This window comes from Azospirillum sp. TSH64 (genome assembly GCF_003116035.1).
Lineage (GTDB): Bacteria > Pseudomonadota > Alphaproteobacteria > Azospirillales > Azospirillaceae > Azospirillum.
Genome location: NZ_LGQW01000015.1, coordinates 6,357,887 through 6,453,132 on the forward strand (window position 1 = coordinate 6,357,887; position 95,246 = coordinate 6,453,132).

A 95,246-nucleotide genomic window follows, 5' to 3' on the forward strand; every position below is an offset into this window, starting at 1 on the left:
TTTAACGGTCGTGACCATGATCGGGCGTCTCCCGTCGGGTGTCGCCAAAGAGCCGGTTTGCCGGCCCGGAACCCCCGAATCTCTCGGTTCCATGCGATATGTAGGAAACCTACATCCTGCCCGAGGGCGACGCAAGAGTGGTCCTACCACTTGCCGCGAGATTTGATCTGGATCAAGTCATGCTAAGCGAATAAGGAGGCGTCTTGTCGTAACAGACTCAATTTCCCCACATATTCCGGTATAAAACCACCATATTAGAAATGTAGTTTCACTACATATCGGCGGTGTGCCGGAACCGTCTCAATCATGTGCAGAAAAGGCCCATGAAAAGGCGGGGTTCATGCCCCCGCCTTGCTTTCGTACCACGGCTTGGTTGCCTTGACGATGCGCACCACGGACAGCATCACCGGGACTTCGACCAGCACCCCGACCACGGTGGCGAGTGCCGCCCCGGAGCCGAGCCCGAACAGGCTGATGGCTGCCGCCACCGCCAGTTCAAAGAAGTTGGAGGCGCCGATCAGCGCGGCCGGCGCCGCCACGCACCATGCCACCCCGAACCGGCGCGACAGCCAATAGGCCAGCCCGGCGTTGACATAGACCTGGATCAGGATCGGCACCGCCAGCAGCAGGATGACCATAGGCTGCGCCAGGATCTGCTTGCCCTGGAAGCCGAACAGCAGGACCAGCGTGCTCAGCAGAGCCAGCAGCGACACCGGCTGGATGCGGCCGAGCACGCGCGTCAGCGCCGGCTCGCCGCCAGCCGCCAGCAGGCTGCGCCGCCAGATCTGCGCGGCCACCACCGGGATGACGATGTAGAGCAGCACCGACAGCAGCAGCGTGCCCCACGGCACGGTGATCGACGCCACCCCCAGCAGCAGCCCGACCAGCGGCGCGAAGGCGAACACCATGATCAGGTCGTTCAGCGCCACTTGGCTCAGCGTGTAGTGCGGTTCGCCGTCGCACAGGTTCGACCACACGAACACCATGGCGGTGCAGGGGGCGGCGGCCAGCAGGATCAGCCCGGCGATGTAGGAGGAGATCTGCTCCTGCGGCAGCAGCGGGGCGAACAGATGGCCGATGAACAGCGTGCCGAGCAGCGCCATCGAGAAGGGCTTGACCGCCCAGTTGATGAACAGCGTCACGCCGATGCCGCGCCAATGTTCCTTGACCTGCCCCAGCGCGCCGAGGTCGATCTTCAGCAGCATCGGCACGATCATCAGCCAGATCAGCAGGGCGACAGGCAGATTGACACGGGCGATCTCGGCCGCGGCAATCGCCCGGAACAGGCCGGGCACCAGATGGCCGAGCGCGATGCCGGCGACGATGCACAGCCCCACCCAGAGGCTGAGATAGCGCTCGAAAGTCCCCATGGCGGGACGGGCGGCCGGGGCGGACTGGATGTCAGCGGTCATGGATTTGCTCCCCGCGTCACGATTTTTCCGGCGCCATCTCGTCCATCCGCCGCTTCAGCGCCATGCGGTCGAGCGACGCGATGGGCAGGCTGGCGAAAGCCTGGATGCGGCGCTCGATCTGCCCGAACACCGTGGCGGTGAAGGCTGCCTTCTCCGCATCGGTCCCTTCGGCGCTGGAGGGGTCGGCAAAGCCCCAATGGGCGCTGATCGGCTGTCCCGGCCACACCGGGCAGACCTCGCCCGCGGCGTTGTCGCAGACGGTGACGATGAAATCCATGTGGGGCGCGCCGGGTGCTGCGAACTCGTCCCAGCTCTTCGACCGGAGGTCCGCCGTCGGAAAGCCCAGCCGCTCCAGCAGGTCGCGGACGGCGGGGTTGATACGCCCGGACGGCTGGCTGCCGGCGCTGAAGCCGCGGAAGCGGCCCTGGCCCTCCCGGTTCATCAGGCATTCCGCCATGACGCTGCGGGCGCTGTTGTGCGTGCAGAGGAACAGCACGTTGTAGACGCGGCTCTCGGCCATTTTCCGCTCCGTTTTCGGTTCTCAGCAGCCGCAGCGCGGGCTTGCGGTCTTCTCGCCATTGGCAGCTTCCGGCGTCGGCGCGCAGACCGGGATGCAGGCGCCCGCATTGGCCGACCGGCCACAGCAGTTTTCCGACAGAAAGCCGACGATGCCGGTCATCCGCCCGAAATCGGCCGAATAGATCAGCGACCGGCTCTCGCGCCGCTGCAGGATCAGCCCGGCATTGGTCAGCGCCGACAGGTGGAAGGACAGGGTGGCCGGCGCGACCCCCAGAGCCTCCGCAATCGATCCGGCGGAGCGGCCTTCCGGCCCGGCTTCCACCAGCAGGCGGAAAATGTCCAACCGCGTTTCCTGCGCCAGGGCCGCCAGCCCGGCCAGGACATCCTTCTTTTCCATCGTCTTTTCCAAGCCAACCACCCATCGCCTGAAGCCGTGCCACTGGCCGGGCGCCGATTCGATTATTCGATAAATATAGAAATAATACGTGGTGGTGTCTGTGGTCAACATCATTTCGATGAAAATCGAAATGACAGGGCGGATCGTCCTATTTCACGGAAAGGTTTGAAAGAGCAGAGGCAAGATCGCCCTTAAGGATAATTGTATATTAACTAATGTATATCTGGTCATATGGCGCAATATTTTGATGATATGATTTTGAGTTTTTGTAGACAAACGAGTTCACGATAAATACCTCTATGGATAACGGCAGCGACGATGAAAAACCAAGCCGCCGAACTCTTCTTTGAAATCATCCTTCATGCGACGGATCGCCTCCAGGAGGCGTCGTAACCTGCCCGCTGTGCCGTCGGCGCAGCGCCCATCGTCCTGGACACGGAGATTTTTCCATCATGACCGCGACCATGCAGCTCGTCGAATTCGGCACGGCCGACATCGAGAACACCCTTGGCAAGATGAGTGCGGCGGACATCGACCGTCTCGCCTTCGGCGCCGTGCAGCTCGATGCCGCCGGCCGCATCCTTCAGTACAATTCCGCTGAAGGCGCCATCACCGGGCGCGATCCGAAGACCGTCGTCGGCAAGAATTTCTTCACCGAGATCGCCCCCTGCACCAACACCCCGGCCTTCAAGGGCGTGTTCGACAAGGGCGTCCAGTCGAAGGACCTGAACACGATGATCGAATACACCTTCAATTACCAGATGAAGCCGACCAAGGTGAAGGTGCACATGAAGAAGGCCCTGATCGGCGACAGCTACTGGGTTTTCGTCAAGCGCCTGTGAGCCGATTGCCATGAAGACCGATCGCTGGTGGCAGGATCGCGACGCTCTGGGCAGGGTCGTCCGCGATCTGCTGGCGGGGGAATTCGCCCGGCTCCGGCCGGGTGTCCCGCCGTCCGCCGCAGGCTCTCCCTGGCCCGAAACCGTCCCGCTCGGTCCCGGCGGGGTGGGGGCGGATTCCCTCGACCTGCTGCAACTCGCTTCGGCACTCAACGAGGCCCTGCACCTCCACCGCAGCGGCATCGAGGACTATCTGCTGGTGCGGCGGACGGTCGGCGACTGGCTCGATGTCTGCGAAACGGCGCTCGGCCGCTTCGACGGCGCCCTGGGTTTCCGCACCTCGGGCAGCACCGGCGAAGGGAAGCGCTGCGAACATCCGCTGGCCGCGCTGGAGGAGGAAGCCGACGCGCTTGCCGCCCTGCTGTCCGCCGGTTCGGTCGCTCCGCGGCGCATCGTCAGCGTCGTCCCGGCCCATCACATCTACGGCTTTCTCTTCACCGTGCTGCTGCCGAACCGTCTGGCGGTTCCGGTGGTGGATGGGCGCGCCGCGTCGCCCGGCGGGCTGGCGGCCCGGCTCGAACCCGGCGACCTCGTCGTCGCCCATCCCGACTGGTGGGGCGCCCTGCTGCGGTCCGGCGCGGGGCTGCCTGACGGCGTGATGGGCACCAGCTCCACCGCGCCCTGTCCCGCCGACACGGCGCATGGCGTGCGCCGGCTCGGACTGGCGCGGCTGATGGAGGTGTTCGGCTCGTCGGAAACCGCCGGACTGGGCTGGCGCGACAACCCCGACGCTCCCTTCCGGCCTTTCCCCTGGTGGCGGTTCGGCAAGGAGGGCAGGGTGAGCCGCCGGCTTGCCGATGGAACGATCCTGTCCGCAACGCTTCAGGACCGGCTGACCCACAGCGACGGCGGTTTCCGTCCGGGCGGCCGTCTCGACACGGTGGTGCAGGTCGGCGGCGTCAATGTCTCGCTGGCGGCGGTGCAGGCGCATCTGGCCGGCCATCCCGACGTCGAAGCCGTCGTGGTGAGGCTGATGCGGCCGGAGGAGGGCACGCGGCTGAAAGCTTTCGTCGTCCCGGCATGCAACGCGCCGCCACAGGAGGACCTGTGCCGGCGGCTGACGGATTGGATCGAGGCGACGCTTCCGGCTCCGCAACGCCCGCGCGCGCTGGCCATCGGGCCGGCATTGCCGGTGAATGACATGGGAAAACCCTGCGACTGGCCTGTGGCATCGCAGGGGTGATCGGCATAAGGGGAAAGTGACGGGCGATCCGGTCCGGGGCTGCCGTGTTCGGCGGCTCCGGTCCGGTCGCGGAGACCCTGAGGCGGGAGGTCAGAAGCCGATGATGCCCGTCATCCACAGCAGGATCACGATAATTCCGGGAACGCCCAGAAGCCAAAGCAGGATAGGCATGCGTTTCCTCCATATTCAGGTGTTCAGTCTGCAAGAGCGCTGCTCTTCGATGCTGCTGAATGAACGGAGTAACTTGCCGGTCTGTTCCCTCGTTTCTCCCGCCGAGGCCGTGCTTCGCGTAAAAATTTTGTCGGTACCGCCGATGGTGCCGCCCGTGATTGCGTCGCAACGACGACGATAATGCCTTCAATCCTCCAGCAGCGATCGCTCTGCGGCGATGATCGACACCAGGGCGTCCATCACCGCCCGCACCCGTGCCGACCGCCGGAGATCGTTGTGCACCAGCAGCCACAGCTCGCGCGGCTGCGGCGGCGAAAGGCCCGCGGCCGGAACCGCCGGAACCAGGGCGGGAACTGGAACCGCGTCCGCCCGACCCAGGAAATGCGGAATCGCGGCGATGCCGATGCCGGCCGCCGCCGCCGCGCGCAGGCTCATCAGATCGTTGGCGCGGAAGACGAAGGGGCGGCGGCCGGCCACCTGCCGCAGCCAGCGCTGCTGCGGCACATGGTCCATGCTGTCGTCATAGCCGATGAACTCCCAGTCGGCCTCGTCGCGGCCGTCGAGATAATCCGGCGTCGCATAGAGCCCATAGCCCATGGCGCCAATCCGGCGGGCGACCAGCCCGTCATCCTCCGGCCGTTGCAGGCGCAGCGCGAGATCGGCCTCCCGCCGGGTCAGGCTGACCGCACGGACGTCGCCGACCAGTTCCACCACCAGCCTGGGCAGCGTCCGCCGCAAGCCGGCCAGCCGCGGCGCCAGGAAACTGCTGGAGAAGGCCGGCGGGGCCGACAGGCGCACCACACCGGCCGGCTCGCCCGGCTGGCCGCGGGCATGGCGTTCCACCGCCAGCACCCCATCCTCCACCCGGCGGGCCAGGGCCGCGAATTCCTCCGCTTCCGCGGTCGGGGCATAGCCGCGCGGCAGCCGGTCGAACAGGCGCACGCCAAGGTCGGCTTCCAGTGCCGCCACCCGGCGGGCGACGGTGGAGTGGTCCACCCCCAGCTTCCGGGCCGTCGCCGACAGGCTGCCGCTGTCCGCCAGCGCCAGGAAGACGCGCAGGTCATCCCAGTTCATCGGCCCATTCCAACCGGTCTCCACATCTCTGTGCAAAAACACCCAGGACTTGGGCGAGTTTGCCGAATTTCAGCGTATTGCACCACAGATTAACCTCCGCTCCACCGCAACGATCGATGGAGACAACCGATATGATCCGCTCAATCCAGATGACGGGGCCAGGCGGCGCCGAGGTGATGCGGCCTGCCCTCATCGACCTGCCGGCCCCGCGCGAGGGCGAGATCCGCCTGCGCCATGCCGCCGCCGGGGTCAATTTCGTCGACATCTACCACCGCACCGGTCTCTATCCGCTGCCGGCCTATCCCGCGACGCTCGGCGTCGAGGGCGCCGGCGTGGTGGAGGCGGTCGGGCCGGGGGTGAACGGGCTTGCGGTCGGCGACCGCGTCGCCTGGGCCGGGCTGCCGGCCGGCGGCTATGCAGAGGCGCGCCTGCTGGCCGCCGACCGCGCGATGCGCCTGCCGGATGGTGTCGAGCCGGTGGCCGCCGCGTCGCTGCTGCTGCGCGGCATCACCGTCCACATGCTGCTCAACCGGGTCTGCCCGGTCGGTCCGGGCAGCACGATCCTGGTGCATGCCGCCGCCGGCGGGCTTGGCCTTCTGCTGACCCAATGGGCGAAGAGCCTGGGCGCTACCGTCATCGGCACGGTCGGCAGCGCCGCCAAGGCGGAGACCGCCCGCGCCCACGGGCTTGACCACGCGATCCTGTATCGGGACGAGGACTTCGTCGCCGCCGTCCGCGACCTGACCGGCGGGCACGGCGCCGATGTCGCGGTGGACGGCATCGGCGGCGACACGCTGCGCCGGACCTTCGACGCGGTGCGGCTGTTCGGCACGGTGGCCAGCGTCGGTCAGGCCGGCGGGCCGGTCGCCCCGGTCGAACTGTCCGAACTGGGGCCGCGCCGTTCGCTCTGCCTCGCCCGGCCCAGCGTGTTCGCCTACATGGCCGATCCCGCCACCTACCGTGCCGCCGCCGGGGAGGTGCTGGCCCGCGTCGCCGCAGGCCTGAGCGCCGGTCCGGTAACCTGCCTGCCGCTCGATGCCGCGGCGGACGCCCATCGCGCGCTGGAGGGGCGGGACACCAGCGGCGCCCTGGTCCTCACGCCCGGTTGAGGCGCGCCGCCGGGACCAGCCACTTCTCCATGGCGTAGTTGTGGATCGGCACATCGCCGATTTTGAGATCCCGGCGAGCCAGCAGGGTGAAGCCGCGGCGCAGCAGGAAGGGGCGGGCGGCCTCGCTCGCCTCCACATGCAGGCGGGGGTGGCCGAGCACCAGGGCGCGCGCCTCCAGCACGTCGACCAGAGCCGACATCACGCCGCGGCCGGCGGCCTCGGGCGCGCAATAGAGGAAGTTGATGTGGCCGTCGGTCTCGACGTCGCTGAAGGCCACCGCCCGGTCGTCGCCATCCACTGCGACCAGGGCGACGCGGCCGTCGCCATAGGCCTCCAGCACCCGCTCCACCGTCGGCGCCCGGGCGGCCCAGGCCTCCACCTGCTCGGCGCTGTAGAAGCGGGGGCCGATGCCGCGGACGGAGCGGGCGTAAAGCTGCGCCAGGACGGGCGCGTCCGACGGCCGGTAATCCCTGATCCTCATCTGTCCCACTTCCTGTCCCGTCTTCCGGCCCGCTCTTCAGGCGGTCATTTCGCCGGCGCCAGCCGCAAGACCGCGCCGTCGGCGCCATCGGTGATGACATAGAGGGCGTCGTCGGGACCCTGTGCCACATCGCGGATGCGCGCGTCGAGCGGAATGCGCTCCACCTCTTTCGCCCCGGTGCCATCGATGGCGACGCGCACCAGCCCCTTGGCGCTGAGGCCGCCGATCAGGGCGCTGCCCTGCCAGTCGCGGAACAGCCCGCCGGTGTAGAAGGCCATGCCCGACGGCGAGATCACCGGCGTCCAGTGGATGACAGCGTCGGTGAACTCCTTGCGGGTCGGCGGGTCGGGGATGTCGCGGCCGTCGTAATGCTTGCCCCAGCTGACCAGCGGCCAGCCGTAATTCTTCCCCGCTTCCGGCCGGTTCAGCTCGTCGCCGCCCATCGGGCCCATCTCGGCGATCCACAGCGCTCCGCTGCGCGGGTCGATGGCCGCCGCCTCGATGTTGCGGTGGCCGTAGGACCAGACGGCGCCGGCCGTCGCCCCCTCACCGGCGAACGGATTGTCCTTCGGAGCCGAGCCGTCGCGGTTCAGCCGGACCACCTTGCCCAGCGTGTTGTCGCGGCTCTGCGCCGGATCGAACTTGTAGCGCTCGCCCAGCGTCAGGAAGATGTGGCCGTCGGGCGCGAAGGCGATGCGGGTGCCGAAATGGTTGCCGCCGTCCACCTTGGGCGTCTGGCGGAAAATCACCTTGAAGTCCTCGATGCCGCGCTCGCCCAGCGTGCCGCGCGCGAGCGCCGTGCCTGCGGTGCCGCCATCCCCCGGTTCGGCATAGGCGAGGTAGATCATCCGGTTGCGGGCGAAATCGGGATCGACGGCCACGTCCATCAGTCCGCCCTGGCCCTGGTTGAAGATTTTCGGCGTGCCGGCCAACGGGGAGGAGAGCGAGCCGTCGCGCGCCATGATGCGCAGCCGCCCCGGCTTTTCCGTCACCAGCGCCCGGCCGTCGGGGAGGAAATCGATGCCCCAGGGCCGCTCCAGCCCGGCGGCGACGCGGCTGACCGCCACCGGCCCGGCGCTGGTGCGGACGGTCTTCACCGTCTGGGCATTGCCCGCCTGCGCCTGACTTTGCCCCTGTTGTGCCTGTGCCGGGGCAAGCGGGATGGCGAGGGCGGCAATGAGAGCGGCGATCGGGGCGGTGGCCGACAGGGTCAGGGTGCTGCGCATCACGATCCTCCGGTTTTTCGGGATTGACCTTGCAGATGGGGGTGCGGGGCCGGCGGCCAAGGCCGGCTCCCCCGAAAGACTCGCCCGGCGAGATGGCCGACCGGAGCCTGGACGCAATTCGTCACATGTTTGTGTGCATACCCGGGTCATCCGATTTCACACGCCGATTGTTACCGTTCCGTTGCGGTGTTCGGAGCAGGGAACGGGGTATGGAAGACTTTTTTCGCCGGCTGTCGTCCAGCCTCCCACGCGCCGTCTGGGCACAGTACGGGATCACGCTGCTGCTGGTCGGGCTGACGGCGCTGGTGCGCCATGCGCTCGATCCGCTGCTGTTCAAATACCCGTTCCTGCTCTTCATCCCGACCATCTTCGTCATCGCCCTGCTGTTCGACCGCGGGTCGGGCTATCTGGCGGTTGCGCTGTCGGGTTTGTTTTCGGCCTGGTTCTTCATGAAGCCGGAGGGGATGCTGTGGGTCGCCGAGCCGGGCGACCGTCTGGCCTTCCTCATCTATATGGCCCTCGGTTTCGGCATCGCCGGCGGCGCCCATGCCCTGCGCCGGGCGAACGAGCGGCTGCGCGACTATTCGGACCGGCTTGCCGCCGCCAATGAGGAAAAGGATCTGATGCTGCACGAGATCCATCACCGGATCCGCAACGACCTGCAACAGATCTGCGCCCAGCTGACGCTCGCCGCCCACAAGGCCGGGGCGGGGGCGGAACAGGACATCGTCAGCGGCACCATCGAGCGGATCGGCGTGCTGGCCCGCGTCTATGTCCGGCTGCGCCGGGTGGAAGGCGTCAACATCGTCAGTTCGAAGGATTTCCTGGAAAGCCTGGTGGAGGATATCCAGCTCGGCGTCGTCGGGGTCAGGCCGGTGGCGGTCATCGCCGAGGTGGACGATGCCGATCTCGACATGAGCGTCGCGGTGGCGGTCGGCACCATCGCCAACGAACTGATCACCAACGCGCTGAAATACGCCTTTCCCGACGGCCGGGCCGGCCGCATCGAGCTGAGCTTCCGCAAGGAGGAAACCGGGTGCGTGCTGCGCGTCTGCGACGACGGCGTGGGCATGCTGTCCGAGCGGCCGCAGGGGACCGGGCTGGGCGGCCGGATCATGCGGCTGCTTGCCCTGCAACTGCGCGGCAGCCTCGACATCGAGCCGAGGCCGGAGCGTGGGTTGAAGGCGACCCTGCGCTTTCCCTGCTGCCAGGCGGCGTCGTCCGCGGGCGACGGTCCCGCCATCTGCTGAAAAACAGGCCATGCTGGAGCGGGGGAGGGCGATTTCCCGCGACCGGCCAATCTGCGTCAATGCGAACGTCCTCCCCGCCGCGTAGACTGGCCGGCGTGAAGCACAGCGCCGGCCGCGGGCCGTTTGCGAAGGTCACGCCAAACAGCCCCCCGACCGGCGACCACCATACTGGGAGGACGCCATGGTCATGATGAAAGCGGCGGTGTTCGTCGAACCGGGCCGCATCGTGCTGGACGACAAGCCGATCCCCGACGTCGGGCCGCTCGACGCGCTGATCCGCATCACGACGACGACGATCTGCGGCACCGACATCCACATCCTGAAGGGCGAATATCCGGTCGCCCGCGGCCTGACCATCGGCCATGAGCCGGTCGGCATCGTCGAGAAGCTGGGCTCCGCCGTCACCGGCTACCGCGAGGGGCAGCGGGTGATCGCCGGGGCCATCACCCCCAGCGGCCACAGCAACGCCTGCCTGTGCGGCTGCCATTCCCAGGACGGCGCCGGCACCAGGCATGGCTGGAAGCCGCTGGGCGGCTGGCGCTTCGGCAACAGCATCGACGGCTCCCAGGCCGAATACCTGCTGGTCCCCGACGCGATGGTCAACCTCGCCCCGGTGCCCGACGGGCTGACGGACGAGGAGGTGCTGATGTGCCCCGACATCATGTCCACCGGCTTCGCCGGGGCGGAGCGCGGCAACATCCGCATCGGCGACACGGTGGCGGTGTTCGCGCAAGGTCCCATCGGCCTGTGCGCCACCGCAGGCGCCAGGCTGAAGGGCGCCACCACCATCATCGCCGTCGACACCGTGCCGGTGCGGCTGGAGATGGCGCGGCGGATGGGGGCCGACCATGCGGTCGATTTCCGTCAAACCGATCCGGTGGAGGAAATCCTGCGGCTGACCGACGGCCGCGGCGTCGATGTCGCCATCGAGGCGCTGGGCACCCAGGCGACCTTCGAGGCGGCGCTGCGCGTGCTGCGGCCGGGCGGCACGCTGTCCAGCCTCGGCGTCTATTCCGGCGACCTGCGCCTGCCGCTGGGGCCGTTCGCCGCCGGTCTCGGCGACCACACCATCGTCACCTCGCTCTGCCCCGGCGGCAAGGAGCGGATGCGCCGGCTGATGGGCGTCGTCGCCTCCGGCCGTGTCGACCTCAAGCCGCTGGTCACCCACCGCTTCCCGCTGGAGCGGATCGAGGAGGCCTACGACCTGTTCGGCCACCAGCGCGACGGCGTGCTGAAGGTGGCGATCACGCCCTGAGTCCTGCTCAGGCACGCAAACGAAAAGAAGCCCCCCTCCCAGGCGGGAGAGGGGCTTTTCAAGGTCACACGCAACACCAGAGGAGAGAGGATAAACAAGGAAAACCGAGGCTTATTTCGCCAGATCGACGGCTTCGGCCAGACGCTTCACCGCCTCCTGCGAGGTCATGGTGGAGTTGAAGTGGGCGGTGACGACATCCAGGAAGGCGCCGCGGACCGCACCGGGGACCGCCATCTCGTGGGCCATCGACGGAACCGCGCTGTTGGTGTCGATGGCGGTCTTCAGATCGTCCATCGACTTGACGGCGCATTCGTCGAAGCTGTCGCGCGCCATGTCCTGGCGGGCGGGGATCGAGCCCTTCAGCACGTTGAAGGTCTCCTGGAACTTCTTGCCCAGGATCAGCTTGGCCAGCAGCTTCTGGCCGGCGGCGCGGTCGGCGTTGGCCGAGCTGAACATGACGAAGCTGTCGGAGTTCACGATATAGCCGAACTGGCCCGGCACATGGGCGCAGACGAAATCCTTGCCCGGCACCTTGCCGGCGGCGGTCAGCTCGCCCTTTTCCCAGTCGCCCATGATCTGCATGGCGGCCTGGCCGTTCATCAGCAGGCCGGCGGCGAGGTTCCATTCGCGGCCGGGGAAGCCGTCATCGACATAGCCGCGCAGCTTGCGCATCTGGTCGAACACCTTGACCATCGTGTCGCTGGTCAGCGCCTTGGCGTCCAGCTCCACCAGGGCCTTGCGGTAGAAGTCGGGACCGCCGAGGCCGAGGGTGACGTCCTCGAACAGCGCGCCTTCCTGCCAGGGCTGGCCGCCATGGGCCAGCGGGATGATGCCGGCGGCTTTCAGCTTGTCGGCGGCGGCGTTGAACTCGTCCCAGGTCTTCGGGATGGCGACGCCGGCCTTCTCCATGACCTTCGGGTTGACCCACATCCAGTTGACGCGGTGGATGTTCACCGGCACCGCGTAGTAATGGCCCTTGTAGGTCACCACGTCGCGGATCTGCGGCGGCAGGATGGCGTCCCAGTTCTCCGCCTTGGCGACCTCGTCCAGCGTCGCCAGCTTGCCCTGCGCCGCCCAGTCCTTGATGTTCGGGCCCTTCAGCTGCACGGCGTTCGGCGGGTCGCCGGCCAGCACGCGGGAACGCAGCACGGTGCTGGCCGCGTCGCCGCCGCCGCCCGCGACCGGCGCATCGATCCACTTGCCGCCCGCCGCCTCGAAATCCTGGCGCAGCGCGCCCGCTGCCTTCGATTCGCCGCCGGAGGTCCAGTAGTGCAGAACCTCCACCGCCGGCTCGGCCTTGGCGGGCACGGCCATCAACGCGCCGGCCATGACGGTGGCCAGGGCAACCATGCTGGTCGCTGTCATGCCGGGGATGGATTTGCTGAGAGACGGCATTTTGGACATTTCCCCCTGTTCCCTGTCTTCGTTCGATCTTCGAGTTGGCCTTGGGCTGTCAGCCGTCCGGCCGTTGGAGGAACTCTATCCCGCGTGCAATTCGGCGCCCGGATTATTTGGTAACAACGCCTTATCACGGCCGCGCCGCTGTTACGCAACCGTTACAAAGCGGCCCGCGCGGCGCACTGTACCCGGACCGGCGCGGGAGGCTACACTCGGGCCCAACGAACAAGAAAGCCCCTCTCCGCGGGGCAGGGAACGGAAGAGGGAAGGGACGCCATGGAGCGCGCGCGCCATCTCCTGGTCGTGGACGACGATCCCGAGATCCGGGACATGCTGCATGATTTCCTGGTGAAGAGCGGCTTCCGCGTCTCCACCGCCGGCGACGGGCGCGAGATGGCGCGGGTGCTGGCGCAATGGCCGGTCGATCTCATCGTGCTCGACGTCATGCTGCCGGGGGAGGACGGGACCAGCCTGTGCCGCGGCCTGCGTGCCAAGTCGGAGACCCCCGTCATCATGCTGACCGCGATGGGCAGCGAGGTCGACCGCATCGTCGGGCTGGAGGTCGGTGCCGACGATTATCTGGTCAAGCCCTTCAGCGCGCGCGAACTGCTGGCCCGCATCCGTGCCATCCTGCGCCGCTGCGGCGGGCCGGAGCCGGTGCGCGAGCGGCCGCGCGTGCTGGGCTTCGCCGGCTGGTCGCTCGACCAGGGGCGGCGGGAACTGCGCACGCCGGACCGGGTGGTGGTCCATCTCAGCCAGGGTGAATACGCCCTGCTCGGCACGCTGCTGGAGCGCGCCCCCCAGGTGGTGGAGCGCACCGAGCTGCTGGAGAAGCACCGCGGCGACACCTCGATCCCCTTCGACCGCAGCATCGACATCCAGATCAGCCGCCTGCGCCGCAAGCTGGAGGAGGGGCCGGGCGGCTCCGGCCTGATCAAGACGGTGCGCGGCATCGGCTACCAGTTCACCGCGACGGTGGTGGACCAGGGCGAAGCCGCCTCTTCCGGGATAAGCCGTGGCGTTTGAACGCCTGCTGCCGGCCCAGATGCGCGCCGCCCGGCTGCGCCACCGCATCCTGGCGGCGATGGTGGCGCTGCTGGTGCTGACCCATGGCGGGGCACTGGTCGGCATGCAGCTGGTCGACGACCGCGCACGGGAGCTGCTGACCGCCCACCGGCTGGGACCGGCGATGGCGGCGGCGGTGGAGGCGGCCGACCGCGCGCTGCTGGACGGGATCGCTGCCGGGCCGGCGCTGGCGTTGAGCGGGCTGCCCGACCTGTCGGTGTCCTGGCAGGGGCCCGGCATGCCGACGGTGCCCGCCGGCTGGATGCTGGAGGGGGTGCTGGACGCACCCCGCCCGGTGTTCGTCGCCGTCCAGCGCGCCCTGCTGTCCGTCCATTCCGCCCGTGCCCAGACGCTGGCGGAATCCCTCTCCCTGGTGGCGGAGGACACGGCGGCCCAGCTGCGCGACGCCCGCGTCTATGTCCAGCTTGCCGGCGGCGGCTGGCTGGAGTTCGCCAGCCCGCGCTTCTGGCGGCCGCGCACCACGCCGTTCGAGATGGTGCTGGCCGGTCTGGCCGCCTTCGGTCTGGCGCTGGGGCTGCTGCTCTGGCTGCCCGGCCGGCTGGTCCGCCCGCTGGAATCGCTGGCCGAACAGGCGACCCGCCCGCACGACCGCCTGCACCCCCGTCCCCTGCCGGAGGATGGGCCGGAGGAGGTCGCCTCGCTCGCCCGCGCCTTCAACCAGGCGCGCAACGCGCTCCGCGACCTGATGGAGGGGCGGACCCATCTGCTGGCGGCGATCAGCCACGATTTGCGCACCCCGGCGACGCGGCTGCGTCTGCGTGCCGAATATGTCGATGACGATGCGCTGCGCGCCAAGATGATGGCCGACATCGACGAGATGGCGGCGATGGTCACCGCGACGCTGGAGTTTCTCGGCGACGACGTGCTGCGCGAGGAGGTCGAGGTGGTCGCCTTCGCCAGCCTGCTGCAGAGCCTGTGCGACGACTATGCCGACACCGGCTCGCCTGTGACCTACCAGGAACCGCCGCCGCTCCAGTTCGCCGCCGTCCGCACCATCTTCGGCGGCGGGGTGGAGCGCAGCGACCGTTTCGAGCAGGCACGCCAGCTCCGCCTCGCCGGCCGCCCGTCCAGCCTGCGCCGCGCCTTCGCCAACCTGATCGACAACGCCATCAAGTACGGCGAGCGCGCCACCATCTCCGTCGATGCCGACGCCGCCGAGATCGTCGTCGATGTCTGCGACGAGGGGCCGGGCATCCCGGAGGCGGAGATCGCCAACGTCTTCAAGCCCTTCGTCCGGCTGGAGGGCTCGCGCAACCGCAAGACCGGCGGCAGCGGGCTCGGCCTGTCCATCGTGAAATCCATAGTCGAGGCGCACCAGGGCCGCATCGAGCTGAGCAACCGCGCCAGCGGCGGCTTGCGGGTCAGGGTGACGCTGCCGCGGATGTTGTGAATGTCTATGCGTGTATCTCGGGGTTGTGGCTTGATTTGTGCGTTGTTCATGCGCATCATTCATGCGCATTGTCATGGAGGGTTCGATGGCTGGCGAGCGCTATACGTTCGATATGTCCGCACCCAGGCGGGCAACCAACATCAGCCTGAACAGTGATTTGCTGGAGCAGGCCAAGGCGCTCGGCATCAATGTTTCGCGCGCCTGTGAACGCGGACTGGCGCAGCAGATCGCCGAGTTGCGCGACAGGCAATGGCTGGAGGAGAATCGGGAAGCCATTCAGTCGTCCAATGCCTATGTCGAAGCACATGGCCTTCCGCTGGCGAAGAACCGGCCTTACTGATGGCGCGTTTCGATATTCATCGCCGGTTGGATGGGCCGGGTTATCTGCTCGACCTTCAGGCCGACATCCTGCGCGACTTGAACACTCGTTTTGTCGCTCCGCTGCTGCCACCGGACAAGGCTCCGCGTCCGGCAGCGCGTCTCAATCCCGTGTTTTCCGTCGAGGGTCGCCCACATGTCATGGTGACGCAGTTCGCCGGTGCTGTGATGCTTTCGGAACTCGGCCCTCATGTCGGCAACTTGCTGGCGGAGGACACCGTCATCGTCGCAGCTTTGGACATGCTGATCGGCGCGTGAGCCGATAAGCTCACGCGCCCCATCCATCAATCCCGCTGCATTCTCACTTGTCCCAAGTCGGCGCCAGACCCGCCGGGCTCACGATCCGCCCGTTCGGTTGCGCCAGCTTCGCAATCGCCGCCATGTCGCTGTCATCCGGCGCGAAGTCGAACAGCGCGAAATTCTCCGGCACCCGTTCCGGCTTGGCGGTCTTCGACAGCACGATGTGGCCCAACTGGATCAGCCAGCGCAGCGTCACCTGCGCCGCCGTCTTGCCGTACTTGGCGCCGATCCGCTGCAATTCCGCATCGCGCGGCACCTTGCCGTCGGCCATGGCGTAATAGGCGGTGATCGCCACGCCCAGCTCGCTCGCCGCCGCCGCCATCGCGCTCTGGTCGAGATAGGGATGGACCTCGATCTGGTTGGTGACGATGGGGGCCTGGCTGCGCTCGACCGACTCCCGCAGCTGGGCGATGTTCTGGTTGCTGACGCCGATGAAGCGGGTCTTGCCGGCGGCCTGTACCGCGTTCAGCATCTCGATCTGGTCGGCGATGGCGACCTGATCGGCCGGCCAGTGCAGCAGCAGCAGATCGACCCGGTCGACCTTCAGCTTCTCCAGGCTCTCATCCACCGACGCGGCGAACGGGCCGGGGCTGTACTTGTCGACCCACACCTTGGTGGTCAGGAACAGCTCGTCGCGCCGGGCGCCTGCGGCTTGCAGGGCACGGCCTAGGGCGGCCTCGTTGCGGTAGATCTGCGCGGTGTCGAAATGGCGGAAGCCGGCTTCCAGCGCCGCCGGCACCACCCGCTCGACCTCCTCGTCCGACATGCGGAAAACGCCGAAGCCCAGCGCGGGGATTTCGGCGCCATTCGCTTTCACGGTCTGCATCCTGCTCTCTCTCCTAACCAGCGCCGCAGCGCATCTTTTCGCTTGGGAAGGAGACTTAGGACGGGAGAGGCACTCTGCAAACCGCCTCTCCCGCCATATCACCTGTGAACCGAATTCCCAAATCGAAGCCTTTGAAGCGTCACATCAGCTTGTCGAGCGTGATCGGCAGGTCGCGGATGCGCTTGCCGGTGGCGTTGTAGACGGCGTTGGCGACCGCGGCGCCGACGCCGGTGATGCCGATCTCGCCGATGCCGCGGGCGCCCATCGGCGCTTGCGGGTCGGGGATGTCGGTGTAGAGGATTTCGATGGCGGGAACGTCCATCTGCACCGGCACGTGGTAATCGGCGAGCGAGGCGTTGACGATGCGGCCGGTGCGCGGATCGAAGTTGGTCTCCTCGGTCAGCGCCAGCCCGATCCCCATGATGATGCCGCCCTTGAACTGGCTGGTCGCCGTCTTGGCGTTCAGGATGCGGCCGGCGTCGAAGGAGCCGAGGAAGCGCGAGACGCGGACCTCGCCGGTGACTTCGCTGACCCGGACCTCGCAGAACTGCGCGCCGTAGGAATGCATCGAGAAGGCTTCCATTTCCGCCGGTGGCGGGGCTTCGGCCTCGCAGACCAGCTCGCCGCGTCCCGCCCGGCGCAGGATCGACTCATAGCTCTCGAAGCGCGCGGCATCGTCGCGGTGGCCGATGCCGCCGTCCCGCGTCTCGACCTCGGCCAGCGACAGGCCGGCCAGCGGCGAATCGTTGCCGGCGAGCTTCAGCAGCTCCTCTACGAAGACCTCCGTCGCCGCGATGACGGCGCCGCCGATGGAGGCGGTCTGGGTCGAGCCGCCGGCGATCACCCCGCGCGGCAGGCTGGTGTCGCCATACTCGAAGCTGACCTTGTCGAGCGGCACGCCGAGCCGGGCGGCGATGTGCTGGACCTGTGCCGTCGCCGTGCCCATCCCCATGTCGTGCACCGCGGTCGAGACGGTGACCTGCCCGCCGGCCGTCAGCCTGATCCGCGCCGCCCCGCCGGGGAAGCGGTGATAGGGGTAGGTCGCCGTGGCGCATCCCATGCCGATCAGCCACTCGCCGTCCCGCCGCTGGCGCGGCGTCGGGCTGCGGCGCTCCCAGCCGAACCGTTCGGCACCCTTCTGATAGGCGTCGATCAGGTGGCGGGCGGAGAAGGGCTTGCCGCTGGTCGGGTCTTTCTCCGGCTCGATGCGCCGCCGCAGTTCGATGGGGTCGAGGCCCAGCTTTTCGGCCAGCTCGTCGATGGCGCATTCCAGCGCGAAGGTGCCGACGGACTCGCCGGGCGCCCGCATGAAGGTGTTCGCCAGCATGTCCATGTCGGCGACCTCCTGGGCCAGCCGGACCGACTTGGCGGCATAGAGGTGGCGGGTCGGGAAGGTGAATTGCTCGGGGCAGGAGTTGTGTTCGGTCATCGCCGCGATGCCGGTGTGGATCAGCGCGTCGAGCCTGCCGTCGGTGCTGGCGCCCAGCGCCACCCGCTGCTCGGTCAGCGTCCGGCCGCCGACGATGCGGAACACCCCCTCGCGCGACAGCATGATGCGCACCGGCCGGCCGGCGAGCTTCGCGGCGGCGCAGGCGAGGATCTGGTGGTCCCACAGGCATTTGCCGCCGAAGCCGCCGCCGACATAGGGGGAGGAGACCCGGACCTTGCCCGCCTCCAGCCCGAAGATGTCGGCCAGCTGCCCGGCGGTCAGGTCGAGAAGCTGGCTGGCGTCATGCACCCGCAGCTCGTCGCCGGTCCAGGCGACGGTCGCGGCGTGCAGTTCGATGGCGTTGTGGTTGTGCCGCGGCGTCCGGTAGATCTGGTCGACCTGCACCGCCGCACCCTTCAGCGCCGCCTCGGCGTCGCCGATCTCGACCACCGGCGGCTGGCCCAGGATGTTGTCGAGCTGGCGCGGCGTCTTCCTGGCCTCGTCGAAGGACGTCACCGCCGGCAGCGGCGCATAGCCGGCCGTCACCAGCGAGGCGGCATGGTCGGCCTGCTCCTGCGTCTCGGCGAGCACGACGGCGATGGGCTGGCCGTTCCAATGGATCTCGTCATTTTGCATGACCGGCAGGTCGCTTGCCCCGGCGGCGGTCGGCGACGACATCATCAGCGACGGCGCCTTCATCCGCGGCGCGTTGCGGTGGGTCATCACCAGCACGACGCCGGGCGCCGCCTCCGCCGCCGCGGTGTCGAGCGCGGTGATCCGCCCGCGCGCGATGGTGCTGAAGGCGAGTGCGGCGTAGCAGAGACCCTCATAGGGAAACTCGGCGGCGAAACGCGCCTTGCCCTGGACCTTCAGCGGTCCTTCGATGCGCGAAACCGGCTGGCCCAATGCCCCATGCTTTTGCAGCAGAGGATCCTGCGTGACCGCCGGCTGCCAGCGGCCGGGCCGGGAAGCGGCGGCGTCGGAGTGCGCGCTCATGCTTCGTCTCCTGTCAGGTCGCCGAGGACGGCGACGATGGTCCGTTTCGCCAGCTCGATCTTGAACGTGTTGTCGCGAAGCCCGGCCGCGGCGGCCAATTCCGCCTCCGCCGCGGCGCGGAAGCTCTCCGGATCGGCCGGCCGGCCCTTCAGCGCCGCTTCCGCCGCCGAGGCCCGCCACGGCTTGTGGGCGACGCCGCCGAGCGCCAGCCGCACGTCGCGCACCGTCCCGTCCTCGGCGAGATCGAGGGCGGCGGCGACCGACACCAGCGCGAAGGCATAGCTGGCGCGGTCGCGCACCTTGCGGTAGGTCGAGCGGCGGGCGAAGGGCAGGGGCGGGAGTTCGACCGCGGCGATCAGCTCGCCCGGCTTCAGCTCCGTCTCGATGTCCGGCCGGTCGCCCGGCAGCCGGTGCAGGTCGGCAAGTGCCATGCTGCGCGGCCCGTCCGGCCCGTCCAGATGCACCGTCGCGTCGAGGGCGGCGAGCGCCACGCACATGTCGGACGGATGGGTGGCGACGCAGGCCGGCGACGCGCCGAGGATGGCGTGGTAGCGGTTGAAGCCGTCGCGCGCGTCGCAGCCGGCCCCCGGCTCCCGTTTGTTGCAGGCCGCAGCCGTATCGTAGAAATAGCGGCAGCGCGTGCGTTGCAGGATGTTGCCGCCGACCGTCGCCATGTTGCGGATCTGGGCGCTGGCCCCGGCGAGGATCGCGCGGGAGAGAAGCGGGTACTGCGTGCGGACATGCGCATCTGCGGCCAGCGCGGTGTTGGTCGCCGCCGCCCCGATCAGCAGGCCGCCGTCTGAGCGCGGCTCGATCTTGTGTGACAGGCCGGTGACGTCGACCAGCATCTCCGGCCGTTCGACCGTCTCGCGCATCAGATCGACCAGATTGGTGCCGCCGCCAAGATAGCGCGCCGCGGTATTGCCTTTCGCCAATCCAATGGCGGCGGCCGCGTCGGCGGCCCGTTCATAGCTGAAGGGGTTCATGCCCGTGCCCCTTCCTGCATCTTGCCCAGCGTTTCGGAGATGGCCTCGACGATGCCGTTGTAGGCGCCGCAACGGCAGAGATTGCCGCTCATGCGTTCGCGCAGTTCGGTCTCGTCGATGGCGACGCTGCCCGCCGACAGGTCGGCGGTGACGACGCTCGGGATGTTGCGCTCGATCTCGCGCGCCATGCCGACGGCGGAACAGAGCTGGCCGGGCGTGCAGTAGCCGCACTGGAAGCCGTCATGCTCGACGAAGGCCTGCTGCAACGGATGCAGGGCGCCGTCGCTGCCCAGCCCTTCGACGGTGGTGATGCTGCGGCCCTGATACTGGACCGCCAGCGCCAGACAGGAATTGATGCGTTCGCCGTCGACCAGAACGGTGCAGGCGCCGCAGGCGCCCTGGTCGCACCCTTTCTTGGTCCCGGTGAAACCCAGACTGTTGCGGAGGAGGTCGAGCAGCGAACTGCGGATGTCCGCCTCGACCTCGACGCTTTGCCCATTGATGGTGAAGTTCATCAGCGCATTCCCCATGACGGAACGGGTCCTGCCCGATGGCAGACCCTGGCCCGCCCCCGCCTTGCGGGCGGATTGAGCCGGCCTGTTAACCGTCAACGGCGCTGGAAATCACGCTGGGTCGGAAAAAATCCCCCTCTCCCCGGGGGGGAGAGGGGATTATCGCCGGGGCTCCGGACGCTTAAATCCGCTGTTCGGTCTTCGGGTCGAACAGGTTGGCCCGCGCCATGTCGATCATGAAGTCGGCGGTTTCGCCCTCCGCCACCCGGTCGCTCGGCTTGATGCGGGCGACCACCTCATGGCCGTTCAGCTCGACATAGGTGATGGTGTCGGCGCCGGTCGGCTCCAGCACATTGACGCCGCAGGCCACCTTCACCAGCGCCGGGTTGCCGGCGGCGATCGCCGGGTCGTAGCAGGTGATGGCCTCCGGACGGATGCCCAGGATCACCTCCTGGCCCAGCCAGCTTCCGGCCTGCTCCGGCGCCTGGAACAGCGGCAGGAAGCCGCTGCGCTCGCGCCCGATGCTGACGCCCAGCCGGTCGCCCTCCGCCGACAGCGTGCCGCGCACGAAATTCATGGTGGGGGAGCCGATGAAGCTCGCCACATACATGTTGGCCGGCCGCTCATAGACCTCCTGCGGCGGAGCGAACTGTTGGACGACGCCCTCCTTCATGATGGCGATGCGGCTGGCCAGCGTCATCGCCTCGATCTGGTCGTGGGTGACGTAGACCACGGTGGTGCCGAGCCGCTGGTGCAGCTTCTTGATCTCGGTGCGCATGTCGACGCGCAGCTTGGCGTCCAGGTTGGACAGCGGCTCGTCGAACAGGAACACCTTGGGATCGCGGACCAGGGCGCGGCCCATGGCGACGCGCTGGCGCTGGCCGCCCGACAGCTGCGCCGGCTTGCGGTCGAGCAGATGCTCGATCTGCAACAGCTTGGCGACGCGGCGGACGGCGCCCTCGCGCTCCGGCTTGGCCTGCCCGCGCATTTCCAGCGAGAAGCCGATGTTCCGCGCCACCGTCATGTTGGGATAGAGCGCGTAGGACTGGAACACCATGGCGATGTCGCGGTCCTTGGGATGGACCTCGTTGACCACGCGCTGGTCGATGCGGATCTCGCCGGCGCTGATCGTCTCCAGGCCGGCGATCATGTTGAGCAGGGTGGATTTCCCGCAGCCCGACGGACCGAGCAGGACAAGGAATTCGCCGTCCGTCAGGTCCAGGTCGATGCCCTTCAGGACCTCGACGCTGCCATACTGCTTGCGGACATTGTTGATGCTGAGAGTCGCCATCGGAAGATCACCCCTTGACGGAGCCGGCGGTCAGACCGCGGATGAAGTATTTCCCGGCGAGCACATAGACGACGAGGGTGGGCAGGCCGGCGATCATCGCCGCCGCCATGTCGACGTTGTACTGCTTCACGCCGGTGGTGGTGTTGACGAGGTTGTTCAGCGCGACCGTCACCGGCTGCGCGCCGCCCGCCGCGAAGGACGCCCCGAACAGGAAGTCGTTCCAGATCTGGGTGAACTGCCAGATGATCGTCACCACCAGGATCGGCAGCGACAGCGGCAGCATGATCTTGGTGAAGATCTGGAAGAAGCCGGCGCCGTCGATGGTCGCGGCCTTCACCAGATCGTCGGGGATGCTGACGTAATAGTTGCGGAAGAACAAAGTGGTGAAGGCTAGGCCGTACACCACATGGACCAGGATCAGCCCGCCGGCGCTGCCGGCCAGCCCGAGGAAGCCAAGCGTCTGCGCCATCGGCAGCAGGATCACCTGCGAGGGCAGGAAGCTGCCGAACAGGATCATGCCGAAGACGATGTTGGCGCCGCGGAACCGCCACTTGGTCAGGGCATAGCCGTTCAGCGCCCCGAACAGGGTGGAGATGATCACCGCCGGCCCGACGATGACGAGGGAGTTGAGGAAATAGGGCGCCATGCCGCGGCAGTCGGCGCCGATGCAGGCGCGGTTCCAGGCATAGCTCCAGGCATCCAGGCTGAAATCGCGCGGCAGCGACAGCAGCGACCCGGTGCGGATTTCCTCCGGACTCTTGAATGAGGTGGCGATCATCAGCAGCAGCGGCAGCAGGTAATAGGCCGCGAACAGCAGGAGGATCAGGTACAGGCCCCAGCGGGCGATGCGGGCGCCGGTGCCCTGCGCCGGCGGCAGGGCGGAGGTCAGGCTAGACACGCTTGCCTCCCTTCAGTTCGGAATAGAGATAGGGCACGATGATCGCCACCACGGTCGCCAGCATCATCAGCGCGCTGGCCGAGCCGATGGCGATCTGGTTGCGGCGGAAGGTCATCTCGTACATGAAGGTCGCCGGCAGGTCGGACGCATAGCCCGGACCGCCGCCGGTCAGCGCCACCACGAGGTCGTAGCTCTTGACCGCGAGGTGGGCGAGGATGACGAAGGCGCTCATGAACACCGGCCGGATCGACGGCAGGACGATGCCCCAATAGATGCGCGGCAGGCTGGCGCCGTCGAGATAGGCCGCCTTGATGATCTCCTGATCGACACCGCGGAGAGCGGCCAGGAAAAGCGCCATGACGAAGCCGGAGCTTTGCCAGACCGCGGCGATCACCAGCGTGTAGACGGCGGTGTCCTGCTGGACGATCCAGTCGAAGGTGAAGCCGGGAAAGCCCAGGTCGCGCACGAATTGCTGGATGCCGATGCCGGGATTGAGGATCCATTTCCAGGCGGTGCCGGTGACGATGAAGCTGAGCGCCATCGGGTAGAGATAGATGGTGCGCAACGCCCCTTCGCCGCGGATGCGCTGGTCGAGCAGCACCGCCAGCAGGATGCCGACGATCAGGCTGATGCCGATGAACAGCCCGCCGAAGATCAGCAGATTCTCGATGGCGACGTACCAGCGCTCGATCCGCCACAGCTTGGAGAAGGCATCGGCGCCGACCAGCTCGTAGGACGGCAGCATCTTGGAGTTGGTGAAGCTGATATAGACCGTCCAGACGATGAAGCCGTAGACGAACAGCAGGATCGCCGCGAAGGACGGGGCGACCACCAGCTTGGACAGGTGCCGCTGCGCCAGCGCGCGCAGCCCGCCCGACTTGGGCGGGGCGGCGCTGCCGGGGGCGGCCTCTTCTCCGGCTGCCGGGCGGTAGGATGGGGTCTGCAAGGTCATGGTGCGAGCCTCATCGGCCTTCGGGCCGGCTTTCGGGCCGGCGTCGCACACGGATGCAGGTCGCGCATGTCGGTTCCCTCCCGTGACGCGTTGCTGTTGGACCGCTGCGGCAAAAGGCTTGTCCGGCGGTCGTTCGCTTGGCGGTCACTGTACGCTGCCGATGATGGGCGGGGCGGACAATTTGGTAACGCGGCGCTTTCCCGGCGCCCGCCTTGTTACGCAACCGTTACACAGACCTCCGCCCGCCCGGCCGGGACGATGCTATGCCGGTGCGGGCGCTGTTGCGCCGGGGCCGGGCGGGGGCCATGGTCTGTCGGGCAAGCCTTTTGCGAAGAGGACACTGGACGATGAAGAGCCTGTCGGTCGGTCTGCTGGGGTTCGGCCTTGCCGGGTCGGTGTTCCACGCGCCGCTGATCCTGAGCGAACCGCGCCTGCGCCTGACGGCGGTCGCCAGTTCGCGCATCGACGACATCCGCCGCGCTGCACCGGGGGCGGAGGCGACGACGGCGGAGGCGGTGATCGCCGACCCCGCCATCGACCTCGTGGTGATCGCCACCCCCAACACCAGCCACGCCCCGCTTGCCCGCGAGGCTCTGCTGGCCGGCAAGCATGTGGTGATCGACAAGCCGATGGCGACCAGCGCGGCGGAGGCCGGTGAGCTGATCGAGCTGGCCCGGCGGCAGGGCCGGCTGCTGACCGTCTTCCACAACCGGCGCTGGGACAACGACTTCCTGACCCTGCGCGCCTGCCTGGAGGCGGGCGAGGTCGGCCGCCCCTATCATTACGAGGCGCATTACGACCGCTTCCGCCCGCAGATCAAGCAGGGCTGGCGCGAACGGACGCTGCCCGGCTCAGGCGTGCTGTTCGACCTCGGCGCCCACCTGATCGACCAAGCGGTGACGCTGTTCGGCATGCCCGACCGCATCCTCGCCGACGTCGGCGCCCAGCGGCCGGACGCTGAGGTCGACGACTGGTTCCACATCGTGCTCGGCTATGGGCCGATGCGGGCGATCCTGCATTGCGGGACGGTGGTCTGTCGGCCGGGGCCGCGCTTCCAGCTGCATGGCGACGGCGGCAGCTTCCTCAAGCACGGCATCGACGGGCAGGAGGCGGCGCTCCGCGCCGGCCGCCTGCCGACCGAACCCGGCTGGGGCGCCGACGACCCGGAAAACCATGCCTTGCTGGTCCGTGCCGACGGGACGGAGCGCCGGGTGGAGACGCTGCCCGGCGATTATCCCGCCTTCTACCGCGGCGTGGCCGCCGCCATCCTCGACGGCGCTCCGCCGCCGGTGACCGCCGAACAGGCACGCGACGTGCTGAGCGTGCTGGAGGTGGTACGCAAGGCGGCGGGTCTGGCTTAACTTCGCCAGGGCACCACGCCCGGCGGCAGGCGGCGGCCGAACCTGCCGGCGGCGAGCATCGCCGCCAGCACCACCAGGATGGCGATGACGCCCAGCGCGGCGCCCAGCGTCGGGCTGCCGCCTTCCTCCAGCGCATAGACGACGACGCCCAGCGTCTCGCGCCCCTGCGACCACAGCAAGATGGAGACGGTCAGCTCGTTGAAGGCGGTCAGGAAGACCAGCAGCCCGCCGGCCGCCGCCGCCGGGGCGACCAGCGGCGCCACCACCGTCACCAGCCGCCGCAGCGGTCCGGCGCCCAGCGCGCGGGCGGCTTCTTCCACCGTCGGGTCGAGTGCCGCGCAGGCCGCCTGCACCGGCCGCAGGGCCAGCGGCAGGAAGCGGACCAGATAGGCCGCCAGGATGATCCACAGCGTGCCGTACAGGCTGACGCCCAGCCCCGGCAGCGGTTTCAGGAACAGCAGGATGCAGCCGATGCCCAGCACCACCCCCGGCACGGCATGCGGCAGCTCCACCAGCACGCCGACCGTCCGCGCGATCCGCCCGCGTCCGCCGGCCAGCGTCATCGCATGGGCCAGCGGCACCGCCAGCAGGGCGAGCAGCGTCGCCGCCGATCCCGACAGCAGCAGCGAATTGGCGAAGGCCCGCCCGACCTGATCGAGCGCCAGCACCTCGCGGTAATGGGCCAGCGTCAGCGTACCGAAACCTATGGGCAGGCCATAAACGCTGACGAGGCTGGTCGCCAGCAGCGCCGTCAGCGGTGCGGCGACCAGCAGCGCCAGCACGCCCCAGGCGAGCAGTTCCACCGGCGCGCGGGCCGCCCCGAGCGGCAGCTCGGCCAGCGGCCGGGCGCCGCCGGGCAGGCGGCTGGCGATGCGTGCTTGCAGGATGGTCTGGAGCGCGATGCCCAGGCAGGCGACGAGGCCGATCAGCGCCGCCAGCACCGCCACCTCCGGCAGGGCCGACGGCCCGAAGCCGGCCAGCCGCCGGTAGATCAGTGTCGGCAGCATCGGAATGCCGGCCGGCACGCCGAGCAGCGCCGGCACCCCGAAATTCCCCAGCGCCGCAACGAAGGCCATGGCCAGCCCGGCGACCAGCCCCGGCAGGCAGAGCGGCAGCACCACGCCGCGCACCGCCCGCCACGGCCCGGCGCCCGACGCCCGCGCCGCCTCCAGCACGTCGCCGGGGATGGCGCGCAGCGCCGCGCGCAGGGCGAGGAAGACCAGCGGCGCATGCTCGATCCCCATCACCAGCATCATGCCGGCGGACGACTGCACCGGGTTCGCCGTGCCGACCGGGGGAGCCAGCCCCAGCGGCTTCAGGATCGGGCTGCCGGAGCCTGCGAGATGGGTCCAGGCCATCGCCACGATCTGCGGGGGGATCATCAGCGGCAGGATCAGGGCGAAGCTCATCGCCGTGCGGGCGCGCAGGTTCGTCAGCCCGATCAGCAGGGCGAAGGGCCCGCCGATCAGCGCCGCCGCCAGCGTGGCGCCGGCCGCGATGGCGATGCTGTTGGTCGTGGCCCGCCACGTCGTAGGAGAGTTCAGCACGCGGGTCAGCACCGCGGCGTCGCCGGCCTCCCACAAAAGGCGCAGGACCGGCAGCAGCACCAGCAGGCCGACGAGCAGCGGCCAGCCGGGGAGGGCGGAGAGAATGCGTGTTCCCGCCCTTCGACCACCCGGGGCAATCTCCCTCTCCCCCCCGGGGAGAGGGTCGGGGTGAGGGGGACGCACAGCGTGGATTTTCACAGGAGCAACGGGGTGTGCGATTCTTGGAGATCCCTGCAACGCACCCCCCTCACCCTAACCCTCTCCCCAGGGGGGAGAGGGGACTACCCGTTTTCACAGCCGCACCCTCACCCGCCGAACAGGTCGGCGAAGGCGCGCTTGTTGGCCTCGTCCTCGGCCAATGCCTTGGCCGGATCGTAGGGCAGCAGCGTGATGCCGGCCGGGTCGGGGAAGCCCGGCGGCGGGTTCACCCCCGGCAGCGCCGGCAGGAAGCCCTGGGCCGAGGCCAGCTCCTGCCCCTCGCGGCTCAGCAGGAAGTCGATGAACGCCTTCGCCGCCGCCGGGTTCTTCGCGGTGCTGAGGATCGCCACCGGCTCGCTGACCGCGCTGACGCCCTCCTTGGGGAAGACGAAGGCGACGGGCGCGCCCTTCAGATGCTCGCGGATCGGCAGGTAATCGACGATCATGCCGTAGAGCTTCGCCCCGCCGGCCACATCCTTCAGGATGCCGCCGTTGCCCTTGGCGGCGGTGACGGCATTGCGCTGCAACGCCTCGTAATACGCCATGCCCAGCGCCGGCTGCGCCTTGATCGACGCCATATGGATGGCGGCGGCGCCGGAATAGAGCGGGCTCGGCATCACCGTGGTGCCCTTGGCCTCCGGCTTCAGCAAATCCTGCCATGAGGTCGGCTTCATCGGGGCGGCGGTGTTGTAGACGATGCCGGTGGTGATCAGCTTGGTGCCGAACCAATAGCCCTGCGCATCGTGCGTGCCGGGGCGGTAGCCCGCCACCGGAGCGCCCTCATAGGCTTGCAGCCGCTTTTCCGCCTTCAGCGATTCCATCGTCACCGCGTCGGCGATCAGCAGCAGGTCCGGCTGCGGCGCCCCGGCGGTGAACTCGGCGCGCAGCTTGTTCATCAGCTCGGTGGTGCCGTTGCGGATCCACTCCACCTCGACGCCGGGGTTCTTCGCCTTGAAGGCCTCCACCGTCTGGCGGGCGTCCGGCTCCAGCTGCGAGGTGTAGAGCACCAGCTTGCCGGTGGCGCCGTCGGCCAGTGCCGCCTGTCCGAACGTGAGGGTCAGCACGGTGGCGAGGGTGGCGAGGAACGCCTTCATCTCTGTCGTCTCCGTTGGATCGGGGAGCCTTGTCTTACGCGATACCGATGACAGGCGCGTGACAATGGACGGAAAGGCCCAAATCAATCAATAGAGCCTGGCAATAGGGGCCGGCAATAGGGGCTAGTCGATCAGCTTTCCGTCCTTGAAGAAGGGATAGGGGCCGTCATAGTCGCCGACCATGGCGGTGTGGCTGACCACCCCGGTGTCGGCGCGCCACATGTGGATCTGATAGCCCGGCGGCTCCATCACGAAGGCCGACGGCGCATCGTCGCGCAGGTCGAGCGCCACCTGATGCGCGGTGGACGGCGCGGTCGAAGCGAGGGTGCCGGCCCAGCGCACCTGGATCGGCCGGTGCAGATGCCCACACAGCACCCGCTCCACCTGAGGATGGCGGCGGACCACCGCGGCCATGTCCGCCGCCCCGCTCAGCCCCAGCCGGTCCATGTGGCCGATGCCGGTATCGAAAGGCGGGTGGTGCTGGAAGACGATGGTCGGCCGGTCCGGCTGTTCGGCCAGCCGTGCGTCGAGCCAGCCGAGCCGCTCGGCGCAGACCTCGCCGGCACCGGAGCCGGGCAGGATGGTGTCCATGGCGATCAGCCGTACCGGCCACTCCTCCACCGTATAATGGAAGAACGGGCCGCCGCCGACCCGCGCCGCCAGATCGGGGAAGGCTTGGGCCAGCCCGGCGCGCTCGTCATGGTTGCCCGGCACCGCGAAGAGTGGGATGTCGAGCGGCCGCAGCAGTTCGAGCAGCCGCTCATACTCCTCCACGTCGCCGGCATCGACGAGGTCGCCGGTGGCGAGGATGACGTCGGGCCGGGGCGTCAGCGCCAGGATGGCGGCGACGGCGCGCTCCAGGAAGGGGGCGGTGTCGACGCGCCGGTAGGCGAGGCGGCCGGGCGGCTTGATGTGGGTGTCGGTGATCTGGACGATGATCATGGGATGGGCTCTCGGGGGGCTTGAGTGTTCGTTCGGGAGCGTTACGGAACCGCCAGCACCCGCGCCGGATCGACCCGCAGCCAGACCCGGTCGCCGCGCCCCAGTTCGCTGCGCCCGGCGGCGTCCACAGTCAGCGCCGGCCCGTCTGCCGGCTCCACCACCAGCCGGGTGCGGTCGCCCAGGAACACCGCGGCGGCGACGGTACCGCCCAGATGCCCGTCGGCCTCGCCGGCCAGCGCCAGATCCTCCGGCCGGACCAGCAGTTCCACCGCACCCTCCGGCCCGCTCCAGGGCAGCGTCGCCGATCCGATGGACAGCGTACCGCCGCGCGCCATCCCGCCCAGCCGGTTCATCGTGCCGATGAAGTCGGCGACGAAGCCGTCCGCCGGCTGGTAATAGATCTCGCGCGGCGTGCCGACCTGCGCCACCCGGCCCTTGGCCATCACGACGATGCGGTCGCCCAGCGCCATCGCCTCGCCCTGGTCGTGGGTGACATAGACGGCGGTGATGCCCAGCCCGCGCAGCAGCCGGTCGATCTCCAGCCGCAAACTGTCGCGCAGCTTGGCGTCCAGCGCCGTCAGCGGCTCGTCCAGCAGCAGCACGCGCGGCCGCACCACGAGCGCGCGGGCCAAGGCCACCCGCTGCCGCTGCCCGCCCGACAACTGGTCGATCCGCCGCCCGGCGAACTCGCCCAGATGCATCAGATCCAGCATCTCCTCGACCCGGCGCCCGCGGTCGGCGCGGGCAATTTTGCGAACCTTCAGCCCATAGGCGACATTCTCCGCCACCGTCATGTTGGGGAACAGGGCGTAGCTCTGGAACACCATGCCGACGTTGCGCCGCTCGATGGGGAGCGCCGTGACGTCCTCCTCGCCGAACAGCACACGGCCACCCGGATCGGGGCTTTCCAGCCCGGCGATGATGCGCAGGGTCGTGGTCTTGCCGCAGCCCGACGGGCCGAGGAAGACGATGGTCTCGCCGCCGCGGATGGTCAGGTCCAGCGGCTCCAGCGCGCGGGCGCCGCCGGCGAAGGTCTTGCCGCAGCGCTCCAGGCGGATCGGCACGGCGTCGAGGTGGAAGCTGTTCTGCATCACGCTGTCTGGCATCGTGGAAAGGACCTCAAACGGACGGACGGCCGCGCCTGGACAGACCCTGCATCAGGATCAGGCTCGGCACAATCATCAGGAAGAAGACGAGGGTGTAGGCGCTGCCGATCTCGATCCGCAGCGAGGCATAGCTGTCGGCCAGCCCGACCGGCAAGGTCTTGGTCAGCGGCGTGTGCAGCAGCCAGGTCAGGTTGAATTCCCCCACCGACAGGGTCAGCACCATCAGCGACCCGGCCAGGATGCCGGATCGGCAGTTGGGCAGCACCACCGTGGCGAAGCGGCGCAGGAAGCCGGCGCCCAGGCTGGCCGCCCCCTCCTCCAGCGTCGTCAAATCGATGGAGCCCATCACCGCCAGCACGGCGCGCACCATGAAGGGCAGGGTGAACAGCACATGGCCGATCAGGATGAACAGCCAGCTGCCGCGCAGATCCCCGACGCCGCCATAGGTGACGATCAGCGCCAGCGCGGTGGCGAGGCCGGGGATGGCGACCGGCATCATCAGCAGCTCTTCCACCAGCCGGGCGATCCGGCCGGGACGCCGCGCCAGCGCATAAGCCGCCGGAACGCCCAGGACCAGCGTGCAGGCCAGACAGGCGAAGGCGATCTGCAGGGACAAGAGGATGGTGCCGGAATAGACCCGCAGAACCTCGTCGACCCAGCGCAGGGTCAGGCCGCTCTTCAGGCCCACGAAGTAATTGGCGGTCAGCCCGGCCAGCATCGACATCGCCATCGGCACGGTCAGCAGGGCGCAGACCAGCAGGGTGAAGCCCAGTTGCAGCCAGAACCCCCAGCCGCGTCGGTGGGAAAGGTCACGCATGATCGTCACCCCGCCGCCGCAACCGACGTGCCGGCGACGCTGCGCGCCACCGCCAGCGCCGCCCAGGTGATGAGGCCGAGCAGGACGCTGAGCGCCGCCGCCGCGGCGATGTTCGCCTGGAGCGTGAATTCGGTGTAGATCGTCATCGGCAGCACATTGATCCGGGTGGCGAGCGTGAAGGCGGTGCCGAACGCACCCATCGAGGTGGCGAAGCACAAGGCACCCGCCGAGATCAGCGCCGGTTTCAGCGCCGGCAGGATCACGTCGGCCACCACTCGCCAGGAGGAGGCGCCCAGCGAGCGCGCCGCCTCCTCCAGCCGCGGGTCCAGCTTCTCCGCCGCCGCCATCACCGTCAGGATGACGCGCGGGATCGAGAAATAGACGTAGCCGAGGAACAGACCGGCCATCGAATAGGCGAAGACCAGCTTCCCCGCCCCCAGCGCCTGGGTGATGGTGCCGATCAGCCCCTGACGCCCGGCCAGCATGATGACCATGAAGCCGATGACCACGCCGGGAAAGGCCAGCGGAAAGGTCAGCAGCGCCACCAGCAGGGCATGGCCGGGAAAGCGGTTGCGCACCAGGAACAGCCCGGCGACGGTCGATACCGCCAGCGTCACCAAAGTCACCCCGGCCGACAGCGCCAGCGTGGAGATCAGGCTGTCGAGATGGCCGGGATCGGCCAGCGTGGTCAGATAGGCCGACCATCCCGCCGTCCCGCCGGCGCCGATCAGGATCAGCCGGACCAGCGGCAGCAGGAAGAAGGCGGCGAACACCACCGCCGCCGGAGCCAGCAGGGCCGCCAGCCGCAGCGGCTCGCCCGCCCACCCCGGCCGGACCGGCGGACGGGCCGCCGGCCGGTGGGGAAGGGGGGCGTCCTGCGCGCAGGCGCTCACTTCACCTCCGCCTGATAGCGGTCCATGAAGCCCTTCTGCGCCTCGGCCATACGAACCAGATCGACCGGCTTGGCGCGGGCATAGTCGGCGGCCGGCAGGAACTTGGCCGCGGTCTCCGGCGACATCGCCTCGGCGCGCACCGGGCGCATGAAGGCGTTGGCCCACAGGGTCTGGCCCTTGTCGGACAGCACATAGTCCAGCACCTTCTTCCCGTTCTCCGGGTTCGGGCCGTTCTTGACCAGCGCCATCACATAGGGGACCGACACCGTGCCTTCTGTCGGGATGACGAAGGCGACCGGCGCCTTGTCGGTGTATTTGGCGCGGTAGGCATTGAAGTCGTAGTCGATCAGGATCGGGATCTCGCCCGACAGCACGCGGGCGTAGGAGGTCTGCTTCGGCACGATGGGCTGGTTCTTCTGCAAGTCCCTGAACCAGCCGACCGCCTTGTCGAAGCTGCCGTAATCGCCGCCCAGCGCCAGATTGACCGCCACCGCGCCGACATAGCCGACGGCCGCACTGGTCGGGTCGAGATAGCCGACCATGCCCGAATAATCGGGCTTCAGCAGGTCGGCCCAGCTCTGCGGCACCGGCTTGCCGCCCAGCGCCTCGGTGTTGACGAAGAAGCCCAGCGTGCCGCTGTGGATGGCGAACCAGTTGCCGTCGGCATCCTTCATCCCGTCGGGGATGTCGGCCCACGCCGCCGGCTTGTAGGGGGTGACGATGCCGGCCGCCTTGGCCTGGATGCCGACCGGCCCGCCGAGATAGGCGACGTCGGCCACCGGCTTGTCCTTTTCCGCCAGCATGGCGGCCATTGCCTGGCCCGAGTTCTTGTTGTCGAACGGCACGGCGATGCCGAGATCGGCCTTGATCGCCTTCAGCTGCGACGCCCAGTCCGCCCATTCCGGCGGGCAGTTGTAGCAGATCGCGACCGGTTCCGCGGCTGCGGCGGGTGTCACCACTGTGGTCAGGGCGGCGGCCAGCGCGGCAGCGCCGAGAAGGAGCGGCTTGAACATGATCCGGGGGGTCTCCGTTCGGAAAGCGCTTAGGAGGATTTAGACGGTGCCGGGCCGAGCGATTCGCCCGGACGCAGGGTGAAGGGCAGCATCACGGCGCGGCCCTGCAATTCGCCGGAAAAGCCGGTGCGCAGGCATTCGAAGGCGGTGGCGCCCATGGCGCGGGCCGGCTGCACCAGGGTGGCGAGGCTGGGGGCCATCAGCCGCCCGACCTCGATGCCGTCGAATCCGCAGACCGACAGGTCGTCGGGCACCGACAGGCCGAGGTCGCGCAGCGCCCGGATGGTGGCGAGCGCCAGCATGTCGTTGGAGGCGAAGAAGGCCGTCGGCCGCTCCGGCCCCTCCAGCAGGGGGGCCAGCCGGTGGGCCAGCCGCAGCTCGTTGAAATCGACCTCCACCACCGGCCCCGGCGGCAGCCCGGCATCGGCGAGCGCCGACGACCAGCCGGCATGGCGCCGGCGCGAGCGGTCGGACTGGCGGAAGCGCCCGGCGATCATGCCGATGCGCCGGTGGCCGAGCGCCGTCATCCGCTCCACCACCGCGCGGGAGGCCGCGACATTGTCGACGGACACATGGGCGCGCGGCACCCGTTCCGGCTGGTTGTAGGCCAGCACATAGGGCAGCCGCACCTCGTCCAGCGTGTCGAGCGACCCGCTGCGGTCGGCATCGGCGACGGTCAGCACCAGCCCCTCGACCCGGTTGGACAGCAGCCCTTCGATGGCGCGCACCTCCCGTCCCGGATCGTAGTCGGTGGAGGCGATCAGCACGCTGTAGCCGGCCTCCGCCGCCGCGTCCTGGATGCCGGCGACGCTTTCGGCGAAGACGGGATTGGTCAGCGACGGCACCAGCACGCCGACGGTGCGGGTGCGCGCCGCCTTCAGGTTGCGGCCGATGGTGCTGGGGCGGAAGGACAGGTCGGACGCGGCGGCGCGGACCTTTTCCATGGTTTCCGGCGTGGCGTTGCCGCTGCCGTTCAGCACGCGCGACACGGTGGCGATGGACACCCCGGCGCGCGCCGCCACGTCGCGGATCGTCGCCACGCGGTCCATCGCGCGTCCGTCCGCCATCCGTCCATCGCCCGCCCGCATTCCGCCCCGCACCATCCGCCAACCCTTGTTCCAGGCTGTTGTTTCCGGCGCCGGCCGATCCGGCGCGGGTGCAGAGTGGCGGCGGTGTGTTGCAATCGCATGACGTCGTGAAAACGGTTTCGTGAAGAATGGAAACGTTTCCATGCGCCCGAACCGGTTGAAGCGCTGCCCTCCGAAGGCAGAGGTCGAAGGGCGGACGAGGGTGTCTGCAAGCTGTCGGAAAATCTGTGATTTTTGTGTTTGCGTCCCCGAATGGCTTGGGCTATGTTGCGCCTCCACCAGCGATGGACCCGTAGCTCAGCTGGATAGAGCGCTGCCCTCCGAAGGCAGAGGTCATGAGTTCGAATCTCGTCGGGTCCGCCATCGATTTGCGCTAGAGCGTTGATTTAACAGTTAAATCCGCTCTAGCGCGTATCGCCTCCCCATCAGATTTTTCCTTGGTCTTTCGAGCCTGCCAGTGGACGATCACGGAAGTTGTTCGGCTGTCGGCTCGCGATCCACAATCTGCTGCCCGACAATATCCTAAAATACTGATTGGTTGATTGCATAGGCGCCAAAACTAAACCTTGGGCTGGCATTTGTATACGCCTGAAATCTTTCTCCCAGCTCCCGCGGCGACTTCATCGAGCGCTATGAATCTTACGGATTCCTCCGAAGAACAATAGCCATTGATTCTAATCATATACTCCAATTCTTGAGCGGCGGATTTGCCCTGATCGCCTGTCCCCGTCCAATAGGTAACTGAACTTCCCATGGTTCCGTCCGGCAGCAGAGCCGCATGCGGGCCATCCTTGGCGCCGCATCCCACAACCAACAATATCGCCGGAAGAATTAGCGCCTTCATATTTTCTCTCATAAGTTGGTTTCTGAATTTGCCCTGCCGTGGCCGCCGGGTAAAGGATAGTTTTTGTCATGCACCGCCCGCCGGCAGCGCCTCCTGACCCAGCTGACGGATGCGCCATGGCGCGGCGCTCGGCGCTCCCGCACCGGAACCGCACTCACCGCAAGATTTTGCAGAAGGCGTTGCAGAAAAGGCGTTGCAGTCCGGGGGACCTTATTCGGCCGCGCCCGCCTCCGCCAGCAGCGGCGGAGTGTGGTCCTCGTCGACGAAGCGCCCGCGGATCGCCACCATGACGTCGAGCCTGTCGAGGAACACCGTCACCAGTTCGGGATCAAAATGGAGACCGGCCTGCTCCCGCATGAAGCCGACGACTTTCTCCAGCGGCCAGGGCTCCTTGTAGGGGCGGGCGGACAGCAGGGCGTCGAACACGTCGGCGATGGCGACGATGCGGCCGGACAGCGGGATGTCCGTTCCGGCCAGACCGTTGGGATAGCCGGTGCCGTCCCATTTCTCGTGATGAGTCCCGGCGATCTCGGCGGCGAGGTCGAGCAGGGGCAGCCCGCTGCCGGCCAGCAGCCGCTGCCCGATACTGGCGTGCCGGCGCATGATCACCCATTCCTCAGGCTCGAGCCGTCCGGCCTTCAGCAGCACCTGGTCGGGGACGCCGATCTTGCCGATGTCGTGCAGGGGGGCCGCCTCCAGCACCTGCGCGGCATAGTTGGCGGTGCAGCCGGCGGCGAGCGCCAGCTGGTGGGAGATCTGCGCCATGCGTGCCACATGCTGGCCGGTCTCGTTGTCGCGGAATTCCCCGGCGCTGCACAGGCGGCGGATGATCTCGCGCTGGTTGGCCTCCAACTGCAGGCGGGCCGCCTCAAGTTCCAGATTGGCGATGCGCAGGGCGGCGGCCTCGCGCGCCGACGCGGCGGAAACCTTGCGGTCGGCCATGGCCGAGACCAGCGCCAGCAGCAGAAGGCCGAAGGCCGCCACCGCCACCAGAGCGGCCAGGGGGCCGCTCGACACCCCGTCCCCCAGGCTGCCGTCCGCCGCCATCAGCGTGGGATCGACCTGCACCACCAGGGCCGCCATGCCGGTGTAATGCATGCCGCAGACCGCCACCGCCATCACCAGGGCGGCCAGCGTGCGTTCCAGCAGGCGGTGGATGCGGGTGGCCAGCCACAACCCCGCCGCCGCCGCCGCCGCCGCGATGGCGACCGACAGGCCCCACAGGGTGGGGTCGTAGGCGATGCGGGCCGGCAGCACCATCGCCGCCATGCCGAGATAATGCATCGTCGCCACGCCGAGCCCGACGATGACGCCGGCCGCGGCGATGGTGGCGAGGGAGCGGCGGCGCTGGATGATGCGGAAGCCGACGGCGACGAAGGCGACCGAGGTCACCAGCGACAGCAGCGTCTTCACCGGATCGTAGGCGATCGGCGTGTCGATGGTCAGCGCCAGCATGCCGATGAAATGCATGGCCCAGATGCCGCCGCCCAGCGCCGCCGCGGCGCAGCCCTGCCACATCATGCGGGCGGCGCCGTCCGTCCGGTGCATCCGCTCCGCCATGTCCAGCGCGGAGTAGGAGGCGAAGGCGGCGACGGCATAGGACAGGGCCACCAGCCAATGGTCGTGGGAGAACGGCAGGCCGGACGCCGTTGTGAAGCACAACCCGGCCAGTTGGAACGACATCCACGACACTCCTGAAAACACCCGGCCGCTGCCGGCCGTCCTGCCCGACCGCCTCTTTTCGACCGCCCGGTCAACCGTCAGGGCGTCCAGAAGGAGAAATACCCCGACTCCAACAGTCGGGCATCGAGCGGCACCGGTCAATTGCCGGTAGTTAGCTAAAAAGCTATCTTTCTGCGGCGGGTGTCAAGAGCATTGGAGTCGATAGAACGTCAGGCAGATGCGCTGTGCGTTTGGTACTCCGCCAAGCCTCCGTTTATACGAAACGGAAGCCTGGCGTTCGGCGGAAGGTAAGATGCGGTCAGGCGTCGGCGAAGGCCATCGGCTGGCGGGCACGGGCCTCGCGGTCGCGCTCCGCGCGGCTCGGCGCCTCGACCCAGGCGATTCGTAGGATATTGGTCGATCCCGGCATGCCGAACGGCACACCGGCGGTGATGACCAGCCGCTGCCCCTCCTCGGCCAGCCCATGAACATAGGCCAGCCGCGCCGCCTTGTGCACCATGTCGGCGAAGCTCTGGACATCCTCCGTCAGCACGGCGTGGACGCCATAGGCCAGTACCATCCGGCGGGCGATGGCGGCGCTCTCGGTCAGGCAGAGGATCGGCACCTCCGGCCGTTCGCGCGCCGCCCGCAGGGTGGTGGAGCCGCTGGTGGTGTAGGTGGCGATGGCCGCCGCCTTCACCGTATGGGCGACCTGACGGGCTGCGGCGGTGATGGCGTCCGATTCCGTCTGTTCCGGGTCGGCATGCTGGGCATCCATCAGGCCGCGGTAGAGCGGATCGCCCTCCACCCGCCGGGCGATGCGGTCCATGATCGACACGGCTTCGACCGGATAGTCGCCGGACGCGGTCTCGGCCGACAGCATGACGGCATCGGCGCCGTCGAACACCGCGGTGGCGACGTCGGAGGCCTCGGCCCGGGTCGGGGCGGGGGCGGAGATCATCGATTCCAGCATCTGGGTGGCGACGATCACCGGCTTGCCGGCCGACCGGGCGGCGCGGATGATCCGCTTCTGGATCGACGGCACGTCTTCCGGCGGCATCTCCACGCCCAGGTCGCCACGCGCCACCATGACGCCGTCCGACATCTCGACGATGCGGTCGAGATGCTGGATCGCCTGCGGCTTCTCCAGCTTCGACAGCAGCGCGGCCCGGCCGGCGATCAGCTTGCGCGCCTCCGCCACGTCCTCCGGCCGCTGGACGAAGCTCAGCGCCACCCAATCCACCCCCTGGTCGAGGGCGAAATCCAGGTCGGCGCGGTCCTTGGGCGTCAGCGGCGACAGCGGCAGCACCACGCCCGGCACGTTGACGCCCTTGCGGTCCGACAGCTTGGTGCCGGACACCACCACCGTCTCGGCGAAATCGGCGCCGCAGGCGGTCACCCGCAGCCGCACCTTGCCGTCGTCGAGCAGCAGCTCGGCATCCGGCACCAGGGCGGCGAAGATCTCCGGATGGGGCATGCCGACGCGGCGGGCGTCACCCGGCTCGGCCAGCAGGTCGAGGCAGAAGGGCTGGCCGGCGGTCAGCGTCACCGGCCCGTCGGCGAAGCGGCCCAGCCGCAGCTTCGGTCCCTGGAGGTCGGCCATGATGGCGATGGGGCGGCCGGTCTCCTCCTCCAGCGCGCGGATGGCGCGGACGCGCTCGCCATGGTCCTGGTGGCTGCCATGGCTGAAATTCAGGCGGAAGACATCGACGCCGGCCTCGAACAGGCGGCGGATCATCTCGGGCGAGGAGGAGGACGGACCCAGCGTGGCGACGACTTTCGTCTGCCGGTAACGGCGGATCGGCTTGGCGGTGCTCATGGCGTAACGGACTCCGAGGGAGGAATGTGGGCTGCCGTGCAGGTCGCGGGGGCGGAGACGGGCGGCGCGGCGCCGCCTCAGGCGACCCCGAACCGGTAGACGATGGACCCGGCGGTCCATTGGCCGGGACGCAGCACGGTCGAGGGGAAGGACGGCCAGAGGGAGGGGAGATTGATGGAGTTGGGGAATTTCGACGGTTCGGCGCAGAAGGCGCTGTGCTTGGTGTAGAGCGTGCCGCCCTTGCCGACGTCCCGCGGGGTTTTGCCCTCCAGGGCATTGCCGGTGTAGAGCTGCAGGCCGGGTTCGGTGGACAGCACCTCCAGCGTCCGGCCGCTGGCCGGGTGCAGGAAGCGGGCGTTGAGGACGGGCGTCGGGCCGTTCACCGGCTTGTCGACCACGTAATGCAGGTCGTAGCCCTTGCCGAGCGCCAGCATGCGGTCGTCGGCGTCGATGCGGGCGCCCAGCGCCGCCGGGGTGCGGAAGTCGTGCGGCGTGCCGGCGACCTCCACCATCTCGCCGGTCGGCACCCCGGTATCGCCGAGCGCCAGATAGCGGCCGGCCTGGATGGTGGCGACATGGTCAAGGATCGACGACCCCAGATCGCCCGACAGGTTGAAGAAGGTGTGGTCGGTGAAGTTGGCGATGGTGGTCCTGTCGGCCGCCACCGCGGTCCAGGCGATGGTCAGTGCGTTGTCGTCGCCGAGCGTATAGACCAGCCGCAGCGGCAGGGTGCCGGGAAAGCCCTCCTCGCCGTCCGCGAAGACATGGGTCAGCTCCAGGCTGGACTCGTCGAGCTGCCGGGCGTCGAAGACCCGGAAGCGCGAGCCGCGCTGGCCGCCATGCAGGGTGTTGGGCGGGCTGTTGACCGCGGCCTGATGGGCGACGCCGTCCAGGGTGAAGCGCCCGTCGGGGATGCGCCCGCAATAACGCCCGATGAAGGAGCCCATGGACGCCTGCCCGCCCATCGCACCCTCGATCCCGTCATAGCCCTGGACCACGTCGCCCACCACGCCGTCGCGGTCGGGAACCAGGATCTGTTCGATCTTGGCGCCGTAATTGGTGATGCGCACCACCATGCCGCGCCCGTTGCGCAGGGTGAACAGATCCACCGGCTTGCCGTCGATGGTGGCGGAATAATTCTCTCGCTTGAGGTCGGTCGCCATGCTCAGGCATCCCTGTGGAAGAGGTTAGCAGAAACCGAGAAGCAGCAGCCCCAGGATCACCACCACGCGCAGGAGCAGCGCCGTCTCCAAGGGATCCGCGGTCATGACTCGGCCTCACCGGATAACTCATGGCATTATTATACTAATATATTAGCATAGAAGGCAAACCGCATCGGGAGCTGGACGCTGATGTGGACAGTATGCCGCAGGATTCCGGTTACGGCGCGTGACGGCGCGCCGCTTCAGGCGTGCCGCATCGTCACCACCAGCACGTCCCGGAAAGCCGGGCGCGCCGGATCGGTCGGCTCCACCGGCGTCACGCCGTGGAACACCCGGGCGTCGTCGACCACCGCCGATTCCTGCGGATGGCGCAGGGTGAAGCTGCCGAGCGGCCGGCCGGCGAGGTCATGGATGCTGGTCGTGCCGCTGGAGACGTTCTCGCGCCGGATCAGCATCACCAGCACCCAGTCCACGCCGTCGCGGTGCATCCCTTCCGGGGTGGGCCGTCCGGCCTCGCCGGCACGGGCTTCGATGCGGAACTGATGGACCTCGGTGTGCCAGACCTCCGGCTTGGTGGCGGCGGGGGTGAGCGGGTCGAACAGCGCGAAGCAGGTCTTCAGAATCGCGTCCAGGGCGGGGTGGGTCGCGACCGCCTCGCTGATCGGCTCGAACCAGCGTTCCAGGCCGCCGTTCAGCGGATTGTAGTCCCGGCTCTGGTAGTGGGGCTGGTGCGGCTTGCGCCTGATCTCCCCGGCCGACACCGCGAAGGCGGCGTGGCGGCGGCGGCGGTAGCGCCCGCCGTCCGCCATGTAGGTGTCGAGGCCCAGGTCGTTCCAACTGGCGCTGAACCCCTCCCAGTCCCGCAGCCCGGCGGCGTCGAGCACTCCCTGCATGGCGTCCGCCGCGACGAAGGAGAAGCCGTCCGCCGCCACAGCGTCACGAACCGCAGGAAGATCATCGGTCATCTGGCCTGTCCGCTTTCAATAGCTTTGTGTTTGACGATCGGAGTCACGCTTCAAATCGAGCCCGATTTTCCGCGATCCGATCTCAAGCGATTTCGTGCCCGCACCCTATCACAACAGCCGCGGACCCTTCTCATCCCGCAGCCCCTGCTCCAAGCGCCGCCTTGCATGACGACGACTGAACCCCCTTGTCAGAGCCGGCGCAGCCGCCCCAGCAGCGACGGGTTGTCCCAGCTCGGCTGCCGGTCCTCGATCACCACGCGGTGGGGCAGGGGGGCGTCGCTCTCCACCGCCACCTCGACCCAGCGCGGCACCAGCTCGTTGTTGATGTCGTCGAGAATGGCGACGGCCAGATTCTCCAACCCATCCGGGAAGCCGGCAAACTCCGCCAGATAGGCAACGACAGACGCCGGATCGGGCACCAGCAGGTCGGGCACCAGCCGCAGGGTCAGCCGCACCCCCGGCAGCGGTTCGCCGCGCAGCTCCATCAGGAAATCGTGGCGGGCATCGGGAGAGGGGCGGGTGGACAGCCGCTCCCGCCTCATGCCGACACCCCCAGCCCGGCCTGGCCGGCGCGGGTCAGCTTCACCCAGCTGCGGGCGCCCGACTGGAAGGACAGGCCGCCGGTGTAGCCCACCGCCCGCACGCTGTCGGCGAAGATCTGGATCAGTTCGACCCGCAGTTCCGGCGGCAGGGCGGCATGGCTGCGCAGGATCAGGTCGAAATGGTTGGGCCGCACCAGACCGTCCAGCTGCATCGGCCCGAAGCGGCTGAGGTCGAGGTCGATGACGAAGCGGCTGCCGGGCTTCGACCGTTCGCCGCCGCCGCTTTCCTCATCCTCCTGCAACGGGTGGACATGCAGCCTGATCGGCTTCGGCCCGTTCGCGTCCATCAGCGGGATGGTGTAGCTGCGCCAGTCGCCCGGCAGCGGTTCCGCCGCCTCGCGGCGCAGCCCGTCGAAATCCTTCTCCAGCCGCTCCAGCAGGTCGCGGCGTCCTGCCTTGTCGAGGGCGGAGGCGGCATCGTCGCCCAGCCAGCCCTGCGCGTCGCCGCCGCGCATCGCCGACAGGAAGAAGCCCAGCGCCGCGGTCAGCTTGCGGTTCGGCTGCGGCATCGTCGCCAGCATCGCCTTGGCCGCCGCCGGATCGGCCGCCGCCAGCGTCGCCATCAGTTGCCGCATCGCCGGCCAGTCGCGCCCGTCCAGCGGTCCCGGCGGGCCGGGCAGGGTGGGGGCCGCCGCCTGGGTGGCGCGGGCGAGGTCGGCCAGCGCCGCCGTCACCGTGGCCCCTTGCGGCAGGCTGGCCGGGACGTTCAGCGCCAGCATCCCCTGCTTGGTCGCCAGGATCGGCTGCCCCTGCGGCGTGCTGCCGGCCACCGTGCCGCGCAGGATGGGGGTATCGGGTGGCAGGGCCGCCTCGTCGGCTTGCGGCATCGGCAGAGCGGCGGCCTGTCCGCCCGCTTGCTGGCCGGATTGGCTCCCCGCCTGCTGATTGCGCCCGTTGGCCTCCGGGTTGCCCGCCCCCGGATTACCGGGCGGTTGGGGCTGTTGCGGCGGCGGGGTGACCGTCAGGATCTTCAGCGCCACCGTGGCGCCGCGCGGCAGGTCCGGCGGTTCGGGATTGCCGGCGGCTTCCCCCGGCGGGGGCGAACCCGATGCGTTGGAGCCGGGCGGAGTGGGTGCCGTCGGCGTCTCGGCGCCGGGATGGGCCGCGTTGCCGCCCAGCTGGACCGGCGTGCCGAAGGTGGCGCTACCGCCGCCCATGGTCGGGGCGGGCGTGGAGGGTCCGCCCGTCGCCGCGGCAGGCGTCCCGGCGGCCGGAGCTTCCGGCTTCGCGGTCCCGGCCGGTGCGGCGGGGGCCGGTGCCGTGGGCGTCGGCTGCGCCGGGGGCGCGGCGGCGGTCGGCAGCTTGGCGCCCGACCCGCCGGCCAGCACCAGTGCCGGCACGACGGTGCCCGGCAGCAGCGGCGGCAGATTGGTCGGGACGGTGGTCGGCGTCGGGGTGGGCAGCAGGACGGCGGGCGTGGCGCCGCTGCCGGCCGCTGGGGTCTGGGTCGTGCTGCCGGTCTGCCCGGCGCTCTGTGGCGTGGCCGGGCTTGCCAGCGATTGCAGCAGGATCAGCGCCGTCGGCTTGCCCGGCAGCGCCGTGGCCGGGGCGCCCGGCGAGGCCGTGCTGCCGGGGGTCAGCTGCACGGTGACCGGCTTGTCCGGCGGCAGTTCCGTGGCGCTGTCGAGCAGCAGTTCGCCCGCCGCGGTGCGCACGCGGGTCAGCCCTTCCGGCGTCTGGCCGGCGACGGTGCCGGTCAGCACCACCGGTCGGGTCACCTCCGGCAGCCGTTCGGGAAGTTGGACGACCGTGGCCTCGGCGGTAACGGGGGCGGGCGCGGCGGGGGCTGCCGCGGCGGTGGCGGCGGCCGGCGTGACCGACGGTGGGATCGCCCCGCCCATGCCCGCCCGTCCCGGCCGGTTACCGGGCGCTGGCGAGCAGCCGCTGCACGATCGCCTCGACGTCGCGGGCCGCGTCGCTGGCGGGCGAGCGGGTCAGCAGCGGGGTCTGGTTGCGGATGGCGTCGCGCACCTTCAGGTCGCGGCGGATGATGCCCGCCAGCGCCGGCTTGTATTTCAGGAAATTCTGGCAGGCCTTCAGGATGGTGCCGTAGGTCCGCTCGCCGTCCTTCACGCTCTGCGCCATGTTCACCACGATCCGCAGGTCGGCCGACGGGTTGGTGGCATGGGTCAGCTTGATGAAGGCATAGGCGTCGGTCAGCGAGGTCGGCTCGTCCGTCGTCACCACCAGCGTGATGCCGGCCGGACCCGACAGAGTGCGCACCGTGCGGTCGACGCCGGCCCCCATGTCCATCACCACCCGGTCATAGCTCTTCGCCAGCTCCAGCAGGTCGTTGCGCAGGCCCGACAGGCGCTGGCTCGGCAACTGCGCCAGCGTGCCCGAGCCCGAGCGGCCGGCGATGATGTCGAAGCCGGTGTCGGTGAAGCGCTGCGCCGCCTTGGCCAGCGTCACCTCGCCGTTGATGACGGCGCCCAGGTCGTTCTTGGGCGAGAATCCAAGCTGGATGTCGACGTTGGCGAGCCCGAGATCGCCGTCGAACAGCAGGGTGTTCATGCCCGCCTTGGTCAGGGCGTGGCTGAGCGTGATGGAGAACCACGTCTTGCCGACGCCGCCCTTTCCACTGGCCACGGCGATGACGTTGGCGCCGCGCAGCGGGCGAACGTTCTTGAGGGCGGCCGGGAACACCGGATCGGTCATGGCAGGGTCCTCGACGAGGGGGAACTGGCGGCTTTAGCCTTGGTTGCGGGTTTTGCGGTTGCGGGTTTCGTCGGCTTGGCTGCCGCGGCGGCCCTGCGCGGTGGTGGTGGCGGCGGTGCCGGCTCGATCTCCGGTTCCCCGTCCTCCAGATCCTCTGCCTGATACCCCCGCCCGAAGCTCGGCTTGCGTTCGGGGGTGCGGTCCGGCTCGTGGTCCTGGTGGTCGCCGCCGTGGCCGTCCTCGTCCTCGTCCCAGCCCGCCTTGCGGGCGGAGCGGCGCGGCGCCTGGTCCTTGACGGCGGGCGCCTTCTCTTCGGCAGGGATCATCATGCGGGCGAGCGCCAGCGGGTTCAGCGCGGTCAGCCCCTCCGCCACCTTGGACGAGATGCTGGCGTCGCAGAAGGACAGCCGGGCGCGCGCGGCGATGGCAAGCACGCTGCCCAGCCGGCGCGCCATGTCCAGCCGGGTGACCAGCATGCGCCGCACGCCGACCGCCTTGAAGGCCATCGCCATGTCGGCGGCCTCCAGCGCGTCGAGCCCGGCGGGCAGCACCAGGATCGGCTCCACCTCGCCGGCGGACAGCATGGCGCGGAGGTCCTGCATGTCCTCGGCGTCGAACGGGTTGCGCCCGGCGGTGTCGACCAGGACCAGATCGGTCCGGCGATGCACCTCGAAGGCGCCGGCCAGCGCGTCGGGATCCTCCACCGTCGCCAGCTTCAGCTTCATCAGCCGGGTGAAGGCGGCCAGCTGGTCGACGCCGCCGGCCCGCACCGTGTCGGTGGTGATGACGCCGACCGAGCATTTCCGGAAGACGGCGCGCGCCGCCAGCTTGGCCGCGACCAGCGTCTTGCCGGACCCCGGCGGGCCGACCAGCGCCAGAGGCTTCACCGGCGCGCGGCCGTCCGGCAGCGGGTTGAAGGTGAAATAGGAATCGAGCGCCGACCCCAGGGCCAGCCGCGGATCCTCGGTGTCCAGCCCCGATGCCGCGTCGATCAGCTGTTCGGCCAGCGACGCCGGCACGCCGTGGCGTTGCAGGGCGTCGGCCACCACCTCGCCGACGTCGATCTCGGGTTCGACCGGCTTGGCCGGCGCCCTGCCGCGGCCGTTGCGCGCGGAACCGGAGGACGGGGCCGGCGGCAGGTCGTCCTCTTCCACCGCCGCCGTCACGCGCACGCCGCCGCCTTCCTCCTCGCGCGTGGCGACGATGATGGCGTCGTCGCCCAGCGACTGGCGCACCATCCGCATGGCGTCGGACATGGTCTTGGCGTGGAAGGACTTCAGCCGCATCGGCAGCGCCTTCCGTCAGCTAAGGGGATGGGAATGCCGCGCGCCATCAGATCTGCCCCAGGGTCTTGATGCGGGCCTTCGGGTGGATCTCGTTCTGCGACATGACCACGGTCGCCGGCCGGAACCGCTCGACGATCGAGCGGACGAACGGACGGATCAGCGGGCTGGTCAGCAGAACGGGGCTCTCGCCCATCATGGCATGTCGCTCGAAGGTTTGACGGACGGAGGTGATGAACTGTTGCAGGCGGGACGGGGCCATCGTCAGCTGCCGGTCGTCGCCGTCGCCCACCAGCGATTCCGCGAAGCCCTGCTCCCATTCGGGCGACAGGGTGACGAGAGGGATGAATCCCATCTCGTTGGTGTTCGCGTCGCAGATCTGCCGGGCAAGGCGGGAGCGCACATGCTCGGTGATCTGGGTGATGCTGCGGGTCTGGCTGGTCGCTTCGGATACCCCTTCCAATATCGTGGGAAGATCCCGGATCGAAACCCGTTCGGCAAGGAGATTCTGCAACACCCGTTGCAGGCCGCCCACAGTGATCTGTCCGGGCACCACGTCGGCGATCAGCTTCTGGTGTTCCTTGTCGGTCTCGTCCAGCAGCTTCTGCGTCTCGGTGAAGGACAGCAGCTCCGGCATGTTGTCCTTGATCAGCTCGGTCAGGTGGGTGGTCACCACGGTCGACGGATCGACCACGGTGTAGCCCTTGAACAGGGCCTCCTCGCGGTATCCCGGCTCGATCCAGATGGCGGGCAGGCCGAAGGTCGGCTCCACCGTCTGCTCGCCGGGCAGGCTCATGGCGTCGCCGCGCGGGTCCATCACCAGCAGCATGTTGGGCCGGATGTCGCCGCGCCCGGCCTCGATCTCCTTGACGCGGATGATGTAGGTGTTGGGCGGAAGCTGCAAATTGTCCTGGATGCGCACCGCCGGCATGACGAAGCCGACCTCGCCGGCGATCTGCCGGCGCAGCCCCTTGATCTGGTCGGTCAGCCGGTGGCTGCCGGCCTGGGGCTGGTTGATCAGCGACAAGAGACCGTAGCCCAGCTCCAGCCGGATCAGGTCGATGGCGAGCGCCGTGGCGATCGGTTCGTCCGGCGCCGGCCCGGCTCCGGGCATGCCGCCGGGGCCCGCCCCGGCCGCCGCCGCTTCCTCCGCCGCCGCGGCCTCTTCCGCCTCCTTCTTGGCGCGCAGGCGCGGCATGTACCAGGCGGCGAAGCCGACGGCGCCGATGACCGGGGCCAGCGTCAGGATCGGCATGCCCGGCAGCAGGGCCAGCACGCCGACGGCGCCGGCCGACAGGGCGAGCGCCTGGCTGTGGCCGGTCAGCTGCCCCACCACCGCCTTGTCGGTGGAGCCGCCCATGCCGGCCTTCGACACCAGGAAGCCGGCGGAGATCGAGATCACCAGCGCCGGGATCTGCGACACCAGCCCGTCGCCGATGGTCAGCTTGGTGAAGGTGTCCAGCGCCGTCATCACCGGCATGTCGTGGCGCAGGACCGCGATGGTCACGCCGCCGATGATGTTGATGAACATGATCATCAGGCCGGCGACCGCGTCGCCCTTCACGAACTTCGACGCACCGTCCATCGAGCCGAAGAAGGCGCTCTCGTCCTCCAGCTCCTTGCGGCGGGCGCGCGCCGTGCTCTCCTCGATCATGCCGGCCGACAGGTCGGCGTCGATGGCCATCTGCTTGCCGGGCATGGCGTCCAGGGTGAAGCGCGCCGCCACTTCGGCGATGCGGCCCGAACCGGCGGTGATGACCTTGAAGTTCACGATGGTCAGGATGGCGTAGATGATCACGCCGATGACGAAATCGCCGCCCATGACGAGGCTGGCGAAGGCCTCGATCACATGGCCGGCGGCCGACGTCCCCTCATGTCCCTGCGTCAGGATCAGGCGCGTCGAGGCCATGTTCAGCGACAGGCGCAGCAGCGTGGTGATCAGCAGGATCGTCGGGTATGACGACAGCTGGAGCGGCTTCTCGATGAACAGCACCACCATCAGGATCAGGATGGAGATGGTGACGTTCAGCCCCAGCATCATGTCGAGCATGACGGCGGGCAGCGGCATGATCAGGCCGACCACGACGATCAGGATGCCGATGGCCATCGCCACGTCGCCGCGCTTCAGCGACGCCTTGGTGACGGCCCACATCTCGCCGAAGGCGGCCATGTTGCCGGGACCGCCGCCCCCGCCGCCGCCATTATGCTCCGTCAGCGCCATGGATGCTCCCGCCGCTCAAGATCCCGGTCCCGGACGGGACGTCAGGCCGTCGCCCGTTCGTCGTTGCCCGGGGTGGGCACGCTGCGGCCTTCGTCGCCATACTGCTTCAGCTTGTTGCGCAGCGTGCGGATCGAGATGCCCAGGATGTTGGCGGCGTGGGTGCGGTTGCCCAGGCAGTGGGTCAGCGTCTCCAGGATCAGGTCGCGCTCGACGTCGGCCACCGTGCGGCCGATCAGCGCCGCCAGGCCGGCGCCGCTGGTGCCCGCGTTGGCGGCAGCCGCGGCGCTGCTGTTGGCGGCCATGCCGTAGGGACCGGGCTTGCCGCCCTTGGGCGGGCCGTAGCTGGTCGGCAGGGCACCCTGTGGCGGCACCACCAGGGGGGTGGCCGGCTGGCTTTGGGCGGCGGCGGCCGGAACCGTGCCGCCGGGACCGGCGAACGGGTTGGCGACCGGCGAGTCCGACGGGATCGAGGCCTGGGCGCTGCCTTCCGGGGCCAGCATCTTGCTGGTCAGCATGATGGCTTCCGGCCCGACCTCTTCGCCGCGCGACAGCAGGACGGCACGGTGCATGGTGTTTTCCAGCTCGCGCACGTTGCCGCGCCAGTGATGCGTCTTCAGCATCAGCATGGCGTCCTCGGTCAGGCGCTTGTCGCCCAGGCCGTTGGCCTCCGCATACTTCTTCAGGAAATGCTCGGCGATCATCGGGATGTCAGCCGGGCGTTCACGCAGGGACGGGATCGCCACGCTGAACACGTTCAGGCGGAAATACAGATCCTCGCGGAAGTTGCCGGAGCGGACCTCCGCCTCCAGGTTGCGGTTGGAGGTGGCGATCAGGCGGACATTGACCTTCACCGGCTGGCTGGAGCCGATGCGGTCGATCTCCTTCTCCTGGATGGCGCGCAGCAGCTTGGCCTGGAGCCTCGGGTGCATCTCCGACAGCTCGTCCAGCAGCAGGGTGCCGTTGTTCGCCTCCTCGAACTTGCCGAGCCGCCGGGCGACGGCGCCGGTGAAGGCGCCCTTCTCGTGGCCGAACAGCTCCGATTCCAGCAAATTCTCCGGGATGGCGGCGCAGTTCACCGCGACGAAGGGCTCGCCCGACCGGCGGCTCTTGCGGTGGATGAAGCGGGCCATCAGCTCCTTGCCGGTGCCGCTCTCGCCGGTGATCATCACCGAGGCGTCGCTGGGCGCCACCTGCTCGGCAAGGCGCAGAGTCGCCAGCATCGCCGGGTCGCTGCAGACGATGGAGTGGCTTTCCTCGGCCACCGCCTCCAGCACCGCGGCGATCAGCTCGGCATTGGGCGGCAGCGGCAGATACTCCTTGGCGCCGGCGCGGATGGCGCGCACGGCGGCGGCCGCATCGGTGCCGATGCCGCAGGCGACCACCGGGATGGTGATGCGCTCCGACTTCAGGCTGTCGATGAAGGTCGCGATGTCCAGCTTGACGTCGATCATCACCAGATCGGCACCGGCGGCGGCACGCAAGGCGGTCAGCGCCCCTTCGATGCTGTCGGTGTGCGACACCTTGGCCCCCCGCTTCATGGCGATCTTGCCGGCGGCGGTGATGTAGCCTTCCAACGTTCCAACGATCAGCAGACGCATAGCCTTACGCTCCCACTCTCGGGGCTTCCCGGTCGAAATACTGGATCCGCTTTCCAGGCGGCAGGACGGCGTTCAGGAGCATCTCCAGACGCCGCGGATTCTCCTGGCGCGCGATGGACACGGCGCCGATGGTATAGAGGGTCTTGACCAGCGCGTCCTCCTCAGCCGCCCGCTCCACCTTGGCGGCGAGCGGGGACAGGACGACGTTGCCGAGCACGGCCCCGTAGAAGGTCGTCAGCAGAGCCAAAGCCATCGCCGGCCCGATGGCCGACGGGTCGCTCAGGCTGCCCAGCATCTGCACCAGCCCGACCAGCGTGCCGATCAGCCCCATGGCCGGCGCCACTTCCGAGGCGCGGCGCAGCACGCCGGCGCTCTTGCCGTGGCCGCCGGCGGTCGCCTCGACCTCGCCGGTCAGCATCCGCTCGATGGCGTCGGGCGGCAGCCCCTCGGTGATCAGGGTGACGCTGCGGTGCAGGAAGGGTTCGGCGCGCAGTTCCGGCAGGACGTTGCGCAGGGTCTCCGGCCCGGCCCGGCGGGCGGCCTCGGCCAGCAGCAGGACCTGCCGCGCCACGCCCTTGGGGTCGAGCGTCTGGTGGACCAGCACCGCCGCGGCGTTCTTCCAGGCCACCGCCACGTCGCCCAGCGAGAAGGAGGCGGTGGTGACCGCCAGAGTCCCGCCCAGCACGATCAGCAGCGACGGCGGGTCGAGGAAGGCGCGCGCCGACCCGCCTGTGGTGATGGCGATCAGGATCACCCCGGCCGCCGCCGCCAGCCCGACCAGCGTCGCCACGTCCAGCCCGCCGCGCAGCCGCACGCTCCGTCCCGGCGCGGCAGCACCGGTGGGGGTGCCTGCCGGCTCGCCCTGCGCCGCGGCACGGGTGCCGCCGCCTGGGTTCGCCTTGGCACGGGCCGCGCCGGTGTCGGACGAAACCGCCATCAGCCGCGGTCCGACTTGATGATTTCCGTCATCGTCACGCCCAGCCGGTCTTCCACCACCACCACCTCGCCGCGGGCGACCAGGCGGTTGTTGACGTAGATGTCGATGGCCTCGCCGACCTTGCGGTCCAGCTCCACCACCGCGCCGCGGCCCAGCTTCAGCAGCTGCGCCACCTGCATGGTCGATTTGCCCAGCACCGCGGAGATCTGGACGGGGATGTCGTACACCGCCTCCAGGTCCTTGGTGATTCCGGGGCTGGCGTAGTCGTCGCCATCGCCGCCGTGCAGATCGTTCAGCGAGAAATTGTCGCTCGGCATGTCGGTCTCGGACCTCCTTCATTCCGGTCACCCCTTAGACGGGGGCCGGAGCCTCCAGCATGTGCGCCGCGCGGCGTTCGATTTCGTCCAGCAGCTGGGCGGTGTCCCGCTCCACGCCGCCCTCGGCCCATTCGATGCGGCAGCCGCCGGGAGCGACCGACGGATCGCCGATCACCATCAGCTTCGCGCCGAAGCCGCGCGCCCCCACCGTCTCGTCGAGATGGTCGCGGACCAGCCCCATCGTGTCCTCCGCCACCCGGATGACCAGCCGCGGCTCGTCGATCAGGTCGGTCAGGCAGGCGCGGACCATTCCCTCCACCTCGACCATGCCGCCGCGCCGCGCCCATTCGGGCAGCAGCTTGCGGACGATGGCGAGCGCCAGATGGACCGGCTGTTCGCTGCGCGCGGCGTTGCCCGCCTCGTGCGCCGCCAGCAGATGGGCCACCCCGTCGGCGATCTGGGAGAGCGCGTTGGCGATGCGGGCGTTCACCGTCGCCTCGATCTCCGTCCTGCCGCGCTCGTACCCGGTGTTCTGGCCGGCGGTCATGCCGTCGGTGAATCCCTTGCCGTAGCCCGCCGCGGTCCCTTCGGACCTGCCGGCGGCCATGCCCTCCTCATAGCCCTGGGCGCGGGCGGCGGCCAGCTCCTCCTCGCCGAAGGTCGGGGCCGGCGGCAGTTCCGGCTCCGGCTCGGGCGCCGGCATGGCCGACAGCTCGTCCTCGGGCAGCAGGTCGTCGTCCTCCACATGGGTCATGCGGGGGACGGCGTCCACGTCGAAGGACTCGTCGAAGAGGAATTTGCGCACACTCATCGCCGCGATCCCCCTTCGGACAAGGTGGCCTCAAGCGGTGTGGATTTGGAGACCGGCATCGCTCAGCTCTCCTGATAGAGCCAGTTGCGCAGGATCGAGACCGCCTCTTCCGGATGCTTGTCGACGATCTCGCCGACCTTGCGCAGCGAGGAGGCGCGGACGCGGCCCTCCACCCGGTTGATGTCGATCATCTGCTCCAGCTCCTCGTCGGCCTGCGCCGCTTCCAGCGCCAGATCCTGGGCCAGCGCGCCGGTGGGGGCGGCGAGTGCCGCCGGCATGCCGGCCTGATCGGTCAGCAGGCGGTCCATCTCGTCCTCCTCCTGCATCTCCGCCTTCTCGAAGGCGCGGGAGATCAGCGGGCGGATGACCAGCAGGATGATGAGGACGGCGACGATGCCCAGGACCACCATCTCCGCGATGCGGAACAGGTCGTCCTTGGTCATGCCCATGAACAGCTCTTCCGGCTTCTGGATGTCGTCCTCGGGCGACCAGAAGCGCATGTTGATCACCTCCAACGAGTCGCCGCGCACGGCGTCCAGCCCGACGGCGGAGCGCACCAGCGCCTTGATGCTCTCGATCTCCTGCTCGCTGCGCGGCTGGTAGGCCGGCGGTGCGTCCTTGGAGAGCTGATAGGTGCCGTCCACCAGCACCGCGACCGACAGGCGGCGGACCTGGCCCGCCTCGCGGACATGCGACTTGGTGGTCTTGGTGATCTCGTAGTTGATCGTCTCTTCGGCGCGGTTCGACTTGTTCGAGGACAGCGGGCTGGCGCTGCTGCTCGCCTGGGCCGTGGGCAGGTTCTGGTCAACCGTCACCGGGGCCAGCGGGTCGCGGTCGCTGCTCTCGTTCGATTCGTTGACGGTCTGGGTGGAGCGGACGACCTGGCTTTCCGGATCGAAGATTTCCGATTGGGTGGTGATTCGGTCGAAGTCGAGGTCGGCGGACACCTCCGCCCGGACCTTGCCGTAGCCCAGCGTGCGGCCCAGCAGATCCTCGACGGTGCGGGCCAGCCGGCCCTCATAGGCCTGCTTCTTCTCTTCCGCGTTGGCCGCCATCGCCTCGGCGCTGTCGTTGCCGGTGCCGCGGGCCAGCAGCTTGCCCTTGTCGTCGACGATGGAGATGCGGCCGGGGTCGAGGTTGGGCACCGAGGCGGCGATCAGCTGCTGGATCGCCTGGATGTTCTCGCGGCTCAGCTGGGTGCCGGGGCGCAGCTTCAGGAAGACGCTGGCGGTCGCCGGGTTCTGCTGGCGGGCGAACAGCTCGCGCTTGGGCAGCACCAGATGGACGCGGGCCTGCTGCACGCCGTTCAGCGTCTGCACCGTGCGCGCCATCTCGCCTTCCAGCGCGCGCAGGTGGTTGATGTTCTGCATGAAGCTGGTGGCGCCGAAGCCTTCGCCCTTGTCGAACAGCTCGTAGCCGACCGAACCGCCGGACGGCAGGCCCTGCGCCGCCATGCGCATGCGCATCGGCCCGACCTGATCGGCCGGGACCATGATCTTGGTGCCGGACTTGTCGACGCTGTAGGGGACCTTGGCCTCGTCCAGCTTCTTGGCGATGGCCGCCGCTTCCGTCTGCTGGAGTTCGGAATAGAGAAGTTCCATCTCCGGTGTGGAGAGCCGGGTGGTCAGATAGACGAAGAATCCGATCAGCAAGAGCCCGACGCCGCCGATCGCCGCGAGGCGGGCGGGCCCGAGATTGCGCAAGGTCTGCAGCAGGTTGTTCACGCGCGGTCCCCGATCGGAAGTCTTTCCGGCATGGTCTCCACACAGTCTCCGTTCGCGATTGCGAAACGGTTTGTGCAAGTTCCGCGCCGGTCTTGCCTACGTTGGGGCATGCTGCGGCGTCTTGATGAAGAGAGGGTTAATCGGCGGCAGTTTTTGCCGGGCGCCCGGCAAAATATGCCTAGTGCTCCGCAAATGTTGCAGCCCTGCGACCGCGGCGCCACAGCGGGTTTCGCAACCTTGGGTCACAATGACGCAGCCAAGCCACGGCATGGGCGGCGCGACACCGATTGCGCGACTTTCGGTAAAATCATACCGCGTAATGCGCGAGAAGAGTGCGGTCCTATGACCAACAGGCCGATTCCCGCGAACAGGCGCCTGCCCAAAAGAGGTATCTGGTCCAGCCAAGGTTGACATCGGCAACACCCGATCATAGCTGAGTTGCATTCCATGCCCGAAACCGGCCGATTCGTCTTCCCGGCGAGGTGTTTCCAGGCTCGGCCGCCGGAAGCGGTGCTTCGAGGCGGGTGCCGACCGGCCCACTGGCCGGCGGCGGGAATAATCGGCTGCCGGGACCAGTACAGGATCGAAGGGGAAGAGCGATGAAACGGCGTGGCCGCGAGAAGAAGGAAGGCCTGAACGAGGTCGATGTGTTCGTCGGCCAGCGCCTGCGGGAACTGCGCATGCTCGCGGGGCTCAGCCAGAGCGACGTCGCCTCGGCGCTGGGGCTGACCTTCCAGCAATTGCAGAAATACGAGCGCGGCTTCAACCGCGTGTCCTCCAGCCGCCTGTTCAAGCTGGGCCAGTTCTTCCGTGTCCCCGTCTCCGTCTTCTTCGAAGGGCTGGAGAACCGCCAGCCGGCGGCCGAGGGCGGCGAAGTGCCGGCGGCGGGCGGCGGCGAGGAGCAGGAGAACACCCTGCAATCGCGCGAGGCGCTGATGCTGGCGCGCTATTTCCAGAGCATCCGCGATCCGCAGATCCGGGCCGCCATCCGCGAGCTGGCCGAGCGCTGCGCCGAGCAGCAGGCCGACGGCGGTGCCTCTGCCGGCGGCGGAGCAACCTCCAGCCGGGCATCGGCCTCCAGCCGCGGCCGCGGCCGCCGGGCGGAGCAGGGCGGCCACGCCTGAGGCCGTCTGCCTGGAAGACCTGTGCCTGAAACCGCCCGGAAGCGTTCAGGCCGGCTTCAGCCGCCGGTAATGGTCCAGGAAGTCGGCCAGCGCCTCTTCCGGGCCGAGCGGCAGGATGGCGGCCTCGTCGGGGTCCGGCAGGTCGCGCCAGTTGACGCGGTGCGGCGCGCAGAGGTCGCGCAGCTCGGTCGCCAGCGCCCGCTGGTCGGCCAGCTTGACCGCTTTCGGCTCCGGATGGCGGAAGCCGAAGCGCAGGGCGAGCGCGCTCTTGATCGGCTCCACCGCCTGCCGGATGGCGTCGCGGCCGATCCGCACCTTCCACGGCGTCGGCCAGTCGCCGGTGAAGGCCTCCTCGCAGTCATGCATCAGCGCGTCGTAGGCATAGCCCTCCGGCGCCAGCCGGCTGGCCAGCACGCAATGCTGGGCCACGCTGAAGAAGCGCTGGGTGTTGCCGACGAACCGGCACTGGTAGGCCAGCGGGCGTGCGATGTCCTCGATGTCGAAGGGGCCGAAGTCCGGGTTCTCCAGATCGACGGTGCGCCCCGAATAGGTGATCATGACCGCCGTCGGCTCGGGCACGTCGAGCAGATCGAACTGGTCGGGATGGATGATGCGCGGCGACCCGCCGCGCCGCTTCGGCGTTGCTTTCTTCATGGTCCTGGTCTCTGAAAAATCCCCCTCTCCCCCCCGGGGAGAGGGTCGGGGTGAGGGGGATGCACAGCGAGGATTCTCGGGTCGGGCACGCAGTGCGCCCCCCTCACCCTAACCCTCTCCCCGGGGGGGAGAGGGGATACTGTCCGCCGGATCGCGCACCAGGCTGCTTGTGGCGGCGACGGTGGTTTCCAGCAGGGGCAGCAAGGCTGCGACCTTGTCGGTGTCGGCCGGGCTGTCGTTGATGGCCCGCGCGATGGCGGCCATGCGCGGCGTGCCGAAATTGGCGGCAAGCCCGGCCAGCGTGTGGGCGGCCTGCTTCAGCTCCTTCGGCCTGCCGGCCTGCAGAGCGGAGCGGATCGCCGTCAGCTCGCGCAGTGCCGTCTCCGGCAGCAGCTGCAGCATCCCGTCCAGCGCCTCGCCGCCCAGCGCCAGCCGCAGTTCGGCCAGCTTCACCCGGTCGACCAGCGGCAGGGCCGAGAAATGGCCGCCGGCGGCCGGCGGCCGGCTGGGCACCGGCACCACGCGCCCCTCCTGCGGCCGCGTCGCCAGATCGACCAGCACGGCATTCAGCTGGTCCCAGTCGATCGGCTTGGTCAGATAGGCGTCGAGCCCAGCGGCCAGATGGCCGTCGCGATGCTCCGGCAGGGCGTCGGCCGACAGCCCGACGATGGGGATGCGCGCGACCGGCCCGTCCATCCGCCGGATCGCCCGCGCGGTCGACCGCCCGTCGAGCACCGGCATCTCCATGTCGAGGATCAGCGCGTCGTAGTCGGTCGCCGCCGCCAGCGCGTCCAGCGCCGCGCGCCCGTCGGTCACCGCGTCGATCCGGTGGCCGATGCGGGACATCATGGCGACGACCAGCATGCGGTTGATGTCGTTGTCCTCGGCCAGCAGCAGCCGCAGCGGCACTTGCGTCTGCTCCGGCGTCTCGGCCGCCCCGGGGAGCGCCGGGCGGGCTCCCAGCTCGCCGACCGGCGGCGCCTCCGCCAGCCGGCTGAGGATCGAGAAGCGGAAGGTGGAGCCGCGGCCGGGCGTGCTGGCGACGGTGATCCCGCCGCCCATCGCCTCCACCAGCCGCTTGCAGATCGCCAGCCCCAGGCCGGTGCCGCCATATTTGCGGCTGGTCGACACGTCGGCCTGGACGAAGGCGTCGAACAGGCGGGCGCGCTGCTCCTCCGTCATGCCGATGCCGTTGTCCTCCACCTCGAACCGCAGGGTGACGGGCGCATCGGCCGGTGCCGCACCGGTGAGCGGGTCGGCGGGGGGATCCGGCGACCAGACGGCGATCTCGATGCTGCCGCGGTCGGTGAACTTGATGGCGTTGGACACCAGGTTGAACAGCACCTGCCGCAGCCGGGTCGGGTCGCCGCGGATGTGGCGCGGCGTGTCGTCGGCGATGGAGGCCGACAGGCTCAGCCCCTTGGCCGCCGCCCGCACCAGGAACAGCTGGACCACGTCGTCCACCAGCCGGGGCAGGGAGAAGTCGATCTCCTCCAGCGTCAGCTGCCCAGCCTCGATCTTCGAGAAATCCAGCACGTCGTTCAGGATGGTCATCAGCGTGTCGGCCGACGACCGCAGCGTCCTGACGAAGGCCTTCTGCTGGTCGTTCAGCCCGGTGCCCATCAGCAGGTCGCCCATGCCGATCACCGCGGTCATCGGCGTGCGCAACTCGTGGCTCATCATCGCCAGGAAGCGTGACTTGGCGCTGCTGGCATTCTCCGCCGCGATGCGGGCGGCCTCCGCATCCTCGCGCGCGCCGTCCAGCTTCTCGGCCAGGGCGAAGGTCTCGGCCGCCAGCCGGGTCAGCTGGTCCTCGGCGGCGCGCAGCTCCTCCTGCGACCGGCGGCTCTGGGTCACGTCGGCGCAGGAGCCGGCGATCCAGCGCGCCCGGCCGTCGGACGGCCCCCCTGCTTCCGGCACCGGCCGCAGGGTCAGCGCGTTCCAGAAGGCGCTGCCGTCCTTGCGGTAGTTCAGCACCTCCACCGACAGGGGGCGCGCCTCCGCCAAGGCGGCGCGGATCGCCGCCGCGGTGTCCGGATCGGTGTCGGGCCCTTGCAGGAAATCGCCGTTGCGCCCGATCACCTCGCCGGCCTCGTAGCCGATCATGTCCAGGAAGGCGCGGTTGCAATAGACGATGGGATGGTCGGGCCGGGTGGCGTCGGACACGACGAGGCCGGCCCCGCTGGTCTCGACCACGGCGGCCAGCATCGCGGCATCGGGCGAGCCGCCGAAGAACGTCGTTGGGGAGGAGGGCGGCGCGGTCAAGGGCGGATCCCGGTCGGTTCAAAAAGAGCGCGCGAGGGGACAGGATAAGCGGTCGCGGGGCCGATTGCCATTGCCCGGCTGGAGGGCCCGGCCAGCAGACCCGGCCATGCGGGCCGGACGGGCAGACAAAGCATGCGAAACATTTTCTATCGCCACCTCATGGCGATTCCGTTAACGACTGTGCAACACTGCAATCCGAAAACTGTGCGGACCGGCCATGCCGATGGCGGCCGGAGAACTTTGGCGGAGCGGAGAGCGTCATGGTGGTGGAGGCAGGCAACCGGACCCGCCAGGTTCGGACGATACAGGATCTCGGTGTTCTTCTGGTCGAGGATGACGACTTCACCCGCAAGCTGATCTACCGGCTGCTGCACGACATCGGGCTCCGCACGGTGTTCGAGGCGGCGGACGGCATAAAGGCGCTCGAAATGCTGCGGGTGAACAGCGAGGACATCGACCTGGTGATCTGCGACCTGGAAATGCCGCGCATGGGCGGGCTGGACCTGCTGCACGCGCTGCGCACCGCCACCGGCAACCCGCTGGCCGACCTGCCGGTTCTGGTGCTGACCGGCCACCGCGAGGCCGACGTGGTCAAGCGCGCCATCGCCTACGGCATCTCCGGCTATCTGGTGAAGCCGGTGTCGAAGGCCGACCTGATGAAGCGCCTGACCTTCGCCATGCAGAAGCGCTGACGGCCGGGACCGGCGGCCCGCGGCTCCGCCCGCGGCTTTATTGCGCACCGCAACCCGCTCTGGCGCTTTCGCCGTCCTTGATGTAGAAGGAAGGCTGCTGCCGCCGTGACGCGAAAGGTCCATGGGTTCCTTCCATCCTTCGCCCGGCCCGCTCCGATCCCGTTTCCGGCCTCGGGGAGAGCCGTGAGCAAAGATCGACCTCCCGGGTCGTCCCCCAGGTCGCAAGACGCACGCCCCTCCGGCGCGGACCGGTCCTGCGCGCGCGTTTCCGATCTGTTGGACGACTTCCTGACGCGCGGCGACGCCGCCGAGTCCGGCGGTTCCGATCCGGACGATCCGTCCCCGGCAAGCCGCCCGACCGGCGAGGATCGCTCTAAAATCTCGCTCGGCGAGGACCGCTCTAAGATCTCGCTCGGCGAGATCATGGATGCGCTGGGCGACCGCGCCTTCGGCGCTCTGCTGCTGATCCTGTCGATTCCCAACGTGCTGCCGGTCCCCGGCCTGTCGACCGCCACCGGCGTGCCGATGATCCTGCTCGGCGCCCAGATGGCGGCGGGCCGGCACAGCCCCTGGCTGCCCCGCCGCATGCTGGCGGCCAGCTTCGACCGCAAGGCCTTCCTCGGCGTGATCCGCCGGGCCAAGCCGTGGGCGGAGCGGGTGGAGCGCCATCTGCGCCCGCGCCTGCCGGCGATGGCCGGCCCGACCGCCGAACGGCTGCTCGGGCTGGCGGTGGTGGTGCTGGCCGTCATCCTGTCCCTTCCCATCGTCTTCGGAAACCAGCCTCCCGCCCTCGCCATCGCGCTGATCGCGCTGGGGCTGATGGAATCCGACGGGGTCTTCGTGTCGGCCGGCCTCGTCGCCGGCCTTCTTGCCATCGTCATCGTCGCCGCCGTCCTGCTCGGTCTCGGGCAGGCGGCGGTCGCCGTGGCGCAACAACTGATCGGTTGAGGGAGCGCCCCCAAAGGGCACAAAGCCATGATTTGGGAATTGTTGGTCATCGTCCTGCTGATCCTGCTCAACGCCTTCTTCGCGATGTCGGAGATGGCGCTGGTGTCGGCGCGCCGCGCCCGGCTTCAGCAGATGGCCGAGGAGAAGGGCGGCGCCGGTGCCCGCGCGGCCCTGGAGCTGTCGGAAGACCCGAGCCGCTTCCTGTCCACCGTGCAGGTCGGCATCAGCCTGACCGGCATCATCGCCGGCGCCTATGGCGGCTCCACGCTCGCCGAACGGCTCGGCGGCGTGCTGGACGAACAGGTCGCCTGGATCGCCCCCTACGGCCACACCGTGGCGTTCGCCCTGGTGGTCGCCGCCATCACCTATTTCTCCCTGATCATCGGCGAACTGGTGCCCAAGCGGGTGGCGCTGATCTCGTCGGAGCGGATCGCCTCGCTGGTCGCCGCCCCGATGCGCACGGTGTCGCGCCTGTCGGCCCCGGTGGTCTGGCTGCTCGGCGTGTCGAGCGACGCGGTGCTGAAGCTCCTGCGCCTGCCCACCTCGCGCGAGCAGACGGTGACGGAGGAGGAGGTCAAGACCCTGATCGCCGAAGGCACCCAGAGCGGCGTCTTCGAGCCGGCCGAACGCCAGATGATCGAGGGGGTGATGCACCTGTCCGACCGCACCGTGCGGTCGATCATGACCCCGCGCCCCGACCTGATGTGGCTCGACATCGACGACAGCCCCGAAACCTTGGCGCGCGAGATCTGCGAGAGCGGCTATTCCCGCTTCCCGGTCTGCCGCGGCGACGTCGACGAGGTGCAGGGCATCGTCGCGACCAAGGCGCTGCTCGACCAGTCCTTGAAGGGGATCACCTTCGACCTGCGGACGGCGATGGTCCAGCCGCTGGTCGTCCATGACGGCACGCCGGTCTTCCGCCTGCTCGACCTGTTCAAGCAGGCCAGCGTCCACATGGCGGTGGTGGTCGACGAATATGGCAGCGTCGAGGGCCTGGTCACCATGACCGACATCCTGGAGGCCATCGCCGGCGAGCTGCCCGACAGCACCCAGGAAGGCGAGGCCGGCGCCGTCCAGCGCGAGGACGGCAGCTGGCTGGTCGACGGCATGACCCCGGTCGAAGAGGTCGAGGCGCTGGTCGGCGTCAAGAACATGAAGGGGGAGGGCGATTTCCACACCATCGCCGGCTTCCTGCTCGACCGGTTCGGTCATGTCCCGACCGCGGCCGAGCATTTCCACTGGAACGGCATCCGCTTCGAGGTCGTCGACATGGACGGCCGCCGCATCGACAAGGTGCTGATCCAGCTGAACCCGGAGGTGTCCGAGGGCTGAGGGCTGGGGAGGGCTGGGGAGGGGGCGGAAAGACCGGCGCCCCCCTCAATGCAGCGCCGTCTCCCCGCCGCGGAAGCGCATCCCCCCGTCACCCTTGGTCATCCGCACCGCCTCGACCAGATCGCGGACCTCCTCCGACAGGTCGGTCGCGCTCCAGCCATGGCCGTCGGCGCCGGCCACCACCAGCAGGCGCAGCGTGGTGCGCAGAAGGTCGCCGGCCTCCCAGCCGTTGGACCGCTCCGCCTCGCGCGCCATGTGCAGCAGGCCGGTGGCACAGTTCAGGACCTCGGGGTCGACCTTCATCGGGCGCTCCTCCTCGCCCGCAATGGGCGAACTCTGTTGGTCTGACAAACAATTATCGGAACGCCACCTTGGTCTGTCAAACCCATCCTTCAGCGGCAAGGGGAAGGGCTTAGGTGCCGCGTGCCGGTTGGGGCCGCTCCCCGAAGCCGTCCTCTGTCCCTGCCCCCCTACGACACTCACTCCATATTGACGAACTCCCTACTAGTTGGTAGGCTCTCTGCATGAACACGCAATCGACCAGAGCCGACGATATTCTCGACTGTGCGCGCTCCCTCATCGTCAGGGGTGGCTACAACAGTTTCAGCTATGCCGACATTTCCAAGGTCGTCGGCATCCGAACGGCGAGCATTCACCATCATTTTCCCAGCAAATCCGATCTGGTCCGCGTGCTCGTTGCGCGGTATCGGGAGGAGGCTGCGGCCGGACTGGCCCAGTTGGAACAGGCCATCCCCGATCCGCTCGATCAACTTCGCGCCTATCTCGGCTATTGGGAGCGGTGTTTCGCCGATACGGCCGCCCCCTTCTGCGTCTGCGCGCTGCTTGCGGGCGAAATCCCGGTTCTGCCGGACGAGGTCGCCGTTGAGGTGCGGGCCCATTTCCGTCGGCTCGCCGACTGGTTGACGGGCGTTCTCGAACGCGGCGCCGCCCAAGGCCGCCTCCGCCTGTCCGGAACCGCCCGGGCCGACGCCGAGATGTTCATGGCGACCACGCATGGCGCGATGCTGTCGGCCCGTGCCTACGGCGACGCCACGGCCTTCGGCGCCATAACCCGTCCCCTGCTGGAGCGGATCGCCGCGTGAAAGCGGCGGCCTTGCCCGCCGGGCAAACGCTTGACCCCGCAGCCTACCAACCAGTAGGTAGCGTTAACGTCCCTTGAGGCGGGGCCTGTCCTGCCGGCCCTCCCGCCCCTCTGACCCTGAAAGGAAATCGCCGATGTTCGGAATTTCTCCGATTGGCTGGGTTCATACGCTCGGCAGCCTGCCAGCCATCCCGGTGGCGGCCTACATGTTCGCCCGCCACGGCCGGATCGTTCCGCGCTCCCTTCCGGGTGCCGTCTATTTCGCGTCCATGCTGATCGGCGCCTCGACGGTCTTTCTCGTCGCCCACCAGTCCGTGAGCGTCGGCATCGGTGCCGTGACGATCCTGCTGCTGCTTGCGGGCTATGCGGTCGGGTGGATAGCGGCGGCGGGGCGTGCGGCCCGCTACGTCGAGACCGTCTGCCTCAGCGTCAGCGCCTTTCTGCTGATGGTGCCGACGGTCAGCGAAATCCTGCGCCGGGTTCCGGACGGCCACCCCCTGGTGACCGACCTGAAGTCGCCGCTGTTGCTGGGCGCCCAGGGTGCCTTGGCGGTCCTCCTCGTCATCGGGCTGACCGCCCAGATCGTCCATCTGGCGAGACGCCGGCAATAAACCGTCTCCCCCGGTGGGGGCCGCGGTTCAGTCCTCCAGCGGCGGCAGGCGGGAAACGAAACGGCCCTTGACGCCCTGCGGCCATTGCTTGAACGGAACGATGCCGTCCCCGGTGGCGGCATAGGCGCGCAGGTAAGCGGTCAGCGTCTCCACCGTCATCTCGTCCGGGGCGAAGTCGCCCAGCACATAGCTCATCCGCGTGGGCGAACGCACCGCGACGGCGCAGGGGCGCTTGCAGCTCATCAGGCATCGCATCGGCCGCAGACGCACCGAGGCGGCCAGATCGGGCTGATCGGCCAGCGCCCGCTCCATCAGCGCCACCAGCTCGGCCCCCGGCCGGACGGCGTCGGGCGGGTCTTCCGGACGGCGGCAGGTCTCGCAGACGACAAGCTCGACGGTCCTGGTCTGGGCGGTCCTGGTCTGGGCGGTCCTGGTCTCGACGGTCCTGGTCTCGACGGTCATGAATTCGCTTTCCTGATGCTCATTGTCCGCTGCGGTCCGCCGCCTGGACATGCTGCGGGGCGAAGCTCAGGCGGCACTCGACTCCGGGATGGGCGTTCCGCATCGAGATGTCGGCACCCAGCTGTCCCGCCAACGCCAGGATGACCCGCATGCCCAGCGAACGGCCGCGCCGTATGTCGAAGTCGGCCGGCAATCCCTGTCCGAAATCCCTGACCAGCAAGCCAGCCTTCCCGTCCGTCCGCTCCAGGGTGATCCTGATCTCCCCGCCGCCGGTGTCGCGATAGGCGTACTTGATCGCGTTGGTCGCAAGTTCATTGACGATGAGCGAGATCGGTACCGCATTGTCGAGGGAAACCGCAAGGGAGACGGCGTCCACGCTGAAGGTGATGCCCTCCGGCGCCGTGCTCTGGAACCCCTGGGCCAGGGTTTCGAGAAAATTCGCGAGATCCACGCTGTCGGCCTCGTCGGCCCGGTAGAGCCGCTCGTGCAGCGTCGCCATGCTGCGGATGCGGCTGCTGGTGTCGAGCAGGGCCTCCCGCGCCGACGGATCCTGCAGCGTGCGGAGCTGGAGCTGGATGATGCTGCTGATCAGCTGAAGGTTGTTCTTGGTCCGGTGATTGACCTCCTTCAGGAGCGTTTCCTTCTGCTCCAGCAGCCGGGCCTTCTGCTTCAGGGCCAGACGGAGTTCCATCTGCGCCATCACCTGGTCGGCGAGCGCCTTCAGCGCAAAGCGCTGTCCCTCGCTCAGGTCGCGGGCGCGCCGGTCCAGGACGCACAGCGTTCCGATGCCGTGCCCGTCCCGGGATTGGAGCAGGCAGCCCGCATAGAATCGCAGACCCTCGCCGGCCCCGACCAGCGGGTTGGCGCAGAGCCGGTCATCGCCGAGCATGTCGGGGACGACGGTCACCCCCGGCTGGGCCAGGAAATGGCGGCAGATCGATATGTCGAGCGGGGTTTCCCGGATGCCGAGGCCGACTTCCGCCTTGAACCATTGGCGTTTGTCCTCGATCAGGTTGATGACGGCGATCGGGGCGTCGCAGATATGGGACGCCAGCGCCACGATCTGATCGAATCCCGGTTCGTGCGGCGTGTCGAGGATTTCATAGCGGTGCAGGGCGGCGAGGCGGTCCGGATCGGCGCTGGGAACCATGCTTTGAGTCATGACAAGGATAAATCCATGGTTGAAAAATGATCCCGCTTCTCTGCCATCCGGGGTGGCAGAGATCGACCAACAGGTCCGCGCCTTGGAAAAGAGACCAGTGCGCAGTTGCGATAACACTGCTTGCTACAGAGTCTGTCATTCTCTTCCGGCTTGCTCCATGTGGGATCGGTTGGATTGGGATCGGTTGGATTGGAAGTCCTCTTCGCCGCGAATACGCCGCGGCCGGCTTTGCGCATACGCCTCTGGCGGCCGTCCGGCGCAGGCCGGTGCCGGCGCGGCGTGTGAAGGGCGGCATGCGAACGGGGAGGTGCCCGTGCCGAATGGCATGGATCGCGATGTCAGGCCGGCCGGATCGCTTCCGCCTTGCCAACCACCCCGAAACTCCCGACGATGCGGGCCATCGGGGGCGACGGGCGGGAACGGCGGACGGGCATGAGCGCGAGGCAACGGATCGTCCGTGAACGCCGGCAATACAACCAGCTCGCCGCCGACCAGACGCTGGAGGACTACGCGCTCCGCTACACCGCGGAGCGGGCGCGTCGCTGGAGCGCCTGGCGCGTCGCCAACACCGCACTCGGCGCCATTTCCTTCCTCGCCTGCGAGGCGCTCGGCGCCGCCGTCACCCTGACCTACGGCTTCGAGAATGCCATGGCCGCCATCCTGGCGGTGGCGCTGCTCAGCATCCTGGTCGGGCTGCCGATCACCTACCATGCGGCCAAGGCCGGGGTGGACATCGACCTGCTGGCCCGCGGCGCCGGCTTCGGCTATCTCGGCTCGACCATCACCTCGCTGGTCTACGCCTCCTTCACCTTCATTTTGTTCTCCATCGAGGCCAGCATCATGTCGGCCGGGCTGACCATGGTGCTGGGCATCCCGGCCTCGGTCGCCCATGTCATCAGCTCGTTGGCGGTGATCCCCATCGCCGTCTACGGCATTCGCTTCATCAGCCGCATGCAATGGGCGACGCAGCCGGTGTGGATCCTGCTGCAATGCGTGCCGCTGACCTATTTCTTCCTGCTCGACCGCGAGACGCTGGCGCAATGGACCTCGCTGCCCGGCGTCTACGCCCCCGACGGCGGGCTGTCGCTGCTGCCCTTCGGCATGGCGGCGTCGGTCCTGCTCTCGCTGCTGCCGCAGATCGGCGAGCAGGTCGACTATCTGCGCTTCCTGCCCTCGCAGGCCCGCATCGGCAGGATCCGCTGGTGGGCGGCGATGCTGGCCGGTGGGCCGGGCTGGGTGCTGATCGGCAGCCTGAAGCTGGCGGCGGGATCGCTGCTGGCCTTCCTCGCCATCAAGCATGGGTTGCCGCTGGAGGATGCGGTGCAGCCCAACAGCCTGTACCACATGGCCTTCCTCGACGTGTTCGGCTCGCCCGCCGCGGCGCTGGCGCTGACCGGCATCTTCGTCGTCGTCTGCCAGATGAAGATCAACGTCACCAACGCCTATGCCGGCTCCATCGCCTGGTCGAACTTCTTCTCCCGCCTGACCCGCAGCCACCCCGGCCGCGTCGTCTGGCTGGTGTTCAACGTGCTGCTGGCCCTGCTGCTGATGGAGATCGGCATCCTCGGCGTGATCGAGAGCATCCTCGGCCTCTACGCCAACGTCGCGGTTGGCTGGCTGGGGGCGGTCGCCGCCGATCTGGCCGTCAACAAGCCCTTGGGATTCAGCCCGCCGGGGATCGAGTTCAAGCGCGCCCACCTCTACGACATCAACCCGGTCGGCACCGGCGCCATGGGCCTGTCGGTGCTGTGCTCCACCACCGCCTTCTTCGGCCTTCTCGGCCCGGTTGCCCAGGCGCTGGCCCCCTTCATCGGGCTGGTCGTCGCCTTCGCCGCCGCCCCGCTGATCGCCTGGAGGACCAAGGGCCGCTATTACATCGCCCGCAAGTCCGACCGGCTGCCCGGCGACGCCGCGACCATCCGCTGCTCGATCTGCGAGAACCCGTTCGAGCGGCAGGACATGGCCTTCTGTCCGGCCTACGACGCGCCGATCTGCTCGCTCTGCTGCACGCTGGAGGCGCGCTGCCACGACCTGTGCAAGACCGACAGCCGCTTCGCCGACCAGATCGCCCGCAGCCTGCAACGGGTGCTGCCGAAGCGGATGGCCGCCGGCGTCCACACCCGCACCGGCCATTTCATCGGGGTGATGACGCTGTTCTCGCTGGTGCTGGGCGGGGTGCTGGTGGTCATCGACTTCCAGTACGCCAATGCCGAGGCGGCGGAGCGGGCGGCGATCCACACCGCGCTGGTCTCCGTCTTCGTCTGCCTGTTCATCCTGTCCGGCGTCGCCGCCTGGCTCCTGGTGCTGGCCCATGAGAGCCGCCGCAAGGCGGAGGAGGAGACCGGCCGACAGACCGCCATGCTGATGGACGAGATCGCCGCCCACGAACGCACCGACGCCGCCCTGCAAAAGGCCAAGGAGGTGGCGGAGGCCGCCAACGCCGCCAAGAGCCGCTACATCATCGGCGTCAGCCACGAGATCCGGGCGCCCCTGAACGCCATATCCGGCTATGCCCAGCTCCTGGAGAGCAACAGCACCCAGCGCCCGCAGGATGCCGTCCGGGTCATCCGCCGCAGTGCCGAGCATCTGTCGAACCTGATCGACGGGCTGCTCGACATCTCCAAGATCGAATCGGGCCTGCGCCGGCTCAGCCGCGACAAGGTGCAGCTGATCGACTTCCTCGACCAGCTGGCCGACATGTTCCGCATCCAGGCCGCGGCCAAGGGGCTGGACTTCCGCTATGCCCGCGTGCCGCACCTGCCGGCCTGGGTCCACACCGACAGCAAGATCCTGCGCCAGATCCTGATCAACCTGCTGTCCAACGCGGTGAAATACACCGAAACCGGCCATGTCGCCCTGACCGTCCGCTACCGCAGCCAGATCGCCGAGTTCGAGATCGCCGACAGCGGCATCGGCATCCGCGAGGAGGATCAGGACCGCGTCTTCGAACCGTTCGAGCGCGGGCGCGGGGCGGCGGTGCGGGCGGTGGCCGGCACCGGGCTCGGCCTGACCATCACGCGGGTGCTGACCCGGATCATGGGCGGCGACATCGCGCTGCGCAGCAAGGCGGGGGAGGGCAGCGTCTTCACCGTCCGCCTGCTGCTGTCGGAGGCGATGCACCGGCCGGGCGAGCAGGCGGAGCGCCGCGCCATCACCGGCTATGCCGGGCCGCAGATCACCATCCTGCTGGCCGACGACGACCGCGACCATCTGGCGCTGATGACCGACATCCTGCGCCCGCTGGGATTCGTGCTGTTCACCGCGTCCGACGCCGCCACCTGCCTGGAGCTGGCGGCGCAGTGCAAGCCCGACGTCGCCATGCTCGACATCTCGATGCCGGGCGAGAGCGGCTGGGACGTGGCGGAGGGACTGCGCCGGCAGTTCGCCGACCGCATCCGCATCGTCATGGTCTCGGCCAATGCCTACGAGGCGCAGGGGCCGGGCGACGGCCGGGCGCCGCACGACGCCTTCGTCGCCAAGCCCATCGAAATCCACGCCCTGCTCGACCGGCTCCAGGCGCTGACCGGGCTGGAATGGATCCATGCGGTGGAAAAACCGGCGGAACCGCTTGCCCCGCCCCCGCCGCCGGCCGATCAAGCATCCATGCCCGCCTCGGCGCCGATCCAGCCGCCGGTCGGTCCGCCCGCCCCGCTGCCGGTATCCGGCCCGCCGGCGTCGGCGCTGCGTCATCTCGACGACCTGCGCCAGCTCGGGCGGATCGGCTATATTCGCGGGATAGAGGCCAAGCTGCGCGAGATCGAGGCGGAGGACGGCGCCGCGACGTCCTTCGTCGAACGGCTGCGAACGCTGGTGCGCGCCTTCGACCTGAAAGGGTATATGCGTGCGGTGGACGAGGCAGTGGCGCAGCGCGACGCTGCCCAGGGAGACCCAGTGCAGAGCGACACCGAGCGGGCGGACGATGATCTGGCAGAAGACGGGGCCGTGACCGGATGAAGCGCCGCGACATGATCCTGGTGGTGGACGACACCCCCGACACGCTGGGATTCCTGACGGAGGCCATCGAACAGGCCGACCTGACCGTGCTGGTCGCCATCGATGGCGAGGGCGCTCTGGATCTGGTCGGCCAGATCACGCCGGACCTGATCCTGATGGATGCGGTGATGCCCGGCCTCGACGGCTTCGAGACCTGCCGGCGGCTGAAGCAGATCCCCCACCTGTCGCACATCCCCGTCATCTTCATGACCGGCCTCAGCGACACCGAGCATGTGGTGAAGGGGCTGGAGGCCGGCGGCGTCGATTACGTCACCAAGCCCATCGTGGTGGACGAGCTGATCGCCCGCATCCGCGTCCATCTGACCAACGCCCGCGTCGCCTACGCCGCCCGCGCAGCACTCGACGCCACCGGCCGCTTCCTGCTGGCGACCGACGGGGAGGGCCGGCTGCTGTGGTGCACCCCGCAGGCGGAGCGGCTGCTGGCCGGCCTGCCGTCGGACGCCGCCTCCGCCCTGGCCGCCGGTCTGTCCGGCCTGCGCCGGACGGCCTCCCCCGGCGGTGCGGCGGAGACCTATACGGCGGAGTTGCCGGACGGCGAGGGGGTGCGGCGGCTGGAGTTCACCTATCTCAGCCCGGCCAACCCCGACGAGTACCTGTTCCGCCTCAGCGAGCCGACCGCCGGCCGGCAGGAGGCGGTGCTGCGCGACGCTCTCGGCCTCACCGCGCGGGAGGCGGAGGTGCTGCTGTGGATCGCCAACGGCAAGCCCAACCGCGACATCGGCGAGATCCTGGGCATCAGCCCGCGCACGGTGAACAAGCACCTGGAGCAGGTCTTCACCAAGCTCGGCGTGGAGAACCGCGCGTCTGCCGCGGCGCTGGCGATCCGCACCCTGGCCGCGCGGGCGTGACGGCCCCATCGTCGGGGCCGCCGGTCCGACTTGCGGCGGTCAGACCTCGACCGTCGGCTCGGCACCGCTGCGCCCGGCGATGATGTGGTTCATGATGCAGGTCATCACCGGCTCGCCGCGCTGGTTCAGCGTGGTGTAGGCCAGCCGCACCGTGCCGCGGCCGCCGCGGCGGGACGGGATCGTCTCCACCACCTCCGCCCGGACGCGGATGGTGTCGCCGGGCCGCACCGGCCGCAGCCAGCGCAGCTCGTCCATGCCCGATCCGCCCAGGCTGGTGCCGGTGATCAGCCCGATGTCGCGGAACAGCCGGAAGGTCAGCGACAGCGTGTGGAAGCCGCTGGCGATCAACCCCTGGAACGGCCCGTCCGCCGCCGCCACCATGTCGATGTGGAAGGGCTGCGGGTCGAAGCGCAGGGCGAAATCCATGATCTGGCTCTCGGTCAGGGTCGCCCCTTCCGAGTCGAACACCTCGCCGATGCGGAAATCCTCGAAATGGCGGCCGGGCATTGTCGCTTTTCTCCCATTGGTCTGTCTTGTCGGTCGGGCTTTGTCGCCGCCGCCGGAGAGTAGCCCGCCCGGCGCATCCGGCAAAGGGCAGGGACGCCACGGCCAAGGCATAGGCCCTACGTCGTAAACCGTTGGCGTTATTCGCATTCCGGTCGTGATCGGGCATGTTCCCGGTCGGATTCCAGACCATCGACGGACGGATGTCACCACTCCCTGCGCACAGTACCTCCCAAGGCACGTCGATGCCGCCGCCATTCCGTTGCGTCGTGTTTTCGGTTGCCGGGCAAGCCCTGGCGCTGCCGGTGGAAGCCGTGCGGCGCTTTTTGCCGTTGCCGCGGCTGGACCGGCTGCCGACGGCACCGCTGCCGGTGGAGGGCGTCTTCCGCTACCAGGGAGAGCTGGTGCCGGTCCTGCGCATGGATGTCCTGCTCGACCTCGTCCCGTTCGATTCTGTTGCGGGCGCCCCGGCGCCCGGCCTCTATTCGCCGCTTCTCCTCGTCACCTGGCAGGGCCGGCCGGCAGCGCTGCTGGCCGATCAGGTCCATGGCGACACGCTGGTGGAGCCGGCGGAGCGCACGCCGTCCGACCCGGCGCTGAGTTTCAACGGCTGTGCCGCGGGTGCCTTCCCGGACCGGGTGACCGGCCGCGGCGGCAGCGTGACCCTGCTCCAGCCCGACCGGCTGCTGAACGAGGCGGAGGGGCGGCTGCTCGACGCCTTCCGGGCGTCGGCGGAACGCCGTCTGGCGCAGTGGCAGGCCCCCGCCGAGGCAAATGACGAGGCGGACGGCGAGGCATCCGCCGGGAACGGGACCGCATGATGGTGAACCCTGCCGCAACCATCGAGGCGATCCGCCGCGACCCGCATTTCCAGCGCCTGAAGGCGATGGTGATCGATGCCACCGGCCTTGCCTACTACGCCGACAAGGACGCCGCCTTCGCCGAGCGGATCAACCGCCGGCTGCCCTTCGGCACCGTCACCACCGTCGCCGGCTATCTGGCCGCATTGGAGGCGGAGGGGCCGGGCGGCCCGGAATATCAGGGACTGATCAACGAGCTGGCGGTGGGGGAGACCTTCTTCTTCCGCTACATCGAGCAGTTCGACGCGCTCCGCGCCGTCGCCATCCCCGAATGCATCCGCCGCAACCAGTCGAGCCGCCTGCTGCGGATCTGGAGCGCCGGCTGCTCCATCGGGCCGGAAGCCTACACCATCGAAATCCTGCTCAAGCAGCATTTCGCCAGCCAGCTGGAAGGCTGGCAGGTCCACATCGTCGGCACCGACATCAACGGCGCCTTCCTGGAGCAGGCGCGGCGCGGCGCCTATGGCGACTGGGCGGTGCGCGGCCTGTCGCCGGAAACGCTGGAGGCCTGCTTCGACCGCCAGGACAAGCTGTGGTCGGTGAAGCAGAAATACCGGCAATGGACGACCTTCATGCCCTTCAACCTGGTGGAAGGAGCGATACCCTCCTATCCCCACGGGATCGGGCATTTCGACATCATCCTGTGCCGCAACGTCATGATCTATTTCGACGAGGCGACGCGGCACCGGCTGCTCGGCAACCTGCACAAGGCGCTGGCCGACGGTGGCTGGCTGGTGGTCGGCCATGCCGAGGCCGGGCCGCAGATGAACGAGCTGTTCATCCCGGTGTCGGTCCCCGGCGCCACCCTCTACCGCAAGCAGGCCGAACCGCCGGCCATGGCCGCGGTCAGCCGCAAGGCCACCCCGAGCCCGGCCGCGGCCGCGCTGACCCTTGCAGCGGCGCCGCGCCGCGCCGCCAGAGCCCCGGCGAAGCCTGCGCCGCGGTCCGCAACCGATGCCGCTTCCGCCCCGCAATCCCGCTCTCCCGCCTCCCCCGCGCCGGCGTCCGGTGTGCCGGCTCCGCCGGATGCGGCCGAGACCAGCGAGCGCTCCTCGCAGCTGGAAGCCTGCCTGGCCCGGGTCGAGGCGCAGCGGCTCGACCCCGCCGCCCACTACCAGCTGGGTCTGGTGGAGGAGGAGCTGGGCGTCGGCGACCCGGTGGCGGCCTTCAAGCGGGCGCTCTATCTCGATCCGCGCTTCGTCCTGGCCGACTATCATCTGGCCTTGGCCTATTGGCGGCGCGGCCGGCTGGTCCCGGCCCAGCGCCATTTCCGCAACGCGCGCGAGGCGCTGGACAACCGCGCCGACGGCGAGGCGGTGACGGAAGGCGGCGGCCTGACCGTGCAGGAACTGCGCGGCATGCTGGACCTCTGGCTGACCGGTGAGGAGGGCTGATGGACGAGACGCTTGCCGGTGCCGGGGCCGCACCGCTCATCGCCGCCCTCGACAGCGCATCGCCCGACCGCGCCGCCGGCCGTGTATCGGTCGACTGGGACGCGGTGCGCGGGAAGCTGGCGCACCGCACCGCCGACCTGGAGGCGACCTTTGCCGGCCGGGGCCCCTGGGCCGACGCCGTGCTGGACCGCCGGGCGCAGGAGCTGGCCGAAGTCCCGCAGCGCGACGACGAGGCGGGCACCGGCACGCCGATGCTGGTCGCCCGCGGCGCCGAGACCCTCTATGGGCTGGAGCTGCGCCATCTCGGCCATATCGTGCCGATGCCGCGGCTGGCCCGCGTGCCGGGGGCGCCGCCGGCAATCCTCGGCGTGATCGCCGTCGCCGGCAAGGTGATGCGGCTGTTCGATCTCGACAGCCTGTGCAGCGGGACGCATGCCGCCGCCGTCGGGATCGACCAGCCGGGCTACGCCATCGTCCTGCGCACCGGCACCGGCCGTCCGGCCGCCTTGCGCCTGCACGAGGTCGAGCGGGTGGACGACATCGTGCTGCCGCGGACCTCCGTCCCGGCGGAGGCCGGGCCGCTGGTCCGGGCGATCACAGCGGACCGCATGGCGATCCTCGACATGGCCGCCTTGCTCGACCTCGTGAAAACCTGAAAACCGCCTGATCCACCTTAAAAAACCGCCTGGGGCCGGAGTGGAAGAATGAACGTGAAAGTCGCACACAAGCTGGTCCTGGGATTCGGCGTCGTCTGTGTCCTGACCGCATTGCTGGCGCTCTACCAGATGTCGCGCTTTTCCGACGCGCTGTCGGTGATCATGGCAGTGTCCAGCTACGACACCGAGGCCGCCGACATGGTGGTGTCGGTCGGCAACTATCAGGCGGAGCTGCGCAGCACCCGGGAGGCGGCGTTGAACGCGGTGTCGGTCGCCAATGCCGAGGGGCGGGCCGCCGACATCCCGGCCATCATGGCGCCGATGCGCAGCCAATATGAACAGACCGGGCAGAAGCTGCGCGAGACGCTGGGCAAGCTGCGCTCGATGGTCGCCGAACGCTCGCAGAACAGCGTGACCGACAGCCGCCGCAAGGGCTGGGTGGAGCTGGACACGTCGGTGACCGAGATGAACCGCGCCATCGGCGCGGTGGGCGACGAGGCGCGGACCATCTACACCCTGCTGGAGCGCAATCAGGTCGCCGAGGCGCTCCAGCGCCGCCAGCAGGTGGACCAGCTGCGCAAGGTGATGGAGCAGCGCATCGACGCCGCCCAGACCGCCATCGACCACCTGACCGCCGCCGGCCGCGACGACATCCGGGCGATCTACAACTCCGCCATCCAGTCCTCGGTCATCGCGCTGGTGGCCGTCTTCCTGATCGCGGTGGGGGTGGCCTACACCATCGGCAGCTCGATCACCCGCCGGCTCGGCCGCGCCATCGACTTCGTCACCAAGGTCGGCCATGGCGACCTGACGCAGGAGATCATGATCGCCGGCAAGGACGAACTCGCCGTCCTCGGCCAGCATCTGAACGAAATGGCCGGCCGGCTGAAGTCGATGGCCCGCACCACGCGGGAGACGGCGGAGAGCGTCCACGCCGCCACCGCCCAGATCCGCGCCTCGACCCAGCAGCAGTCGGCCAGCGTCGCCGAACAGCTGGCGGCGGTGGAGCAGACCACGGCGACCCTGTCGGAGATCACCGAGTCCGGCGCCCAGATCAACCGCCGCGCCCAGGACGTCTCCCACGGCGCACAGACGGTGGCGGCCTCCAGCCATTCCGGCATGAAGGCGGTGGACGACACCATCCAGGCGATGGACGCCATCCGCGAACAGGCCGAGGCGGTGGCCGAGAACATCGTCATGCTGTCCGAGCGCACCCAGGCCATCGGCGAGATCATCGTGACGGTGAACGACATCGCCGAGCGCTGCCACCTGCTGGCGCTGAACGCCGCCATCGAGGCGGCGGCGGCCGGCGAGCATGGCCGCACCTTCTCCATCGTCGCCGGCGAGATCAAGAGCCTGGCCGACCAGTCGAAGGAGGCGACCTCCCAGGTCCGCTCCAACCTGTCGGAGATCCAGCACGGCATCAACGCGTCGGTGATGCTGACGGAGGAGGCGGTCAAGCGCGTCGCCGCCGGCAAGCGCCAGACCGACGCCACCCAGTCGACCATCCGCACCATGGCGGAGAACATCCAGGAGAGCGTGCTGGCCTTCCAGCAGATCGTCGCCGGCACCAACCAGCAGCAGATCGGCCTGGAGCAGGTGATCCAGGCGCTCCAGAACATCCGCGAGGCGAGCAGCCAGACGGCGGCCGGCACCCGCCAGCTTGAAGGTGCGGCCGCCAACCTGAACAACCTCGGCCAGGGTCTGGTCGAGGCGGTGCGGAACTATCAGGTGTGACGATGCACCGCCGAGGCCCCTGAATGGACATCCGCCAGCGCCTGCTCGCCGCCTTCGACCTGGAGCACAAGGACCATCTCGCCGCGATCCGCAACGCGCTCCGCGATGCGGAGGCGACGGGCGATGCGCCGGATCTCGTCGACATCCACCGGCGCGCCCACAGCCTGAAGGGCGCCGCCCGCGCCGTTGACCTGCCGGAGGTGGAGGCGATCTCCCACCGGCTGGAGGCCGCCTTCATCGCCGTGCAGAAGGGCGAGATCCCGCTCGATCCCGCCAGCGTCGGCGTGGTGCGCCGGTCGCTCGACGCCATCGAGGATCTGGTCGCCTGGTCGCTCCAGGGCGGCGACGCGGTGGAGACCGCCGGCGTGCTCGCCGATCTCGACGCGCTGGCCGCCGGCCGCAGCGGCGGGCCGGTCCCGGCTGCGTCTCCGGCCCCCGCCCGCGCCGCCCGCCGGCCGCCGGCCGAGCGGGAGCGAGCCGACACCGCCGACAGCGCCGCCCTGGTCCGTATCGCGGCACAGGGGCTGGAGCGCCTGTCGGAAACCGCGTCGGCCCTGCTGCCGGAGGTGGAGGCCCAGGCCGGCCTCGGCGAACAGCTTCGCACGATGCGCCGGGAATGGCGGGCGCTTGACCGGGCATGGCGGCATCTGCGCCTTCAGATCGGCCGCGGCGTCCGGGCGGATGCGGGGGCGGGGGGCGACGCGCTGTCCGACACGCTGCCCAGCGCGCTGGACGGGCGTGGCGCGCTCCCCGCGCTGATGGCTTTCGAGCGCCGCTTCCGCGCGCTCGGCGGCGCGCTCGACAGCGCTCACCGCAGCCACGACCGGCTGTTGTGGTCGATGCGGCGCTGGGGCGGCGGCCTCCAGCAGGACATGCGGCGCCTGCGCATGCTGCCGGCGGAAAACCAGCTGAGCGGCCTGGGGCGCATGGTCCGCGACATCAGCCGGGCCGAAGGCAAGGAGGTCGAGGTCGATGTCCGCGGGCTGGAGGTCGAGGCCGACCGCACCGTGCTGCAACGGTTGAAGGATCCGATTCTGCACATCGCCCGCAACGCCATTAGCCACGGCATCGAGACGCCGGCGGAGCGGCTGGCGCTGGGCAAGCGGCCGGCGGCGCGCGTCACCATCGCCGCCTCGGTCGAGGGCGCGCGCCTGCGCCTGCGCATCGAGGATGACGGCCGTGGGCTGGACCGCGCGGCGATCCTGCGCAAGGCGGCCGAGCGCGGCCTGATCGACGCCGCCGACCTGTCGGCCGGCGCGGAGCTGCCGCAGGAGCGGCTGACCGAATTCCTGTTCCATCCCGGCTTCTCCACCGCCGCCCGGACCACCGAGCTGGCCGGGCGCGGCATGGGCCTTGCCATCGCGCGGCGCGAGGTGGAGCGGCTGCAGGGCAATTTGACCATCGCCGACCGGCCCGAGGGCGGCGGCACCGCGGTCACCATCGAGGTGCCGCTCAGCCTGCTGAGCCAGCGCCTCGTCTTCGTCGCCGTGCAGGACCAGACCCTGGCGATCCCGTCCGCCGACGTGGTCCGCCTGCGCACCGCCACCGCCCAGTCGCTGTTCTCCGGCACCGGCACGCCGATGACCCGCATCGGCGAGGAGGAAATTCCCGTCACCTCGCTGGCCGCCCTCCTGGGCATGGAGGCGCCGGTGGTGCCGTCGGCCGAGCGCGGGCTGTCGCTGGTCGTGGTGCGGGCGGGGGACCGGCGGCTGGCGCTGGCGGTCGACCGCTTCGTCGCCACGCGCGAGACGGTGGTGACGGCGGCGGAGGAGACCGGGCTGGACAGCGGCCGCTATCTCGGCACCGTGCTGATGGACGACGGCGGACCGGCGCTGGTGCTGAACATTCCGGGCCTGATGCCGCTGCCCGGCAGCACTCTGCCGCCCCCGGCCCGCCCTGCCGAAGAGGCGACCCCTGCCCGGGCGCATATCCTGGTCGTCGATGACAGCATCACCACCCGCACGCTGGAAAAGAGCATCCTCGAAGCCCATGGTTATCGGGTGACGCTGTGCGTGGACGGGCGCGAGGCGCTTGAGCGCCTGTCGGAAGGGATGGAGGTTGGCCTGATCATCAGCGACGTCGAGATGCCGCGCATGGACGGCTTCGCCCTGTTGCAGGCGGTGAAGGCGGACAAGCGGCTGGAAGAGATCCCGGTGATCCTCGTCACCTCGCGCGCCAGCGACGAGGACCGCGAGCGCGGCCTGCGGCTCGGCGCCGACGCCTACATCGTCAAGACGCGATTCGACCAGAACGAGCTTCTGGCCGGCATCCGGCGGCTGCTGTGAGCGGCCAGACGAACGGCGGCCCCCTCACCACCGGACCCCGTCGCATCCGCGTGCTGGTGGTCGAGGACAGCCCGGTCATCCAGCAGCTGCTGAGCCACGTCATCAGCGCCGACCCGCGGCTGGAGGTGGCGGGCATCGCGTCGAGCGGTGAGCAGGCGCTGCGCATGATCGAGCGGACGGCGCCCGACGTGGTGTCGCTCGACATCCGCCTGCCGGGCATCGACGGCTTCGAGGTGACCAGCCGAATCATGCGGCAGACCCCGCTGCCGATCGTGGTGGTGGCGTCGGACGTGCGCGACCTCGACATTCCGATGCGGGCGCTCCAGGCCGGCGCGCTGGCGGTGGTGGAGAAGCCGGGCAGCATGGCGCGCGCCGACTACCAGACCGTGGCGCACCATCTCTGCACCCAGCTCGTCATCATGAGCCAGGTGAAGGTGATCCGCCACCGCATCACCGCCCGCGCCGCGCGGTCCGCTTCCGGCATGCCCGCAGGAGTGACCGCGGATGCCCCGTCTCAGGAAGGCAGGCTCCCGGACGAGGCGGTGGCCGCCGACGGCCGGCTCCGGCGCTTCCGCGCGGTGGGGCTGGTCGCCTCCACCGGCGGGCCGGCGGCGCTGGCGAAGATCCTCCGCGATCTGCCGGCCGACTTCCCGCTGCCGGTCTTCGTGGTCCAGCATATGGGCGCGCCCTTCATGGCCGGTTTCGCCAGCTGGCTCGGCACCGTCTCCGCCCTGCCGGTGCGGCTGGGCGAGGCCGGGCTGACCCCGCGGCCGGGCACGGTCTATGTCGCGCCGGGCGACCGGCACCTGCTGGTGGACGGCGCCACGCTGCGCCTGACGGCCGACCCGATGGTGTGCGGCCAGCGCCCGTCGGGCGAGGTGCTGTTCCAGTCGATGGCGCGCGCCTATGGCGCGTCCGGCATCGGCGTGCTGCTGACCGGAATGGGCGAGGATGGTGCCAGAGGGCTGGTGGACATGCGGACGGCCGGCGCCTACACCGTAGCCGAACATGCCTCCACGGCGGTGATCCACAGCATGCCCGGCACCGCGGTGCGGCTGGGCGGTGCGGTGGAGGAGCTGCCCCTCGACCGGGTGGCCGGACGGCTGCTGCAATTGACCTCCGACGATAAGATGGCGTCATGAACGGACAGCGCACCTTGGTTGTCATGGGTTCCCAGACGCAGGGGCTTCTGCTGAAGCTGCTGCTGGAGGAGCGCGGCGTGGAGACGGTCTGCGTCGACGGCGTCGAACCCGCGCTGGCGGAGATCGCCGGCACCCCGCAGGATCTGCTGATCGTCGAGGGCGAGCTTGCCGGCCCGACCGGCCTGGCCGAGCTGCGCGCCCGCACCGACGCCGCCGTCATCGTGCTTGGCCGCGGGGAGGGGGAGAGCGATCCATCCAACCCCAAGGCGGTGGTGGAGGCCGCCTGCACGCTGATCGAGCGGCGCAGCGCCCCGCCGACGGCGCCGGAGATCTTCCACCGCGCCCACATCCTGATCGTCGACGACAGCGCGACCTACCGCGAATTCCTGCGCGCCGAGCTGGAGCAGGAGGGCTGCACCGTCACCGCCGCCCGCAACGCCGACGAGGCGGTGGAGGCGCTGTCCGGCGGCGCGCTCGACTGCGTCATCCTGGATCTCGTGATGCCGGGCACCAGCGGCACCCAGCTCTGCGAAAGATTCGACAGGTTCCGCCGCCGGCGCGGTCTGTTCTTCCAAATCGTCATCCTGACCAGCCAGGACGATGAGGAACAGCTGATGATCAGCCTGAACGCCGGCGCCGACGATTTCGTTGGAAAGGCACAGACGATGGATGTGCTCAAGATCAGGTTGATGGCGCTTCTTCGCCGCAAATACTTCGTCGAGGACCATCTTATCCGTTTGCCGCGTCCTGCACCTTCCGCATAGGAGGGGAGTAGGGCCATCGTTTGATTTCGGAAGCGGGCTTGACCGTTTATTCTCTGCGGGCTTTACGAAACTGTCCGACGGTCCGGCAGGTGCCCATGGCGATCAGCCTCCAGCCCATCCACGAGCCCCCGATCTCCAGGGACGCCGACGCAAGAGACACCGACGCGATGCACCGAACTTCGGCCACCCATAGTTCCCCGACCGATCTCCGCTATCGCGAGTGCCTTGAGAATGCCCGGCGCGTCTGCACGGCCGCGACGGTCCCGACCATGCTGGTGGTCGGCGGGCCGGAGATGGCCGCCGTCCGCTGCAACGAGTCGCTGGCGACCCTGCTGAACCGCCCGCGCGCCGCCGCCCGTGACGAAAGCGGGCCGGGCCTGCTTCCGGGCGGCTGGACCGCGGTGGCCGAGGCGCTGCGCCCGCTCTACCGTGACGGAACCGCCGACAGCCCGGCCTCGCCCCCCGACAGCGTCCGGCTGACCCTGCCCAGCGAACCGCCGATCGGCCTGCGCGCGACGCCGCTGCTGGTCGACGGCCGGGTGGTCGGCGTGCTGGCGACGGCGACGCTGGACGGCGCCATCGCCCAGATGGCCGAGACCATGCGGGCGGAGGTGGCGCGCACCACCGCGGCGCGTTCCCGTTTCCTGGCCTCGGCCAGCCACGATCTGCGCCAGCCCTTCCAGGCGATGCGCCTGTTCCTCGACGCCCTGACCAATCAGGTGGAGGGCAACGCCCGGGCGTCGCGCACCGCCGGCATGCTGGCCAACGCGATGACGGCGGGCGAGCAGCTGCTGAACGCCCTGCTCGACATCTCGACGCTGGATGCCGGTACTGTCGAGGCCGACATGCAGGCGGTGCCGCTCGACGCGCTGCTGCAATCGCTGGCCGACGAATTCCGCCCGCAGGCGGAGGAGAAGGGGCTGCGCCTGCGCGTCCATGTGCCCTGCCGGGCGGTGACCCGCAGCGACCCGGTCCTGCTCGGCCGCATCGTCCGCAACCTGCTGGCCAACGCCATCCGCTACACCCAGCGCGGCGGCATCATGCTGGGCCTGCGCAAGCGCGACGGCCGCTGGCGCATCGAGGTGTGGGACACCGGGTTCGGCATTCCCCAGGACAAGCTGGACGTCATCTTCGACGAGTTCCACCAGCTGACCAACCCGGCGCGCGACCCCACCCGCGGCCTCGGCCTCGGCCTCGCCATCGTCCGGCGCCTGTCGGTCCTGCTGCATGCCCCCATCGACGTGCAGTCGCGCTCCGGCCGCGGCTCGGTCTTCGCCGTCACCGTCGAGCGGCTGGAGGCGGAGGAGGCACCCGTCGAAGCTTCGGCGGCGGTAACCTCGTCCGACCAGGGTGCTGCCGCCGTGCCGCTGGACGGCATGCGCATCCTGGTGGTGGACGACGACAGCATGGTGCTGTCCGGCCTGCTGCTGACCCTGGAAAGCTGGGGCTGCGCCTTCGTCTCGGCGTCCAACATGCGCGAGGTGTTCGCCGCGGTCGACGGGCTGGAAGGCCCGCCCGACGCCATCCTGACCGACCTGCGCCTGCCGGGGAAGGTGTCCGGCTTCGACGTGATCGACCGCGTCCGCAAGCTGTTCAAGACCGACATCCCGGCGGTGGTGCTGACCGGCGAGACCGCGCCCGAATCCCTGCTGGAAGGCCAGCGCCGCGGCTGCGCCTTCCTGCACAAGCCGCTGCACCCCGGTGAGCTGCGCCGCGTGCTGGAAGAGGTGCGGCGGGACGGAACGGCGGGCTGCTGAGCGGTCAGCCCCTCAATCCCGCCCTCAATCCCGGGGCGGGCTTTGCAGGTACAGCACCAAGAGCCGCACCAGGCTTTCCAGCGCGTCGGCATGGATGCGCTCGTAGCCGTGCGAGGCGTCGATGCCGAAGCACACCAGCGCCGTTCGGATGTCGTTGCCGGCCTCGATGGCGGACGCGCTGTCGCAGCGGTAATAGCGGAAGACGTCGCGCTGGTGCGGGATGTTCTGCGCCTGGCACAGCGCGATCAGCGAATGGGTCAGCGCCATGTCGAAGGGGCCGGTGCTGTCGGCCATGGCGATGGTGACGCCGTATTCGCTGCTGTTCTGGCCTGGCGCGGTGGTGCCGTTGTCGATGGTCACCATCTCCGCCACGTCCTGATGCAGGATCGAGGATGCGCCGGACCCGACCTCTTCTGAAATCGTGAACAGCAGATGGCAGTCCACCGGCAGGGCAGCCTTGGCATCGACCACCGCCTTGGCGGCGCCCAGCATCACCGCCACACCCGCCTTGTCGTCGAGATGGCGCGAGACGATGTAGCCGTTCTCCAGGAATTCCGGCTGCGGGTCGATCGACACGATGTCGCCGATGTTGAAGCCGCGCTCCTCCAGGTCGCGCCGGTTGGCGACCGGGGCGTCGACGCGCAGCTCCACCTGCTTCCAGGTGACCGGCTGGCTGTCGACCTCCTTGTTGAAGGTGTGGCCGGACGCCTTCAGCGGCAGGATGGTGCCGCGCCAGGGGCCGCGGTCGGTCAGCACGGTGCAGCGCGCCCCCTCGGCGAAGCGCGACGACCAGTGGCCGATGGGCACCAGCTCCATCCGGCCATTGTCCTTCAGCATCTTCACCTGGGCGCCCAGCGTGTCGACATGGGCGACCAGGGCGCGGTCGGGGGTGGAGCGCACCCCCTTCAGGTCGGCCCGGATGGCGCCGCGCCGCGTCAGCTCATAGGGGATGCCCATCCGCTCCAGCTCGGCGCAGCACAGCCGCACCACGTCGCCGGTGTGGCCGGTCGGGCTCGGCGTGGTCAGCAGCCGGTAAAGAACGTCGGTGACATAGCCCATGTCGATGGGCAGCGGCACGGCCATGGTCGGATTTTCCTCCTGCTGAAAGTCCCCTCTCCCCCCCCGGGGAGAGGGTTAGGGTGAGGGGGGCGCGCGGCGGCCCCTTACCGAGAATCCACGCGGTGCATCCCCCTCACCCCGGCCCTCTCCCCGCTTTCGGCGGACCAAGGGTCCGCCTGTCGCGTCAGCGCAAACAGAGTTTGCGCGAGAGCGGGGGGAGAGGGGGGCTACAGCACCCCCCGCGTCTGCGGGAACAGCAGATCGACGAAGCGTTCCGCCGTCGGCTGCGGTTCGTGGTTGGCGAGGCCCGGACGCTCGTTCGCCTCGATGAAGACATGGCCCGGCCGGTCCGGCGCCTCGACCAGCAGGTCGAATCCCACCACCGGGATGTCCAGCGCGCGGGCCGCCACCGTCGCCACCTCCACCAGTTCCGGGTGCAGGCTGTCGGTTACGTCGTGGATGGTGCCGCCGGTGTGCAGGTTCGCCGTCTTGCGCACCGGCAGCACCTCGCCCGCCGCCAGCACGTCGTCCAAACTCTTCCCGGCGGCGGCGAGGCAGCGGTCGGTCTCAGCGTCCAGCGGGATGTGGCTTTCACCGCCGGTGGCGGCGGCGCGGCGGCGGCTCTGCGCCTCGATCAGCTCGCGCACCGTGTGGCTGCCGTCGCCCGTGACCTCGGCCGGGCGGCGCACCGCGGCGGCCACCACCTTCTTGTCGATGACGATGATCCGCAGATCCTGCCCTTCATAGAACTGCTCCAGCAGCACCGTGTCGCAATGCTGGCGGGCCGACGCGATGGCGCTTTCCATCGTCCCGGCATCGCGCACGTCCACCGTGATGCCGCGCCCCTGCTCGCCGCGTGCCGGCTTGATGACGATGCGGCCATGGCTCGCCAGGAAGGCGGCATTCTCCTCCGCCTCGCCCGCCACCGCCTGGGCCGGGACCTTCAGGCTGGCGCGTTCCAGCACGCGCCGCGTCACCGCCTTGTCGTCGCAACGGCTCATCGCGACGGCGCTGGTCAGCTCGCTCAGCGATTCCCGGCACACCACGCTGCGCCCGCCCCAGGTCAGGCAGAAATAGCCGGCCTCGGCATCCAGCACATCGACGCCGATGCCGCGCCGCCGCGCCTCGTTGACGATGATGGTGGCATAGGGGTTCAGCTGCTCGCCCGGCTGCGGGCCGGTGAACAGCCGCTCGTTGATCGGGTTCTTGGTCTTCAGAGCGAAGGCCGGAATCCGGCGGAAATTCAGCTTCTCATAGAGCCCGATGGCGCTCTCGTTGTCGTGCAGCACCGACAAATCGAGGAAGGCGCGCCCGCGCGCCTGCACATGCTCCGCCACCGTGCGGACCAGCGTCTCGCCGATCCCCGGAAAGGAGGCCTGCGGATCGACCGCCAAGCACCACAGCGAGCTGCCGTTCTCCGGATCGCCATAGGCATGGGCATGGTCCACCGCCGTCACCGAGCCGATGATCTCGCCGGTTGCGTCGTCGCAGGCGACGAAATGGGTCAGCACCCGGCTGTTGCGCGACGCCACCAGGAAGGAGGAGGAGACCGGCACCATCCGCCGCCGGGCATAGATGCGCTGCACCCCCTCGGCATCCTCGCGCGTGCGCAGCCGGCGGACGCTGTAGCCCTTGGGCCGGCGCCGCGACGGCCGGTAGTCGGTCAGCCACAGGCGGAAGGTGTGGGAGGGGTCGAGGAACAGCTCCTGCGGCGCGCGCGACAGGGCGACATGCGGGTCCTGAAGGTAGAAGACGATGTCGCGGGTGCCCGGCGCCTCCTGCCGCAGAGTCTCGATCATGCGGTCGAGATCGTCGAAGGTGTGGGCGAAGATCAGCCGTCCCCAGCCGCAATCGACCGTCACGTCGGCACGCGGCGCGTCGGCTCCGGTCTCCCCCGCCGGCGGCCGGCCGGTGTAGCGGCGGGTGTGGCGCAGGGTGGCGCTGGCGGCGCGTTCCAGCCGGTGCGGTTTCACGCGGGCGTAGCTCATGGGATCCCCCTGGTCGTCGGATGCGGCTCCACGCATTGGCAACATCCGGGAATGCGGATCGGTCCCGCGCCCGAATGCCCCGGCGGAGCGTCTGTCGTTTTGAGGCGCCTGCTTACAGGCCCTGTTCCTGGAACCAGAATTCCAGCAGGGCGACCTGCCACAGCTTCGATCCCCTGAGCGGCGTGATGTGGCGTTCCGGATCGGCCAGCAGCCGGTCGAGATAGTCGCGGCGGAACAGCCCGCGCTGGCGCGCCGACGGGGCGTTCAGCACGTCGCGCACCCGCTCCAGGAACGGACCCCGCAGGTATTTCAGCGCCGGCACCGGGAAATAGCCCTTCGGCCGGTCGATCACCGCCGCCGGCACCACGCGGCGCGCCGCCTCCTTCAGCACATACTTGCCGCCGTCGGGCAGCTTCATCTCCGCCGGGATGCGGGCGGCCAGCTCCACCAGCTCATGGTCGAGGAAGGGCACGCGCGCTTCCAGCCCGGCGGCCATCGTCATGTTGTCGACGCGCTTCACCGGATCGTCGACCAGCATCACCGTGGTGTCGAGCCGCAGCGCCTTGTCCACCGGCCGCTCGGCGCCCGGCATGGCGAAGCGCTGCTCCAGCCAGCGGCGGGAATGGTCCTCGCCGATGAATCTCGGATCCAGCGCCTCGGCCATCTCCGCATGGTCGCGGTCGAAGAAGACGCGGGCGTAGTCGCCGACGGCGTCACGGCTCTCCAGCAGCGGCGGATACCAGTGATAGCCGCCGAACACCTCGTCGGCGCCCTGGCCCGACTGCACCACCTTCACCTGCTTGGCCACCTCCTGCGACAGCAGGAAGAAGCCGATGTTGTCGTGGCTGACCATCGGCTCCGACATCGCGCGCACGCAGTCGGTCAGTTCCGGCAGGGCGCGGGCGCTGTCGACGAAGAGGCGATGGTGGTCAGTGCCGAAATGCTTGGCGACGATGTCGGAATACTGGAACTCGTCGCCGCGCTCGTCGCCCACCGTCTCGAAGCCGATGGAGAAGGTCTTCAGCCCGCTCTGCCCGTTCTCGGCCAAGAGCGCGGTGATCAGCGAGCTGTCCAGCCCGCCCGACAGCAGCACGCCGACCGGCACATCCGCGACCAGCCGGCGGCGCACCGCGCGGGTCAGCGTCTCCAGCACCAGCTCGCGCCACTCGGCGAAGTCGCGGCCCTCGTCGCCGGCCTTCGGCCCGAAGGTCAGCGACCAGTATGTGTGTTCGCGCCGCGTGCCGTCCGGCTCGACCACCAGCACCGTGGCGGGCGGCAGCTTCCGCACACCCTTCAGGATGGTGTGGGGCGCCGGGACGACGGCGTGGAAGCTCATGTAATGGTGCAGCGCCACCGGATCGACGTCGGTGTCGATGCCGCCGGACGCCACCAGGGCGGGCAGGGAGGAGGCGAAGCGCAGGCCGCCGGGAATGTCGGCCAGATAGAGCGGCTTGATGCCCAGCCGGTCGCGGCCCAGCACCACCCTGCCGCTGTCGCGCTCATGGATGGCGAAGGCGAACATGCCGTTCATGCGCTTGACGAAGTCCGGGCCCCAGGCGTGATAGGCCTTGATCAGCACCTCGGTGTCGCCGTCGGAGAAGAAGCTGTAGCCGAGCCCGGCCAGCTCCTCGCGCAGTTCGCGGTGGTTGTAGATGCAGCCGTTGAAAACGATGGCGAGGCCGAGAGCGGAATCGACCATCGGCTGCTGCGATGCCTCGCTGAGGTCGATGATCTTCAGCCGGCGATGGCCGAAGGCGACGCGCCCATGGGCGAACAGGCCATGGCCGTCCGGCCCGCGCGGAGCCAGCCGGTCGCACATGGCCTGCACGGCGGCCGTGCTTGCCGCCTCGCCGGATTTGAAACGAATCTCGCCACTCACTCCGCACATCGGCTGTCGAGCCTCCTCGTTGGTTCAGGACGAAGGGGCGCCAGACCCGTCAAAAGGGCCGAACTGCACCACCGCTACCCGCGTGGAACAACGGCTGGCAGGGCTCAAGGTTCCTTTGGGAGAGCCGTTTACAGCCCGAAGAAGCCGCGCAACCGGGTCAGCAGCGCCTGCGATTCCACCGCCGGCTGCGGTGCGGCGCCCTGCTGGCGGTTGGTTTCGGCGGCGTTGCGGCTCTGGCGCTCGGCCATCAGCTCGGCCAGACGTTCGGCCAGTTCCGGCCGGCGGCGCAGCACCGGGTCCAGGTGGCTCCGCGCCAGCTCGAACACCACGGAGTCGGTGCAGGCGACCACCGAGGCGCTGCGCGGCTGCCCGGTCAGCAGCGACATCTCGCCGAACAGGTCGCCCGGCCGCAGCCGCGTCAGATGCAGCACCCCCGCCCGCTGCCCGTCCATCGGGTCGGTGAAGAACGCAGAGGCCGGGGCGGCGACCTGCACGTCGAACACGCCCTCGGCGATGACGAACAGCGACTCCCCGGCATCGCCCTGGCGGACGGCGGGCGACCCGGCCGGCACATGGATCTGCCGCATCGCCAGGGCCAGCGCGTCGACCTCGTCGTCGTCGAAGGCGTCGAACAGCTCGGTCTGGCGCAGCAGGCCGCGGCGCAGGGTGTCGGTGTCGGGCAAGGCAGGCTGGCGCCGGCGGATCTCCTGCTTGGGCCGGGCCGGCTCGATCCCGGCACGGGCGAGGTTGCCCACCACCGCCGCCAGCACGGAATCGCGCACCAGCGCCACCCGCCCGTAATCGTCCAGCCAGTAGCGCGCCTGATAGGCGATGCCGTTGGGCGTCACCGCCTCCACCACCACGTCGGGCCTTGGGGTGGTCAGCACGCCGTCGGCGCACAGCATGGCCGACAGCAGGATGCGCTTGGCGCGCTCCACCGGCACCTCCTGGTCCAGCAGGATGGGGACCGTGGTGCGGAAGGCCGGGCTGGGGCGGCTGTAATTGACGAAGCGGCTGCCGGCGACGATGCCGTTCGGCACGACGATGGCGGTGCCGTCACCGGCGATCAGCCGGGTGGCGCGCCAGTTGATCTCGTCCACCCGCCCCGACACGCCGGGCGACAGCTCCAGCCAGTCGCCGATGCGGTAGGGGTGTTCGATGTTCAGCGCGATGCCGGCAAAGATGTCGGCGATCATGTTGCGCAGCGCGAAGCCCAGCACGGCGATGGCGACGCCGGAGGTCGCCAGCAGGCCCGTCACCGGCTGCTCGAACACGAAGGCGAGGATCGCCACCACCGCGACGCCATAGACGAAGAAGCGCATCAAATCGGCCAGCAGCCGCGGGATGCGCGGCGGCCGCGGCAGGCCGTCGGGGCCGATCCCGCCGTTGCCGGCCGCCAGCAGGTCGATCAGCCGCGCCCCGCCCCAGGCGGCGACCAGCCAGGCAGTGGACGCGACGGCGATGTCGAACCCGCTGCTGAGATCCGGGCCGACCAGCGGCTCCAGATGGCGGTGCAGCCATGGCTTCGCGGCGGCCAGAGCCGTCAGAAGGGCCAGGACCAGGGCAGGGGCGGACAGACGCCGCAGGGCGCTCATCGACGGGGTTCTCCTCGGCGGCTGGCCTTCGGGGGCCGGGCGAGGGCGACGATGGCACGAGCAGGCGCCGTCCCGTCAAGGGATCAATTCAAACCATCCAGCCCGATCAGGGGCTTGATCTTTCACACCTTCACCACTTGCCTCGTCGCCGGCGGATAGCCCATGACGAAGCCGCGGATCACCGGGTCTGTGCCCGCCACCGTGCCGGCGAACACATAGGCGCGGCACAGCACGGCCAGCGCGGTCTCGGCATCGCCGCTCCCGCGCCGGAAGGCCTCCCCGTCGCGCAGTTCGGCGAACTCGCCCTGCCAGAAGGCCGGGTCGTCCAGCGGGCCGAAATTCATCGCCCAGAAACCGAAGGCCCGTCCCGGCCGCTCCCACCGGCCCAGCATCGCCATGTTGCAGTGCCGCTCATCATGCACAATCCGGTCGTACAATCCGCTGACGGTGTCCGGCTCGCCTTCCAGGACTTGCAGGAAGGTTCCCTCATGCTCCACAAGGAAACCGGTCACGCCCAGACGGCGATTGTTTGCGGAGCTTCGTACGCAAATGTCCGCCAGTGCTGAAAAAGGCAGCAGGGGCACCGCATCGCTTCGGTAGAGCAAAGTCAACATCGGCCTCCTCCGAGTTTTATTGTGCCGATTCTTATAATGATGGTGGAGCGAAAGCCGGCGCGAGATAACCCTTTCTTTCGTCGAATCGTTGACGCACCCAGCGGACATAGTCCGAACCGGATGGACGCTAACGGCAGCTGCGGAAGGTGCCCATATCGAGGTGGAAATGGTTGCGGTGCGCCTCGTTGTAGTCGGGGCCCAGCACCACGTCGAAGAAGCGGCAGGCGCCGTCGCGCAGGTCGCGCAGGAAGGCCGCCTTGCGCCCGTCCGCCCCGCTGCCTTCCTTAGCCTGCCAATCGGCCAGCACGCCGATCCGCGTTCCGTCGGCCAGCACGAAGGCGGCGAGGTCGATGGCGTTGGCGGTCGCATGCTCGCTGCGCCGCCCCTCCGCCCGGCCATAGACGTTGCGGCAGGCATAGGTGCCGAGATGCTCGACCCGTGCCACCCTCTGCCCGAAATGCCGCTGCGCCGCCGGCTGGAGGGCGTTCGCCTCGAACAGGGTCCAGGCGGCGGCCAGCCCGCAGGTGGCGACGAATCCGCTGCTGAACGAGACATCCGACCGCGACACCCGCACCACGCCGCTGAGCGCGCAATTCTCCTCCGACGGGCGGTCGGGCAGGGAGGTGAAGCGCAGGCCGGTTTCGCCCAGCGCCGCCCGGCACTGCTCAGGCTCGCCGGTCAGCCGCGCCAGCTTAAAGCCGGTCAGCCAGTCCGGCTCCGCCCGCAGATCGAGCCGCGCCCAGGGGTCGTAGCGCGGCGGCACCGCGATCAGCCCGGCCCACACGCCCGCCGCCGCGCCGCCCAGCGCCAGCAGGACCAGCAGCGCCACCCACCCCAGAAGCCGCGCCATCGCGCGGTGTCTACCGGTCGAGCAGCCCGTGCCGCCGGTGCCAGTCCTCCAGCGACTCCTCCGGATAGCGGGCGAACTGCACATCGTTGGGGCCGTTCGGCACCTCCACCCACGGCGCCTTGAAGTCCAGCATGATGTGGACCCGCTCCGGCGGGGTCGGCAGCGGCGTGTCGATGGCCGAGGCGAAGGGATGGACCAGCTCCGGCCAGGCCGGATCCTCCGCCCACAGCGCCGTGCCGCAGTGCTTGCAGAAATGCCGGTGCGACGGGCCAAGGTGGGTCTGGCCGGGACGGTCGGGGTCCTCGATCGGCGCCCGCCACGTCGCCACCGCCTCGCGCCCCTCGACCTCAAGCGTGTCGGCATCGCCGCCGAGATTGATGGCATATCCCCCGCCGCCGGCACTCTTGCGGCAGATGGTGCAATAGCAGCGCATGTAGGGGACCGGCGTCGGCGAGTTCAGCGTAAAGCGAACGGCGCCGCAGCGGCAGGAACCGGACAGTTTCATGGCAGGGGACTCCGCGATTCGAGTGCGTTCCTCCGCACCAGATGGGGCGGCCGCCGCTGTTTGACAGCATCCGCGGTGGTGAAGTTTTCGGTGGAACTTCTGGACGGAACTTCCCGGAGGAACGCGGCGGAAGGGCTGCTGTTACCTCCGGGATCCCTTTTGCGGAACCACCTGCCAGCAGTCGGAGCGGTCATGTCCCAGCCAACAGGTCCAGCCTTCCAGGGCCACGCCCAAAAACAGCCGGCGCCGCCGCCGGACGCCATGGAGGTCAGCCTGACCATCAATGGCAGCCGCAAGACCCTGCACGTCGCCCCCTGGACCAGCCTGCTCGACGCCTTGCGCCTGCATCTCGACCTGACCGGCACCAAGAAGGGCTGCGACCATGGCCAGTGCGGCGCCTGCACCGTGCTGGTGGACGGCCGCCGCATCAATTCCTGCCTGACCCTGGCGGTGATGGCGGAGGGGCGGACGGTGACGACCATCGAGGGCCTTGCCAGCGGCGACGCGCTCCACCCGCTGCAGGAGGCCTTCGTCGAGCAGGACGCCTTCCAGTGCGGCTATTGCACCCCCGGCCAGATCTGCTCGGCGGTCGGCCTGCTGGAGGAGGGGCACGCCAAGTCCGACGACGACATCCGCGAACTGATGAGCGGCAACCTCTGCCGCTGCGGCGCCTATCCCAACATCGTCGCCGCCATCCGGCAGGTGATGGACGCGCAGCCGGCAGCCAACGACGGAGGCGCGTCATGAGGGCCTTCTCCTACGACCGTCCCGACAGCGTCGATGCGGCCTTGCGCGGCGTCGCCGGCCAGCCCGGCACGACTACCGAGGCGGCGGTGAAGTTCGTCGCCGGCGGCACCAACCTGCTCGACCTGATGAAGGCCGACGTGATGCGGCCGGAGCGTCTGGTCGACATCTCCCGCCTCGGCCTCGATCGCATCGAGGACACCGACGACGGCGGCCTGCGGCTCGGTGCGCTCGCCCGCAATGCCGACACCGCCTATGACGCGCGGGTGCAGGCGCGCTATCCGATGCTGTCGAAGGCGATCCTGGCCGGCGCCTCGGCCCAGCTGCGCAACATGGCGACCAATGGCGGCAACCTGCTGCAACGCACGCGCTGCTATTACTTCTACGACACCGGCACCCCCTGCAACAAACGGGAGCCGGGGACCGGCTGCGGTGCGCTGACCGGGGTCAACCGCATCCACGCCATCCTGGGCGCCAGCGACAGCTGCATCGCCGTCCACCCGTCAGACATGTGCGTGGCGCTGGCGGCGCTCGATGCCGTGGTCCGCGTCAGCGGCCCCAAGGGCGAGCGCACCATCCCCTTCGCCGACTTCCACCGCCTGCCCGGCGACACCCCGCACATCGACAGCAGCCTCGCCGCCGACGAGCTGATCACCGCCATCGACCTGCCGGTGCAAGGCTTCGCCGACCACTCGACCTACCTGAAGGTCCGCGACCGCGCCTCCTACGCCTTCGCCCTGGTGTCGGTCGCCGCCGCCCTGAAGATGGATGGCCAGACGATCCGCACTGCAAGGCTGGCGCTCGGCGGCGTCGCCCACAAGCCCTGGCGCGACCCGGCGGCGGAAGCCGAACTGACCGGCAAGCCCGCCTCGCTGGAGACTTTCCGCGAAGCAGCACGCGTCCTGCTGCGCGATGCCAAGGGCCAATCCCACAACGCCTTCAAGATCGGACTTGCCGAGCGCGCCATCGTCCGGGCGCTGGCCGAAGCCGCCGGAGTGGAGCACTCATGATCGCCAAACCGACCATCCCCGCTCCGCTCGACCGTCCCGGTTCGCAGATCGGCAAGCCCGTCAGCCGCGTCGACGGCCGGCTGAAGGTGACCGGCGGCGCCAAATACGCGGCGGAGTTCAACACGCCCGGCCTCGCCCACGGCTATATAGTCTCCAGCGCCATCGCCCGCGGCCGCATCCTCGCCATCGACACCGCGAAGGCGCTGGCGCTTCCCGGCGTTCTCCAGGTCTTCACCCACGAGAACCGGCCGAGCCTGCCCTGGTTCGACCGCAAGTGGAAGGACGACGACGCGCCGAAGGGCTCGCCCTTCCGCCCGCTCTACGACGCGACGATCCACCATGCGCTCCAGCCCATCGCCCTGGTGGTGGCGGAGAGCTTCGAGCTGGCGCGCTACGCCGCCCGCCTGATCCATGTGACCTACGAGGCGGACGAGCACCAGACCGACCTGCGTGCGGCCAAGGCCGACGCCTTCACCCCCGGCAAGGACAAGGGCGGCTTCCAGCCCCCGCCCAAGCCGCGCGGCGACGCCGACCGGGCGCTGGCCGAGGCGGAGGTCAGCGTCGACCTGAACTTCTCCCAGGCGGTCGAGCATCACAACCCGATGGAGATGCACGCCTCCACCGTCATCTATCACACCGACGGCAGCCTGACTGTCCATGACAAGACGCAGGGGCCGATCAACACCCAGACCTATGTCTGCAACGTCTTCGACCTGTCGAAGGATTCGGTGCGGGTGATCTCCCCCTTCGTCGGCGGCGCCTTCGGCTCGGGCCTGCGGCCGCAGCACCAGCTGTTCATGGCGGTGCTGGCGGCGACCGCGCTGAAGCGCTCGGTCCGGGTCGAGCTGACGCGCCCGCAGATGTTCAGCTTCGGCCACCGCCCGGAAACGCTCCAGCGCGTGGCGCTGGGGGCGAAGAGGGACGGCACCCTCACCGCCGTCATCCACGAGGCGGTGCAGGAGACCTCGCAGACCGAGAACTATGTCGAGGTCGTCGTCAACTGGTCGGGCCAGCAATACAAATGCGACAATGTCCGGCTGGACTACAAGCTGGCGCGGATGGACACCCACACCCCGCTCGACCAGCGCGCTCCCGGTGCCGCCATCGGCGTCCCGGCGCTGGAGATCGCCATGGACGAGCTGGCGGCCAAGCTCGGCATGGACCCGCTGGAACTGCGGCTGAAGAACTACACCGAGGTCGATCCCAACACCGGCAAGCCCTTCTCCAGCAAGGAACTGCGCGCCTGCTTCCAGCAGGGTGCCGAACGCTTCGGCTGGCACAAGCGCAGCCATGCCCCCCGCTCGATGCGCGAGGGCCGGCAACTGGTCGGCTGGGGCATGGCGACCGGCGTGTGGGACGCCATGCAAGGGCAGGCGGTGGCGTCGGCCAAGCTCGGCATCGACGGCACGCTGACGGTGGGCAGCGCCACCGCCGACATCGGCCCCGGTACCTACACGGCGATGACGCAAATCGCCGCCGACATCCTGGGGCTGCCGATTGAGAAGGTGTCCTTCCAGCTCGGCGACACCAACCTGCCGATGGCGCCGTTGCAGGGCGGGTCCTGGACGGTGTCGTCGGTCGGCTCGGCGGTGAAGGCGGTCTGCGACCGGCTGCGCGACAAGCTGGCCGGTCTGGCGGCCGGGCTGAACGACGGTCCCCTGAAGGGGCTGAAGGCCGACGACCTGACCTTCGCCGACGGCTTCCTGATCGCCAAGTCAGACCCGTCCTGGCGCCTGTCGATCACCGAGGTGATGCGCGCCAACGATCTGCTGGTGCTGGAGGACGAGGCGCGCTCGGTCCCCTATTACAAGTCTCAGATGAAGCATGCGCTCGGCACCCACTCCGCGATTTTCGCCGAGGTGCGGGTGGACGAGGATCTCGGCACCGTGCAGGTGACCCGCGTGGTCAGCGCGGTGGCCGCCGGCCGCATCATCAATCCCAAGACGGCGCGCAGCCAGATCCTGGGTGCGGTGGTGTGGGGCATCGGCATGGCGCTGGAGGAGGAATCGATGATCGACCAGCGGCTGGGCCGCTTCATGAACCACGATTTCGGCGAGTACCACATCCCGGTGAACGCGGACGTCCACGACATCGACGTCATCTTCGTCGAGGAGCATGACGACATCGTCAACCCGCTGGGTGCCAAGGGTGTCGGCGAGATCGGCATCGTCGGCGTCCCCGCCGCCATCGCCAACGCGATCCATCACGCGACCGGCAAGCGCCTCTGCGACCTGCCCATCACGCTGGATAAGATTTTGGAGGCTTGATCATCAAAGAAGTCCCCTCTCCCACACCGGGAGAGGGGACAACCTGTCACCTTCGCGGCTGCCGGCAGACCCGGCAACCGCTAAAAAACTCCGACATCACCCCATGATGTTCTCGTCCGCCATGCGGCGAGGCATGTCGGTTTCGTGCTGGCGGTCCTGCTTCGGCGCCTTGGTGACGCTGAAGCCGATACCCGACAGCAAAAGAACGCCCAACGAGGCGACGGTGACGATGTTGCAAAGCATAGCGACAGACCCTTTCCCTAACCTCTTTCGGCCGCCCGGTTCGATGGGCAGCCAGACCCTTATTGTGCGGTCTCCTGGGCAATAGACGCCGGGAGCCGTTTCTTTCTTCCGTGGGCCAAGCCGGGACGAGGAAAAAATATTCGTCCGCTGTTCGGACTGTATTTGCTTCCAACACCTTGCCGGCACAGGCCTTGCGGAGCGGTCAGATAGTCCCGCAGCTGCGAACTGGCAATGGAAGCCGGCGACATATCCGCGCAGCTCTGGTTAACAAAATTGTCATGGCAGCGCGTGGGGTGGGGCCTCATCCCCTCTCCCCCCCGGGGAGAGGGTTAGGGTTAGGGTGAGGGGGGCGCGTGGCGTGCCTTATGCGGCTGAGCGGCACCTCGCTTCTTGCCGATCCACATCATGCATCCCCCTCACTCCGACCCTCTCCCCGCTTTCGGCGGACCGGAGGTCCGCCTGTCGCGTCAGCGCAAACCTCGTTTGCGCGAGAGCGGGGGGGAAAGGGAGATTTCTGGCAAAATACAGGACTCGCCTGATGCCCCCCGCAGGGTCACTGTCACCTTCAGTCCCTTGCCCTCGGCCCCGGCATCCAGCCGGACCGACGCCTCCAGCCGGTCGGCGAGGGCGCGGACGATGGCAAGCCCCAGCCCGCTGCCGGTGCGCGGCGGCTCGCCCGGACGGTCCAGGCGGTAGAAGCGTTCGAACACCCGCCCGCGCTCCGCCTCCGGGATGCCGGGGCCGTCGTCCTCGACCTCCATCACCGGCCCCTCTCCGACCCGCACCGTCACCGTGCCGCCCGGCCGGTTGTAGCGGATGGCGTTGTCCAGCAGGTTGCCCAGAAGCTCCCCCACCAGCACGGCGTTCCCGGCGACCCGCAGGGCGGTCCCGTCCTCCGGCCCTTCAAAGCGCACCTCGACATCCTGGGCCAGCGCCGCCGGCACCTGCTCGGCGGCAACCTCCATCGCCACCTGCATCAGGTCGGCGACCTCGGGGGCGGCGGGAACCGCCGGTGCATCCTCGTCGGCGCGGGCCAGCGCCAGCAGCTGGACCAGCAGCCGCTCCAGCCGCTTCACCGCTCCGTCGACGTCGTCCAGCGCCGCGCGCCCCTCGGCGCTGTCGGTGCCGTAGCGGCGCAGCAGGGCCAGATGGGTGCGCAGCACCGCCAGCGGCGTGCGCAGCTGGTGCGAGGCGTCGGCTGTGAAGCGCCGCATCGTGCCGATGGACTGGTCCAGCCGGGCCAGCAGCCCGTTGATGGCGACCACCAGCGGCAGCACCTCCGCCGGCACCACCGCCAGCGGCAGCGGCACCAATGCCATTCCCCCGCGCGCCGAGCGGGCATCGATCACCCGGCGCAGCCGCTTCAGCGGCGCCAGCCCGCGCCCGACCGCCCCCCACACCAGCATCCCGCTGCCGCCGACCAGCGCCACCTCCAGCAGGGTCAGCCACAGCAGCAGGTCGACCTCCAGCGTGCGCCGTCCCGCTGTCGTCTCCGCCACCTGGACCAGCACCGGCTGCGGCACGCCGTAGAGCCGCCGGACCTGTGCCGCCACCCGCACCGGATGGCCGTGATAGGAGGCATCGCGGAACACCGTGACGTTGGTCGGCATCGCCTGGATGTCCGGCAGCGGCAGGTCGAGATAGCCGGTGATCACCCCGCCCTCATGGGCGACGTTGTAATAGATGTTGTCGCGGGCCTGGCTCTCCAGCATGCCGAAGGCGACCGCCGGCAGGTCGACCGTCACCTCGCCGTCATCGTCCCCCACCGCCAGCCGCTCGGCGATGGCCAGCGTCGAACCGGCGAGCAGCCGGTCATGGGTCGATTGCACGAAGCCATGGATCAGCGCCGACCCGCCGACGCCCAGCCCCACCGCCAGAGCACCCAGCGGCACCAGCAGCCGGGTCAGCAGCCGGCGGCGCAGGGATGGCACCCGCTCCGGCCGGCCCACCCGAATGGCCGCCATCAGGGATTTTCCATCAGATAGCCCAGCCCGCGGATGGTGCGGATCTGCGGCCCGTCCGGCTCCAGCTTCTTGCGCAGCCGGGCGACATACAGCTCGATGGCGTTCGGCGCCACCGGCTCGTCGAAGCCGAACACCTCGCCGGCCAGCCGGTCCTTCGGCACCACCTTGCCGGCCCTGGTGATCAGCCCCTCCAGCACCGCCAGCTCGCGCTTGCGCAAATCCAGAGCCCGGCCGTTCAGCGTCACCGTCGCGGTGGAGCGGTCGTAGCGCAGGGCGCCGCAAACCAGCTCCGGCACCGGCGTGCCTTGGCCGCGGCGCACCAGGGCGCGCACCCGCGCCTCGAACTCCGCCGGGTCGAAGGGCTTCAGCAGGTAATCGTCGGCGCCCAGGTCCAGCCCCTTCACCCGGTCGGCCACCGCCTCCCGCGCGGTCAGGATCATCACCGGCACGGTGGAGCCGCGGCGGCGGATGCGGGTCAGCACCTCGAACCCCGACAGGTCGGGCAGGCCCAGGTCCAGCACCACCAGCCCATAGGGCTCCGCCCGCTCCAGCCGCACCGCGTCCTCTCCCGACGCGACATGGTCGACGGCATAGCCGGCCAGCTTCAGCCCGCCGGTCACCCCGCGCGCCAGCGCGGCATCGTCCTCCACGATCAGGATGCGCAAGGGTGCCGCCTATCATCCGAATGGGCTATCATCCGACCGCACCTGTTCAGTTCCACCAACAATTTTCATCCGCGACAGATTGGCGACAGGTTGATTGCCTATAGTCACGGCAAATCCGCTTGTAAGCCCAACCAACCCGGCCCGCAACGGCGCCGTGGAAACCAACCGCAGGAGAGGAAGAGATGCGCACCAAACTGGCCCTTCTGGTCGCGACAGCCCTGACCGTCGCCGTGCCCGCCTTCACCGCCGGCACCGCCCAGGCGCAGTCGGTTCCCGCCGGCTACGACCCCGCCTATGCCAAGATCATCGAGGCGGCGAACCAGGAAGGCGCGCTCAGCATCTATTCCGCCACCGACGCGGCCGCCGTGTCGGAACTCCTGAAAGGGTTCGAGGCGCTCTATCCCAAGGTCAAGCTGGAATACGCCGACCAGAACTCGACCGAGATGTACAACCGCTTCATCAGCGAGGCGGCGGCCAACACCGGCACCACCGACCTGATGTGGTCGTCGGCGATGGACCTGCAGATGAAGCTGGTCAACGACGGCTACGCCCAGTCCTACACCTCGCCCGAATCGAAGAGCATCCCCGACTGGGCCAACTATAAGAACGAGGCCTTCGGCACCACCGCCGAGCCCATCGTCTTCGCCTACAACAAGCGCGTGGTGCCCGCCGCCGACGTGCCGAAGACCCACGCCGACCTCGCCAAGCTGCTTGCCGAGAAGCCGGATGCCTACAAGGGCAAGGTCACCTCCTACGATCCGGAGCGCAGCGGCGTCGGCTTCCTCTACATCACCCAGGACGTGCAGGCGAACAAGAGCACCTGGGATCTGGTGAAGGCGATGGGCCAGACCGGGGTGAAGCTCTACACCTCCTCGGGCGCGATGATCGAGCGCCTGACCTCGGGCGAGCACACCATCGGCTACAACATGATCGGCTCCTACGTCTACGAGCGCCAGCACAAGGACCCGGAGTCGCTCGGCATCGTGCTGCCGTCCGACTACACCATCGTGATGTCGCGCATCGCCTTCATCCCGAAGGGTGCCAAGCACCCGAACGCCGCCAAGCTGTTCCTCGACTATCTGCTGTCGAAGCAGGGCCAGCAGGCGATGCAGGCCCGCTACATGGGCTCGATCCGCACCGATCTGGCGAGCGCCAACCCGACCGCCGGCATCCCGGAAAGCACGCTGCGCCCGATCCATGTCGGCCCGGAACTGCTGACCTACCTCGACCAGGTCAAGCGCCTGAAGTTCCTGAAGGACTGGCAGAAGGCCCTCCAGGGGAAGTGATTTAGCACCTCTCTCTCCCTGCGCTTAGTCCCCTCTCCCCCCCGGGGAGAGGGTTAGGGTGAGGGGGATGCGTGGCGTGGCTCAGTTCGCCGGAAAACGCCCCGCGTCCCCCAAAATCCACCCCACGCCTCCCCCCCCCCCCCCCCCCCCCCCCCCCCCGGGGGGGGGGGGGGG

The 95,246-nt window shown here is 69.2% G+C and carries 82 protein-coding genes and 1 tRNA gene; 31 read left to right on the forward strand and 52 right to left on the reverse strand.

Features of this window, described 5'->3' with window-relative positions:
- Nucleotides 1-338 precede the first annotated feature (338 nt).
- The 3 genes from arsB to TSH64_RS30100 are packed head-to-tail and all read right to left on the reverse strand — an operon-like array spanning nucleotide 339 to nucleotide 2,328.
- Nucleotides 339-1,412 (reverse strand): ACR3 family arsenite efflux transporter, encoded by a 1,074-nt coding sequence (arsB, locus tag TSH64_RS30090; RefSeq protein WP_199237699.1) that lies wholly within the window; start codon nucleotides 1,410-1,412, stop codon nucleotides 339-341.
- Nucleotides 1,413-1,428: 16 nt separating this feature from the next.
- The gene (locus tag TSH64_RS30095) at nucleotides 1,429-1,932 is read right to left on the reverse strand and encodes an arsenate reductase ArsC (protein WP_109450697.1); all 504 of its coding nucleotides are present in this window, start codon (nucleotides 1,930-1,932) and stop codon (nucleotides 1,429-1,431) included.
- A 21-nt stretch (nucleotides 1,933-1,953) separates the two neighbouring features.
- Complete coding sequence (locus TSH64_RS30100; RefSeq protein WP_109450699.1) at nucleotides 1,954-2,328, reverse strand: metalloregulator ArsR/SmtB family transcription factor; 375 nt, start codon at nucleotides 2,326-2,328, stop codon at nucleotides 1,954-1,956.
- Between the two features lie 452 nt (nucleotides 2,329-2,780).
- On the opposite strand from TSH64_RS30100, the gene pyp reads away from it, so the two are divergent.
- Nucleotides 2,781-3,170, forward strand: coding sequence for a photoactive yellow protein (gene pyp, locus TSH64_RS30105; RefSeq protein ID WP_247873218.1), 390 nt, complete (start codon nucleotides 2,781-2,783; stop codon nucleotides 3,168-3,170).
- A gap of 10 nt (nucleotides 3,171-3,180) precedes the next feature.
- The gene (gene pcl / locus TSH64_RS30110) at nucleotides 3,181-4,410 is read left to right on the forward strand and encodes a 4-coumarate--CoA ligase (protein ID WP_109450701.1); all 1,230 of its coding nucleotides are present in this window, start codon (nucleotides 3,181-3,183) and stop codon (nucleotides 4,408-4,410) included.
- Nucleotides 4,411-4,767: 357 nt separating this feature from the next.
- Here the strand turns inward: pcl and TSH64_RS30115 are convergent, their stop codons facing one another.
- Nucleotides 4,768-5,655, reverse strand: a complete 888-nt coding sequence (locus tag TSH64_RS30115; protein ID WP_109450704.1) for a LysR family transcriptional regulator — start codon at nucleotides 5,653-5,655, stop codon at nucleotides 4,768-4,770.
- Nucleotides 5,656-5,786: 131 nt separating this feature from the next.
- On the opposite strand from TSH64_RS30115, the gene TSH64_RS30120 reads away from it, so the two are divergent.
- A complete protein-coding gene (locus TSH64_RS30120; RefSeq protein WP_109450706.1) occupies nucleotides 5,787-6,764 on the forward strand; it encodes a quinone oxidoreductase in 978 nt (325 codons plus the stop codon).
- Here TSH64_RS30120 and TSH64_RS30125 read toward each other — a convergent pair.
- Together TSH64_RS30125 and TSH64_RS30130 are read right to left on the reverse strand one after the other, a co-directional pair.
- On the reverse strand, nucleotides 6,751-7,245 hold the full coding sequence (locus TSH64_RS30125; protein ID WP_109450708.1) for a GNAT family N-acetyltransferase: 495 nt from the start codon (nucleotides 7,243-7,245) through the stop codon (nucleotides 6,751-6,753). The genes TSH64_RS30120 and TSH64_RS30125 overlap by 14 nt on opposite strands.
- Before the next feature lie 44 nt (nucleotides 7,246-7,289).
- On the reverse strand, nucleotides 7,290-8,471 hold the full coding sequence (locus tag TSH64_RS30130) for a PQQ-dependent sugar dehydrogenase (protein ID WP_109450710.1): 1,182 nt from the start codon (nucleotides 8,469-8,471) through the stop codon (nucleotides 7,290-7,292).
- Nucleotides 8,472-8,680: 209 nt separating this feature from the next.
- On the opposite strand from TSH64_RS30130, the gene TSH64_RS30135 reads away from it, so the two are divergent.
- Together TSH64_RS30135 and TSH64_RS30140 are read left to right on the forward strand one after the other, a co-directional pair.
- Complete coding sequence (locus TSH64_RS30135; RefSeq protein WP_158285434.1) at nucleotides 8,681-9,721, forward strand: DUF4118 domain-containing protein; 1,041 nt, start codon at nucleotides 8,681-8,683, stop codon at nucleotides 9,719-9,721.
- A 181-nt stretch (nucleotides 9,722-9,902) separates the two neighbouring features.
- Nucleotides 9,903-10,976 (forward strand): NAD(P)-dependent alcohol dehydrogenase, encoded by a 1,074-nt coding sequence (locus TSH64_RS30140; RefSeq protein WP_109450714.1) that lies wholly within the window; start codon nucleotides 9,903-9,905, stop codon nucleotides 10,974-10,976.
- Nucleotides 10,977-11,087: 111 nt separating this feature from the next.
- Here the strand turns inward: TSH64_RS30140 and TSH64_RS30145 are convergent, their stop codons facing one another.
- Nucleotides 11,088-12,371, reverse strand: coding sequence for an ABC transporter substrate-binding protein (locus tag TSH64_RS30145; RefSeq protein WP_247873219.1), 1,284 nt, complete (start codon nucleotides 12,369-12,371; stop codon nucleotides 11,088-11,090).
- A gap of 279 nt (nucleotides 12,372-12,650) precedes the next feature.
- Between TSH64_RS30145 and TSH64_RS30150 the strand changes: the two genes are divergently transcribed.
- The 4 genes from TSH64_RS30150 (at nucleotide 12,651) to TSH64_RS30165 (ending at nucleotide 15,486) form a co-directional block, all read left to right on the forward strand.
- Entirely contained in the window at nucleotides 12,651-13,400 is a 750-nt protein-coding gene (locus TSH64_RS30150; protein ID WP_109450716.1) for a response regulator transcription factor, read from the forward strand.
- Entirely contained in the window at nucleotides 13,390-14,850 is a 1,461-nt protein-coding gene (locus TSH64_RS30155; RefSeq protein ID WP_109450718.1) for an ATP-binding protein, read from the forward strand. The genes TSH64_RS30150 and TSH64_RS30155 overlap by 11 nt, the downstream gene beginning before the upstream one ends.
- An 85-nt stretch (nucleotides 14,851-14,935) precedes the next feature.
- Complete coding sequence (locus TSH64_RS30160; RefSeq protein WP_247873220.1) at nucleotides 14,936-15,190, forward strand: type II toxin-antitoxin system CcdA family antitoxin; 255 nt, start codon at nucleotides 14,936-14,938, stop codon at nucleotides 15,188-15,190.
- Nucleotides 15,190-15,486 (forward strand): CcdB family protein, encoded by a 297-nt coding sequence (locus tag TSH64_RS30165; protein WP_109450723.1) that lies wholly within the window; start codon nucleotides 15,190-15,192, stop codon nucleotides 15,484-15,486. The genes TSH64_RS30160 and TSH64_RS30165 overlap by 1 nt, the downstream gene beginning before the upstream one ends.
- Before the next feature lie 43 nt (nucleotides 15,487-15,529).
- Here TSH64_RS30165 and TSH64_RS30170 read toward each other — a convergent pair whose 3' ends face one another.
- The 7 genes from TSH64_RS30170 to TSH64_RS30200 all read right to left on the reverse strand — a co-directional run bounded on the left by TSH64_RS30170 (nucleotide 15,530) and on the right by TSH64_RS30200 (nucleotide 23,418).
- On the reverse strand, nucleotides 15,530-16,354 hold the full coding sequence (locus TSH64_RS30170) for an aldo/keto reductase (protein ID WP_109450725.1): 825 nt from the start codon (nucleotides 16,352-16,354) through the stop codon (nucleotides 15,530-15,532).
- Between the two features lie 139 nt (nucleotides 16,355-16,493).
- Complete coding sequence (locus tag TSH64_RS30175) at nucleotides 16,494-18,779, reverse strand: xanthine dehydrogenase family protein molybdopterin-binding subunit (RefSeq protein ID WP_109450727.1); 2,286 nt, start codon at nucleotides 18,777-18,779, stop codon at nucleotides 16,494-16,496.
- Complete coding sequence (locus tag TSH64_RS30180; protein WP_109450729.1) at nucleotides 18,776-19,765, reverse strand: xanthine dehydrogenase family protein subunit M; 990 nt, start codon at nucleotides 19,763-19,765, stop codon at nucleotides 18,776-18,778. The genes TSH64_RS30175 and TSH64_RS30180 overlap by 4 nt, the downstream gene beginning before the upstream one ends.
- A complete protein-coding gene (locus TSH64_RS30185; protein ID WP_109453165.1) occupies nucleotides 19,762-20,280 on the reverse strand; it encodes a 2Fe-2S iron-sulfur cluster-binding protein in 519 nt (172 codons plus the stop codon). The genes TSH64_RS30180 and TSH64_RS30185 overlap by 4 nt, the downstream gene beginning before the upstream one ends.
- A gap of 178 nt (nucleotides 20,281-20,458) precedes the next feature.
- Nucleotides 20,459-21,568, reverse strand: a complete 1,110-nt coding sequence (gene ugpC / locus TSH64_RS30190; RefSeq protein WP_109450731.1) for a sn-glycerol-3-phosphate ABC transporter ATP-binding protein UgpC — start codon at nucleotides 21,566-21,568, stop codon at nucleotides 20,459-20,461.
- Nucleotides 21,569-21,575: 7 nt separating this feature from the next.
- Nucleotides 21,576-22,457: a carbohydrate ABC transporter permease gene (locus TSH64_RS30195; RefSeq protein ID WP_211113362.1), complete on the reverse strand. Its 882-nt coding sequence runs from the start codon at nucleotides 22,455-22,457 to the stop codon at nucleotides 21,576-21,578.
- Nucleotide 22,458: 1 nt separating this feature from the next.
- Nucleotides 22,459-23,418 carry a sugar ABC transporter permease gene (locus tag TSH64_RS30200; RefSeq protein WP_247873221.1) on the reverse strand — a complete coding sequence of 320 codons (960 nt, stop codon included), beginning with the start codon at nucleotides 23,416-23,418 and terminating at the stop codon, nucleotides 22,459-22,461.
- A gap of 347 nt (nucleotides 23,419-23,765) precedes the next feature.
- Between TSH64_RS30200 and TSH64_RS30205 the strand changes: the two genes are divergently transcribed.
- On the forward strand, nucleotides 23,766-24,779 hold the full coding sequence (locus tag TSH64_RS30205) for an oxidoreductase (RefSeq protein ID WP_109450736.1): 1,014 nt from the start codon (nucleotides 23,766-23,768) through the stop codon (nucleotides 24,777-24,779).
- Here the strand turns inward: TSH64_RS30205 and TSH64_RS30210 are convergent.
- The 8 genes from TSH64_RS30210 to TSH64_RS30245 all read right to left on the reverse strand — a co-directional run bounded on the left by TSH64_RS30210 (nucleotide 24,776) and on the right by TSH64_RS30245 (nucleotide 33,456).
- Nucleotides 24,776-26,386, reverse strand: a complete 1,611-nt coding sequence (locus TSH64_RS30210; protein ID WP_247873222.1) for an iron ABC transporter permease — start codon at nucleotides 26,384-26,386, stop codon at nucleotides 24,776-24,778. The two genes, TSH64_RS30205 and TSH64_RS30210, sit on opposite strands and share 4 nt — an antisense overlap.
- A 245-nt stretch (nucleotides 26,387-26,631) precedes the next feature.
- Entirely contained in the window at nucleotides 26,632-27,618 is a 987-nt protein-coding gene (locus TSH64_RS30215) for an ABC transporter substrate-binding protein (RefSeq protein ID WP_109450741.1), read from the reverse strand.
- 123 nt (nucleotides 27,619-27,741) lie between these two features.
- The gene (locus TSH64_RS30220; RefSeq protein ID WP_109450744.1) at nucleotides 27,742-28,560 is read right to left on the reverse strand and encodes a phosphodiesterase; all 819 of its coding nucleotides are present in this window, start codon (nucleotides 28,558-28,560) and stop codon (nucleotides 27,742-27,744) included.
- A 41-nt stretch (nucleotides 28,561-28,601) separates the two neighbouring features.
- Complete coding sequence (locus tag TSH64_RS30225; RefSeq protein WP_348770333.1) at nucleotides 28,602-29,666, reverse strand: ABC transporter ATP-binding protein; 1,065 nt, start codon at nucleotides 29,664-29,666, stop codon at nucleotides 28,602-28,604.
- A gap of 13 nt (nucleotides 29,667-29,679) precedes the next feature.
- A complete protein-coding gene (locus tag TSH64_RS30230; protein WP_109453169.1) occupies nucleotides 29,680-30,483 on the reverse strand; it encodes an ABC transporter permease subunit in 804 nt (267 codons plus the stop codon).
- Nucleotides 30,484-30,488: 5 nt separating this feature from the next.
- Complete coding sequence (locus tag TSH64_RS30235; RefSeq protein WP_247873223.1) at nucleotides 30,489-31,376, reverse strand: ABC transporter permease; 888 nt, start codon at nucleotides 31,374-31,376, stop codon at nucleotides 30,489-30,491.
- The gene (locus TSH64_RS30240; RefSeq protein ID WP_109450748.1) at nucleotides 31,373-32,389 is read right to left on the reverse strand and encodes an ABC transporter substrate-binding protein; all 1,017 of its coding nucleotides are present in this window, start codon (nucleotides 32,387-32,389) and stop codon (nucleotides 31,373-31,375) included. The genes TSH64_RS30235 and TSH64_RS30240 overlap by 4 nt, the downstream gene beginning before the upstream one ends.
- Before the next feature lie 29 nt (nucleotides 32,390-32,418).
- Nucleotides 32,419-33,456, reverse strand: coding sequence for a LacI family DNA-binding transcriptional regulator (locus TSH64_RS30245; protein ID WP_247873224.1), 1,038 nt, complete (start codon nucleotides 33,454-33,456; stop codon nucleotides 32,419-32,421).
- 307 nt (nucleotides 33,457-33,763) lie between these two features.
- Between TSH64_RS30245 and TSH64_RS30250 the strand changes: the two genes are divergently transcribed.
- A tRNA-Arg gene (locus tag TSH64_RS30250) sits at nucleotides 33,764-33,840 on the forward strand.
- A gap of 691 nt (nucleotides 33,841-34,531) precedes the next feature.
- Here the strand turns inward: TSH64_RS30250 and TSH64_RS30255 are convergent.
- The 14 genes from TSH64_RS30255 to fliF all read right to left on the reverse strand — a co-directional run bounded on the left by TSH64_RS30255 (nucleotide 34,532) and on the right by fliF (nucleotide 52,081).
- The gene (locus TSH64_RS30255; RefSeq protein WP_109450752.1) at nucleotides 34,532-36,004 is read right to left on the reverse strand and encodes an MHYT domain-containing protein; all 1,473 of its coding nucleotides are present in this window, start codon (nucleotides 36,002-36,004) and stop codon (nucleotides 34,532-34,534) included.
- A 298-nt stretch (nucleotides 36,005-36,302) separates the two neighbouring features.
- Nucleotides 36,303-37,802, reverse strand: a complete 1,500-nt coding sequence (gene pyk, locus TSH64_RS30260) for a pyruvate kinase (RefSeq protein WP_109450754.1) — start codon at nucleotides 37,800-37,802, stop codon at nucleotides 36,303-36,305.
- Between the two features lie 77 nt (nucleotides 37,803-37,879).
- Nucleotides 37,880-38,965, reverse strand: coding sequence for an aldose epimerase family protein (locus TSH64_RS30265; RefSeq protein WP_247873225.1), 1,086 nt, complete (start codon nucleotides 38,963-38,965; stop codon nucleotides 37,880-37,882).
- Between the two features lie 242 nt (nucleotides 38,966-39,207).
- Complete coding sequence (locus tag TSH64_RS30270) at nucleotides 39,208-39,930, reverse strand: 2OG-Fe dioxygenase family protein (RefSeq protein WP_109450758.1); 723 nt, start codon at nucleotides 39,928-39,930, stop codon at nucleotides 39,208-39,210.
- A gap of 188 nt (nucleotides 39,931-40,118) precedes the next feature.
- Nucleotides 40,119-40,472, reverse strand: coding sequence for a hypothetical protein (locus TSH64_RS30275; RefSeq protein WP_109450761.1), 354 nt, complete (start codon nucleotides 40,470-40,472; stop codon nucleotides 40,119-40,121).
- Complete coding sequence (locus tag TSH64_RS30280; protein WP_109450763.1) at nucleotides 40,469-42,373, reverse strand: hypothetical protein; 1,905 nt, start codon at nucleotides 42,371-42,373, stop codon at nucleotides 40,469-40,471. The genes TSH64_RS30275 and TSH64_RS30280 overlap by 4 nt, the downstream gene beginning before the upstream one ends.
- A gap of 19 nt (nucleotides 42,374-42,392) precedes the next feature.
- On the reverse strand, nucleotides 42,393-43,190 hold the full coding sequence (locus tag TSH64_RS30285; RefSeq protein ID WP_109450765.1) for a MinD/ParA family protein: 798 nt from the start codon (nucleotides 43,188-43,190) through the stop codon (nucleotides 42,393-42,395).
- Nucleotides 43,187-44,476: a GTPase gene (locus TSH64_RS30290; RefSeq protein ID WP_109450767.1), complete on the reverse strand. Its 1,290-nt coding sequence runs from the start codon at nucleotides 44,474-44,476 to the stop codon at nucleotides 43,187-43,189. Before TSH64_RS30290 ends, TSH64_RS30285 begins: the two co-directional genes overlap by 4 nt.
- Nucleotides 44,477-44,522: 46 nt before the next feature.
- Nucleotides 44,523-46,694, reverse strand: a complete 2,172-nt coding sequence (flhA, locus tag TSH64_RS30295; protein WP_109450769.1) for a flagellar biosynthesis protein FlhA — start codon at nucleotides 46,692-46,694, stop codon at nucleotides 44,523-44,525.
- A gap of 41 nt (nucleotides 46,695-46,735) precedes the next feature.
- Entirely contained in the window at nucleotides 46,736-48,292 is a 1,557-nt protein-coding gene (locus TSH64_RS30300) for a sigma-54 dependent transcriptional regulator (RefSeq protein WP_109450771.1), read from the reverse strand.
- 4 nt (nucleotides 48,293-48,296) lie between these two features.
- On the reverse strand, nucleotides 48,297-49,229 hold the full coding sequence (locus TSH64_RS30305; protein WP_109450773.1) for a MotA/TolQ/ExbB proton channel family protein: 933 nt from the start codon (nucleotides 49,227-49,229) through the stop codon (nucleotides 48,297-48,299).
- The gene (fliN, locus tag TSH64_RS30310; RefSeq protein ID WP_098737805.1) at nucleotides 49,229-49,546 is read right to left on the reverse strand and encodes a flagellar motor switch protein FliN; all 318 of its coding nucleotides are present in this window, start codon (nucleotides 49,544-49,546) and stop codon (nucleotides 49,229-49,231) included. Before fliN ends, TSH64_RS30305 begins: the two co-directional genes overlap by 1 nt.
- Nucleotides 49,547-49,580: 34 nt before the next feature.
- Nucleotides 49,581-50,357: a FliH/SctL family protein gene (locus tag TSH64_RS30315; protein WP_109450775.1), complete on the reverse strand. Its 777-nt coding sequence runs from the start codon at nucleotides 50,355-50,357 to the stop codon at nucleotides 49,581-49,583.
- Nucleotides 50,358-50,419: 62 nt separating this feature from the next.
- The gene (gene fliF, locus TSH64_RS30320) at nucleotides 50,420-52,081 is read right to left on the reverse strand and encodes a flagellar basal-body MS-ring/collar protein FliF (RefSeq protein ID WP_109450777.1); all 1,662 of its coding nucleotides are present in this window, start codon (nucleotides 52,079-52,081) and stop codon (nucleotides 50,420-50,422) included.
- A 599-nt stretch (nucleotides 52,082-52,680) separates the two neighbouring features.
- Here fliF and TSH64_RS30325 point away from each other — a divergent pair.
- Nucleotides 52,681-53,205, forward strand: coding sequence for a helix-turn-helix transcriptional regulator (locus TSH64_RS30325; RefSeq protein ID WP_109450779.1), 525 nt, complete (start codon nucleotides 52,681-52,683; stop codon nucleotides 53,203-53,205).
- Nucleotides 53,206-53,250: 45 nt separating this feature from the next.
- On the opposite strand, the gene TSH64_RS30330 is transcribed toward TSH64_RS30325, so the two are convergent.
- Nucleotides 53,251-53,859, reverse strand: a complete 609-nt coding sequence (locus TSH64_RS30330) for a transcriptional regulator (RefSeq protein ID WP_109450781.1) — start codon at nucleotides 53,857-53,859, stop codon at nucleotides 53,251-53,253.
- Between the two features lie 108 nt (nucleotides 53,860-53,967).
- Entirely contained in the window at nucleotides 53,968-56,124 is a 2,157-nt protein-coding gene (locus tag TSH64_RS30335) for an ATP-binding protein (RefSeq protein ID WP_109450783.1), read from the reverse strand.
- Between the two features lie 260 nt (nucleotides 56,125-56,384).
- Here TSH64_RS30335 and TSH64_RS30340 point away from each other — a divergent pair, with 260 nt between their 5' ends.
- The 3 genes from TSH64_RS30340 to TSH64_RS30350 all read left to right on the forward strand — a co-directional run bounded on the left by TSH64_RS30340 (nucleotide 56,385) and on the right by TSH64_RS30350 (nucleotide 59,096).
- Nucleotides 56,385-56,816, forward strand: coding sequence for a response regulator (locus TSH64_RS30340; RefSeq protein WP_109450785.1), 432 nt, complete (start codon nucleotides 56,385-56,387; stop codon nucleotides 56,814-56,816).
- A 276-nt stretch (nucleotides 56,817-57,092) separates the two neighbouring features.
- Entirely contained in the window at nucleotides 57,093-57,764 is a 672-nt protein-coding gene (locus TSH64_RS30345) for an exopolysaccharide biosynthesis protein (RefSeq protein ID WP_247873226.1), read from the forward strand.
- Between the two features lie 27 nt (nucleotides 57,765-57,791).
- A complete protein-coding gene (locus tag TSH64_RS30350) occupies nucleotides 57,792-59,096 on the forward strand; it encodes a hemolysin family protein (RefSeq protein ID WP_109450789.1) in 1,305 nt (434 codons plus the stop codon).
- A gap of 45 nt (nucleotides 59,097-59,141) precedes the next feature.
- Here the strand turns inward: TSH64_RS30350 and TSH64_RS30355 are convergent, their stop codons facing one another.
- Nucleotides 59,142-59,399 (reverse strand): hypothetical protein, encoded by a 258-nt coding sequence (locus TSH64_RS30355; protein ID WP_109450791.1) that lies wholly within the window; start codon nucleotides 59,397-59,399, stop codon nucleotides 59,142-59,144.
- Between the two features lie 221 nt (nucleotides 59,400-59,620).
- Between TSH64_RS30355 and TSH64_RS30360 the strand changes: the two genes are divergently transcribed.
- Together TSH64_RS30360 and TSH64_RS30365 are read left to right on the forward strand one after the other, a co-directional pair.
- Nucleotides 59,621-60,199 (forward strand): TetR/AcrR family transcriptional regulator, encoded by a 579-nt coding sequence (locus TSH64_RS30360; RefSeq protein WP_109450793.1) that lies wholly within the window; start codon nucleotides 59,621-59,623, stop codon nucleotides 60,197-60,199.
- A gap of 133 nt (nucleotides 60,200-60,332) precedes the next feature.
- Complete coding sequence (locus tag TSH64_RS30365) at nucleotides 60,333-60,809, forward strand: hypothetical protein (protein ID WP_109450795.1); 477 nt, start codon at nucleotides 60,333-60,335, stop codon at nucleotides 60,807-60,809.
- A gap of 27 nt (nucleotides 60,810-60,836) precedes the next feature.
- Here the strand turns inward: TSH64_RS30365 and TSH64_RS30370 are convergent, their stop codons facing one another.
- Together TSH64_RS30370 and TSH64_RS30375 are read right to left on the reverse strand one after the other, a co-directional pair.
- Nucleotides 60,837-61,271: a DUF1636 domain-containing protein gene (locus TSH64_RS30370; RefSeq protein ID WP_109450797.1), complete on the reverse strand. Its 435-nt coding sequence runs from the start codon at nucleotides 61,269-61,271 to the stop codon at nucleotides 60,837-60,839.
- Between the two features lie 19 nt (nucleotides 61,272-61,290).
- On the reverse strand, nucleotides 61,291-62,433 hold the full coding sequence (locus TSH64_RS30375; RefSeq protein WP_109450799.1) for a histidine kinase dimerization/phosphoacceptor domain -containing protein: 1,143 nt from the start codon (nucleotides 62,431-62,433) through the stop codon (nucleotides 61,291-61,293).
- A gap of 432 nt (nucleotides 62,434-62,865) precedes the next feature.
- Between TSH64_RS30375 and TSH64_RS30380 the strand changes: the two genes are divergently transcribed.
- Together TSH64_RS30380 and TSH64_RS30385 are read left to right on the forward strand one after the other, a co-directional pair.
- Nucleotides 62,866-66,387, forward strand: a complete 3,522-nt coding sequence (locus TSH64_RS30380) for an ATP-binding protein (RefSeq protein ID WP_109450801.1) — start codon at nucleotides 62,866-62,868, stop codon at nucleotides 66,385-66,387.
- A complete protein-coding gene (locus tag TSH64_RS30385) occupies nucleotides 66,384-67,295 on the forward strand; it encodes a response regulator transcription factor (protein WP_109450803.1) in 912 nt (303 codons plus the stop codon). The genes TSH64_RS30380 and TSH64_RS30385 overlap by 4 nt, the downstream gene beginning before the upstream one ends.
- A gap of 39 nt (nucleotides 67,296-67,334) precedes the next feature.
- Here TSH64_RS30385 and TSH64_RS30390 read toward each other — a convergent pair whose 3' ends face one another.
- Nucleotides 67,335-67,802: a MaoC family dehydratase gene (locus TSH64_RS30390; protein ID WP_109450806.1), complete on the reverse strand. Its 468-nt coding sequence runs from the start codon at nucleotides 67,800-67,802 to the stop codon at nucleotides 67,335-67,337.
- A gap of 242 nt (nucleotides 67,803-68,044) precedes the next feature.
- On the opposite strand from TSH64_RS30390, the gene TSH64_RS30395 reads away from it, so the two are divergent.
- The 8 genes from TSH64_RS30395 (at nucleotide 68,045) to TSH64_RS30430 (ending at nucleotide 78,394) form a co-directional block, all read left to right on the forward strand.
- Nucleotides 68,045-68,620: a chemotaxis protein CheW gene (locus TSH64_RS30395; protein ID WP_247873227.1), complete on the forward strand. Its 576-nt coding sequence runs from the start codon at nucleotides 68,045-68,047 to the stop codon at nucleotides 68,618-68,620.
- Entirely contained in the window at nucleotides 68,617-70,053 is a 1,437-nt protein-coding gene (locus TSH64_RS30400; RefSeq protein WP_109450810.1) for a protein-glutamate O-methyltransferase CheR, read from the forward strand. Before TSH64_RS30395 ends, TSH64_RS30400 begins: the two co-directional genes overlap by 4 nt.
- Nucleotides 70,053-70,709 carry a chemotaxis protein CheW gene (locus tag TSH64_RS30405; RefSeq protein WP_109450812.1) on the forward strand — a complete coding sequence of 219 codons (657 nt, stop codon included), beginning with the start codon at nucleotides 70,053-70,055 and terminating at the stop codon, nucleotides 70,707-70,709. Before TSH64_RS30400 ends, TSH64_RS30405 begins: the two co-directional genes overlap by 1 nt.
- A 48-nt stretch (nucleotides 70,710-70,757) precedes the next feature.
- Nucleotides 70,758-72,446, forward strand: a complete 1,689-nt coding sequence (locus TSH64_RS30410) for a methyl-accepting chemotaxis protein (protein ID WP_109450814.1) — start codon at nucleotides 70,758-70,760, stop codon at nucleotides 72,444-72,446.
- Nucleotides 72,447-72,469: 23 nt separating this feature from the next.
- On the forward strand, nucleotides 72,470-74,731 hold the full coding sequence (locus TSH64_RS30415) for a response regulator (protein ID WP_109450816.1): 2,262 nt from the start codon (nucleotides 72,470-72,472) through the stop codon (nucleotides 74,729-74,731).
- Nucleotides 74,728-75,873, forward strand: a complete 1,146-nt coding sequence (gene cheB, locus TSH64_RS30420) for a chemotaxis-specific protein-glutamate methyltransferase CheB (protein WP_247873228.1) — start codon at nucleotides 74,728-74,730, stop codon at nucleotides 75,871-75,873. Before TSH64_RS30415 ends, cheB begins: the two co-directional genes overlap by 4 nt.
- A 23-nt stretch (nucleotides 75,874-75,896) precedes the next feature.
- Nucleotides 75,897-76,637, forward strand: coding sequence for a response regulator (locus TSH64_RS30425; protein ID WP_247873229.1), 741 nt, complete (start codon nucleotides 75,897-75,899; stop codon nucleotides 76,635-76,637).
- Between the two features lie 95 nt (nucleotides 76,638-76,732).
- Nucleotides 76,733-78,394, forward strand: a complete 1,662-nt coding sequence (locus TSH64_RS30430; RefSeq protein ID WP_109450820.1) for a hybrid sensor histidine kinase/response regulator — start codon at nucleotides 76,733-76,735, stop codon at nucleotides 78,392-78,394.
- A 24-nt stretch (nucleotides 78,395-78,418) separates the two neighbouring features.
- Here the strand turns inward: TSH64_RS30430 and TSH64_RS30435 are convergent, their stop codons facing one another.
- The 7 genes from TSH64_RS30435 to TSH64_RS30470 form a co-directional block, all read right to left on the reverse strand.
- The gene (locus tag TSH64_RS30435) at nucleotides 78,419-79,477 is read right to left on the reverse strand and encodes an osmoprotectant NAGGN system M42 family peptidase (protein WP_199237701.1); all 1,059 of its coding nucleotides are present in this window, start codon (nucleotides 79,475-79,477) and stop codon (nucleotides 78,419-78,421) included.
- Between the two features lie 203 nt (nucleotides 79,478-79,680).
- A complete protein-coding gene (gene ngg, locus TSH64_RS30445; protein ID WP_109450822.1) occupies nucleotides 79,681-81,441 on the reverse strand; it encodes an N-acetylglutaminylglutamine synthetase in 1,761 nt (586 codons plus the stop codon).
- Nucleotides 81,442-81,553: 112 nt separating this feature from the next.
- Nucleotides 81,554-83,329 carry an N-acetylglutaminylglutamine amidotransferase gene (locus TSH64_RS30450; RefSeq protein WP_109450824.1) on the reverse strand — a complete coding sequence of 592 codons (1,776 nt, stop codon included), beginning with the start codon at nucleotides 83,327-83,329 and terminating at the stop codon, nucleotides 81,554-81,556.
- 128 nt (nucleotides 83,330-83,457) lie between these two features.
- Nucleotides 83,458-84,924, reverse strand: a complete 1,467-nt coding sequence (locus tag TSH64_RS30455; protein ID WP_109450826.1) for a mechanosensitive ion channel family protein — start codon at nucleotides 84,922-84,924, stop codon at nucleotides 83,458-83,460.
- A 122-nt stretch (nucleotides 84,925-85,046) separates the two neighbouring features.
- Nucleotides 85,047-85,538 carry a BLUF domain-containing protein gene (locus TSH64_RS30460; RefSeq protein WP_109450828.1) on the reverse strand — a complete coding sequence of 164 codons (492 nt, stop codon included), beginning with the start codon at nucleotides 85,536-85,538 and terminating at the stop codon, nucleotides 85,047-85,049.
- A 127-nt stretch (nucleotides 85,539-85,665) separates the two neighbouring features.
- A complete protein-coding gene (locus TSH64_RS30465) occupies nucleotides 85,666-86,388 on the reverse strand; it encodes an extensin family protein (protein WP_109450829.1) in 723 nt (240 codons plus the stop codon).
- Between the two features lie 10 nt (nucleotides 86,389-86,398).
- The gene (locus TSH64_RS30470) at nucleotides 86,399-86,893 is read right to left on the reverse strand and encodes a GFA family protein (protein WP_109450830.1); all 495 of its coding nucleotides are present in this window, start codon (nucleotides 86,891-86,893) and stop codon (nucleotides 86,399-86,401) included.
- A gap of 261 nt (nucleotides 86,894-87,154) precedes the next feature.
- Here TSH64_RS30470 and TSH64_RS30475 point away from each other — a divergent pair, with 261 nt between their 5' ends.
- From TSH64_RS30475 to TSH64_RS30485, 3 genes are read left to right on the forward strand one after another with little or no spacing between them, the layout of a single operon-like run.
- On the forward strand, nucleotides 87,155-87,640 hold the full coding sequence (locus TSH64_RS30475) for a (2Fe-2S)-binding protein (protein ID WP_199237838.1): 486 nt from the start codon (nucleotides 87,155-87,157) through the stop codon (nucleotides 87,638-87,640).
- A complete protein-coding gene (locus tag TSH64_RS30480; RefSeq protein WP_109450832.1) occupies nucleotides 87,637-88,647 on the forward strand; it encodes a xanthine dehydrogenase family protein subunit M in 1,011 nt (336 codons plus the stop codon). The genes TSH64_RS30475 and TSH64_RS30480 overlap by 4 nt, the downstream gene beginning before the upstream one ends.
- Entirely contained in the window at nucleotides 88,644-90,914 is a 2,271-nt protein-coding gene (locus tag TSH64_RS30485) for a xanthine dehydrogenase family protein molybdopterin-binding subunit (RefSeq protein ID WP_109450833.1), read from the forward strand. The genes TSH64_RS30480 and TSH64_RS30485 overlap by 4 nt, the downstream gene beginning before the upstream one ends.
- 96 nt (nucleotides 90,915-91,010) lie before the next feature.
- Here the strand turns inward: TSH64_RS30485 and TSH64_RS36045 are convergent, their stop codons facing one another.
- From TSH64_RS36045 to TSH64_RS30500, 3 genes are all read right to left on the reverse strand, one after another.
- On the reverse strand, nucleotides 91,011-91,157 hold the full coding sequence (locus TSH64_RS36045; protein ID WP_167421730.1) for a hypothetical protein: 147 nt from the start codon (nucleotides 91,155-91,157) through the stop codon (nucleotides 91,011-91,013).
- Nucleotides 91,158-91,624: 467 nt separating this feature from the next.
- On the reverse strand, nucleotides 91,625-93,121 hold the full coding sequence (locus TSH64_RS30495) for a sensor histidine kinase (protein WP_109450834.1): 1,497 nt from the start codon (nucleotides 93,119-93,121) through the stop codon (nucleotides 91,625-91,627).
- Nucleotides 93,121-93,786, reverse strand: a complete 666-nt coding sequence (locus tag TSH64_RS30500; protein ID WP_109450835.1) for a response regulator transcription factor — start codon at nucleotides 93,784-93,786, stop codon at nucleotides 93,121-93,123. Before TSH64_RS30500 ends, TSH64_RS30495 begins: the two co-directional genes overlap by 1 nt.
- A 182-nt stretch (nucleotides 93,787-93,968) precedes the next feature.
- On the opposite strand from TSH64_RS30500, the gene TSH64_RS30505 reads away from it, so the two are divergent.
- On the forward strand, nucleotides 93,969-95,072 hold the full coding sequence (locus TSH64_RS30505; RefSeq protein WP_109450836.1) for an ABC transporter substrate-binding protein: 1,104 nt from the start codon (nucleotides 93,969-93,971) through the stop codon (nucleotides 95,070-95,072).
- Nucleotides 95,073-95,246 lie beyond the last annotated feature (174 nt).

Coding starts and splice junctions, on each gene's coding strand:
- arsB (WP_199237699.1), bottom strand. CDS start 1,412: ATGACCGCTGACATCCAGTCCGCCCCGGCCGCCCGTCCCGCCATGGGG.
- TSH64_RS30095 (WP_109450697.1), bottom strand. CDS start 1,932: ATGGCCGAGAGCCGCGTCTACAACGTGCTGTTCCTCTGCACGCACAAC.
- TSH64_RS30100 (WP_109450699.1), bottom strand. CDS start 2,328: ATGGAAAAGAAGGATGTCCTGGCCGGGCTGGCGGCCCTGGCGCAGGAA.
- pyp (WP_247873218.1), top strand. CDS start 2,781: ATGACCGCGACCATGCAGCTCGTCGAATTCGGCACGGCCGACATCGAG.
- pcl (WP_109450701.1), top strand. CDS start 3,181: ATGAAGACCGATCGCTGGTGGCAGGATCGCGACGCTCTGGGCAGGGTC.
- TSH64_RS30115 (WP_109450704.1), bottom strand. CDS start 5,655: ATGAACTGGGATGACCTGCGCGTCTTCCTGGCGCTGGCGGACAGCGGC.
- TSH64_RS30120 (WP_109450706.1), top strand. CDS start 5,787: ATGATCCGCTCAATCCAGATGACGGGGCCAGGCGGCGCCGAGGTGATG.
- TSH64_RS30125 (WP_109450708.1), bottom strand. CDS start 7,245: ATGAGGATCAGGGATTACCGGCCGTCGGACGCGCCCGTCCTGGCGCAG.
- TSH64_RS30130 (WP_109450710.1), bottom strand. CDS start 8,471: ATGCGCAGCACCCTGACCCTGTCGGCCACCGCCCCGATCGCCGCTCTC.
- TSH64_RS30135 (WP_158285434.1), top strand. CDS start 8,681: ATGGAAGACTTTTTTCGCCGGCTGTCGTCCAGCCTCCCACGCGCCGTC.
- TSH64_RS30140 (WP_109450714.1), top strand. CDS start 9,903: ATGGTCATGATGAAAGCGGCGGTGTTCGTCGAACCGGGCCGCATCGTG.
- TSH64_RS30145 (WP_247873219.1), bottom strand. CDS start 12,371: ATGCCGTCTCTCAGCAAATCCATCCCCGGCATGACAGCGACCAGCATG.
- TSH64_RS30150 (WP_109450716.1), top strand. CDS start 12,651: ATGGAGCGCGCGCGCCATCTCCTGGTCGTGGACGACGATCCCGAGATC.
- TSH64_RS30160 (WP_247873220.1), top strand. CDS start 14,936: ATGGCTGGCGAGCGCTATACGTTCGATATGTCCGCACCCAGGCGGGCA.
- TSH64_RS30165 (WP_109450723.1), top strand. CDS start 15,190: ATGGCGCGTTTCGATATTCATCGCCGGTTGGATGGGCCGGGTTATCTG.
- TSH64_RS30170 (WP_109450725.1), bottom strand. CDS start 16,354: ATGCAGACCGTGAAAGCGAATGGCGCCGAAATCCCCGCGCTGGGCTTC.
- TSH64_RS30175 (WP_109450727.1), bottom strand. CDS start 18,779: ATGAGCGCGCACTCCGACGCCGCCGCTTCCCGGCCCGGCCGCTGGCAG.
- TSH64_RS30180 (WP_109450729.1), bottom strand. CDS start 19,765: ATGAACCCCTTCAGCTATGAACGGGCCGCCGACGCGGCCGCCGCCATT.
- TSH64_RS30185 (WP_109453165.1), bottom strand. CDS start 20,280: ATGAACTTCACCATCAATGGGCAAAGCGTCGAGGTCGAGGCGGACATC.
- ugpC (WP_109450731.1), bottom strand. CDS start 21,568: ATGGCGACTCTCAGCATCAACAATGTCCGCAAGCAGTATGGCAGCGTC.
- TSH64_RS30200 (WP_247873221.1), bottom strand. CDS start 23,418: ATGACCTTGCAGACCCCATCCTACCGCCCGGCAGCCGGAGAAGAGGCC.
- TSH64_RS30205 (WP_109450736.1), top strand. CDS start 23,766: ATGAAGAGCCTGTCGGTCGGTCTGCTGGGGTTCGGCCTTGCCGGGTCG.
- TSH64_RS30215 (WP_109450741.1), bottom strand. CDS start 27,618: ATGAAGGCGTTCCTCGCCACCCTCGCCACCGTGCTGACCCTCACGTTC.
- TSH64_RS30220 (WP_109450744.1), bottom strand. CDS start 28,560: ATGATCATCGTCCAGATCACCGACACCCACATCAAGCCGCCCGGCCGC.
- TSH64_RS30225 (WP_348770333.1), bottom strand. CDS start 29,666: ATGCCAGACAGCGTGATGCAGAACAGCTTCCACCTCGACGCCGTGCCG.
- TSH64_RS30230 (WP_109453169.1), bottom strand. CDS start 30,483: ATGCGTGACCTTTCCCACCGACGCGGCTGGGGGTTCTGGCTGCAACTG.
- TSH64_RS30240 (WP_109450748.1), bottom strand. CDS start 32,389: ATGTTCAAGCCGCTCCTTCTCGGCGCTGCCGCGCTGGCCGCCGCCCTG.
- TSH64_RS30245 (WP_247873224.1), bottom strand. CDS start 33,456: ATGGCGGACGGACGCGCGATGGACCGCGTGGCGACGATCCGCGACGTG.
- TSH64_RS30255 (WP_109450752.1), bottom strand. CDS start 36,004: ATGTCGTTCCAACTGGCCGGGTTGTGCTTCACAACGGCGTCCGGCCTG.
- pyk (WP_109450754.1), bottom strand. CDS start 37,802: ATGAGCACCGCCAAGCCGATCCGCCGTTACCGGCAGACGAAAGTCGTC.
- TSH64_RS30265 (WP_247873225.1), bottom strand. CDS start 38,965: ATGGCGACCGACCTCAAGCGAGAGAATTATTCCGCCACCATCGACGGC.
- TSH64_RS30270 (WP_109450758.1), bottom strand. CDS start 39,930: ATGACCGATGATCTTCCTGCGGTTCGTGACGCTGTGGCGGCGGACGGC.
- TSH64_RS30275 (WP_109450761.1), bottom strand. CDS start 40,472: ATGAGGCGGGAGCGGCTGTCCACCCGCCCCTCTCCCGATGCCCGCCAC.
- TSH64_RS30280 (WP_109450763.1), bottom strand. CDS start 42,373: ATGGGCGGGGCGATCCCACCGTCGGTCACGCCGGCCGCCGCCACCGCC.
- TSH64_RS30285 (WP_109450765.1), bottom strand. CDS start 43,190: ATGACCGATCCGGTGTTCCCGGCCGCCCTCAAGAACGTTCGCCCGCTG.
- TSH64_RS30290 (WP_109450767.1), bottom strand. CDS start 44,476: ATGCGGCTGAAGTCCTTCCACGCCAAGACCATGTCCGACGCCATGCGG.
- flhA (WP_109450769.1), bottom strand. CDS start 46,694: ATGGCGCTGACGGAGCATAATGGCGGCGGCGGGGGCGGCGGTCCCGGC.
- TSH64_RS30300 (WP_109450771.1), bottom strand. CDS start 48,292: ATGCGTCTGCTGATCGTTGGAACGTTGGAAGGCTACATCACCGCCGCC.
- TSH64_RS30305 (WP_109450773.1), bottom strand. CDS start 49,229: ATGGCGGTTTCGTCCGACACCGGCGCGGCCCGTGCCAAGGCGAACCCA.
- fliN (WP_098737805.1), bottom strand. CDS start 49,546: ATGCCGAGCGACAATTTCTCGCTGAACGATCTGCACGGCGGCGATGGC.
- TSH64_RS30315 (WP_109450775.1), bottom strand. CDS start 50,357: ATGAGTGTGCGCAAATTCCTCTTCGACGAGTCCTTCGACGTGGACGCC.
- TSH64_RS30325 (WP_109450779.1), top strand. CDS start 52,681: ATGAAACGGCGTGGCCGCGAGAAGAAGGAAGGCCTGAACGAGGTCGAT.
- TSH64_RS30330 (WP_109450781.1), bottom strand. CDS start 53,859: ATGAAGAAAGCAACGCCGAAGCGGCGCGGCGGGTCGCCGCGCATCATC.
- TSH64_RS30340 (WP_109450785.1), top strand. CDS start 56,385: ATGGTGGTGGAGGCAGGCAACCGGACCCGCCAGGTTCGGACGATACAG.
- TSH64_RS30350 (WP_109450789.1), top strand. CDS start 57,792: ATGATTTGGGAATTGTTGGTCATCGTCCTGCTGATCCTGCTCAACGCC.
- TSH64_RS30355 (WP_109450791.1), bottom strand. CDS start 59,399: ATGAAGGTCGACCCCGAGGTCCTGAACTGTGCCACCGGCCTGCTGCAC.
- TSH64_RS30360 (WP_109450793.1), top strand. CDS start 59,621: ATGAACACGCAATCGACCAGAGCCGACGATATTCTCGACTGTGCGCGC.
- TSH64_RS30365 (WP_109450795.1), top strand. CDS start 60,333: ATGTTCGGAATTTCTCCGATTGGCTGGGTTCATACGCTCGGCAGCCTG.
- TSH64_RS30370 (WP_109450797.1), bottom strand. CDS start 61,271: ATGACCGTCGAGACCAGGACCGTCGAGACCAGGACCGCCCAGACCAGG.
- TSH64_RS30375 (WP_109450799.1), bottom strand. CDS start 62,433: ATGACTCAAAGCATGGTTCCCAGCGCCGATCCGGACCGCCTCGCCGCC.
- TSH64_RS30380 (WP_109450801.1), top strand. CDS start 62,866: ATGAGCGCGAGGCAACGGATCGTCCGTGAACGCCGGCAATACAACCAG.
- TSH64_RS30385 (WP_109450803.1), top strand. CDS start 66,384: ATGAAGCGCCGCGACATGATCCTGGTGGTGGACGACACCCCCGACACG.
- TSH64_RS30390 (WP_109450806.1), bottom strand. CDS start 67,802: ATGCCCGGCCGCCATTTCGAGGATTTCCGCATCGGCGAGGTGTTCGAC.
- TSH64_RS30395 (WP_247873227.1), top strand. CDS start 68,045: ATGCCGCCGCCATTCCGTTGCGTCGTGTTTTCGGTTGCCGGGCAAGCC.
- TSH64_RS30400 (WP_109450810.1), top strand. CDS start 68,617: ATGATGGTGAACCCTGCCGCAACCATCGAGGCGATCCGCCGCGACCCG.
- TSH64_RS30405 (WP_109450812.1), top strand. CDS start 70,053: ATGGACGAGACGCTTGCCGGTGCCGGGGCCGCACCGCTCATCGCCGCC.
- TSH64_RS30410 (WP_109450814.1), top strand. CDS start 70,758: ATGAACGTGAAAGTCGCACACAAGCTGGTCCTGGGATTCGGCGTCGTC.
- TSH64_RS30415 (WP_109450816.1), top strand. CDS start 72,470: ATGGACATCCGCCAGCGCCTGCTCGCCGCCTTCGACCTGGAGCACAAG.
- TSH64_RS30425 (WP_247873229.1), top strand. CDS start 75,897: ATGGGTTCCCAGACGCAGGGGCTTCTGCTGAAGCTGCTGCTGGAGGAG.
- TSH64_RS30430 (WP_109450820.1), top strand. CDS start 76,733: ATGGCGATCAGCCTCCAGCCCATCCACGAGCCCCCGATCTCCAGGGAC.
- TSH64_RS30435 (WP_199237701.1), bottom strand. CDS start 79,477: ATGGCCGTGCCGCTGCCCATCGACATGGGCTATGTCACCGACGTTCTT.
- ngg (WP_109450822.1), bottom strand. CDS start 81,441: ATGAGCTACGCCCGCGTGAAACCGCACCGGCTGGAACGCGCCGCCAGC.
- TSH64_RS30450 (WP_109450824.1), bottom strand. CDS start 83,329: ATGTGCGGAGTGAGTGGCGAGATTCGTTTCAAATCCGGCGAGGCGGCA.
- TSH64_RS30455 (WP_109450826.1), bottom strand. CDS start 84,924: ATGAGCGCCCTGCGGCGTCTGTCCGCCCCTGCCCTGGTCCTGGCCCTT.
- TSH64_RS30460 (WP_109450828.1), bottom strand. CDS start 85,538: ATGTTGACTTTGCTCTACCGAAGCGATGCGGTGCCCCTGCTGCCTTTT.
- TSH64_RS30465 (WP_109450829.1), bottom strand. CDS start 86,388: ATGGCGCGGCTTCTGGGGTGGGTGGCGCTGCTGGTCCTGCTGGCGCTG.
- TSH64_RS30470 (WP_109450830.1), bottom strand. CDS start 86,893: ATGAAACTGTCCGGTTCCTGCCGCTGCGGCGCCGTTCGCTTTACGCTG.
- TSH64_RS30475 (WP_199237838.1), top strand. CDS start 87,155: ATGGAGGTCAGCCTGACCATCAATGGCAGCCGCAAGACCCTGCACGTC.
- TSH64_RS30480 (WP_109450832.1), top strand. CDS start 87,637: ATGAGGGCCTTCTCCTACGACCGTCCCGACAGCGTCGATGCGGCCTTG.
- TSH64_RS30485 (WP_109450833.1), top strand. CDS start 88,644: ATGATCGCCAAACCGACCATCCCCGCTCCGCTCGACCGTCCCGGTTCG.
- TSH64_RS36045 (WP_167421730.1), bottom strand. CDS start 91,157: ATGCTTTGCAACATCGTCACCGTCGCCTCGTTGGGCGTTCTTTTGCTG.
- TSH64_RS30495 (WP_109450834.1), bottom strand. CDS start 93,121: ATGGCGGCCATTCGGGTGGGCCGGCCGGAGCGGGTGCCATCCCTGCGC.
- TSH64_RS30505 (WP_109450836.1), top strand. CDS start 93,969: ATGCGCACCAAACTGGCCCTTCTGGTCGCGACAGCCCTGACCGTCGCC.